The following is a 112793-nucleotide window of genomic DNA, read 5'->3' as shown; positions in this document are numbered from 1 at the left end:
GCGGCCGCCATGACGGAGGTGGTGAGGAACGCGGCGGACACCGCAAAACCGGCATCCACCAGGATCTTCGGCATCCACTGGTTCGCGAGGTAGTACACCAGCAGGATGGTCATGAACAGCGCCCAGGCCACCCCGGTGACCTTCCAGTTCCAGCGCCACAGCTCGGAGAGCTGACGGCCCAGGGCCGCCGGCCCGACCCGTTCGGCGGGAGCGGCGTCGGGCATCCGCCAGGGCCGCTCTTCGGCGCCGGTGGCGCGGACCAGCCCGTCGATGACGGCGCGGGCCTCCTCCGTCCGGCCCCGCCGCACCAGGAAGAGCGGCGATTCGGGGACGGAACGGCGCACCCAGAACACCAGCAGGGCCGGCAGGACCATGATCAGCATGGTCCAGCGCCAGTCGGCGACCGTCGCCATGATCAGGGCGGAGACGGCGCCGCACAGCGCCGCACCCACCGGCCACCATCCGTCCATCGCCGCCAGCACCCGGCCACGCTGGCGGCGGGGCGTAAATTCGCCCACCAGGGCATAGTCAACGGGCACGCATCCGCCCAGCCCGAAGCCGGCCAGGAACCGGAAGACGCAGAACCAGGCGATGTCCGGGGCGAAGGCTCCGGCCACGGTGAAGACGGAAAACACGAGCAGCGTTGCCGAAAAGGCCGCCTTGCGGCCGATCAGGTCGGCGATCGAGCCCCAGACGAAGGCTCCGATGGCCATGCCCAGCAGATTGGCGGTCCCGATCCAGGCCGCCTGGGCGGGAACGAGGTCCCAGTGGTCGGAGAGCAGCGGAATGAGGACCCCGTTGAGCGTCACGTCCCATGCGTCGAACATGAAACCGAGGCCGCCGATGAGGAAGATGCGGCCCTGGACACGCCAGCGCCAGGGCAGGTCCTGCACCACCTGGTCGCCGGTGGGCAGGAGCTGGGATGTCGTCATGGGCAGTGGGCTTTCGGGCGGCGGGAGGACAGGTCGGCTGTCACTTTACTCTGCTGTGCGGCTGTTTCCGGCCCGGGCCGTCCCGGGTCAGTAATCCACGCGGCGGCCGAAGGCGGGCGGCGCCTGCGGCTTCGTGCGGCAGGCCAGCCGCCCGCGCAGCCTTGCGTAGACGTGGGGCTGCAGCGAGAGATCGGCAGCGAACTGCTCCACGGAGCGGAACGGCCCGCGCTCCCGGCGCAGCTCCACGGCCCGGCGCGCCAGATCGGGCGTGAGGCCCGGCAGCGCGGCAAGCTCCGCGACTCCTGCGGAGTTAATGTCGACGGCGGCCCCGTCGTCGCGGGGAGCACCGCCCGAAGCTGTCCGCGGCGCTGCGGCTGACTCCTCGGGGAGGGTCCGCTCGGTGCCGGCCGCAGCCGGGCGGCGGGTACCGGATCCGGGCCGGGACCCGGCACCGGAACGGTGGACGGAGGGCCGGTGGCTGCTGTGCCGGGCGCCGGCGCGCCTGGCCCCGCGGCGCTGCCACTTAATGCTCAAGTACTCCGGATTCACGTGCACGGCGAAGGCCGTGGTGCCGATCCAGCACAGGAAGATGAACCAGTAGAAACCGTCCCGGCTGACCAGGCCGCCGGTGTCCATCATCCAGAATGCGGTGACATAGGCTGCGCAGAACAGGACGGCGATCAGCACCCAGGGGAAGCGGCGGGCCCGGGTGGAGACCCACAACAGGATCCACGGGCCTGCGAAACCGAAGGATCCCGCGCACAGGAGCACCCACAGGCTTTCCCATGCCTTCCAGGCGGTGGGCGGTTCCTCCGGCCAGGGGGCGGCTTCCATCGCCGCCCGGCGACTTCGGCGGGTGCCGGCGTCGTTGGACATCAGTAATCCACCCTCCGGCCGAAGACGGGAGCGGTCCGCTCCGCACCGGCGGGGCCGACGTCGGGCGCGGGGCCGAAACTGACGGCGCCCCTCAGCCGGTCAAGCCTGCGCGGGCCCAGGCCCACGCGGTTGCCGAAGTCCTGCAGGGAGGAGAACGGTTCTTCGCTGCGGCGCTCAACGGCGCGGGCAGCGAGTGTGCGCCCAATGCCGGGCAGGTCCATCAGCTCCTTCTCCGACGCCGAGTTGACGTCGACGACGGAGCCGGACCGGCCGGACGCCGGCGCGGACTTCCTCCCGGCGGCGTCCGCCGGGCGGCGCCCGCCGGACGGGGCGGCGCCGGCGAAGTACGTGTCAGGCTGCAGCGCGGGGTCGGCAAGCAGCTCGGCTGCCGGTCCGCTGTGCCCCGCCGCCCGGGCGGCGGAGGCGCCGTCGTCGCGCGGGGAGCGGGACGTTCCACCCTGGGCCTGCCACCGGCTGCGCAGCCACTGCGGATTGAGGGCGAGGCAGTGCAGCGAGCCGATGACCCAGAGGACCGTCCGCATGATCGGTCCGGCCTCCACGCTCATCAGGAAGGCCGGCACCAGGGCGGCGGTGTAGAACCCGCCCAGCCAGAGGAACCGGGGCAGCCCGGCACGCCGGCCGAGGACCAGCAGCAGCGGCCCGGTGAGCAGCCCGGCGCTGAACACCGGCCCGGCCAGCCAGGCGCTGCGCACCAGCAGCCAGCCGGGTGTCGGGACGGGCGGGGCGGCGGTGTCCGGAGCAGGCATGCCGGCCGCGGTGTCAGCTGCGGACATTCAGGACCAGCGTCACCGTCTCGTCCTCCTCCACCTTTTCGGACTGCAGCTGCAGCCCGGCGCCGTCGACGCGCTCCTTCAGCCGCTGGACGAGTGCCTGCTGGACCTGCCGTGCGTACGCGCCGTCGAGCCGCTGCAGGAGCTCGACGGCGGCTTCGGCGCCGGCGTCGGGACCGTCAAGGTGGGCGCTCCAGATGCCCTCCTGGTCGCGGGTGAAGGCCGCCGTGATCCCGGGCCACTCGACCATGAGGCGGTGGTCCCCGGTTTCCCGGATGATGCCGCCGGTCTGGTCCGCGGCCGCGGTCAGCAGCCCGATGTCCTTCATGCGGGTCCGCACCCGGACCTCATGCGGCTCCGGGCCCCGCGCCGCGGCGTCAGATACGGCGCCGCGCAGGTTCGCGGCGGCTCCGATCACGGCGGGCAGCCCGGCCAGGACCGCCGGGACGAGCACGAGGGAGACGCTCATGATGCCTCTTTCGATAGGTGGGTGGATGATGCGTTCGCGGCGCCGCCGGGCGGGCCCGAAGGCGGGGGAGCCGGGCGGCGCAGGCCCTCCAGCAGGTATTCGAGCTGCGCGGATTCGGCCCACCCGTTGACCTCGACGGTGCCGGCGGGGCTGATCCGCACTTCCAGCCGGTCGCCGGCGGAGACCGGGCCGGCCCCCGGGGCTGCGTCCCGGAGGGCATCCGGGGCCGCGCCCGGGGCGCCCCACGCGGCCGGAATCCGCTCACGGTAGCGCGGGGTGAGCGCCGTCAGCCCCTGGTTGGTCGAGCCGATCCAGGGCCGCTGACGATCCGGGCGGTCGGCCAGGTACGGTCCGTCGGCGAGCAGATCGGTGGCGTCCAGCAGCGCGGCGATGTCGGGCCGTTCCCGGGCCCAGCGCACCAGATCCGCGTGCGTGTACCCGGTGAAGGTCATGACGCCCAGGCCGGCGGACCGGAATCCTGCCGCGATGACGGCGGCACCGGCGGCCTGTTCAAACGGTTCCCCGCCCAGCAGGGTCAACCCCTCGGCGCCGGCCCGGAGGGCCTGCTCCGCGAAGCTGCGGGCCAGATCCTCCGCCGCGGCCTCCATGCCGCCGCGGCTGGTCCACAGATGCGGATTGAAGCACCCGGGACAGCGGATGCCGCAGCCCTGGAGCCACAGCGCCGAACGCGTCCCCGGGCCTTCGGCATCAGTGGCCGGCAGGAAGCGGGCATAGCGCACGGTGTGTGCGCCGGCCGGGGCCGGCGGTGAGCTGTTCCAGGGCGCGGGGCCGGGCCGCGCGCCGCTTCCACGGCGGACCGGGTCAGGAAGATGTGTGGTCATTGCGGACGGCGGTGTGGGTTTCCGTGCGGCTGCGTACATGGTCCTCGGTGTAGCTGCTGGACTGCGTTTCGGCGTCCAGCAGGTCCTCGAGGACGGTGATGAAGTCGAGGCACTCGTCACCGTAGATGTTGCGGGTCTCGGCGCCCACGGTTCCGTCGGGGCGTACGCTCACGATCAGCTGCCTGCGGTCCATTCGGTTCCTCTCCTTGCCTGCCGGGGTGACGCTAGAAATCCACGGTGCGTCCGCCGCGTCCGGCGGGGCCGGCCGGCGCGGCGGCCGCGACGGCGGCGGGCGGGGCCGCCTCGGCGTCCAGGTCCTCCCGGGAGGTGGCGCCGACGGCGCGCAGCTGGGCCCAGGCCCGGATTCGCGCGATCTCCTCGGCCTGGGTCACGGAGAGGGGAACCGTGTTGAGGACGGCCCGTTCCAGGTCCTCCGGGGCGACCCGGCGGTGCTCGGCGAAGGCGTCGTAGAGCGCGGCGATCACGGCCTGCTCGATCTCCGCGCCGGAGTAGCCCTGGCTGGCGGCGACCAGGGTCCGCAGGAGTGCCGGGTCGGTCGCGGCGCCCTCCAGTCCGTTGGCCGGCGTGGCGCGGCTGCGGGCCTGCAGCTCCCAGATCACCTCCCGCTCGGTGTCCGTGGGCAGGTCGACGAAGAAGATCTCATCGAAGCGTCCCTTCCGCAGGAACTCCGCGGGCAGCCGGTCGATGTTGTTGGCGGTGGCCACCACGAAGACGGGATGGCGCTTCTCCTGCATCCAGGTCAGGAAGGAGGCGAAGACCCGGGCCGTGGTGCCGGAGTCGCCGTCGGAGGCGGTGCCGGAGAAACCCTTTTCAATTTCGTCGATCCACAGCACGCACGGCGAGATGGCCTCCGCCGTGGCCAGGGCGCTGCGCATGTTCTGTTCGCTCGAGCCGACCAGCCCGGCGAACACCTTGCCGATGTCCAGCCGCAGGAGCGGCAGCCCCCAGGAGGCCGCGGTGGCCTTGGCGGTGAGGGACTTGCCGCAGCCGGGCACGCCGGTGATCAGGACCCCCTTGGGCGAGGGCAGCCCGAACTCCTCGGCCTCGCCCAGCCAGGAGCGCTGCCGCCGCGCCAGCCACCGTTTGAGGTTGTTGAGCCCGCCCACCTGGTCGAGGTCGATTCCGGCGTCCACGTACTCCAGGGAGCCGGACTTGCGCACCGCCTGCCGCTTCTCCTGCAGGACGACGGCGACATCCTCCGCTTCCAGCCGGCCGTCGTTGACCATGGCGCGGGCGAAGGCGTTCTCGGCCTCGGCCATGGTGAGTCCCAGGGCCGCCTGGACCAGGTCTTCCTTGTCATCGGCCTCCAGCTGCACGCTGATCGCCGCGCCGTTCTGTTCGATCATGGTGTCCAGCAGGGCGGCGATCTCGGCGCGGCCCGGAAGCGGGAAGTCCAGGATGGCCACGGTCTTTTCCAGCTCCGGCGGAATCCGCAGGACGGGGCCGCTGATCACCAGCAGCCGCGGCTGCTCCCCGGTGCGAAAGGCGGCGGCGACGTCGCGGACCCGGCGGACGACCTCGGGATCCGCGGGACGCTGGTCGGTGCCGAAGAAGGCATGCAGGTCGAAGAACACGAAGATTCCGGCATCGTCGCTGCCCAGCACGGCTTCCAGCGCGCGGGCCGGGGCCGCGGTGTTCCCGCGCCCGCCGTCGTCCGGGGACACCAGGCCGTCGCCGGCGTTCCAGGTCCAGACCGGCCGCGGGCTGAGCTGCCGCTCCGCCACCGCGAGCACATCGGCGTGCAGCCGGGTCTCCTCGTGGGTCTGGATATAGACCACCGGCACCCGTGCCTTCAGCGCCTGCTCAAAGTCCTCAGCGAATCCCATTGCCCCCCCTCATGTCATTGCGTCACAACTGTAACGCCCGCCGGCCGTGAAACACGGCGCGTTCGCGGCTGCGAACCCCGCCTTACGGCATCCGGAGAAACTCCAGTCCCCAGGTGTCCGGGGTGTCGACGTGCACCCAGACAGGCCCGGGGTTCCGGCTGCACCCCAGATCCCGCTCGGAGTCGACCGTCACCAGAAGCCCGTCCTCGTCCTCGTGGTACAGGGCCATGTACGGAAGGTCCTGCTCCGGACCAAACTGCGACCAGTCCCAGACGGGGGTGAGGCTGCAGTCTTCGGAACGCACCACGCCCGGGCCTTCTCCCCGGGCAAAGTACTCAAAGTCCTCCCCGAGGAACCTCATCTCCTCATCGACCGGAACGGCGGTGACCGGGATCGGTTCGAGGGTCATCATGTCGATGCTCCAGTCCCCGCCGGCCTCCACGTAGAGGGTGTCCACGCCCCGGGGCAGCAGGGCCAGCCGCGGATCCGGCTCCCAGAACCCGTCATAGTTCTCGTCCAGCGTGTGGCGCACGGGGCCCTCGGGGGAGGGCTCGATCCAGCTGACGCGGGTGGCGGAGTCGGTCTCGATGACGACCCGGACGGGCAGCGGCGCGGACCCGGAGCCGGTCAGTTCCTTTGGCAGGGTCAGCACCGCCCGCCCGCCTGCTGCCCACCGATACCCGTCGTCGGTGCGTTCGGGCGCCGGTGTCCGGGCGTAGCCGGGTTCCACCCAGGGGGCGGGCAGCGTGCCGGGCGCGGCGACCCGCCAGCCCACCGCGCCCGCAGCGGAGGAGATTACGGACCGGGGGCCGGGCAGCAGGACCAGGGCGGCCAGTATCAGCACCCCGGCCAGCGAGGTGCCGATGGAAAAGCGGCGCATCCGCCTGTTCGCCGGGTCCATGCCTTCCTCCTTCATGCGATTGCGGACGCACAGGGAATCCGCTTCAGGAAGAGTACCCGGCCGACGCCGTCGTTCCCGCCGACCGCGTGCCCCGGGCGGTGCCGCATGACCGGCCCCCCGGCGGGGCGGCAATTGAGACCGCCGGCCGCGGTTCTGTTACCGGCGGCCTGCAGCCCGCCGCCGCCCCCGGCATAGACTGGCCCCAGGCCCGCCCGGCCCCGATCCGAGGCGCCGGAGGGTCCGTATCGCCGAACCCCATCATCTGGAGTGCCTTCGTGAACAACGCCCCCCTTGACCGTGTTCCCATCCGCCGGGCCCTGATTTCGGTCTATGACAAGACGGGGCTCACCGAGCTCGCCACGGGCCTGGCCGCTGCCGGCGTCAGCATCGTCTCCACCGGTTCCACCGCGAAGCAGATTGCGGCGGCAGGCGTCGCGGTCACCGAGGTCGCCGAAGTGACCGGCTTTGAGGAATGCCTGGACGGGCGGGTCAAGACGCTGCATCCCCGGGTGCACGCCGGCATCCTGGCAGACCGCCGCCGCGCCGACCATGTGGAGCAGCTCGAGGCGCTGGGCATCGAGGCCTTTGACCTGGTGGTGGTGAACCTCTACCCGTTCGTCGAGACCGTGGCCTCGGGCGCCGGCCAGGACGAGGTCGTGGAGCAGATCGACATCGGCGGCCCCTCGATGGTGCGCGCCGCCGCCAAGAACCACCCCTCCGTCGCGGTCGTGGTCGATCCGGCCCGCTACGGCGACGTCGTGGCCGCCGCGGCCGAAGGCGGCTTCACGCTGGGCCAGCGCCGCCGCCTCGCCGCCGACGCGTTCGCCCACACCGCCGCCTACGACACCGCCGTCGCGACCTGGACCGCCGAGCAGTTCGGCGGCGACGGCGCCTGGCCGCCCTACGCCGGCCTGGCGCTGGAACGCTCCGAGGTGCTGCGCTACGGCGAGAACCCGCACCAGGACGCCGCCCTCTACGTGGACAAGGCCGCGGCGCCGGGCATCGCGCAGGCCGACCAGCTGCACGGCAAGGCCATGTCCTACAACAACTACGTCGACGCCGATGCCGCCCTGCGCGCCGCCTTCGACTTTGACGAGCCGGCCGTGGCGATCATCAAGCACGCCAACCCGTGCGGGGTCGCCGTCGCGACTCCCGGCGCCGCGGACCCCATCGCCGACGCCCACCGGAAGGCCCACGCCTGCGATCCGGTCTCGGCCTTCGGCGGCGTGATCGCCGCGAACCGCACCGTCACCGCCGGCATGGCCGAGTCCGTCAAGGACATCTTCACCGAAGTGGTCATCGCGCCGGACTTCGAACCGGAAGCGGTGCAGATCCTCTCCGCCAAGAAGAACATCCGCCTGCTCGCCCTGCCGGAGGGGTACGGGAAGATCGACGCCGAGCTCCGGCAGGTCTCCGGCGGCATGCTCGTGCAGAAGCGTGACGCGCTGCAGGCCGAGGGCGATGACCCGGCGAACTGGACCCTGGCCAGCGGGCCGGCAGCCGACGACGCCGAACTGGCGGACCTCGCGTTCGCCTGGCGCGCGGTGCGCGCCGCCAAGTCCAACGCCATCCTGCTGGCCCGCGACGGGGCATCGGTGGGCGTGGGCATGGGCCAGGTCAACCGGGTGGATTCCTGCCGCCTCGCCGTGGAGCGGGCCAACACGCTGGGGCCCGACGGCGCCGACCGCGCCCGCGGCTCGGTGGCGGCGTCGGACGCCTTCTTCCCCTTTGCCGACGGACTGCAGATCCTGATCGACGCCGGCGTGCGCGCCGTCGTCCAGCCCGGTGGTTCGGTGCGGGACCAGGAGGTCATCGACGCCGCGCAGGCCGCCGGCATCACCATGTACTTCACCGGCGCCCGCCACTTCTTCCACTAAGCGGTTCGGCGGGGCGGGCCGCGGGCCCGCCCCGCCCGCCGCAATCCGGCGTTCGACGGCGACCCGGTTTAGGGGCGCAAACGTGCGCTGTGGCATAGTTGAGGCAGAAACCAGACCAAGAATGGACGGGCTCCGTCATGCCAAAAGTCATGTCCGGGGCCCACGAATCACACTAGGAGTATGTGTGGCTGAGAAGATCAAGGTCGTAGGCTCCGTCGTCGAGCTCGACGGCGACGAGATGACCCGCATCATCTGGCAGTTCATTAAGGACCGCCTGATCAACCCGTACCTGGACGTAGACCTGAAGTACTACGACCTCTCCATCCAGAACCGCGACGCGACCAACGACCAGGTCACCATCGACGCCGCGAACGCCATCAAGGAACACGGCGTCGGCGTCAAGTGCGCCACCATCACCCCGGATGAGGCCCGGGTCGAGGAATTCGGCCTGAAGAAGATGTGGGTCTCCCCGAACGGCACCATCCGCAACATCCTCGGCGGCGTGGTCTTCCGCGAGCCGATCATCATCTCCAACATCCCGCGCCTGGTTCCGGGCTGGAACAAGCCGATCATCATCGGCCGCCACGCCCACGGCGACCAGTACAAGGCCACCAACTTCAAGGTTCCCGGCGCCGGTACCCTGACGCTGACCTACACTCCCGCCGACGGCGGCGAGGAGATCAAGCAGCAGGTCGTCACCTACCCCGAAGAGGGCGGCGTGGCGATGGGCATGTACAACTTCAACGAGTCCATCAAGGACTTCGCCCGCGCTTCCTTCGCCTACGGCCTGCAGCGTAACTACCCGGTGTACCTCTCCACCAAGAACACGATCCTGAAGGCCTACGACGGCCAGTTCAAGGACCTGTTCCAGGAGGTCTTCGACAACGAGTTCAAGGACCAGTTCGAAGCCGCCGGCCTGACCTACGAGCACCGCCTGATCGACGACATGGTCGCCTCGGCCATGAAGTGGGAGGGCGGCTACGTCTGGGCCTGCAAGAACTACGACGGCGACGTCCAGTCCGACACCGTGGCCCAGGGCTTCGGCTCGCTCGGCCTGATGACCTCCGTGCTGATGACCCCGGACGGCAAGACCGTCGAGGCTGAAGCAGCCCACGGCACGGTCACCCGCCACTACCGCCAGCACCAGCAGGGCAAGCCCACCTCCACCAACCCGATCGCCTCGATCTTCGCGTGGACCCGCGGCCTGATGCACCGCGGCAAGCTGGACAACACCCCCGAGGTCATCAACTTCGCCGAGACCCTGGAAGACGTCGTCGTCAAGACCGTCGAGTCCGGCAAGATGACCAAGGACCTGGCCCTGCTCGTGGGCAAGGACCAGGAATGGCTCACCACCGAGGACTTCCTCGCCGCACTGGACGAGAACCTCAAGGCCCGCCTGGGCTAGATCCGTTCGGATCAGTGCAACCGCGTTCGGCGCGGCCCCGTGGAAGGGGCCGCGCCGAACGGCGTTAACGCGCCCGTAACAAAGTCGCAGGCCCCCGGGTGCGGTGCCAGCATATGGGGATGCCAACGAACCAGCCTGCGGAGACCGCCCGCCGCGCCGAGGAACGCAGCGCCCGGGTGGCCGTCACGCTCTTCCCCCTGCTCATCCTGGCCGGAGGAGCGGTGGCCCTGTTCTTTCCGGAGCCCTTCACCGGGCTGTCCCCGTTCATCAACCCGGGCCTGATGCTCATCATGTTCGGCATGGGCCTGACCCTGACCCTGCCGGACTTCGGGCTCGTGGTCCGCCAGCCCCTTCCCGTGCTCCTCGGAGTACTGGCGCAATACCTGATCATGCCCCTGCTCGGCTGGGCGATCTCCGCCGCCCTGGGACTGCCGCCGGCCCTGGCCGCCGGGGTCATTCTCGTCGGCTGCGCACCGGGCGGCACCGCCTCCAACGTCGTGACCTACCTGGCCCGCGGAAACGTCGCCCTGTCAGTGGCCATGACCAGCGTGTCCACGCTGCTGGCCCCGTTGTTCACCCCGCTGCTCACTCTCTGGCTGGCCGGACAGTACCTGCCCGTGGACCCGGCGTCCATGGCTTTGTCGATCGTGCAGATCGTGCTGGTTCCGGTGGTCCTGGGGCTGGCCGCCCGCGCGCTGGCGCCGCGTCTGGTGAACCGCGTCCTGCCCGTCCTGCCCTGGGTCTCGGTGGCAGCGATCACCTTCGTGGTGATCGCCGTCGTCGCCGGCAGCGCCGAGGCGATCTTCAGCGCCGGCCTGCTGATCCTGCTCGCCGTGGTGCTGCACAACGGGCTGGGCTATGCGCTGGGCTACGGCGCGGCCAAGGCCTTCCGGCTGCCGGTGCCGTCCCGCCGCACGATGGCGGTGGAGGTCGGCATGCAGAACTCGGGGCTGGCAGCCGGGCTGGCCAAGACCTACTTCGCCCCCGAGGCGGCGCTGCCGGGCGCGGTGTTCTCCGTGTGGCACAACGTCTCCGGCGCCCTGATGGCCGCCATCTGGCGACGCAGCGGCGCCGCGGCCCAGGTGGAGGAACCCGCTCCACGCTGAGTCCGGCGGCCGGACACGGCAGGAGCCGGGGGAAAGCATGTGCATTCGCCCCGGCCCCCTGCCGTAATCAGCGCATCAGTGTGTCACTGCGCCGGTTTCCGTCCTCAGCTGCCCGATCCCGGGGTTCCGGCTGAGCCGGAGCCGCCTTCGGAGCCCCCGCCCATGGACCCGGATCCGCCGGAGGACATGCCGCTGCCCGAGGAGGAGCTGCTGCTGACCGACGCCGGTTCGCTGGTGGCCGAGCCGGAAATGGTCTGGCCGTCCTTGTAGGACGCCGAGACCTCGATCTTCCGCGGCTTGGCCCGCTCCGACACCGGGATATGCACGCTCAGCACGCCGTTTTCGTAACGTGCGGAGATGTTGTCGATATCGATGCCCTGGCCGAGGTTCAGCTGCCGCAGGAAGGTGCCGGATTCCCGCTCGCGGGTCAGCCAGGTCGCGCCGTCGGGCACATTGATGGTCCGCTCGGCGCGGATCGTCAGCAGCTGCCCGTCCACGTCGACGTCCACGGAGCCGGGATCGATGCCGGGCAGATCGGCGTTGAGAATGTAGTGGTCGCCCTGCCGGTACAGGTCTATGGGCATCAGCCGCAACCGCTGGCGGGGATCCAGGAGGGCGCCCGCCATCCGGTCGAGTTCCCGGAACGGATCGAATTTCATGGCCATTGTCATCAACTCCTTGTTCACACCGCCCGCCGGTCGGGCCGGTGGTAGTTCTTAGCGCTGCAGAAGGGTCGATAACTTGAGTCCAAGGGGCTCAAGATGGCAATAACGTTAGCACTCGGGTGGGTAGAGTGCCAGACTCCGCACCAAAAACGCCCGGCGCCGGAACGGAAATCATGCCATGGGCCACAGGTGGACCGGGTCGTTGCTGTGCATAAGCTCCCGGTAGCGGCGGGTCATCTCCGCCAGGGCATCGGGGCGGTCCATTCCCTCCGCCTCCAGCGCCAGGACCGTCTCGGACTGCCACGCGGCGCCGTTGCGCTCGGTGCGGGTCCGTTCACGGAGCACGCCCAGGTACCGGTCCACCAAGGCATCGTCCACGCCCAGTTCGCGCAGCCCACGCTCCGCCTCGGGCAGCAGGTGACGGAGGATCAGCTCCGCCACCGGGATCTCTCCAATGCCCGGCCAGTACACCGACGCCGCCAGTCCGCGCCGGGCGCAGGCCAGGAAGTTCTCGGTGGCGGTCTTGAACGCCATGCGCGTCCACACCGGCCGCTCCGAGGTGCGCATCACCCGCATCAGCCCGTAGAAGAAGGCCGCATTCGCCACCACGTCCAGGACTGTCGGCCCGGCCGGCAGCACCCGGTTCTCCAGCCGGAGGTTCGGCACCTGGCCTCCCGGGTCGTAAATCGGCCGGTTCCAGCGGTACACGGTTCCGTTGTGCAGCCTCAGCTCGGGAAGCAGGGGAGCCCCGGCCTCCGTGTGGACGCCGGAGTTGTCCGAAAGCTCGGGCAGGAGGGCGGGAAAATAGCGGACGTTCTCCTCGAACAGGTCGAAGATTGAGGTGATCCACCGTTCGCCGAACCAGACCCGGGGGCGGACACCCTGATTGCGCATCTCCGGAGGGCGGGTGTCGATGGCCTGCTTGAACAGCTCGATCCGTGTCTCCTGCCAGAGCAGGCGCTCCAGGAAGACCGGAGAGTTGGCGGCCAGGGCCACCTGGGGAGCGGCGATCACCTGGGCCGCGTTCCAAGCCGGCGCGAACTCCTCCGGCCGGAGCTCCAGGTGCAGCTGGACCGAGGTGCAGGCGGCCTCCGGTGCAATGCTGGCGGCATAGAAGGACAGGGTTTCCGGTCCGGTCAGGTTCAGCAGCACGTCCTCGCCGCGGGCCTGGAGCACCGACGTGTTGAGGGCGGCGTAGCGGTGGCCGCTGCTGAGCCATTCGTCCGTGGTAAGGATTTCCGGCCGGAGGGTAGGCAGGATACCCACCATCAGGATCCCCGTCTCCAGGCCCGACGCCTGATCCTCGGCCCGGTTCAGCTGACTGCGCAGGCTGTCCTCGAGGCGCTGCAGTCCGTCACCGGCGATCGCGAGGGCGGGGTGGTTCATCTCAATGTTGAAGGCGCCGATCTCCGTCTGGAAGGCCGGATCGGCGATCCGGTCCAGGACGGCGTCGTTGCGCATGGCGGGGGAGCCGTCCTTGTTAATGAGGTTCAACTCCAGCTCAAGCCCGATGCAGGCCGAATCCGCGAAATCGGCCGTGCCCAGGAACCTGGCAAAACGGTCGAGGTTCTCCAGCAGCCGCTGCCGGTACCGGGTCCGCTGCTCACGGCTGAATTCCCTGCTGTTGACTTCCGCGCCCATGGATGAAGATAACCACGGCGGGCAAGGGAATGTATAGCGTTCCGGGGACCGGAAATGCGTCCGCCGGCCTCCGGTTCTCGGCCGCCCCGGGACGAGCCGCGCTGCCCGCAGGCCGGGCCGGGGATCGAGGCGTGCGAGTTGCCCGGATGATCATAAGTGTGCTTATGATCATCCCACCGGAACATCGGAATCCCAGATGCAGTCGTTTGACGAGAAAGGGCGAAGATGACAGAGAACGCCAATCCCGGCCAGGGAAGCCACGCAGCGGCACCGCTGCCGGCAGACACCACTGACGGCGCCGAAGGCCAGTCCCGCACCGAGGCTGTGAAGCAGCAGGCCGAGGCCGCGAAGGCGCAGGCCGGCGACGTCGCCCAGCACGCTGCGGACAGCGCCCAGCAGGTTACCTCCACCGCCAAGGAACAGGCGGCGGAAGTCGCCTCCGAGGTCAAGACCAACGCCAGGGACCTGTATGACCAGGCCCGCTCGGACCTGACCGAGCAGGCCGGCGCCCAGCAGCAGAAGGTGGCCGAGGGCCTGCGCTCGGTGGCCAATGAGCTGCAGAGCATGGCGCGCTCGTCCGAGCAGCCCGGCGTCGCCGCGGACCTGGTCCGCCAGGTCGCCGACCGTACCTCCTCAGCAGCTTCATGGCTGGACGGCAGGGATCCCGGCTCCCTTGTCAGCGAGGTCAAGGACTTTGCCCGACGCCGCCCGGGAGCCTTCCTCGCCCTCGCCGCCGGCGCCGGACTGCTCGCCGGCCGGCTGACGAAGAGCCTGAGTGCCGGGGCCCCCGACTCCGGCGCCGCGCAGCCCTCGGCTCCCACTGCCTCCATTCCGGCCGCGCCCGCCGTGCCGCCCGCCGCCGCACCGGCCACGCCTCCGACGCCGCCGGGCCCGGCGGTGCCGCCGGTACCTCCCGCTCCGGCAGCCGGCGCCGGTCCGGCCGGTGCTGCTCCCGTGCCGCCTGCTCCCGTTCCCCCTGCCGACGGAACTCACGGCTTCCCCGAGCCGCCGTCGCCGCAGCACCGGGTGCCCGAGGACCTGCTCCCGCCGACGCTGCCCGCTGACCGCGGCCCCGTTGACCCCTACGCAGGCGGTCGGCACTCATGAGTTCGGAAGTACCTCCCACCGCCGCCCAGCAGAAGGCGGAGACAACCTCCCTGGGTGACCTGCTGGGCCAGGTCAGCCAGGACATGTCCACGCTGATGCGCCAGGAGCTGGAACTGGCGAAAGCCGAGCTGAAGCAGACCACCGGCCGCGCCGGCAAGGGAGCGGGCCTGCTGACCGGCGCCGCGGTCGCCGGCTGGTTTGTGCTCCTGTTCCTCTCCGTCGCCCTGTGGTGGGCCCTTGGGCTCTGGCTGGGCCTGGGCTGGTCCGCCGTGATCGTGGCCGTCATCTGGGCCATCGTCGCCGCCGTTCTCGCCGCCCGCGGGCGGACGGAACTCAAAGCGGTCCGCGGCATGCCCCAGACCCAGCAGACACTCCAGGAGATTCCCCCGACCCTCAAGCCGAACGAGGAGACACCATGAGCGAAAACCCGGATGCCATCCGTGCCGAGATCGAAGAGACCCGACGCCGGCTCGGAACCAATGTGGACGCCGTCGCGGATAAGGTCACCCCGTCCAACGTGGTGAACCGCCAGAAGGACAAGGTGAGGGACGCCGTATTCGGCGCGAAGGACAAGGTCATGGGAAAGGCGTCAGACATGAGTGATTCGGTGCAGGGCCAGGCCGCCAACGCCCAGGACAGCCTGTCCCAGGCCTCCGACGCCGTCGCGGGGGTTCCGCGGCGGGCGGCGGACAAGGCCCAGGGCAACCCGCTGGCCGCCGGATTGATCGCCTTCGGCGCCGGACTGCTGGCCGCGTCCCTGATTCCGGCAAGCGAGAAGGAACGCGAGGCGGCCGACAACCTGAAGACGGCGGCGGAGCCCATGACCGGGCAGCTCGCCGACGCCGCGCGGGAAGTGGCCGAGGGCCTGAAGGAACCGGCCCAGGAAGCCATGGAGAACGTGAAGGAAACCGCAGCGGGTGCCGCGGACACGGTTCGCGGCGAAGGACAGTCCGCGGCGTCCGAGGTGCGTGACCACGCGGCCGGCGCCGCCGACGACGTCCGCGGCTCCTAGCGCGGCGCCCAACGGACCCACGACAGGAGGCAGCATGACGGAACGGACCGAACACACCGAAGAGCCTGCGTCCGGCGGCCCTGAGGCCGAGGCGGCTGAGACGGCAGCGGGAGCGTCAGGCAGCGCCGGCGCCGGCGCCCCGGCCAACGCGGGTGCGGGTGCCGACAGCGACGACGCGGAGCCCACCATCGATAATTTCGCCGAAATCTCCGGGCCGGACCGGCGGACCGAGGAGGATAAGCTCCCTCCGGTTCCCGGAGCCGACGGCGGTGCCACGGAGCCCCATCCGGGCGGCAGCCCCGTCTAGGAGACTCACGCGGGACGACGGCGGGGCCGCAGCTTTGGCTGCGGCCCCGCCGTTTCGTCTGCCGGCCCGTCAGGCGCTGCGCGCCGGCAGGGCCTCGTCGTTGGGATACCGGACTCCCAGGTCGGCGCGCACCGTGTCGAACAGCTGCAGGGTCCGCACGGATTCCGACCAGGGCATGGTGGGGCTCTCCAGCAGTCCATCCTGGACGCAGCGGGTCACTTCGCGGACCTCGTAGGTGTAACCGTTGCCGACCTGCGGGAAACGCTCCACCCGTTCACGTCCGCCGTGCGGGGCGACTGTGAGCTCGACCGGGTTGTGCAGCGGCGCGCCGGTCCTCAGCCACCCGGCGGTGCCGCTGATCGTGGCGGTCCGCGGACCCGACGCCGCCAGGGACGACATGAGCTGTGCGATGGCACCGGAAGCGTAGGTGAAGGTGAGGGCGTTCTGCACGTCCACCCCGTCCTGGTTCAGGACGCCGACGGCGCGGACTTCGTCGGGGAAGCCCAGGGCCCCGACGGCGAGGGTCAGCGGGTAGACGGTCAGGTCCAGCAGGGCGCCGCCGCCGGCCGCCGGATTCCACAGCCGGCTGGCCGGATCATAGGGTGCGGGGAAACCCAGATCCGCCTGCACCCAGCGGATCTCGCCCAGCTCGCCGGAGGCGATGATGTCCCAGATCCGGTTGATGCAGGGAAGGAACCGGGTCCAGACGGCCTCCATGAGGAAGACCTGCCGCGCTTCGGCCAGGGCGACCAGGTCCTCCGCTTCCCGGGCGTTGATGGTCAGCGACTTTTCGCAGAGCACGTGCTTGCCTGCCTCGATCGCTTCGCGCGCGATCTCGTAATGCTGGCCGTGCGGCGCCGCTATGTAGACGACGTCCACGTCCGGGTCCTCGAAGAGCCGTGAGTAGCCCTTCCCCTCGGGGCCGTCATAGTAGGCGCGGGCGAAACCGAAGCGTTCTGCGAACTCCTCGGCATTGGCACGGCTGCGTGAGCTCACCGCCTGCAGGACGGCGTCCTCCAGCCGCGCGATGTCCTCGGTGACCCGGCCGGCGATCCCGCCGGTGGCGACCACGCCCCATCGCAGGGTCCGTCCGGTGGCCTGGACGGGGCTGGGGGCTCCCGGCAGGACGCAGGGAGGGGTGGGGATGCGTGTTTGCGCGTACATCGTCGTTGACTTCGCTTTCTCCTGGACACCGGCTTCACTCATTGTGCGCCCTGTCGGCCGGGCCGCCTACCGTCCGGGGTGTTTCCCACCCCCGGGACGCCGCCGTCGGTCAGCGCTCAGCGGGGGAGCCGGGTCCGGCCACGGCCTCACGGTGAGCCGCCGCGGTCTCGACGTAGTGCTCCGCGCTCCGGGTCAGGGCGGCGGCTTCGGCCTCGGTCAGTTCCCGCCGCACCTTGGCGGGCACGCCCGCCACCAGCGACCCGGGCGGCACGACCGTGCCTTCCAGGACCAGGGCCCCGGCGGCAACCAGCGACCCGGCGCCGATGTGCGCGCCGTTCATGACCGTTGCGCTCATGCCGATCAGGCAGCCGTCCTCCACCGTGCAGCCGTGCACGACGGCGCTGTGGCCCACCGTGACCCGGTCGCCCAGGGTGGCCGGAAACTCGGGATCGGCGTGCACCACCACGTTGTCCTGCAGGTTGGTGTCGGCGCCGATGCGGATGGGCGCGCTGTCGCCGCGCACGCTGGCACCGTAGAACGCACTGGACCGCGGCCCCATGACCACGTCGCCGATCAGCGAGGCGGTGGGGGCCAGGAACACGGAGGGATCGACGTCGGGCGTGCGCCCGCGGAGGGAAATGATGTGAGCCATGCCATAGACCCTACCCGGCGTTCAGCCGCCGCGCGGAGCCGCAGGCGGCTGACCCGGGAGCGGGGTCAGTTGAAGACGATGGTGCGGCGTCCGTCCAGCAGGACGCGGTGCTCCGCGTGCCACTGCACCGCCTTGGACAGGGTGCGGCCCTCCACGCCGCTGCCGATGGCCACCAGCTGCGACGTGGTACGGGCGTGGTCCACCCGGACCACTTCCTGCTCGATGATCGGCCCCTCATCCAGGTCGCTGGTCACGTAGTGCGCGGTGGCGCCGATGAGCTTCACGCCGCGGGCATGGGCCTGGTGGTACGGGCGGGCGCCCTTGAAGGAAGGCAGGAAGGAATGGTGGATGTTGATGGCGCGCCCCGCGAGGTCCCGGCACAGGCCGTCGCTCAGGATCTGCATGTAGCGGGCCAGCACCACCAGCTCGATGTCGAGCTCTGCCATCAGCGCGCGAAGGCGGTCCTCGGCGTCGGCCTTGGAGTCGGCGGTCACCGGCACGTGGTGGAAGGGGACGCCGTAGAAGTCAGCCATGCCCTCCAGGTCCCGGTGGTTGGAGACGATGGCCGGGACCTCAATGGGCAGGTTCCCGGCGCGTTGCTGGAACAGCAGGTCGTTGAGGCAGTGCCCGGCCTTCGAGGCCATGATCAGCGTGCGCACCGGCACCCCGGCGCGGTGCAGCTGCCAATCCATGCCGAAGCGGCCGGCCACTTCGGACAGGGCAGAGTGCACGACGTCGCGCCCGGACCCGGAGGTGAAGGCCACCCGCATGAAGAACGAGCCGGTTTCGGGGGACCCGTACTGCTGCGATTCGGTGATGTTCCCGCCGGCCGAGGCCAGGGCGCCGGCGACGGCGGCGACGATGCCGGGCCGGTCCGCGCAGGACAGGGTCAGGGTGTAGGCGCCGGAGTCGGCGGGAACGGCGGAGGCAGGGGGAAGCACGGGATCACTCACCCGACAAGGTTACCGTCAGGCCCGGGAGCTGGCTTAGGCTGGCGCCATGGACGTAACTTTCGTGCAGCTCTCCGACAAGGACGAGGAAGAGCTGGTGAAGTTCCTGACCACCAACAGCTTTCCGTTCCACCGCAACGCCGCGCCGTCCGAGGCCCTGGTGCGGCAGCTGCTGCTGGAAGGCCGCTTCGAATCCGACGCCGTCCGCACCTTCTGGCTCATCGGAGACAACCACCGCATGGGCCTGGTGATCCTGGAGGACCTGGACGGGCCCCGCCCGGCGTTCGACCTGCGGCTGGTGGAGGAGTTCCGCGGGCACGGCTACGGCGTGCCGGTCGCCAAGGCGCTCGCCGGCCATGTCTTCACCACCTATCCGCAGACGCAGCGCCTGGCCGGGCGCACCCGGGCGGACAACATCGCGATGCGCCTGACCCTGCTGCGCGCCGGGTTCGTCAAGGAATCCCACCACCGCCAGGCCTGGGAGCTGGAGGACGGGCAGGCGCTCGACGCCGTGACCTACGTCCTGCTGCGCTCGGACTGGGAAGCGGGAACCGTCACCCGGTTCCCGTGGGAGGACCTTGAGGAGCCGTCCGCCCCCAGCTGAGCGACGGCGGCCAGCGCGGCGGCCCGCCCCGCCCGGGTCGCTCCCAGAGTCGAGGCGGACTCCCCGTAGCCGACCAGCAGCAGCCGCGGCTCACGGGCGGCCCGGACGCCGTCCATCCGGATCCCGCCGCCCGGTTCGCGCAGCTGCAGCGGGGCCAGGTGTTCCAGTGCGGCGCGGAAGCCCGTGGCCCACAGCACCGCGTCCACCGGCTCCACCGACCCGTCGGCGAACTCCGCGGCATCCTCGTGCAGGCGGCGCAGCGGTCCGCGGGAGACCAGGACGCCGGCGTCGATGCCGGCCCGGTACTGCTCCGTCAGCGGCAGGCCGGTCACGGACACCACGCTCTGCGGCGGCAGGCCGGCCCGGGTGCGCTCCCGGACCTTCGACTCGACCTCCCGGCCCCACTCGGCGTCGAAGGGGCTGCGGGTGAACTGCGGCGGACGGCGGGTGGACCACAGGGTGCGGGCGCCGGCGGCATCGAGCTGCAGCAGGAACTGCACCGCAGAGGTTCCCGCTCCGACCACCAGCACCCGCTGCCCGGCGAACTCCGCGGCAGAGCGGAAGTCGTGGGTGTGCAGCTGCCGGCCGGTGAAGATGTCCCGGCCCGGATACCAGGGCCAGTACGGCCGGTCCCATGTGCCGGTGGCGTTGATGACCGTGCCCGCCCGCCATTGCCGGCCGTCGGCGGCCGAGACCAGCAGCCCGGCGTCGCCGTCGCGGCGGACCGCATCGACCCGCACCGGCCGGACCACCGGCAGCTCGAACTGCTGCTCGTAGCGTCCGTAGTAGCGGGCGACGACGGCGGACGCCGGCTCGGCCGGGTCGGCAGGGCCCAAGGGCAGCCCGGGCAGGTCGTGCAGCCGGTGGGCGGCGCCGAGGGTGAGCGAATCCCAGCGGTGCCGCCAGGCCCCGCCCGGGCCCTCGTTGGCGTCCAGCACCGTGAAGCCGCGCCCCGGTTCCAGTCCGCGCCGCCGCAGATGCCATGCCGCGCTCAGTCCCGCCTGCCCCGCACCGATGACCACGACGTCCACAGCCGCGGCCGAACCCGTTCGCTCCATGACAGATGGAACAGGCTGCCCGTGACGGCTATTCCTGCGGCACCGCCGGAAGGCAGGCTAGGATGGGATGGCCGCGACTGGCGTCGGGTGGGTCACCACCGGGAAGCGGCAAAGCTCAAGACCAACCACGGATCGCACGCCTGGGCCGAGGGTCACGCAGTCATCTTCAGGTCATGCCCCGCAGGCGGCCGTGCCTGGCAGGTAGCCTGACCTTGTCAATACCACCCCCGGGAGAACAACTCGTGAGACTTTCAACCCAGCCGGTCACCAACGCTCCGCTGTCGGAGATTGACCCGGAGATCGCCGCCGTCCTCAACGACGAACTGGCCCGCCAGCGCAACACCCTCGAAATGATCGCGTCGGAGAACTTCGCCCCGCGCGCCGTCCTCGAGGCGCAGGGCTCGGTCCTGACCAACAAGTACGCCGAGGGTTACCCGGGGCGGCGCTACTACGGCGGGTGCGAGCATGTGGACGTGGCCGAGAACCTGGCCATCGACCGGGCGAAGTCCCTGTTCGGGGCCGAGTTCGCGAACGTCCAGCCGCACTCCGGCGCGCAGGCCAATGCCGCCGCGCTGGCCGCGATGATCAAGCCGGGCGACAAGATGATGGGCCTCTCCCTGGCCCACGGCGGCCACCTGACCCACGGCATGAAGCTGAACTTCTCCGGCAAGCTCTATGAAGTCGCCGCGTACGGCGTCGAAGAGGACACGCACCGGATCGACATGGACCGGGTCCGCGAGCAGGCCCTGGCCGAGAAGCCGCAGGTCATCGTCGCCGGCTGGTCCGCCTACCCGCGCCAGCTGGACTTCGAGGCGTTCCGCTCCATCGCCGACGAGGTCGGCGCCTTCTTCTGGACCGACATGGCCCACTTCGCCGGCCTGGTGGCGGCCGGCCTGCACCCGAACCCGGTGCCGCACGCCGACGTCGTGACCTCCACCGTCCACAAGACCCTGGCCGGACCGCGGTCGGGTCTGATCCTGGCGAAGCAGGACTACGCGAAGAAGCTGAACTCTGCCGTGTTCCCCGGCCAGCAGGGCGGTCCGCTGATGCACGTGATCGCCGCGAAGGCCGTGGCCTTCAAGGTCGCCGCGGGCGAGGAGTTCCGTGAGCGGCAGGAACGCGTGCTCGAGGGCGCCCGGATCATTGCCGAGCGCCTCAACGCCGCCGACGTCGCCGAGCACGGCGTTTCGGTCCTCACCGGCGGCACCGACGTGCACCTGGTCCTGGTCGACCTGCGCAACGCCGCCCTGGACGGCAAGCAGGCCGAAGACCTGCTGCACGAGGTCGGCATCACCGTGAACCGCAACGCGGTGCCGTTCGATCCGCGCCCGCCGATGGTCACCTCCGGCCTGCGCATCGGCACCCCCGCGCTGGCCACCCGCGGCTTCGGCGCCGCCGAATTCTCCGAGGTCGCGGAGATCCTGGCCGCCGCCCTGAAGCCGGGCGCTGACGTCGACGCGCTGCGCGCCCGGGTGGGCGTGCTGGCCGAGAACTTCCCGCTCTACCCCGGCCAGGAAGAGTGGTAGGCCGTGGAAAAGGGCTCCAACATGGAGGGCGCCGTCTCCGATACGGCTGAGGACACCTCCGCCAACCTGGGCTGGGAAAAGAAGGAACGCACGCCGCTGGGCACCCCGGTGGCGGCCCAGATCCTGGACGGGCGCAAGGCCGCCGCTGACATCAAGGAGGAGCTGAAGCAGCGCATCCAGGTGCTAAAGGACGAGCACGGCGTCACGCCGGGCCTGGGCACCGTGCTGGTCGGCGACGATCCGGCCAGCCACTCCTACGTGGGCGGCAAGCACAAGGACTGCGGGCAGGTGGGCATCCGTTCCATCCGCCGCGACCTGCCCGCCGACATCAGCCAGGAAGAGCTCGAAGCCGTGCTGGACGAGCTGAACGCGGATCCGGACACCACCGGGTACATCGTCCAGCTGCCGCTGCCGGCGCACATCGACACCAACGCCATCCTGGAGCGGATCGATCCGGCCAAGGACGCCGACGGGCTGCACCCGGTGAACCTGGGCAGGCTGGTGCTGAACGTCAGCGAACCCATGACCTCGCCGCTGCCGTGCACCCCGCACGGCATCGTGCAGCTGCTGGTGCGCAACGGCATCAGCCTCAACGGCAAGAAGGTGCTGGTCATCGGCCGCGGCGTCACGGTCGGCCGGCCGCTCGGGCTGCTGCTGACCCGCCGCCCGATCAACGCCACCGTCACCCTGGCCCACACCGGCACCGCCGACCTCTACCAGCACCTGGCCGAGGCCGACGTCGTGATCGCCGCGGCCGGCTTCCCGGAAATGGTGCGGGCGGAGGAGCTGAAGCCCGGGGCGATCGTGCTCGACGTCGGGGTCACCCGCGTCACGGACCCGGAGACCGGCAAGACCACCCTGACCGGCGACGTGGACAAGGCCGCGGCCGACGTCGCGTCCTGGATCTCGCCGAACCCGGGCGGGGTGGGCCCGATGACCCGCGCCATGCTGCTGGCCAACGTCGTCGAGGCCGCCGAGCGCCGCGTGGGCATCCTGCCTTCCTGACCACCGGCTGAGCTGCGCCGCAGGGCCCGTTCCCGTTCCGGGGGACGGGCCCTGCCGTTTGCACTATGCTGGCAGGCGTGTCCTGGACCACATCGCCGCAGCAGGCGGCCCGCACTGCACTGCAGTCCGTCATCTCGGCCCGTGCCCTGACCAAGGCGTACGGGGACTTCACCGCCGTCGACGGGATCAGCTTCGACGTCGCGCCGGGGGAGTCCTTCGGGCTGCTCGGACCCAACGGCGCCGGCAAATCGACCACCATGAAAATGATCGGCGGAGTCTCGCAGCGCACGGCCGGCGAGCTGAGCATCATGGGGCTGGACCCCAACGAGCATGGACCGGAGGTCCGGGCGCACCTCGGGGTGGTCCCGCAGCAGGACAACCTGGACGAAGAGCTCCGGGTACGGGAGAACCTGCTGGCCTACGGGCGCTACTTCGGGCTGCCCAAAACCTACCTGCAGCCCAAGGCCGACGAACTGCTCGAGTTCGCCCAGCTGACCGACAAGGCCGGCGCCCGCGTCGACGCCCTGTCCGGAGGCATGAAGCGCCGCCTGACCATCGCCCGCTCGCTGATCAACGATCCGAAGATCCTGCTGCTGGATGAACCGACCACCGGCCTTGACCCGCAGGCCCGGCACATCCTCTGGGATCGGCTCTTCCGGCTCAAGGAGGCAGGCGTCACCCTGATCCTCACCACCCACTACATGGACGAGGCCGAGCAGCTCTGCGACCGGCTGATCGTGGTGGACAAGGGCACCATCATGGCCGAGGGATCGCCCGCGGCCCTGATCCGCGAACACTCCACCCGGGAAGTGGTGGAGATGCGGTTCGGCTCCGAACGCAACACCACGGTCGCCGCGGAGCTGGAGGGCATCGGCGAACGCCTGGAGACCCTGCCGGACCGGGTGCTGATCTATGCCGACGACGGCGAGGCTGCCCTCGAGGCCGTGACCTCACGCGGGCTGCGGCCCATCACCTCGCTGGTGCGGCGCTCCTCGCTGGAGGACGTGTTCCTGCGCCTGACCGGACGGAGCCTCGTTGACTGAGCAGCGGCGGACCGGACCCGGCGCCGGCACGGCAGCGGCCGAACGGCACCCCGTCCTGGGGCTGCGTTCACCGCTGGCTCCACGGCAGACGGCCGCCAGGGCGCGGCGCTTCGGCGCCTTCTACTACGCCGAGCACTGGATCAGGCGGATGGGCGGCTACCGCTGGACCGTGCTCATGACCGCCGTCGGCACGCCCCTGGTGTACCTGCTGGGCATGGGAATGGGCCTGGGCATGCTGGTGGACGCGAACTCTCCGGCCGCCTTCGGGGGAGGGGGCGGGCCGGTGCCGTACCTGGTGTTCCTTGGTCCCGCCCTGGTGGCGACCGCCGCCATCATGATCTGCAGCGAGGAGAACACCTATACCGTCATGGACGGGTTCAAGTGGCACCGGACCTACTACGGGCCCAACGCCTCACCGCTCTCCAGCGGACAGATAGCATCCGGCCACGTGCTGGGCCTGACCGTGCGTATCCTGCTGACCACCGGCATCTACTACCTTTTCCTGCTGCTCTTCGGGGCGGTTCCGCTGCCCGGCACCGGCTGGCTGATGATCTTCACCGCCCTGCTCGGCGGCCTGGCCTTCGGCCTGCCGCTGCTGGCCTACAGCGCCACGCTGAAGGAGGACAAGGGGCAGTTCGCCATGGTGCAGCGGTTCATCGTGATGCCGCTGTTCCTCTTCTCCGGCACCTTCTTTCCGCTGGACTCGCTGCCGATCGGGGTCCGCTGGATCGGCTGGCTCTCTCCGCTCTGGCACTCCGCCGAACTGGGGCGGGTGCTCAGCTACGCCCAGCCCGAACCGGCCGGCCTGGGCCTGGTGCACCTGGCGTACCTGCTGATCCTGGCAGCGGCAGGGATGGTCCTGGCGCGGCGCAGCTTCACCCGGAGGCTGGCCGGATGAGCGCCGTCGACCGCACCGCGCCCGTCTCCCTGCAGCCGCGGGACCGGTTCCTCGGCTCCCTGTACGGACGCAACACCCGCGCGGTGATTGCCCGGGGGCTGAAGGCGACCTGGGGCACCAACTGGAGCATCATGATCAGCGGGTTCGTTGAACCGGTGCTTTACCTGGTGGCCATGGGCATCGGCCTCGGCGCCCTGGTGGGGACGGTCACCGGCCCCGGCGGCACCGAGATGGGCTACGCCAACTTCATTGCGCCGGCCCTGCTCGCGGTGTCGGCCATGAACGGCGCCGTCTACGACTCGACCCTCAACGTGTTCTTCAAGCTCAACTACGCCCGCCTCTACGAGGGCATGCTGGCCACCTCGCTGGGGCCGCTGGACGTGGCGCTGGGGGAGATCTTCCTGGCCCTGCTCCGGGGAGCCCTGTACGCCACCGGCTTCACCGCCGTGATGGGCGCGATGGGACTGATCACCACCCCGTGGGCGCTGCTCATGATCCCGGCCGCCGTGGTGGTGGCGTTTGGGTTCGCGTCCTTCGGCATGGCCGTCACCAGCTACATGAAGACCTTCCAGCAGCTGGACTGGGTCAACTTCATCATGTTGCCCATGTTCCTGCTCTCCGCCACCTTCTATCCGCTGAGCGTCTACCCGGCTCCGGTCCAGGCGGTCATCCAGGCGCTGCCGCTGTGGCATGGGGTGGAGATGCTGCGGCAGATCAGCGTGGGCATGTTCAGCTGGGCAACCGCCGGGCACCTGGCCTACTTCGCGGTCATGATCGCCGTCGGGCTGACGGTCACGACCGCACGGCTGCGCGCACTGTTCCTGAAATAGGGTTCCGGAAGCCGGACGGACCGCCGGGCAGGCCTACCCGCCGTCCGCCCCGCCCAGCGCCGTCCGGAAAACCTCGGCCATCGGCCTGCTGAAGAGCACGAACTCCACCCGCTGCGGCGGCCGCGGATGGGTCCGCACGGCCTGGAGCCCGATCCGGGCTACCTCGGCGGCGGGCCAGCCGTACACGCCGCCGCTGATGGCCGGAAACGCGACGCTCGCGGCTCCGAGCTCGGCCGCCACGTCGAGGCTGGACGTGAAGGCCGAGGCCAGCAGCGCGGGGTCCGTCTGCCCGGCCCGGGCGTCCGGCCCGACGGTGTGGATCACCCACCGTGCCGGCAGCCGGAAGCCGGGGGTCGCCACGGCCGCCCCGGTCGGCAGCCCGGCGGGCAGGGAGCTGCGGCGCAGCTGACGGCAGGCCTCGAGCAGCTCCGAACCCGCGGCGGCGTGGATCGCGCCGTCGACCCCGCCGCCGCCCAGGAGGGAGGAATTGGCGGCGTTCACGACGGCGTCGACATTTCTTTGGGTGATGTCCCCGGTGACCAGCTCGATCCGCATGGCCTCCAGTGTGCCACCGCCGGTAGGATTCCGGGCACCACACAGCCCGGGGGACACCCGGGGGACGGGAGACCAACACCCATGATGTATTCCTGGCACACCCTCGTCATCGACTGTCCCGACGCCGACGCGCTCGCCTCCTTCTACCAGGAGCTGCTGGATCTGCCCCGGCTGCTGACCGAACCGGACTGGGTAGCCATCGGCGGAGACATACAGCGCCCGTCGCTGTCCTTCCAGCAGGTGGAGGATTACCGGGCTCCCGAGTGGCCGGGCCAGGGAGTCCCGCAGCAGATGCACCTGGACGTGCACGTGCGGGACCTGGACCACGCCGAGCGGGAGGTCCTGGCCAGGGGAGCCCGCCGGCTGCCGGGCGGCGCGGAGGACTTCCGCGTCTATGCGGATCCGGCCGGCCATCCGTTCTGCCTGGTGCAGCAGGCCGAGGGGCCCGGGGACTGGGCCGGGCCCTGAGCGGGCGGGAAGAACGCCGGGCATGTTCAGCCTGAGCGAACCCGTGCGCGGGACACTCCGCGGCTCTGCGAGAATGGAAGCATGCAGTCCCTGAGCAAAGGCAAAACGCCGTCTACGTCCCTCCCCGGCCGCGGAATCAGCAGCCGCATGGCCACCATTGGAATGAGCCTGCTGCTGCTGGCCTTCCTGGTCGCCGTCATCTTCGCCGCCAACGAGAACGACGTCATCGGCTGGCTCGTGGTAATCATCGCCTTCGGGTGGCTGCTGCTGGCCGGTTTCGTGGTCTTCAGCGTCCGGGGCGCGGCCAAGCGGGCCGGAGCCAAGCTGGCCGAAGCGCAGGAGTCCCTCAACCGCGCCGGCGGGACAGGCCCCGGCGTCACCACCGTCGTCGACGAGGAGACGGTGATCAGGGACCGCAAGCTGGACCACAGCTTCAAGATCGTCCAGGTGCAGACGCGGGTCATCCGTGAACAGCTGGGCCAGGACCAGGACATGGTCGACCGCGCCATCGAGACCATCGAGATCACCGCGCACAATGCCCGCGGCATGATCCGCCGCGACGAGGGCGGGCCCGTCGAGGGCACCGTCGTCGACTAGGCAACGGACCGGGAGCAGTCTGCGAAGTTGGTAAGGTTGATCAGGTGAACGCGGCATTGACAGGGCAGCAGGAGACGGCGGCGGCAGCCAAACCCGAGGGGGCGCTGCGCATCGCCAGCGTCAACGTCAACGGAATCCGGGCCGCGTACAAGCGCGGCATGGCCGACTGGCTGGCGGCCCGCGACGTCGACATCCTCTGCCTGCAGGAGGTGCGGGCACCCGACGCGATCGTCCGCCAGCTGCTGGGCGAGGACTGGCACATCCTGCACGCGGAGTGCGAAAACAAGGGCCGCGCCGGGGTGCTCATCGCCTCCCGGCAGGCGCCGTCGGCTGAGCGCCACCACATCGGCGACGAGTACTTCGAGCTCTCCGGGCGCTGGGTCGAGGCGGACTTCAAGGTCTCTGTCCAGGGGGCGGAAAAGACCCTGACCGTGGTCAGCGCCTACGTCCACTCCGGCGAGGTTGATACGCCCAAGCAGGTCGACAAGTACCGCTTCCTCGACGTGATGAGCGAGCGGCTGCCCGCCCTGGCGCAGGCCAGCGACTTCGGCCTGGTGGTCGGGGACCTCAACGTGGGACACACCACGCTCGACATCAAGAACTGGAAGGGCAACGTCAAGAAGGCCGGCTTCCTCCCCGAGGAACGCGCCTACTTCGACCGCTTCTTCGGCGAGGACATCGGCTGGCGCGACGTCGCCCGGCAGCTCGCCGGCGACGTCGACGGCCCGTACACCTGGTGGTCCTGGCGGGGCCAGGCCTTCGACAACGACGCCGGCTGGCGCATCGACTACCACATGGCCACGCCCGGCCTCGCCGAGCGGGCGGTCAGCGCCGTCGTCGACCGCGCCCCCACCTACGCCGAACGTTTCTCCGACCACGCGCCGCTTGTCGTCGACTACCAGTTCTGAGGAAATCCGCATGAGCACCCCCGCCGCCGAACCACGCCAGCGCATCCTGTCCGGAATGCAGCCCTCCGCCGACTCGCTGCACCTGGGCAACTACCTCGGCGCGCTGGTGAACTGGGTGCGGCTGCAGGAACAGTACGACGCGTTCTTCTTCATCCCCGACCTGCACGCCATCACGGTGCCGCAGGACCCGGCCGACCTGCGCCAGCGCACCCGGGTCACCGCCGCCCAGTACATCGCCGGCGGCGTCGACGTGGACCGCGCCACCCTGTTCGTCCAGTCCCAGGTGCCTGAACACGCGCAGCTTGCGTGGGTGCTGAACTGCCTGACCGGCTTTGGTGAGGCCTCCCGGATGACCCAGTTCAAGGACAAACAGCAGCGCTTCGGCGCCGACGCCGCATCGGTGGGCCTGTTCACCTACCCCATCCTGCAGGTCGCCGACATCCTGCTCTACCAGCCGCACGGCGTGCCGGTCGGCGAGGACCAGCGCCAGCACGTCGAGCTGAGCCGGGACCTCGCCAAGCGCTTTAACAGCCGCTACGGCGAGACGTTCACCGTGCCCGAGGCCTTCATCCAGAAGGAAGGCGCGAAGATCTACGATCTGCAGAACCCGACGGCGAAGATGTCCAAGTCCGCCGCCTCGCCCGCCGGCCTGATCAACCTGCTCGACGACGACAAGACCGTTGCCAAGCGGATCAGGTCCGCGGTCACCGACGACGGAACGGAAATCCGCTTCGACCGGGACGCCAAGCCCGGGGTCTCCAACCTGCTCTCGATCTACTCGCTGATCTCCGGCAAGGACATCCCCACCCTGGAGCAGGACTACGCGGGACGGATGTACGGCCACCTGAAGGTGGACCTCGCCGAGGTGGTCACCGAACATCTCCGCCCGATCCGCACCCGGGCGCTGGAGCTGCTCGACGACCCCGCCGAGCTGGACCGGCTGCTCGCCGTGGGAGCCGCGAAGGCCAGAGAGACGGCGTCGGCTACACTGGCCGATGTGTACAACAAAGTAGGCTTCCTACCCGCGGGATCCACCAGCATCTGAACCATGCGCACCATGAACCCGTCCGTCGCGAACCCACCCGCAGCCGCCGCCGGCGGCCGCGTGGTGAAGACACGCTGCGTGGGCATCGTGATCGCAGTGCCCGAACCCATGGCCACCCACCTGCAGCACGCCCGGGCCTCCTTCGGCGACCCGATGGCATCGGTTGTCCCCGCGCACATCACGCTGGTCACCACCACCGAAGCCGAGGACTGGGACGCCGCGGTGCGCCATGTGCGCGAGGTGACCAGGCGCCAGCAGGCCTTCCGGATCACCCTCCGCGGGACCGATTCCTTCCGTCCGGTTTCCCCGGTGGTCTTCCTGCGCGTGGAGGACGGCTTTGAGGAGTGCACCTCGCTGCACAAGGAGCTGCAGACCGGACCGCTGGCCAGGGACCTGGCCTTTCCCTACCACCCGCACGTGACCGTGGCGCACGACGTCAGCGAAGCCGGCATGGACAGCGCCGTCGAACGGCTGCGGGACTACGAGACGAGCTTCACCGTGACCAGCGTGGGCCTCTACGAGCACGACCCGAGCGGCATCTGGCGGCTGCGTGAGGAGATGCCGCTCGGCGGCTGACGGCACCGCCCCGTGGGCGTGCACAGGCCGCTCAGGCGCCCGCGTAGGGGCTCAGGAACGTTCCGGACCGGGGGAGTGCCGCCCGTCCACGTAGGCGGCGGCCCAGGCGGCGATGATGCCCGCAGCGCGGTCCGTGTGGTCCCGGTCCGTCATCAGGTGGTCGCAGCCCTCCAGGCACACGAAGCTGCGCGGGTGGCGCGCCGCCGCGAAGATCTCCGAGGCATTGTCCATCGATACCGCCCGGTCGTCGGGGGAGTGCAGGACCAGCAGCGGACGGCCCAGCAATGCAATGCACCCGGCGAGGTCGTGGCCCTGCAGGTCATCAACCAGTTCCCGCCGGATCGGCAGCGGGCCTGCGCCCAGGTCCACCCGTGCCTGGCCGGACTCCCGAACGGCCTGCAGCTCCTCCTCGGCGAAGAGCTCCAGCACATGCGCGGGATCCGCGGGTGCACCGATGGTGACGACGGCGGCGGCGTCGGGCAGGTCGGCGGCAGCGGCCAGGACCGCCGCGCCGCCCAGGGAATGGCCGATCAGCAGGGCCGCCGGGGTTCCCCGGCCGTCGAGGAAGGCCGCCGCGCTGCCGACGTCCGCCACCTTGGTGCTGAAGGTACCGTCCTCCCAGCTGCCGGAGGACCCGCCCAGGCCGGCGGCGTCGTACCGCAGGACCCCGAAGCCGTGCTCCGCCAGGGCCTGGGAGATGCGTGAGGCGGCGGCGCTGTTCTTGCCCAGCGCAAAACCATGGCAGAACAGCGCCCAGCCCCGGACCCGGCCGTCGTCGGGCAGCTCGAGCCGCCCGGCCAGGGTGGTGCCGTTGACGCCGGGAAAGGTGACACGCTCGGAACGGGGCATGGGCTTCACTTTAGCGAAAACGCCGGAAGGCGCCGGTCCACAGGGGACCGGCGCCTTCCGGCGTTGTACAGCCGCGGCTAGACGGAGCGGCTGAGGATGGCCTGCTTCACCTCGGCGATGGCCTTGGTGACCTGGATGCCGCGGGGGCATGCCTCCGAGCAGTTGAAGGTGGTGCGGCAGCGCCACACGCCTTCCTTGTCGTTGAGGATCTCCAGGCGCATGTCGCCGGCATCGTCGCGGGAGTCGAAGATGAAGCGGTGGGCGTTCACGATCGCAGCCGGGCCGAAGTACTGGCCGTCGGTCCAGAACACCGGGCAGGACGAGGTGCACGCAGCGCAGAGGATGCACTTGGTGGTGTCGTCGAACCGCTCGCGGTCCTCGGGGGACTGCAGGCGCTCCTTGGTCGGCTCGTGGCCCTTGGTGACCAGGAAGGGCATGATCTCGCGGTAGGACTGGAAGAACGGCTCCATGTCCACGATCAGGTCCTTCTCCACCGGCAGGCCCTTGATGGGCTCGACCAGGATGGGCTTGGACGTGTCCAGGTCCTTGAGCAGCGTCTTGCAGGCCAGGCGGTTGCGGCCGTTGATGCGCATGGCATCGGAGCCGCAGACACCGTGGGCGCAGGAGCGGCGGAAGGAGACGGAACCGTCATGCTCCCACTTCACCTTGTGCAGGGCGTCCAGCACGCGGTCGGTGCCGTACATGGTGAGCTTCCACTCGTCCCAGTAGGCCTCGTCGGAAACCTCGGGGTTGTAGCGGCGCACCTTCAGAGTGATCTCGAAGGACTCGATCTGTCCGCCGACGGACTCCGGGAGTTCGACCTTGGAGGCCGGCTCGGCAATTTCCGTTGTCATCAGTACTTCCTCACCATCGGCTCGTAGCGCGTGTACACGACGGGCTTGGTGTCGAGGCGGATGCCGGCGGTGTGCTCGGCGTTGTCGGCCTCGTCAACCTTGTAGGCCATCGAGTGCTTCATGAATTTCTCGTCGTCCCGCTCGGGGAAGTCCTCGCGGTAGTGACCGCCGCGGGATTCCTCGCGGTGCAGCGCAGCGACGGTCATGACCTTCGCGAGGTCCAGCAGGAAGCCCAGCTCCACGGCCTCGAGGAGGTCGAGGTTGAAGCGCTTGCCCTTGTCCTGGACGTTGATCTTCTTGTACCGCTCCTCGAAGGAAGCGATGTCGGACAGCACCTGGTTCAGGGTCTCCGCGGAGCGGAACACCTGCATGTTGGCGTCCATCGTGTTCTGCAGGTCGCGGCGGATCTCCGAGACCCGCTCGGTGCCCTCGGAGTTGCGGGCAATGTCCAGTAGCTCGATGGTCTTGGACTCCGGGTCCTCCGGCAGCGGCACGAAATCGGCCTGCAGGGCGTACTCGGCGGCGTAGATGCCGGCACGCTTGCCGAAGACGTTGATGTCCAGCAGGGAGTTGGTGCCCAGGCGGTTGGAGCCGTGCACGGACACGCAGGCGACCTCGCCGGCGGCATACAGGCCCGGAATCACGGTCTCGTTGTCCGCGAGCACCTCGGTCTTGATGTTGGTCGGGATGCCGCCCATGGCGTAGTGCGCCGTCGGGAACACCGGCACCGGCTCCGTGTACGGCTCGACGCCGAGGTAGGTCCGGGCGAACTCGGTGATGTCCGGGAGCTTGGCATCAATGTGCGCCGGCTCCAGGTGGGTCAGGTCCAGCAGCACGTAGTCCTTGTTCGGACCGCAGCCGCGGCCCTCGCGCACCTCGTTGGCCATGGACCGGGCCACGATGTCACGCGGGGCGAGGTCCTTGATGGTCGGGGCGTAGCGCTCCATGAAGCGCTCACCCTCGGAGTTGCGCAGGATCGCGCCTTCGCCGCGGGCGGCTTCGGAGAGCAGGATGCCCAGGCCCGCCAGGCCCGTCGGATGGAACTGGAAGAACTCCATGTCCTCCAGCGGGATGCCGCGGCGGAACGCGATGGCCATGCCGTCACCGGTCAGGGTGTGGGCGTTGGAGGTGGTCTTGAAGACCTTGCCGGCACCGCCGGAGGCGAAGACCACGGACTTGGCCTGGAACACGTGCAGCTCACCGGTGGCCAGGTCATAGGAGACGACGCCGGCGGTCCGCTTGCGGCCGAAGGTGTCCTCGACCATCAGCAGGTCCAGCACGTAGTACTCGTTGTAGAACTCGACGTTGTGCTTGACGCAGTTTTGGTACAGGGTCTGCAGGATCATGTGGCCTGTGCGGTCGGCCGCGTAGCAGGCGCGGCGGACGGGTGCCTTGCCGTGGTCGCGGGTGTGACCGCCGAAGCGGCGCTGGTCAATCCGGCCCTCGGGGGTCCGGTTGAACGGCAGGCCCATCTTCTCCAGGTCCAGGACGGCGTCAATGGCCTCCTTGGCCATCACCTCCGCGGCGTCCTGGTCGACCAGGTAGTCGCCGCCCTTGACCGTGTCAAAGGTGTGCCACTCCCAGTTGTCCTCTTCCACATTTGCCAGCGCGGCACACATGCCGCCCTGGGCCGCACCCGTGTGGGACCGGGTCGGGTACAGCTTGGTCAGTACCGCCGTCCGTGCGCGCTGTCCGGATTCGATCGCGGCGCGCATACCGGCGCCGCCGGCGCCGACAATGACGACGTCGTACTTATGGACCTGCATACCAGATGCTCTTTCTGTTGAAACTGTTGTGAGGGCGGGGCTGCGTCCTGCTTCTCCGCCTTAGCGGGAGGAGCAGAACGAGGCCAGCTGATCCGCCGTAGCGTTGGCGGGGCACGGATCGAAGGTGAAGATCACCAGGGTGCCGAGCACGACGATGACCACCGTCGAGATGTACAGGACGGTCTTGAGCCACATGCGGGTGGAGTTCTTGTCCGCGTAGTCGTTGATGATCGTCCGCACACCGTTGGCGCCGTGGAGCATGGCCAGCCAGAGCATCACCAGGTCCCAGACCTGCCACAGCGGGCTGGCCCACTTGCCGGCGACGAACCCGAAATCGATGGCCTTGATGCCGTCGCCCACCATGAGGTTCATGAACAGGTGGGTGAAGATCAGCACGACCAGCAGGACACCGGAGAGGCGCATGAACAGCCATGCGATCATCTCGAAGTTGCCGCGGGAATTGCCGGTACGGGTGTACCGGGGAGCAATGCGCCCGGAACGGGGTGCTTCGATGGAAGGAGCGCTCATGGTTTAGTGACCCCCGAAAACGATGGGAAGGTGGCGGATGGAGAAGCCGATCATGGTCACGGCCCAGAGGCCGACGACTCCCCACAGCATCTGCCGCTGGTACTTGGGGCCCTTCTTCCAGAAATCGATCAGCACCACACGCAGGCCGTTGAAGGCGTGGAACACAATGGCTGCCACGAGGCCCAGCTCGCCAAGGCCCATGATCGGGTTCTTGTAGGCGTTGATCACCACGTTGTAGGCCTCGGGCGAAACGCGCACGAGCGAGGTGTCCAGAACGTGAACCAAAAGGAAGAAGAAGATCACCACGCCGGTAATGCGATGTGCAACCCACGACCACTGGCCTTCACGGCCGCGGTAGAGAGTGCCTGCTGGTAACTTCGACACTGAAATATTCCTCCCTGCTGCGCAGCGGCGCTAGCGCGTCTTCCACGCAGTGTTGACGCCGGTGCGAGCACTATAAGCTCCAGCATAATCTAGGCCGGTGTTCCGGGTCTTTCAATTTAGGACGGCCTATCATGTGGCGCTGATCACACCCGCTTGCACGGGGTGACCGACACCCCTTATGCGCCTCGCAGCCGACGCCGCGGACACTCGGCTAGCCTTGGGGTCTGATGACTACCGAGATGCACAGCACAAGCGACCGTGACGCGTTCAGCCGTTTCTACGGGGTGATTCCCGCGGGCGGAACCGGAACCCGTCTCTGGCCTCTTTCCCGCGCCGCGGCGCCGAAGTTCCTGCACGACCTGACCGGATCCGGCAGCACGCTGATCCGGGCGACCTACGACAGGCTCTGCCCGCTGGCGGGGGACCGGGTCATGGTCGTGACCGGCACCCTGCACCGCCGTGCCGTCAAGCAGCAGCTGCCGGAGATCTCCAACGACAACCTGGTCCTGGAGCTGGAGCCCAAGGACTCTGCTGCGGCGATCGGCCTGGCGGCCGCCATCCTGTACCGGCGCGACCCGGAGATCATCATGGGCTCCTTCGCGGCGGACCAGGTGATCACCCCGGTCGAGGTGTTCCAGGAGGCGGTCCGCGAGGCCATCCTGACCGCGGCACGCGGCTACATCGTGACCATCGGGATCCAGCCGACGCATCCCTCCACCGGTTTCGGCTACATCCGTGCCGGCGAAAGCCTGGCGATCGACGGCGCCCCGAACGCCCGCGCCGTCGCCGAGTTCGTCGAGAAGCCGAGCGAGGACGTGGCCCGCAGCTACCTGCGTGACGGCTCGTTCAGCTGGAACGCCGGCATGTTCGTGGCCCCGGTCAGCCTCATGCTCAAGCACCTTGAGGCGAACGAGCCGGAGCTCCATGCCGGACTGACCGAGATCGCCGAGGCCTGGGACACCGCCCGCCGGCGGGACGTGGTCCGGCGGATCTGGCCCACCCTGCCCAAGACGGCCATCGACTACGCGGTGGCCGAACCGGCCGCCGCGGCCGGCGACGTCGCGATGATCCCGGGCGCCTTTACCTGGGACGACGTCGGGGACTTCGCCGCGATCGGCCGGCTGAACCCGGCCGCGGAGAACACCGAGCTGAGGGTCATGGGCGAGGGGGCCCGGGTGTACTCGGAGAACGCCTCGGGCATCGTCGTCTCCGACACCAAGCGCGTCATCGCGCTGATCGGCATCGAGGACGTGGTCATCGTGGACACCCCCGACGCCCTGCTGGTGACCACCAAGGAGCATGCCCAGGAGGTCAAGAAGGCCGTGGAGCACCTCAAGGCCAGCGGCGACACGGACGTCCTGTAGCGGGAGTGTGACGAACGCCGTCGCGCCGGAGCGGAACCGGCAGCCCCATGTGAACGGCCCGTACCTTTATTAACGCGGCCGGTTCACGCCGCCGGGCCGGGGTTGGCTAATCTGGAGGATGTGCAGACCATCCCCTTGAGCAGCTCACCGGTACCGTCGATCCGCGGACGGGTGGTGCCCCTGCTGGAGGAGCTGATCGGGTTCCGGCGCGACATCCACGCCCACCCCGAGCTTTCCAACAAGGAGTTCCGCACCACCGACCAGATCATTGCGCATCTGGAGGCCGCCGGGCTCGCGCCCAAGCGGCTGGAGAACACCGGGGCGGTGGTCGACATCGGTGACGGTCCGCTGAGCCTGGCCCTGCGGGCGGATATCGACGCCCTGCCCGTCCTCGAGGAAACCGGCCTGCCCTACGCCTCGACGCATACCGGCATCGCGCATGCGTGCGGCCACGACATCCACACCACCGTGATGCTCGGGGTGGCCCGGGTGCTGGCCGCCCTCGACGCCGAAGGCAAGCTGGGCGGCCGGGTCCGGGTGATCTTCCAGCCCGCGGAGGAGGTCATGCCCGGCGGGGCGCTGACCGTCATCGAGCAGGGGGCCCTGGAAGGCGTGCCGCGGGTCCTGGCCCTGCACTGCGATCCGCGGATCGACGCCGGAAAGGTCGGCACCCGCATCGGGGCCATCACCTCGGCCTCCGACACCATCCGCCTGGAGCTCACCGGGCGGGGCGGCCACACCTCCCGTCCGCACCTGACCGAGGACATGGTGTTTGCCCTGGCGGAGATCGCCGTCGGGGTGCCTGCCGTCCTGTCCCGCCGGATCGACGTGCGCAGCGGCGTCTCCGTGGTCTGGGGCCAGATCCACGCCGGCTCCGCACCCAACGCCATCCCTGCCGCCGGCAGCCTCTCCGGCACCATGCGCTGCCTGGATACCGAGGCCTGGCACGCCGCCGGCGACCTGCTCGACGACGTCGTGCAGCAGATCGCCGCACCCTACGGCGTGGAGGTGGCCCTGCAGCACACCCGGGGCGTTCCGCCGGTGATCAACGCCGAAGCGGAAACCGGACTGCTGGAGGCGGCCGCGCGGGCGGAACTGGGCGAGGATTCCGTCGTCCTCGCCCCGCAGTCCATGGGCGGCGAGGACTTCGCGTGGATGACCCAGGCCGTGCCGGGCGCGATGATGCGCCTCGGCACGCGCACCCCCGGGGGAGAGACCTATGACCTGCACCGCGGCGACTACCGGCCCGACGAGCGGGCCATCAGCAGCGGCGTCCTGGTCATGGCATCGGCGGCGCTGAGAGCGGCCCGCGGGCTGCGGCGCTAAGGCCGATGATGATAACAACATGTAAACAATTGGGAACGCGCCCCCGAATTGGGACTGCTGTGATTGCGCTAACGTTAGGGTAAGTGCTGGCGTCCCAAACGGCTGAGCCCAAGGATGCACCACACGCGCCTTTCAGCCCCGGAACGGCCCCAGCGGCCGGCGGCGGATCCTGAAGAACAACACGGGTGGAACAACCACTTCTTTCCTGGAGGAATCTTGAAGAATTTCCCGCGCATCAAGCGCAACGCGGGCGTCTCCGCCGCCATGCTGGGCGTGTCGGCTCTCCTGCTCTCGGGCTGCGGTGCTGCTCCGGAAGAGGAAAACGGCGGCTCGGAGGCTGCGGCCACCGACTTCACCGGCTGCATCGTCTCGGACTCCGGCGGATGGGATGACCGTTCGTTCAACCAGTCCAGCTACGAGGGCCTGATGGCTGCCAAGGACGAACTGGGCATCGACACCAAGGAAGCCGAGTCCCAGGCTCCCACCGACTTCGCCAACAACGTCGACAGCATGGTCCAGGGCGGCTGCGACCTGACCGTGACCGTGGGCTTCCTGCTCTCCGACGCCACCAAGGCCGCCGCCGAGGCGAACCCCGACGTGAACTTCGCGATCGTTGACGACAACGCCATCGAGCTCGACAACGTCAAGCCGATCATCTACGACACGGCCCAGGCCGCGTTCCTGGCCGGCTACGTCGCCGCCGGTTCCAGCCAGACCGGCACCGTCGCCACCTACGGCGGCATGAACATCCCGACCGTGACCATCTTCATGGACGGCTTCGCGCAGGGCGTGGAGTACTACAACGAGGAGAACGGCGCGGACGTCAAGCTCCTCGGCGCCGACTCCTTCGTCGACAGCTTCGAGAACCGCGCCGCCGGCAAGACCCTGACCCAGAACTTCATCAACGAAGGCGCCGACGTCATCATGCCGGTCGCCGGACCGGTGGGCCTGGGCACCATGGAGGCCGTGGTCGAGGCCAACGAAGGCGGCAAGGACGTCAAGGCCGTCTGGGTTGACTCCGACGGTTACGAGACCGCAGGCATTGGCCAGGAGTACATCCTGACCTCGGTCATGAAGCTCATGGGCGAAGCAGTCCAGGAGGTCGTCACCGAGTCCGCCGAGGGCAACTTCAACGCCGAGCCCTACGTCGGTACGCTGGAAAACGGCGGCGTCGACCTCGCTCCGTTCCACGACCAGGAAGCCAACGTCCCCGAAGAGGTGAAGAGCGCCATCGAGGACCTGAAGGCGAAGATCATCTCCGGTGAGATCACCGTCGAGTCCGAGTCCAGCCCCAAGTAACGGACCGGACCGCCCGCAGGCGACCGCCATGTCCCGCAGCCGCGGCTGCCGGGACATGGCGGTTTGTCTGTGCCGGGCAGCAGTTCCTCCCACACAGCATTTCCGAACAGATTGGTTGGGGTTTTGAAACTCGAACTGAAGGGCATCACCAAGCGGTTTGGTTCCCTGGTGGCCAACGACCACATCGACCTCGTGGTCGAGCCCGGACAGGTCCACAGCCTGCTCGGCGAAAACGGCGCCGGCAAGTCCACGCTGATGAATGTCCTCTACGGCCTCTACGAGCCCACCGAGGGGCAGATCCTCCTCGACGGCCGGCCCGTCACCTTCAACGGCCCCTCCGACGCCATGGCCGCGGGCATCGGCATGGTGCACCAGCACTTCATGCTGGTGCCCGTGTTCACCGTGGCTGAAAACGTCGCGCTGGGCAACGAATCCACCCGCCTCGGCGGAGCGCTCAACCTCGACGTCACCCGCGCCCGCATCCGGGAAATCTCCGACCAGTACGGGTTCGACGTCGATCCCGACGCCGTCGTCGGGGACCTCCCGGTCGGCGTGCAGCAGCGGGTGGAGATCATCAAGGCGCTGATCCGCGACGCGGAGGTCCTGATCCTCGACGAGCCCACCGCCGTGCTCACCCCGCGCGAGACGGACGAGCTGCTCTCGATCATGCGCCAGCTCACCGCGGACGGCAAAGGCGTCGTCTTCATCTCCCACAAGCTGCGCGAGGTCAAGGCCGTCTCCGACGTCATCACCGTGATCCGCCGCGGCAAGGTCGTCGGGGAAGCGGAGCCTTCCGCCTCCACCACCGAACTGGCCGCCATGATGGTCGGCCGCTCGGTGAGCCTGAGCCTGGACAAGGCACCGGCGGAACCGGGGGAGGAGACCTTCCGCGTCACCGACCTCACCGTGCTGTCCCCCACCGGGCAGCCCGTGGTCAACAAGCTCAGCTTCAGCATCGCCAAGGGCGAGATCCTGGCCGTCGCCGGCGTCCAGGGCAACGGCCAGACCGAGCTCACCGAAGCCATCATGGGCCTGCAGGAGCACGTCACCGGCTCCATCACCCTGGACGGCCGCGAGCTGGTGGGGCTGAAGACCCGGCAGATCATCGACTCCGGCGTCGGCTTCGTCCCCGAGGACCGCAGCGTCGACGGCCTGGTCGGCACGTTCTCAGTGGCCGAGAACCTGGTGCTGAACCGCTATGACGAGGCGCCGTTCGCCGGCGGCCTGTCCATGAAGCCCGGCGTCGTGACCGCAAACGCGGACGAGAAGATCGCCGAATACGACATCCGCACGCAGTCGGCCTCGACCCCGGCGGGCACCCTGTCCGGCGGCAACCAGCAGAAGGTCGTCATGGCCCGCGAGCTGTCCCGGCCGCTGTCCCTGTTCATCGCCTCCCAGCCCACCCGCGGCGTCGACGTCGGGTCCATCGAGTTCCTGCACCGGCGGATCGTCGCCGAACGGGAAGTCGGCACCCCGGTGATGATCGTCTCCACCGAACTTGACGAGGTCCTCGAACTCGGGGACCGGATCGCCGTGCTGTACGGCGGCCGGCTGATGGGCATCGTGCCCGCCGGCACTTCCCGGAACGTGCTCGGCCTCATGATGGCCGGCATGACCGCAGATGAGGCGCTGGCCCGCGAGGCCGCGCCCGAGGACACCCAGACCGAGGGAGGGGCGCAGTGAGCCCGGACAAGTCCACCACAAGTGGGCAGACACCAGACCGCAGCACATCGGCTGCCGACGAGGTCCGCCTGGAGATGGCCGCCGAAACGGCCGGCGGGCAGCTGCCGCCGCCGGCGGCCGCCGTCGGCGCCACCCTCGCGCCGGAGACCGACGCCCCGCGCGGCGTGCTCGAGCGCATCGTCACCGGCAGCGCGCTGGTCTCGGTGCTCTCCGTGCTCATGGCGCTGGTGGTCGGCGGCATCCTGATCGCCCTGACCAACGAAGAGGCCACGGAGGCCGCCGGATACCTGTTCGCCCGCCCCGGCGACTTCTTCGGCGCCGCCTGGGACGCCGCCGCGGGAGCCTACTACTCCCTGTTCCAGGGGTCGATCATCAACCTGGAGGCTGACACCTTCACCCGGATGATCTATCCGCTGACCCAGACGCTGACCACAGCCACCCCGCTGATCTGCGCCGGCCTCGGCGTCGCCCTGGCCTTCCGCGCCGGCCTGTTCAACATCGGCGCCCAGGGGCAGATCGTCATGGGCGCCGCGCTGGCCGCCTGGGTCGGGTTCACCTGGCAGCTGCCCTTCGGGCTGCACCTGCTGCTGGTGATCATCGCCGGCCTGCTGGGCGGGGCCATCTGGGGCGGCATCGCCGGCCTGCTGAAGGCCCGCACCGGTGCCCACGAGGTGATCGTCACGATCATGCTCAACTACGTCGCAATCCAGCTGGTGGCCTTCCTGCTCACCACCCCCGGCTTCCAGCGCGAGGGGTCGAACAACCCGATCAGCCCCCAGCTGAACGACACCGCCATGTTCCCCAAGCTGCTGGGCGAGAGCTTCCGCCTGCACTGGGGCTTCGTGCTGGCGATCCTGGCCACCGTCTTCGTCTGGTGGCTGCTGAACCGCTCCACGGTCGGCTTCGAGCTGCGCGCCGTCGGCGCCAACCCCGACGCCGCCCGCAACGCGGGCATCAGCACCACCAAGGGCTACGTGGTGGTCATGCTCATCGCCGGCGCGCTCTCCGGCCTGGCCGGCGTCTCCCAGGTCTCCGGCACCGAACGCGTGCTGACCAGCGAGGTGGCGGCGAGCTTCGGCTTCGACGCGATCACCGTCGCCCTGCTCGGCCGCTCCACCCCGTGGGGCACCTTCGCGGCCGGGCTGCTGTTCGGCGCCTTCCGCGCCGGCGGCGTGGCCATGCAGACCAACACCGGCACCAGCATCGACATTGTCCTGGTGGTGCAGTCCCTGATCGTGCTGTTCATCGCGGCCCCGCCGCTGGTGCGCTCCCTGTTCAGGATCCCGCCGCCCGGTGCGTTCCGCACCACCCGCAAGCGCACCGATGCCGCTGAAGCAGCCGGAGGAGCAGCATGAGCACCGCCACCACCACATCCTCCGCGCCCGCACCGGCGCCTGAAGCCGCCGTCGTCCGCAGCTGGAAGACACCCATCCTGCTCGGCGTGTTGGCACTGCTGGGCCTGGCCGGGTTCGCGCTGGGCGCCCCGGACACCGATGTCACCTTCCGCCTGACCGACCCCAACGCCGCGCTGACCCTGCCCGACCTCGTGTTCTCCGCCGCAGCCTTCGGCTGGGCCGCGGCCGTGGTCCTGGTGCTGGCGGCGGCCTGGGCCTTCGTGCTGGTCCGCAGCGGCCGCCGGATCCCGATCTGGCTGCCGATCATCTTCGGCGTGGTGTTCGTCGCCGCGTTCCTGTCCTGGGCCGTCGGCAGCGCCAACACCCCCAACGTGGCGCTGTACGGGCTGCTCGCCGGGTCCATCTCGCTGGCCATTCCGCTGATCTTCGGCTCGCTTTCCGGCGTGCTGTGTGAGCGGGCCGGCGTGGTGAACATCGCCATCGAGGGGCAGCTGCTCTTCGGCGCCTTCGCCGCCGCCGTGGCCGGCACCGTCTCCGGCAACGCGTTCGTGGGCCTGCTGGCCGCCGCCGTCGCCGGCGTGCTGGTGTCCCTGGTGCTGGCCGTGTTCAGCATCAAGTACATCGTCAACCAGGTGATCGTGGGCGTGGTACTGAACGTCCTGGTCTCCGGCCTGACCGGGTTCCTGTTCTCCACGGTGCTCAGCGCCAACCAGTCCGGCCTGAACTCCGCGCCCCGGCTGCCCAACATCCGGATCCCGTTCCTGGCCGATATTCCCATCCTGGGCCCGATCCTGTTCGACCAGTCGCTGATCGGCTACCTGATGTACTTCGCGGTTGCGGCCATCTGGTTCGGGCTCTTCCACACCCGCTGGGGCCTGCGCACCCGTGCCGTCGGCGAGCATCCCAAGGCCGCCGACACCCTGGGCGTCAACGTGAACCGGACACGGTTCACGAACGTGCTCATGGCCGGCGCAGTGGCCGGCATCGGCGGGTCGTTCTTCACGCTGGTCTCGGTCTCCAGCTTCGGCCGGGACATGACCGGCGGGCAGGGCTACATCGCCCTCGCCGCCCTCATCCTGGGCCGATGGAACCCGCTCGGCGCCGTCGCCGCGGCGCTGCTGTTCGGCTTCGCCACGAACCTGCAGTACGTGCTCGGGCTGCTCGGCACCTCGGTGCCCAGCCAGTTCCTGGCCATGCTGCCCTACGTGGTGACGATCTTCGCCGTCGCCGGCGTCGTGGGGCGCTCCCGCGGGCCGGCGGCCAGCGGCGTGCCGTACATCAAGGGATAACCGCACGCGGGACCGGCGGCCGGGCAACCGGCAGCCGGTCCCGCTGCGCATCGCGGCCGTTCCGGCCGCGAGGGAAGGAAACCATGACCGAGAACATCCCCGCCGTGGACTGGGACGTGCTCCTGGAGCACGCCCGCGCCGCCCTGGCGCACGCCTACGTGCCCTACTCCAAGTACCCGGTCGGCGCCGCCGCCCTCACCGAGGACGGCCGGATCGTCTCCGGCTGCAACGTCGAGAACGCCTCCTACGGGCTGACGCTGTGCGCCGAATGCTCACTGATCAGCCAGCTCAACATGACCGGCGGCGGCCGTCTCGCCGCCTTCACCTGCGTTGACGGCGAAGGCGCCGTCCTGATGCCGTGCGGGCGCTGCCGCCAGCTGCTCTACGAATTCCGTGCCCCCGGAATGCAGCTGCTCACCGTCAGCGGCATCCGCAGCATGGACGAGGTCCTGCCCGACGCCTTCGGCCCCCAGCATCTGGAAGGAAACACCCCCGCATGAACCCCAAGGACTTTGACGCCGTCGACATCATCCGCACCAAGCGCGACGGCGGCACCCTGAGCCCCGAAGCCATCGACTGGACGATCGACGCGTACACCCGCGGCACCATCGCCGATGAGCAGATGGCGGCCCTGAACATGGCGATCCTGCTGCGCGGCATGGACCGCGCCGAAATCTCCCGCTGGACGGCCGCCATGATCGCCTCCGGGGAGCGGATGGACTTCTCCTCGCTGGGCAAGCCCACCGCCGACAAGCACTCCACCGGCGGCGTGGGGGACAAGATCACCCTGCCGCTGGCACCGCTGGTCGCCGTCTTCGGCGTCGCCGTTCCGCAGCTCTCCGGCCGCGGCCTCGGCCACACCGGCGGCACCCTGGACAAGCTCGAGGCCATCCCCGGCTGGCGGGCCGCCCTCTCCAACGATGAGCTGATGCGCCAGCTGGCCGACGTCGGCGCCGTGATCTGCGCGGCCGGAGCCGGACTCGCCCCCGCCGACAAGAAGCTCTACGCCCTGCGCGACGTGACCGGCACCGTCGAGGCCATCCCGCTGATCGCCTCGTCGATCATGAGCAAGAAGATCGCCGAAGGCACCGACTCGCTGGTGCTGGACGTCAAGGTCGGCTCCGGCGCCTTCATGAAGGACGAGGCGAAGGCCCGCGAGCTCGCTGAAACCATGGTGGCGCTGGGTACCGACGCCGGCGTGCGCACCGTGGCGCTGCTGACCGACATGTCCACTCCGCTGGGCCTGACCGCCGGCAACGCGATCGAGGTCGAGGAGTCCGTGGAGGTCCTGGCCGGCGGCGGGCCGGAGGACGTCGTCGAGCTCACCGTCCGCCTGGCCGAGGAAATGCTGGCCGCCGCCGGGCGGCCGGACGCCGACCCGGCAGCGGCGCTGAAGGACGGCCGGGCCATGGACGTCTGGCGGCGGATGATCGCTGCCCAGGGCGGGGACCCGGACGCGAAGCTGCCTGTGGCAAAGGAATCCGAGACCATCTACGCCCCCGCAGACGGCGTCCTGGTGGAACTCGATGCCCTCGCGGTGGGCGTCGCGGCCTGGCGCCTGGGCGCCGGGCGGGCCCGCAAGGAGGACGCGGTGCAGGCCGGTGCCGGCGTGCGGATGCACGCCAAGCCCGGCGCCGTCGTCCGGGCGGGGGAGCCGCTGATGACGCTCCTGACCGACACCCCCGAGAAGTTCGACCGCGCCAGGGAAGCGCTGGCCGAGGCCGTCACCATCGCTCCGGAGGGCGCGCGCAGCGGCCGCCGGCTGGTCATCGACCGCATCTCTTAGCCGGGACCGGCGGCATCCACGCGGTGTGGTTTCCGCGGATTTCCACACTCCGGAAATTCGCGGAAACCAAACGGATGCCGGCGTCGTTGGACGAGTCAGACCCCCAGCACTAGGAGCGCCGCCCCATTGGACGTCCTGAACGCCTTGATGGACAGCATCAACACCTTCGTCCTTACCCATGCCGGCCAGCCGTGGGTGTACGCGGTGCTCTTCGCCGGGTGCCTCATCGACGGGTTCTTCCCGCCGGTGCCCAGCGAGTCACTGGTGGTGGGCCTGGCCGCACTGGTCTACGCCGCGGACGGGCCGAACGCCTGGGCGATCTTCGGCGTCGCGGCCGCCGGGGCGTTCCTGGGCGACAACCTGGCCTACGCCATCGGCCGCGGCATCGGCACCGACCGCTGGCGCTGGATGCGCAGCCCGCGCATGCAGCGCGGCATCGTCTGGGCCCGGAGGGAGCTGGACCGCCGGGCCGTATCGCTGATCCTGGTGGCGCGCTTCATCCCCATCGGCCGGGTCGTCGTGAACCTGGGCGCGGGGGCCACCCGCTATCCGCGGACCTGGTTCATTCCCCTCACCGGCTTCTCCGCCCTTGCCTGGGCCGGGTACAGCACGGCCATCGGCGTCCTGGCCGGGGCGTGGTTCAAGGACAACCAGCTGCTTGGCGTGGTGGTGGCCGTCGCGGTGGCCCTGGTCCTGGGGGTGCTGATCGACAAGCTGATCAGCAGGCTGCGCGGCACCACGCCGATGCACCGGCCCGACCCCGGGGAGGACGGGGCCGGGCAGGCCGAGGAGGCCGCCGAGAGCTCCGGCGCGGACGGACGCGGGCGGTAGGGGCGCTCCCGTAGAGTGGAGCTGTGACTGAGCCTCTTACCTCCGAAAACACCGCCTCCGCCGCCGGCCTGGACATCCGCTCGCTGCCGAAGGTGTCCCTGCACGACCATCTCGACGGCGGGCTGCGGCCGGCCACGATCATCGAGCTGGCCGCCGAAATCGGCCACGACCTTCCCTCCACCGATCCGGTGGCGCTCGGCCAGTGGTTCCGCGACTCCGCGGACTCCGGCTCCCTGGTGCGCTACCTCGAAACCTTCGACCACACCATCGCCGTGATGCAGACCCGCGAGGGCCTGATCCGCGTGGCCCGCGAGTTCGTCGAGGACCTGGCCGAGGACGGCGTCGTCTACGGTGAAGTCCGCTGGGCGCCCGAACAGCACCTGCGCGCCGGCCTGAGCCTGGACGAAGCGGTCGAGGCCGTGCAGGAAGGCCTGGAGCAGGGCGTGGAGGCGGCTGAGCAGCAGGGCCGGCTGATCCAGGTCGGGCAGCTGATCACCGCCATGCGGCACGCCGACCGGGCCATGGAGATCGCCGAACTGGCCGTCCGGCACCGCGACCGCGGCGTCGTCGGCTTCGACATTGCCGGCGCGGAGGACGGCTTCCCGCCCTCGCGCTTCCAGGACGCCTTCACCTACCTGGCCGAGCAGCAGTTCCCCGCCACCGTGCACGCCGGCGAGGCCGCCGGCGTCGAATCCATCGTCGACGCGCTCGTCCACGGCCGGGCGCTGCGCCTGGGCCACGGCGTGCGCATCGCCGAGGACATCGAGGTGGACTTCGACGACGAGGAGCTCACCGCCCAGGAGCAGAACGCCGACGTCGGCATGGTCACCCTGGGCCGGGTCGCCGCCTGGGTACGGGACCGCGGCATCGCCCTGGAGATCTGCCCTTCCTCGAACCTGCAGACCGGCGCCGTGTCGGCCTTCGGCGAGAGCATCTACGAGCACCCGATCGACCTGCTGTTCCAGACCGGATTTCAGGTCACGGTGAACACCGACAACCGCCTGATGAGCGGGGTCAGCCTCACCGACGAGTTCGAACTGCTGGTCGAGACCTTCGACTACGACCTCGACGACATCCTCGAACTGACCATGAACGCCGTCAACGCCGCGTTCCTGCCGCTGGAGGAGCGCGAGGTGCTCGCCGCGTACATCACCGAAGGGTTCACCGCTGCCCGCGGCTGAGCCGGCCGGCGGCGGCCTGGGCGGGCGCTTCGAGCGCCTCGCCCAGGTCATCGCCGATCTGCGCACGCACTGCCCGTGGACCCGGCAGCTGGACCACCGGTCGCTGCTGGAGTACCTCGTCGAGGAAGCCTACGAGGTGGTCGAACAGGTCGAATCCGGCGCGACCGGCAGGGAAGACGCGGCGGGGTTCCGCAGCGAACTCGGTGACGTGCTGCTGCAGGTCCTGCTGCACGCCCGCATCCAGGAGGAGGCCGGGCACTTCGGCGTCGGGGACGTGGTGGACGCGCTCACGGAGAAGATGATCCGCCGCAACCCGCACGTCTTCACACCCGACGGCGCCGTCCGCGGCGGCATCCCGCAGGACCCGGCGGAAATCGAACGGGCCTGGGACGCGGCCAAACGCACCGAGGCACCCGGGCGGAACGTCTTCGACGGCGTCCCGGCCTCGCTGCCGGCCCTGCTGCTGGCGGCAAAGGTGCAGTCCCGGGCCCGCCGTGCCGGCGTGCCGGTGCCTACACGGGGCCGGCCGGGACCGGCGGAGGGCGAGGCGGCCTCCACCCCGGAGAAGCCCGCCGGCGCGGGCCGCTGGGCGGACGAGGACCAGCTGGGCGAGGACCTGTTCGAAATGGTCCGCCGGGCCGGGGAGCAGGGGCTGGACGCCGAGGCGGCCCTGCGGTCGGCGGTCCGCCGCTTCACCGCCGGCGCGGGCGGGAACAGCCGGCCGCTGCCTGGGGATGGAGCCTCGGGCCACGGGGACCCAATGGCGTAAAGGGAGCTTACGGGGTGGGCTGCGTCAACTAGGCTGGGAGCAGACAGCGTGGTCCCTGACATAGGACCGGCGCTGGTGCCATTCCAAGTTCCAACGACAGGAGCATTTCCATGGCCATCATCGATGCCATCCACGCCCGCGAGATCCTTGATTCCCGTGGCAACCCCACGGTCGAGGTCGAGGTGCTGCTCGACGACGACACCTTCGGCCGCGCCGCTGTTCCCTCCGGCGCCTCCACAGGCGCCTTCGAAGCCAACGAGCGCCGCGACGGCGAGAAGAACCGCTACCAGGGCAAGGGCGTGCTGCAGGCCGTGGAGGCCGTGATCGAGCAGATCCAGCCCGCCCTGCTGGGCTTCGATGCCGCCGATCAGCGCGCCATCGACCAGGCCATGCTGGACCTGGACGGCACCGACAACAAGTCCAGCCTCGGCGCCAACGCCATCCTCGGCGTGTCCCTGGCCGTGGCCCGCGCCGCCGCCGAGTCCGCTGCCCTGCCGCTGTACCGCTACCTGGGCGGCCCGAACGCCCACATCCTGCCGGTGCCGCTGATGAACATCCTCAACGGCGGCTCGCACGCCGACTCCGACGTCGACATCCAGGAGTTCATGATCGTTCCCCTGGGAGCGGCCACCTACTCCGAGGCGCTGCGCTGGGGCGTCGAGGTCTACCACAACCTCAAGAGCGTCCTGAAGGAACAGGGCCTGTCCACCGGCCTGGGCGACGAGGGCGGCTTCGCCCCGAACCTGCCCTCCAACCGGGCGGCCCTGGACCTGATCCTCGAGGCTATCCGCCGGGCCGGCTACGAGCCGGGCCGCGACATCGCGCTGGCCCTGGACGTGGCCAGCTCCGAGTTCTACAAGGACGGCTCCTACGTCTTCGAGGGCACCAACCGCTCCGCCGAGGAGATGAGCGCCTACTACGAGGAGCTCGTGCGCGACTACCCGCTGGTCTCCATCGAGGATCCGCTGGACGAAGAGGACTGGGACGGCTGGCAGGCCCTGACCGCCCGCCTGGGCGACAAGGTCCAGCTGGTGGGCGATGACCTGTTCGTCACCAACCCGGCCCGCCTGGCGACCGGCATCAAGAACAACGCCGCCAACTCGCTGCTCGTGAAGGTCAACCAGATCGGCACCCTGTCCGAGACCCTGGACGCGATCACGATGGCCCAGCGCGCCGGGTACACGACGATCACCTCGCACCGTTCCGGTGAAACCGAGGACACCACGATCGCCGACATCTGCGTCGCGACCAACGCCGGCCAGATCAAGACCGGTGCACCGGCCCGCTCCGAGCGCGTGGCCAAGTACAACCAGCTGCTGCGCATCGAGGAGGAGCTGGACGACTCGGCGCGCTACGCCGGGCGCAGCGCCTTCCCGCGTTTCTCGGCCTAGCGCACCGGGGCCGCCGGGTACCCTCGAAGGGAGGGCACCCGGCGGCCTTTTGCGTATTCGCCGCACCTCCCGCCGGCCGGCAGGCGGCCGACGGCCCAGCGCAGAGGAGTTCCATGTCCACCCGACGGCCCAAAGTGCCCCGGCAGCCGGCGGCAGCTGCGTCCCACCGGCCGGAAGCTGACGCGCCGTCCCGCCCGGAGGCTCCCGCAGCTTCCGGTGCCCGGTCCGCCGGCGCCGCGGCGCATGTACCTGCGGCAGGCGCCGCGAAGGCCCGGGGGCCGCAGCAGGAAGGGACGGCGCCGGGCACGGCAAAGCGCAGCGGCCGTTCCCGCGGCACGGAAACACCCGCGGCCGGACGTGCAGCACGGAGCGAGGAACGTTCCCGCCGCAGGGCCGAAGCCAGGGCGGAGCTCGAGGGCGCCATCCGTACGGGCGTGGACGGAGCCGGGCAGAAGGCCCCCGCGGGCGGGGCAGCCGTGCAGGACAGCGACTTCCGGCCCGTTCCCGCCAAGGCCTTTTCCGGGCGGCTGCTGGCGCTGGGTCTGGTGATGCTGGCCATTACGGTGCTCCTGGCGCCATCGGTGCACACCTGGGCCCAGCAGCGCAGCGAGATCGCTGCCCTGGAAGCTGAGATCGCCGCCGCCCGGGCCGAACAGGAGGGCCTCGAACACCAGCTGGAGCGCTGGGAGGATCCTGCCTTCGTCCGGCAGCAGGCCCGGGACCGCATCTTCCTGGTCCTGCCGGGGGACCGCACCTACCTGGTCAAGGGCGAGGACGGGGTCCGGGCGGTGGAGCAGGACGCCGCAGCCCAGGAGGGCGCGGACCTGCAGTGGGTGGATCAACTCTGGGAGTCAGTCCGCCAATCAGCCACTGCTCCCGGACAGTAGCCCCGCGGAGGCTGTACACCCTGCCGCGGGACGGGCGGTCCCGGGGGAAGGCGCCCCGAGGCTCCGGGCGAAGTAATCTGGTAGCTGCGCCTTTTCGGCGCGCCCTGTTCCCACCCGGGCCGCCACGGCCCCCAGGAAGGATGCCCCGGCATGACCCGCAACCAGCGCACGCCCAGCCAGGAAGACCTGGAGACCCTGAGCAGGCAGCTCGGGCGACCGGTCCGCGACGTCGTCGAAATCGGTGCCCGCTGCGTCTGCGGCAATCCGCTGGTGGCCACCACGGCACCGCGGCTGGGCAACGGGATTCCCTTCCCGACGACCTTCTACCTCACCCACCCGGTCATCACCGCGGCCGTGTCACGGCTGGAGGCGGCAGGGTTGATGACCCGGATGACCGAGCGCCTCGAACAGGATGCCGAGCTCGCCGAGCGCTACCGTGCCGCCCACGAGCACTACCTGCAGATGCGCGACGACATCGGTGAGCGCTCCGGCACCGGGCCGGTGCCGGAGATCGCCGGCGTATCCGCCGGCGGCATGCCCAACCGGGTCAAGTGCCTCCACGTGCTGGTCGGACACTCGCTGGCCGCCGGCCGGGGAGTCAACCCGCTCGGCGACGAGGCGCTGGACGCGATCGCGGAATGGTGGACGCCCGAGCGCTGTTACTGTGACGGAGCCTGGGACACCGCAGGCGAGGCGCCCTCCCGCGACCTGAGCCGGCATACCCGCACCCAGGGCCTGACCGCCGAGGAGATCGAGGCCAAGCGGGCCGCCCGCCGCTCCGCCAGGCCTGCCGGCACCGACCCGAACAACGAGGGGGAGAACATGGACGCGTCGAACAGCACCATCCGGGTGGCCGCAGTGGACTGCGGCACCAACTCGATCCGCCTGCTGATTGCCGACGTGGACCCCGCCGCCGGCACGCTCACCGACGTCGTGCGCCAAATGCGGGTGGTGCGCCTGGGGCAGGACGTCGATGCCACCGGACGCCTCGCCCCCGAAGCCCTCGAGCGCACCTTCGCGGCCACCGAGGACTACGCGGCGATGATCCGCGAGCACGGGGCGGAGCGGATCCGCTTCGTCGCCACCTCGGCCAGCCGCGACGCGGAGAACCGCAGTGAGTTCGTGGACGGCATCCGGGCCTGGCTCGGCGTCGAGCCCGAGGTGATCAGCGGCGACGAGGAAGCGTCGCTGTCCTTCGCCGGAGCGGCCAGCGTGTTCGGTGACACCGGGCCCGCCCGGACCCTGGTCGTCGACCTCGGCGGCGGCAGCACCGAGTTCGTCCTCGGCACCGCCGACGGCGTCACCGCCGCCCGCAGCACGGACATGGGCTGCGTGCGCTACACCGAGCGCTACCTGCGGTCCAACCCGCCCACGGAGGCGGAGATCGCCGCCGCCCGGGCCGACGTCCTGGACCAGATTGCCCAGACGCTGGAGACCGTGCCGCTGGCCGACGCCGACCGGCTGGTCGGCGTGGCGGGCACCATCACCACCGTCACCGCCCATGCCCTGCAGCTGCCGGGGTACGAGCCGGCCCGGATCAACGGCGCCGAGCTCGCCGTCGACCAGGTCACCGCCGCCGCGCAGGACCTGCTGGCGATGGACCGCGAAGGCCGCGCCGCCCTGCCGTACATGCATCCCGGACGCGTCGACGTGATCGGCGCCGGCGCGCTGATCTGGGCCACCATCGTGGACCGGGTGCACGAACTCACCGACGGGCGGGTGGCGACGGCGGTGGCCAGCGAGCATGACATCCTCGACGGCATTGCCCTGAGCGCCGCCCGGTGACGCCCGGCATGGCGAAGGATCCGCACCCGCCCGCCGGACGCAGGGGCGGAAGCGCCGTCCGCCCGGTCCGGGCCGCCGCGGTGCTGGCCGCCGTCCTGCTGCTGCCGCTGCTGCAGGCACCGGCGGCGCAGGCGGACGAGTGGCGGGACCGGCAGTACTGGCTGGCCGACTACGGCATCACGGAGGCGTGGAAGACATCCCGCGGGGAAGGGGTCAAGGTCGCCGTCATCGACACCGGCATCGACTCCAGCCACCCCGATCTCGCCGGCGCCGTGACGGCCGGCACCGACGTCTCCGGCGCCGGTGCACCCGACGGGACCTCCAGCCTCGGGCCGAACCGCGCACACGGCACCCTGGTGGCCACCCTCCTGGCGGGCCGGGGCCATGTGGGGGAGGACAGCGAGGAACCGAAGGACGGCAAACCCAACCCCGACGGCGTCATCGGCGTCGCCCCGGCGGCCGAGCTGCTCTCCGTCTCGGCCTGGATCGGCGGATCGAACCCCGGCGGCATACCCATCGAGGAGCAGATACCGCAGGCCGTGCGCTGGGCAGTGGACAGCGGCGCCAAGGTGATCAACATGTCCCTGGGCAGCACCAGCACCGCCTGGCCCGAAAGCTGGGACGACGCCTTCCTCTACGCCGAACAGAACGACGTCGTGATCGTGGCCGCCGCGGGCAACCGCGGCGGCGGCATCACCCAGGTGGGCGCTCCGGCGACCATTCCGGGCGTGCTGACCGTCGCCGGCCTGGACCGCGGGGGCGAAGCCAGCGTGGACTCCTCGGCTCAGGGCATCAGCATTGCCGTGGCCGCCCCGGCGGAGGAGCTCATCGGCGGGATGCCCGAGGGTGCCGCCCGCTACGCACGGTGGAGCGGATCCAGCGCCGCGGCGCCCATCGTCGCCGGCGTCGCGGCCCTCATCCGCTCGGCCTACCCCGAGCTGAGCGCCGCCGATGTCATCAACCGGATCATCACCACCGCCGAGGACCGCGGGGATCCGGGCCTGGATCCGATCTACGGCTACGGCGTCCTGGACGCCGCAGCCGCGGTGGGCCCGGGCCTGCCGGGCGCGGCCGTGAATCCGCTGGGTACCATCGAAGAGTGGATCCGCATCCACCGCCGCGGCAGCAGCCCGGACGACGCCGCGGTACCGCCTCCGGTGGGCGAGCCCGCGCCGGACATCCCCTCCGCCGCGGCACCCGAGCCGAAGACCTCCGGACTGGAATCCGAGGCGCTCCCCGCCGTGCTGGTACTGGGGTTCGGCGCCCTGACGGCAGGCATCGCGGCGGCCGGAGCGGTCCGCATCCGCCGGGTACGCCGGGGTGGAGGCGAAGCGCCGGAGACCCTGCCCGGAGCAGGCCCGGACGGCGGCGGCAGCTGACCGCCGGGCGGCACGAAAAGCAGCGCCGGGACGGCGCCGACACAGCTCGTGAAGCTTTTCACAAATAGCGTTAGGATTGGACTCATGGCATCGAACACCCAGTTCTCTGATCGCCCGCGGATCCTTGTGGTCGGCGGCGGATACGTTGGTCTCTACGTGGCCAAGAACCTCCAGAAGAAGGTCAAGGCCCAGGGCGGCATTGTCACGGTAGTGGATCCGCTGCCGTACATGACCTACCAGCCCTTCCTGCCCGAGGTGGCAGCCGGCACCATCGAGGCCCGCCACGCCGTGGTCTCGCACCGGATGCACCTGAAGGACACCGAGCTGATCGCAGGCAAGGTCACCGGCGTTGACCACGCCGCGCGTACCGCCACGGTCGAGCCGGCCGACGGCAGCCCGTCCTTCCAGCTGCCCTACACCGACGTCGTGATGGCAGCGGGCTCGATCACCCGCACCTTCCCGATTCCGGGCCTGGCGGAGAGCGGCATCGGCCTGAAGACCATCGAGGAAGCCCTCTCGCTGCGCAACAAGATCCTCGAGCGGATCGAAACCGCCTCCCTGATGGAGGACGAAGCCGCCCGGAAGCGCGCGCTGACCTTCGTCGTCGTCGGCGGCGGCTTTGCCGGCATCGAAACCCTCACCGAGATCGAGGACATGGCCCGCGCCGCCGTCCGCGAGAACGACCGCCTCAAGCGCGAGGACCTGCGCTTCGTCATGATCGAGGCCATGGGCCGAGTGATGCCCGAGGTGACCCAGGAACAGGCCGAGTGGGTTGTCTCCAACATGCGCTCCCGCGGCATCGAGGTGCTGCTGAACACCTCCCTCGCCTCCGCCGAGAACGGTGAGCTGAAGCTCATCAACATGGCCGACAAGTCCCCGGCCGGCGAGTTCGCCACCGACACCCTGATCTGGACCGCCGGCGTGCAGGCCAACCCCATGGTCCGCGCCACCGACTTCCCGATCGATGACCGCGGCCGCGTGCGTGCCAACGCCGAGCTGCGCATCACCAGCGACGACGGCCCCCTCGAGGGCGCCTGGGCCGCCGGCGACGTCGCGGCCGTGCCGGATCTCACCGGCGGCGGCGTGGGCGGCTTCTGCGTGCCCAACGCCCAGCACGCCGTCCGCCAGGCCAAGCTGCTGGCCAAGAACATCTACGCCGCACGCTTCGGCGAGGGCACCGTGAAGGAATACCGCCACGAGAACCTCGGTGCGGTGGCCGGCATGGGCCAGTACAAGGGCGTGGCCAACCTTAAGCCGTTCGGCAAGGCCATCGGCCTGAAGGGCTTCCCGGCCTGGCTGGCCCACCGCGGCTACCACGGCCTGGCCATGCCGATGTACGAGCGCAAGGCCCGGGTCATCTCCGGCTGGCTGCTGAACGTGGCCTTCGGCCGCGACCTCACCCAGCTGCTGCACCTGAAGACCCCGCGCGCGGCGTTCGAAGCGGCGGCGACTCCGGCGAAGAAGCCCGCCGAAAAGAAGTAACGGCCCCGGCCGGGTGGTGACGGCGGCGGTCCCTTCGGGGGCCGCCGCCGTTGCCGTTTCCAGCCCCGCTTTTCCCCGGTCCGCAGCCGTACATTAGGCTGGACTGATGTCCGGCAGATGCCCGGGCTGCACGCCCCAGTAGCCCAATTGGCAGAGGCATCGGACTTAAAATCCGCGTGTTGTGGGTTCGAGTCCCACCTGGGGTACCCCTGAGCCGTGGCTGCCTTCGGGCCGCCCTGGCCGCCCTTCCGGGCCCGTCCGCCGCGGCCCTGTCCGTGGCGCGCGCCCTGTGACCGCGCCCTTCGCGCCCCGTCCTCCGCCATTGCGCAAGTTGCTGATGTGACGAGCGTTACAAGGATGTAACCGGAAACTCTTATGTTGGACACGAGATTCCATTAGCTTTCTTCTCACTCAGGCATTACAGCTGGGCCTTCGCCTGCAGGCGGGCCTTTGATCGGGGAGAGAAACACCTATGACTGCACCAAACACTGGCGCACGCCTTGGCCGGGGCCAGGCCAGGGCCGCCAAGCTCGCAGCACTCGGGCTCGGTTTCGTGATGTTCGCCACCGCCTGCAGCGGCGGCGGTGATTCCGAGTCCGGCGCGACCAACAGCGCCGACGGCGGCAACACGGCGGAGGCCGCCTCGCTGACCTGCCCCACGGGGGAAGGCACCGAAGGCTCGGAGCCGGAAGGGTCCGGCGACGCGTCGGCGGTGCCCGCCTCCACCGGCACCACGGAAACGCCGCTGAAGATCGGCTCGCTGCTTCCCGTCACGGGATCGCTGGCCTACCTCGGCCCGCCGGAAATCGCGGGCGTCAAGCTCGCCGTCCAGCACATCAACGAGGCAGGCGGTGTCCTGGGCCAGGACGTCGAAGCGGTGTACCGGGATTCGGGCGACACCACCACCGACATCGCCACCCAGTCCGTCAATGACCTGCTCGGCCAGGGTGTCAGCGCCGTCGTCGGCGCGGCGTCGTCGGGCGTGTCCAAGCTGGTGATCGGCCAGATCACCGGAGCAGGCGTCATCCAGATTTCGCCGGCCAACACCTCGCCGGACTTCACCACGTGGGACGACGGCGGCCTGTACTGGCGCACCGCTCCCTCGGACGTGCTGCAGGGCACCACCCTGGGCAACTACATCATGGAGTGCGGCGCGCAGACCGTCGGCATGATCGTCCTGAACGACGCCTACGGTACGGGCCTGCAGGCCAACGTCACCGAGGCGGTGGAGGCAGCCGGCGGACAGGTGGTCATCTCCGAGATGTTCAACGAGGGCGACTCCCAGTTCAGCAGCCAGGTCGACGCCGTCGTCGGCGCCGATCCCGACGCGATCGTGGTGATCAGCTTCGACCAGGCGAAGAGCATCGTCCCGCTGCTGACCGCCAAGGGCGTGGACCCGTCCCAGCTGTTCTTCGTGGACGGCAACACCTCCGACTACAGCGAGGACCTCGAGGCCGGCACGCTGGAGGGAGCCCAGGGCACCATCCCGGGCCCGTTCGCCTCGCAGTCCTTCAAGGATGAGCTGCTTGCCATCGATCCGGCCCTGAAGGACTGGGCGTACTCCGGTGAGAGCTACGACGCCGTGACGCTGGTTGCCCTGGCCTCCGAGGCCGCCGGCAGCACCGACGGCAAGGCCATTGCCGCGGAGCTGCAGGGCGTGTCGGCCGACGGCGAGAAGTGCTCCGACTTCGCCAGCTGCGTGACGATCCTGCGTGAAGGCGGAGACATCGACTACGACGGCTACTCCGGCCCGGTCACCTTCGACGAGAACGGTGACCCGACCGAGGCGTACATCGGCATCTACCGCTTCGATGCGGACAACGTTCCGCAGCCGAGCCAGGCCGAAGTGGGCAGCCTGAACTAAGCAGCCTGCAGCCGGCTGCGGCTGCAGGAGGAGGACCGGCCCCGCCTGGGTCCGGTCCTCCCGCATGTCCGGTCCGGCCCGCCGGCCGGGCAGCACCGGCGGCCGCGTGGCGCGTCTCATGCCGGTTTTTGGCTGATCCGGGGACACAGCCGCGCTGCTGCTGGGTATGCTGTCGCCATGCTCAAGCGATTCGCCGTGCGTGCCGCGGCCGCCGCCGTCGCCCTGGCTGCACTGGTCGCCGGACTTGCCGCCTCGTTCTGCTACCTTGCGTTCTTCTTCCTGCAGTCGGCCCTCGCCGAAGTGGCCGACGTCGGCGGGGACGATCCGGAGCTTTCCCTGGGCGTGCTGCTCGGCCTGTTCATGGGCCCCTCGCTGCTGGTGGGCGGGCTGGTGGCTGCCTTCATCGGGGCGCGCCGCAGCCGCCGGGCCCTGCTGTCCCGCCGCGGACGGAAGCTCGATGCCGCGGCCCGAAGCCACGCCTGGCGGATGCTCCAGGCCCGCCGCGAGGACCTGATGGTGCGCTGGTCCCGGTATGAGACCGACGTCGCGCTGATGATCGACTACCCCGTGATGACCGACTACAGCGACCCCGTGATCCGGGAGGTGCTGAAATCGATGCAGGCAGTCCGGGCGGCGGAGGCCGAGGTCGACGAAAGCCGCGACCCGGCCCGCTCCTCCCTTCGTGCAGCCGTGGACCGGTTCGAGGTGGCGTTCCTGGCCGCCGAACGCCATGCCCGCAGGCTCGGCCAGTCGAAGCTCACTCCGCAGGAGCGCAGCCGGCTCTCGGCGGCACGCACGGCGCTGAACATCATCCTGGACCCCGGGGCCCCTCCATCGGAGGTCGAAGCCGCCCACCGGAGCCTGCGCAGCAGCCTCCGCGGCATCCTCGACCTCCCGCCGCAGGTGATCGCCGGGCTGGAAGCCCGGGCCCGGCCGGCGCGCCCGGCCGCTCACCCGCAGACGCCCGCTCACCCGCAGACGCCCGCGGAGCCACAGACGAGCGCGCAGCCGCAGGCGGCCCACCTGTCCTAGCGGGCCGGAGCCGACTTACGTGCAGGAGCAGCGAAGCGCCCCTCCCTTCCCCTGAAGGAAAGGAGGGGCGCTTCGCCCGCGGGGTGCCGGAGGTCAGACGGCGTCGGCCAGGGTGCCGAGGTAAAGCTGAATGACCTTGGGATCCTTCATCAGTTCACGGCCGGTGCCGGTGTAGGCGTCCCGGCCCTGGTCCAGCACGTAGGCGCGGTCGCAGATCTGCAGGCAGCGCCGTGCGTTCTGCTCGACCATGATGACGCTGACGCCGGCACGGTTGATTTCATGCACCCTGAGGAAGGTCTCGTCCTGCTTGACGGGGGAGAGGCCCGCACTGGGCTCATCGAGCAGCAGCACGGCCGGCTCCATCATCAGGGCCCGTCCCATGGCCACCATCTGGCGCTCGCCGCCGGAGAGGGACCCGGCCCGCTGGGCCCGGCGCTTGGCCAGCTCCGGAAACAGCTCGGTGACGAAGTCGAACCGCTCCCGGAACCGTTTGGGGCGCTGGTACATGCCCATCTGCAGGTTCTCCTCGATCGTGAGCGAGGGGAAGACGTTGTTGGTCTGCGGCACGAACCCCACCCCGCGGCTCACCAGCTTGTTGGCCTTCAGTCCGGTCAGGTCCTGGCCGCGCACGGTGACGGTGCCCGAATGGACCTTGACCAGCCCGAACATCGCTTTGAGCAGGGTCGACTTCCCGGCCCCGTTGGGTCCGATGATGCCGATCAGCTCGCCCCGCCGGGCCTCGATGCTGCAGCCGTTGAGGATGTTCACGCCCGGCAGGTAGCCGGCCACGAGGTCGGTGACGGTGACGACGGCGTCGCCCTCGAAGTCCTGGGCGGTCATGGCTTCTCCTTGCGTTCGTCGATGCGCCGGCCGACGATGCCGTCCGGCTCCTCACCGATCACGGACTCGGGGTCGTGCTCGAGTTCCTCCTCGAGCTTCTCGAAGCCCTTGGAATCGCCCAGGTCGACGTCGTGGTGGGCGCCGAGGTAGGCGTCGATGACCGCGGGATCCTTCATCACCTCGGCCGGCGGGCCCTCGGCCACCACCTTTCCCTCCGCCATGACGATCACCCAGTCCGCGATGTGCCGGACCATGTGCATGTCGTGCTCCACGAAGAGCACCGTCATGCCGTCGGCCTTCAGGTTTCGGATGTGGTCGAGCAGGGACTGCGTCAGGGCGGGGTTCACGCCTGCCATCGGCTCGTCGAGCATGACCAGCTTGGGGCGGACCATCAGGGCGCGGGCCATCTCCAGCAGCTTCCGCTGCCCGCCTGAAAGGGACGCGGCGTAATCGGTGCGCTTGGTGTCGAGTTTGAACCGGGCCAGCAGTTCATCCGCCTGCTCAGTGATTTCCTGCTCCCGCCGCTTCCACAGCGGCGGCAGCAGGGCCCGCCGCAGGGCCTCGCCCGGCTGCTGCGACGCGCCCAGGCGCATGTTCTCCAGCACGGTCAGCTTGCCCATCACCTTGGTCAGCTGGAACGTGCGCACCATGCCCAGCCGCGCCACTTTGTAGGCCGGCACACCGGCCAGGTCCTGCCCCTCGAACGTCCACGTCCCGGACTGCGGCGTGTCGAATCCGGTGAGCAGGTTGAACAGGGTGGTCTTGCCGGCCCCGTTGGGTCCGATCAGGGCGGTGATCTTGTTCCGCGGGATCTCCACATGCCCGACGTCGACCGCTTTGATGCCGCCGAACGCCCGGGTCACGTCGCTGGCGACCAGGATGGGATCGCGCTTGCGGCAGCCGGGGCCGGGCTGTTCGGCGATGGGCCGCGTGTCGGTCATGTGGTCGAGGGCGGACGGCGCGTCGGCTGCGTGGGCTCCGGCCGGCCCCTGGCCTGCCGGTTCTGCTGCATGGCTCATGCGAACGAGAGCTCCTTCTTGTTCCCGAGGATGCCCTGGGGCCGGTAGATCATCAGCAGCATCAGGGCCACGCCGACCAGGATGTAGCGCAGCTGGCCGGCCTGGACGGTGCTGATGAAGGTGACGGCGCCGGATTCGACGGCGCCGTAGATCAGGCTCTGGGTCAGCGAGAGCACGGCCCAGAACACCATGGCCCCCAGCACGGGTCCCAGGACCGTGGACATGCCGCCCAGCAGGAGCGCCGTGTAGAGGAAGAATGTCAGTTCCGTGCCGTAGTTTGCCGGCTGGACCGCACCCCGCTGCAGGGTGAAGATGATGCCGGCCAGTGAGCCCAGGAGGCCGCCGATGATCAGGGCCTGCATCTTGTAGGCGTAGACGTTCTTGCCCAGGGCGCGGACGGCGTTCTCATCCTCCCGGATGCCCTTGACCACCCGCCCCCAGGGGCTGCGGATCAGCATCCACACCACCAGGCAGGCCGCGGCGACGACGATCCAGGCGATGATGCGGATCCACAGGTCCCGCTCGTTCCAGGTGAACAGGACCAGGTCGTAGCTGCCGGCCGGGATGGGGTTGAGGGCGTAGAACCCGCCCTCGAAGGCGGCCAGGCCGTTGGCGGAGCCGGTGACTGCGGTGAGCCCGTTGGTGGTGACGACGTAGCGGACGATTTCCGCGGCGGCGATGGTGACGATGGCCAGGTAGTCGGCGCGCAGGCGCAGCGTCGGCAGGCCGAGCACGACGGCGAACGCGACCGAGGCGATGAGCGCCACCAGCAGCGCCACCGGCAGCGGCGCACCGAAGGTCAGGACGGAGATGGCGAAGCCGTAGGCGCCGACGGCCATGAAGCCCGCCTGGCCGAAGTTCAGCAGGCCGGTGTAGCCGAAGTGCACCGCCAGCCCGAGGGCCGCGAGTGCGTATGCGGCGGTGGTGGGGCTGATCATTTCCCCCAGCGCGTTGATCAGGATGTTGCCGATGTCCATGCCGAAGCCCCTAACCTATGCGCTCGCGGCGGCCCAGGATGCCCTGCGGCCGGACGAGGAGGACGAGAATCATGATGACCAGCGCGCCTACGTATTTTAGGTCCGCTTCCAGCCAAAGGGTGGAGATCTCCACGAAAAGCCCGACGATCACCGATCCGATGAGCGCCCCGAAGACCGTGCCCAGGCCGCCGAGGGTGACGCCGGCGAAGATCAGCAGGAGGATCTGCTGGCCCATGTTGAACGAAACCCCGGGACGGTAGTACGCCCACAGGATGCCGCCCAGCGCCGCGAGGGCGCCGCCGGTGGTCCAGACGATCCGGATCACCCTGTCGACGTCGATGCCCGACGCCGCCGCCAGCGGGGGATTGTCCGCCACCGCCCGGGTGGCCTTGCCGATCCTGGTGCGCAGCAGCAGCATCGCCACGACCAGGATCACCACCAGGCTGACCCCCAGCGAGACCAGGCTGTTGCGGGAGATCGACACCGGACCGAAGTTCAGGATGGGGCTCTGTGCCCCGGGCAGCTGCTGCGTGCCGCCGCCGAAAAAGAACAGGATGATGTACCGGGCCGCCAGTGCCAGGCCGATGCTGACGATCATCATCGGCACCAGGCCGCTGCCGCGGCGGCGCAGCGGTTTCCAGAGCCCGGCGTCCTGCCCCCAGCCCGCGGCGGCGCCTCCGACGACGGCGAGGGGGATGGCCACCCAGGTGGGCATTCCCGCGGAGTAGAAGGCAAAGGCCAGCACCGCCCCGAGGGTGACCATCTCGCCGTGTGCGAAGTTCGTCAGCCCGGTGGTGCCGAAGATCAGCGACAGGCCGACGGCGCTCAGCGCCAGCAGCAGCCCGAAGCTCAGGCCCGCCACGGCCCGTTCGGCCAGCACGGTGGCGAAGCTGTCCTGCTGCACCACGATGCCCTCGCCCAGCAGGAAGAGGGTGGTGATGTTCGAGGTGCCGGTGAAGGCGACGTCGCGCGGATTCTCCTGGCCCTCGGCCAGGGCGACGCCGTCCGGCAGCGTGGATTCGTCCACGGCCACCTCCCAGGTGCTCTGCTCCGGGACCCCGATGGACCAGGAGCCGTTCTCCGAGGTGAAGGTCTCCGCCTCGTATCCGTTGCCGACGGCGGTGATCCGCACGTCCGGCACCGGTGCGCCGGCGTTGCGGAGGACTCCGCTGATGCGGTTCTGGAAGTCCGCGCCGTCGGTCGCGCCCGGGCTGGCCGACGCCTCCGGTGCGGGCGTGCCGGGCGGAGTGGTGGTGGCCTGCGCGGGCAGGGAGCCGAACAGCAGTGCGGCCCAGATGCCGATCACCGCTGCCAGCACCCCGGTCATCCGGGCTGGCGCCGAAGTAGTTCCCAAGACTGAAACCTCCACGCGGGGGTTCGGGCGCCGGATAGGCGCAGTGGCGTGACGCATGTGATGCATGTCACGGAGTGAGGAACATGCTAACCGTGGTTTGTTTCCGTCGGGGCGCGATTATGTTGACGGCGGGTCGCGAAACGATAACGACTTGGTGCATGCCGTGCGGGAGCAAGGGTGGACGGGCCCGGCACGCGGGGGTGAAGCCGAATCGTTATACGCAGGCGCCCGGCTGCGGGAATCCCGGAGTCCGCCTGTCCGTTGGGATTGGTAGGCTTCTGAAAACAGCCCCCCGACGATGGAGGACAGACCCACATGGCACTTGGCGGCAACCCAGTATTCAACGGAAAGAACTTCCGTTCCCAGACCGGCGGTGCAGCCATGGCTGAACACCCGGCAGCCCCCGCGGCCGCCGGACAGTACATGAGCCCGCAGCAGCTGCAGGAAATGTATACGGCGCCGTCGGCCGGCCCGGCGCAGACCGGCCGGATGACCTACGACGACGTCATCATGAAGACGCTGGCCTGCCTGGCCGTCGTGGTGGCCGGCGCGGCCGTCGCGCTCGCCGTCGCACCGGGACTGGCGACGGGCCTGATGATCATCGGCGCCCTGGGCGGTTTCGTCCTGGGCCTGGTCAACTCCTTCAAGCGCGAGCCGGTGCCCGGCCTGATCCTCGCCTACGCCGGCCTCGAGGGCCTGTTCCTGGGCGGCATCACCCGCGTCATCGACAGCTACGCCCCGGGCGTGGGCCTGCAGGCCGTGCTCGGCACCCTGGCCGTCTTCGGCGTCAGCCTCGCCCTGTTCAAGAGCGGCAAGGTCCGCGCCACCCCGAAGGCCATGCGGTTCTTCCTGATCGCCATGGTCGGGTACGCGGTGTTCTCGCTGCTCAACCTGGGGCTCATGCTCTTCGGCGCCACCGACAGCGCCTGGGGCCTGCGCACCGACGTGACCATCATGGGCATTCCGCTGGGCGTGCTCGTGGGCCTGCTGGCCATCGGCCTGGCGGCGTTCTCCCTGATTGTGGACTTCACCTCCATCGAGGCGGGCGTGCGCAACGGCGCTCCGCAGCGCTACTCCTGGTCCGCGGCCTTCGGCCTGACCGTGACCCTGGTCTGGCTCTACGTTGAGATCCTGCGCCTGCTGGCCATCCTGCGCGGCGGCGACGAGTAAGGCAGCGCAGCTCAAAAACCCAAGGCGGGGGCCGCGGACCATGTCCGCGGCCCCCGCCTTTTGCGTTTCACTCTGGCCCCGTGCCGAGGCCTGCGCCTACAGTCGTGCATTCCCGCCGCTGCCGGACCTTCCGGGCCGCATGGCAGCAGCGGGCACGGCGACCGCGGTCGGGGGACCGGCGCCGGGAGAGGACGGTCATGGCGGGGAACGGCACGGCCAGGGTCCCGGAACGTCTCCAGCAGCTGCTGCTGGACGCCGGGGGACTGGAGGACTTCCTTGCCGCCTTCGCCGCCTTCTGCGCCGATGAGCACGCCGGGCTGGGCGTGCACGAATGCGCCGTCACGCTCGAGCGGAGCCGGCGTCCGCGGCTATGGACCGGCAGCAGCGGGCGGGCGGACCGGATGGACGAGGCCGGGGTGGGGGAGGAGGGCCCCTGCAGCACGGTGCTGGACACCGGAGCGGAGGTCCTGGTCCGGGATCTGGGCAGCCACCGCCGGTACCGGGCGTACGGCGCCGCCGTGGCCGAAACCGGGCTGAGGTCGGCTGCAGCCCTCGCCCTGGTCCTGGAGCCCGGCAGCCGCGGAGCGCTGGCCTGCTACGCGGAGGACCCCGAGTCCTTCGGCACCGACAGCATGGGACTGCTGAGGCGCTTTACCGCCGCCGCCGCCCCCTCCCTTCGGCTCGCACTGCGCCTGGACGCCCAGCTCCACCGTGCGCGGAACCTGCAGGCGGCCCTGGAGTCACGCACCGTCGTGGACATAGCCGTCGGCATCATCATGGGGCAGAACAGCTGCAGCCAGGAGGCAGCGGTCCAGATCCTGCGCAACGTCTCCAACTCCCGCAACATCAAGGTCCGGGAGGTCGCGGCCGGGGTGGTTGCAGGCGTGAGCGCGCGGGTTCGCACCCATTTCGATGAATAGCCGGGGGTGCTGCGGGTAGGCTGGATCCATGTCCCAGATACACCCGGAAGGACAGCCGGCCACCGGCGAGCAGTTCACCCTTTCCCGGGGGGACTCCCACGCCGTGATTGCGGCCCTCGCGGGCGGGCTCCGAAGTTTTACGGTGGAGGGCGTCCAGCTGGTGGAGACCTACCCGGACGATTCAATCGCTCCCTCTGCCGCCGGAATCCTGCTCGCCCCATGGCCCAACCGCGTGGCCGATGCCCGGTGGACGCTCGGCGGCGAGGTCCAGCAGCTGGACATCACCGAACCGTCCCGCGGCCACGCCAGCCACGGGCTCCTGCGCAACACCGCCTACGGGCTGGTCCGGCAGACCCCGGAGTGCGTCGTCCTGCAGGCCGCCATCCATCCGCAGCACGGGTGGCCCTTCCACCTGCTGCACCGGGTGAGCTACTGCCTCGACGGAGCCGGCCTGAGAGTGCGCCAGGAACTGGTGAATCTCTCCGGCCGCAGCGCGCCGGCCGCCTTCGGCGCCCATCCCTTCCTGAGGCTGGGCGACACGCCCACGGAGGACCTGGAACTGACCGTGCCGGCCTCCGCGCGCCTGGAAACGGATGATCGGCTCATCCCCACCGGAGAGGTCCCGGTCGACGGCGGCCACGACCTGCGCCGCGGCCGGAGGGTGGGCGACATGCTCACGGACACTGCCTACACGCGGCTGACCGCAGAACAGGGCGAGTACCGGCATGTGCTCCGGGCCCCGGACGGGCGCAGCCTCACGCTGTGGACCGACCAGGCCTTCCCCTATGTCCATGTCTTCGTCACCGACCGGTTCCCGGGCCGGGCCCGTGCCGTCGCGATCGAGCCCATGACCGCCCCCGCCAATGCGCTGAACTCCGGCGAAGGCCTGCTGTGGCTCGACCCGGGGGCCTCCGTGGGCGGCGAATGGGGCATCAGGCCCGGCCGCTCCACCCGGTTCCCGTAACGGACCGGCGGTGAGAAGGCTATATGGAAAGATGAGGCCATGAGACCCCACGCACGACGGACCGCCGCACCCCGGGCTGTCCAGGCGGCGGCCGTGCGCTCCGCCCGCGCCGGCGACGACGTTCCCTACGCCCTTCGGATCAGCGCCTCCTGGGCCTGGCGGCTCGGCATCGTGCTGATCGTCGGCTCCGGGCTGATCTGGATCCTCAGCCAATTCACGCTGATCATCATTCCGCTGATGATCGCCGCCCTGCTGGCCGGGCTGCTGTCCCCGATCTCCGCCTGGCTGCAGCGCAACCGGGTGCCCGGCGGGCTCGCCGTGACCGTCACCATCGTGACCTTCCTCGGCCTGATAGTCGCCGCCCTGACCCTGGTGGGACGCCAGCTGGCGCTGGGATTCCGGAATCTCTGGGGCGAGCTGCTCACCGGCTTCGAGCAGATCCAGGACTGGCTGGCCAGCGGACCGCTGCAGGTTACGAGCGCGCAGATCCAGGACCTGCTGGACGAAGCCGCCACCACCCTGCAGAACAACTCAGCGAACATCCTCTCCGGCGCCCTGACCGTGGGCAGCAGCGCCGGCCACTTCGCCGCCGGTATCCTCCTGACCCTGTTCGCACTGATCTTCTTCCTGCTCGACGGGCGGCGGATCTGGCTGTTCACCGTCCAGCTGATGCCGCGGCGCGCCCGCCCGGCGGCCTACGGCGCAGGCGTGCGCGGCTGGACGTCGATGGTCAACTATGTGCGGGTGCAGATGGTCGTCGCCCTGATCGACGCCGTCGGCATCGGCGGCGGTGCCGCCCTCATCGGCGTTCCGCTGGCCCTGCCGCTGGCCGTGCTGGTCTTCCTCGGCGCCTTCGTGCCGCTGGTGGGAGCGTTCGTCACCGGCTTCGTGGCCGTGCTGCTGGCCCTGGTCGCCAACGGCTGGGTGAACGCGCTCATCATGCTGGGCATTGTGCTGCTGGTCCAGCAGGTGGAGTCGCACATCCTGCAGCCGCTGATCATGGGCCGTGCGGTGTCCCTCCACCCGCTGGCGGTGGTTGTCGCCGTCACCGGCGGCACGCTGGTCGCCGGCGTCGCCGGTGCGCTGTTCTCGGTGCCCCTGCTGGCGATCCTGAACGCCATGGTGCGCTACATTTCCGGCCGGGAATGGGAACACGACCCCGCCCTGGAGAAGGATCCGCTGTTCAACTCCGAGGCGGCGGGGCCACCCCCCGGGGCCGCGGAACCGGAAGACGATGACGAAGACGAGCCGGCGCACGGCGCCGGCGATGGAAAAAGAGAACTGACGTGACCGACCTGCCCCTGCTGCCCGTAACCATCGACGACGTCGAAGCCGCCGCCAAGCTGCTGGACGGCGTCATTGAACGCACCCCCATCGAGGCCTCCCGCGCCCTCGGACGGATGACCGGCGGCGAGGTGTTCTTCAAGTGCGAGAACCTGCAGCGGGCCGGGTCCTTCAAGGTCCGCGGCGCCTACGTGCGGATGGCGCGGCTCAGCGACGAGGAGAAGGCCAGGGGAGTGGTGGCGGCCTCCGCCGGCAACCACGCCCAGGGCGTGGCCGTGGCGGCCGCCCGGCTGGGCATCCATGCACGGATCTACATGCCGCTGGGCGTCGCGCTGCCGAAGCTCGCCGCGACCCGCGGGCACGGCGCCGAAGTGGTGCTGCACGGGCACAACGTCGACGAGGCCCTGGCCGAGGCCCAGCGGTTCGCCGATGAGACCGGCGCGGTCTTCGTGCACCCGTTCGACAACGTGGACATCATCGCCGGCCAGGGCACCATCGGACTGGAACTGCTCGAGCAGGTACCCCACCTGGACACCGTCCTGATGGGTGTCGGCGGCGGCGGGCTGCTCGCCGGCGTCGCCGTCGCCCTGCGGAACCGGGCCCGCGAGCTGGGCCGCGAGATCCGCATCATCGGAGTGCAGGCGGAGAACGCCGCGGCCTACCCGCCGTCCCTGGCCGCCGATGCGCTGGTGCCCCTGACCAAGGTCTCCACGATTGCCGACGGCATCGCCGTGGGCCGGCCCGGACAGCTGCCTTTCTCGATCATCCGCGAGCTGGTGGACGACGTGGTGACCGTCAGTGAGGATTCACTCGCCCGGGCGCTGATCTTCCTTCTGGAGCGGTCCAAGATGGTGGTCGAGCCGGCCGGCGCGGTGGGCGTGGCGGCCCTGCTGGACGGCCGGATCGAGAATCCCGGGACCACCGCCGTCGTGCTTTCCGGCGGCAACATCGACCCGATGCTGATGCTCAAGGTGATCCAGCGCGGCCTGGCCGCCGCTGGACGGTACCTGACGGTGCGGATGCTGCTGGATGACCGGCCCGGTTCCCTCGCCGCGATCTCCCGCATCATTGCCGAATCCGACGCCAACGTCACCGGCGTCGACCATACCCGGGTGGGCGGCTCGATCAGCATGGGAGACGTCGCCATCACCATCAACATGGAAACCAAGGGCGCCGAACACTGCGAGCAGGTGCTGAACAACCTGCGGGCGCAGGGGTTCCAGCCGATGGTCCTGGAAGGCTGACCATGGGAGAACGCGCCCGCACCGCACTGGCCTGCTCACTGGGCTTCGCGGCGGTGCTCTGGGGCGTGTTCATCCTGACCGTGTTCTCCGGCGGCGGGCTCATCCGCGAACTGGGGATTGCCCCGCGCCGGGTGGACGGACTCGACGGCGTCCTTTTCGGGCCGCTGCTGCACGCCGGCGTCCCGCATCTGCTGGGCAACACCGTGCCGCTGATCATCTTCTCGTTCCTGGTGCTGCTGGAGGGCGTCCGCCGGTTCCTGCTGGTGGCGGGGATCTGCTGGCTGGCCTCCGGCCTCGGCGTGTGGATCTTCGGCAGCGGCCTGACGGTCGGCGTCTCGGGAGTGGTCTTCGGGCTCTTCGCCTATCTGCTGGTGCGCGGGTTCTACAACCGCAGCGCCGGGCAGATCCTGCTGGCCCTGCTGCTGTTCGCCGTCTTCGGCTCCATCCTCTGGGGCGTGCTGCCGGTCAGCTTCGGCGTGTCCTGGCAGGCGCACCTGTTCGGAGCCGCCGGCGGGGTGCTGGCCGCCGTCCTGCTGCGGCCGCGGCAGTCGGACCCGGCGCTGCCGCAGCGCTGAGCCCGGGCGGCATCCACCGGCCCGTCCGGTGCCGTCAGCGCCCTCCCGGTCGGGTGCCCCGCGTTCCGGCGGTGCAGACGCCGACGGCGGGCGCCTCCGAGGGAGGAGCCCGCCGTCGGCGTCTCGGTGCAGGTGCCTAGCCTGCGTACGGCTTGGCGGAGATGATCTCCACCTCGATGCTCTTGCCGTTCGGTGCGGTGTACGTGGTGCTCTCGCCGGCCTTGAGGCCGTTGATTGCGGCGCCGAGGGGCGACTTTTCGCTGTAGACGTCGATGCTGCTGTCGCCGGCGATTTCGCGGCTGCCCAGCAGGAAGGTTTCGGTGTCCCCGGCAATGCGGGCCTCGACCAGCATGCCCGGCTCGACGACGCCGTCGTCGGCCGGCGGCTCGCCCACATGGGCGTTGTTCAGCAGATCGGTCAGCTGGCGGATCCGGGCCTCAGCCTTGCCCTGTTCCTCCTTGGCGGCGTGGTAGCCGCCGTTTTCCTTGAGGTCGCCCTCGGACCGCGCCTGCTCGATGCGGGCCACGATTTCCGTGCGCCCGGGGCCGGACAGGTGATCCAGTTCCGCCTTCAGGCGGTCGTAAGACTCCTGTGTGAGCCAGGCGACAGGTGCGCTGTTGGTAGACACGGTCTCTCCTTAATGACATCCGGGCCGCTGGACGGCCCGGTTGGCTGACTGCCCGCCGGGCAACAGCCTGACAAGCAAATACCCCGCCGTGCGGTGACCGGAGACCAGATTCCCTGGCGTCCCGAGTCCCTGGCATCACCTGGGGCATCACCTGGCGGGGCTGAACGTAGGTCCATATTAGTTGGGCAACCGGAATAACCCAATACCTGCCTCCGGCGGGCCGGGGCGGGAACGGACGGGTGCTGCGGCACCTCCTGCCCGCGGCGGGCCGGGAACCCGAGGGCGGATCAGGAATCCGCGCCGACCACCCAGCAGGTGTGCACGCTGCCCGTGGTGGCCAGGGACACTGTCCGAAGCTCGGCCCGGTGGTGGGTTACCGACTCCTCGGCGGGGCCGATGGTGACATACTCCCAGCCGACCACGGCGTACCCCTCGTTCAAGGCCTGCACCGCGCAGGTCACCGTCGCCTCGGGGGACTTGGTGAGCTTGAAGTCGACCAGGGTGGAGGTCGCGTCCGGAACGGTGAAACCGACGGGATCGGTCGTCATTTCCGCCCCGGGCGAGGGCAGGGACGCGTACGCAACCGCGGCTACGGCCACGGCCACACCGCCGCCTGCCAGCAGGAGGCGGGACCGGCGGGACAGCCCCCGCTTGGGCGCCCCGTACCGATTGGCTAGGCTGGGAGCGGAGGCAGCTTCGTCCGAAGGCCTCCGATGGTCCGCGGGGTCCTGGGTGCTCACCCGATAAGTCTACCGAACCGCGGTCCGTCCCTTCCGCACAAACGTTCAGGAGCTCTGCCTTGTCGATGTCCTCTTCGGCACAATCCCCGTCGCTCCGGCCGCAGCACGGAGCGCTCAGGCTGCTGGCCGTGCACGCCCATCCCGATGACGAAGCGAGCAAAGGCGCCGCCACGATGGCCTCCTACGCCGCCGCCGGCGTCGAGGTCATGGTCGCCACCTGCACCGGCGGAGAGCGCGGCTCGATCCTGAACCCGGCCATGGAAACGAACCCCGCGGCCAAGCGCGACCTCGCCGGGCTGCGCCGCCGGGAAATGGCCGCAAGCCGGGACGTGCTCGGGGTCCGGCACCGCTGGCTGGGCTTCATGGACAGCGGCCTGCCCGAGGGCGATCCGCTGCCGGAGCTGCCCTTCGGCTGCTTCGCCCGCCAGCCGCTGGAGACGGCCGCCGCTCCGCTGGTGCGGCTGGTCCGCTCCTTCCGCCCGCATGTGATCCTCAGCTACGACGAGAACGGCGGCTACCCCCACCCGGACCACATCATGGCGCACCGGATCGCCGTCGAGGCGTTCCACGCGGCCGGCGACCCGGAGCGCTACCCGGGCACCGGAGCGGCCTGGGAGCCGCTGAAGCTCTACTACGACCGGGCCTTCAACCCGGAGCGCTTCCTGGCGCTGCACCGCGCCCTGGAGGAAGCCGGCCTGGAGTCCCCGTACGCGGCCCGGCTGGCGGCGGTGCTCGAGAGCGACAGCGAAGGCCACCAGCCGCCGCAGCCCACCCACCCCACCACCACCCAGATCGAATGCGGTGAGTGGTTCGACACACGTGACCGGGCACTCATCAGCCACGCCACCCAGGTCGACCCGCAGGGATTCTTCTTCGCCGTCAGCACCGATCTGCAGCGCCGGGTCTGGCCCTGGGAGGACTATTCCCTGATCGAATCCCGCGTACCGACCGAACTCCCTGAACGCGACCTTTTCGCTGGCATACGATAGAGGGCGGGTGAGCAAGCCGCCTGCCTGCCGCAGCAGAAGAAAGACAGACCCGTGAACCTCCTTTACAGCCTGCCCCTGACCGTCAACCCGGTGCCGGACGATGAGCTCAAGGAAGGGCTCACTCCCGACATGGTGACCCCCGGCGTGGCGGGCTTCCTGTTCACCCTGTTCGTGGCGGTCGCCATCTTCCTGCTGATCCGCGACATGGTGAAGCGCATCCGGCGGGTCCGGTACCGCAGCCAGGCGATGCTCGACGAGGAAAACGCCGCCGCCGGAACCGGCGCGGCGGATCAGCCCGACGCCGGTACCTCCGCCGGCCCCGGAGCCGAAGGCTCCGCCCCCCGCACCGGATCCAGGGGCTGACCCGTGGGCCGGCGGCTGCAGGACCAGGCCTCCGCCTATCTGCGCCAGCACGCCGGCAACCCGGTGGACTGGTGGCCCTTCGGCGCTGAGGCGTTCGAGGAAGCGCAGCGCCGGCAGGTGCCCGTCTTCGTCTCGGTGGGCTACGCCGCCTGCCACTGGTGCCACGTCATGGCCCACGAGTCGTTCGAGGACCCGGAGACGGCCGAGTACCTGAACCGGCACTTCGTGAACATCAAGGTCGACCGCGAGGAACGCCCCGACGTCGACGCCGCCTACATGGGTGCCGTCCAGGCCATGACCGGTCAGGGCGGCTGGCCGATGAGCGTCTTCACCCTGCCGGACGGACGCACCTTCTACGCGGGCACCTATTACCCGCCCCGGCCCGTCCAGGGCATGCCAGCCTTCCGGCAGGTGCTGGAGGCGGTGAATGAGGCCTTTACCGCCCGCCGCGCCGAAACGGAGGAGGCAGCCGCCCGGATCGCCGCGCATCTGGCCGGCGCCCAGCAGGGAAACCGGCGGCTGCTGGGGCCCCTGGACATGAGCGCCTTCTCGCCCGAAGGCAGCGCCGCCGACGTCTCCGCGGCAGCCCTCTCGCAGGCCGTGGAAACCCTCGCCGACCAGGAGGATCCCGCCTACGGCGGTTTCGGCCAGGCACCCAAGTTCCCGCCGTCGACCGTCCTGCGTTTCCTGCAGCTCCACGCCCGCTCCGATTCCTCCACCGCCGACGTCGCGGCGGGGCTGGCCGGGCGGACCCTGGCCGCGATGGCGCTTTCGGGAACCTATGACCAGCTTGAGGGCGGCTTCGCCCGATACGCCGTGGACCGGCGCTGGGCGGTGCCGCACTTCGAGAAGATGCTCTACGACAATGCCCAGCTGGTGCGCCTCTATGCCTGGTGGGCCCGGGACGCGGCTCCCGCCGACCGCCCGCTGGCCCTTCGCACCGCCCTGGACACCGCGGACTGGATGATCTCGCAGCTGCAGGTAGCGGGCGGCGGGTTCGCCTCCTCCCTGGACGCCGACACCGTCATCGACGGCCGGCGGGTCGAGGGCGGCACCTACGTGTGGACCCGCGCCGGGCTGGAGGAGGTCCTGGGCGCCGAGGACGCCGGGTTCGTGGCCGAGCTGATGGATTTCGAGTCCGGCGCGGTGGAGGACGGGGCGTTCACCCTGCATTTCGCCCGCCGGCCTGCCCCGGCGGATGAGGAACGCTGGCTGCGGCTGCGCCCGCGGCTGGCCAGGGCCCGGGACGCCCGTCCGCAGCCTGAACGGGACGCCAAGGTGGTGGCCGGCTGGAACGGCCTGGCCGTGGCCGGGCTGGCCGACGCCGCCGCGGTCGCCGCCGATCTTGGCGACGCGCTCACCGCGGAGCGGCTGCTGGATGCGGCCCGGGCGGCGGCCGCCTATGTCCTGGACGTGCATGTGCAGGACGGCAGGCTGCTGCGCACCTCGCACGACGGCGCGGCGCAGGGCATTGAAGGACTGCTGGAGGACTATGCGGGGCTGGCCGAAGGGCTCTACACGCTGTTTGCCGCCACCGGGGAGGTGCGCTGGTACCGCGAGGCGGAGTGGCTGCTCGCCACGGTCGAGGAGCGCTTCCTGGCGGAGGGCCTGCTGCGGGATACGGCGGAGCAGACCGAGCAGCTGGTCCGGGCGCAGGGCACCGCAGCGGCGGCGGACCCGCTGGACGGCCCCGCTCCCAGCGGCACGGCCCTGTTTGCCGGCGTGCTGCTGACCTCAGCCGCCTACACCGGTTCCGCCCGTCGCAGGGCCATGGCCGAAAGCCTGCTGACCCACGCGGCCCTGCTGTCGGTGCGCGCCCCGCGCGCCGTCGGCTGGGCCATGGGCGTGCTGCAGGCCGCCGTCGCCGGTCCGCAGGAACTGGCCGTGGTGGGCTCCGACGGCGCCGAGGTGGCCGCGATGCTCGCCGAGGCCCGCAGGGACGGCGGACCCGGCATCGTGATCGCCCCGCGGCTGCTGAACGGCGCGCAGCCCGACGCCGGCTCCGCAGCGGCGGCCGCAGCAGCCGTCTCCGCCGGGGCCCGCGCGGTTCCGGATGTGCCGCTGCTGGCCTCGCGCGGGGCCGGCGACGGCGCCCGGGCCTACCTGTGCCGGGGCATGGTCTGCGCCCGGCCCGTGGACACCGCCGAGGAGCTTGGCGAGCTGCTGCGCGGCGAGTAGGCCCCGCGGCTCGGCCCGCGCGTCGCGGTCAGGGCCGAACGGCGAGGACGGCCATCATGATGGCTGCGTAGTGCGCGCTGAATCCCGCCAGCGTGAAGGCGTGGAAGATCTCGTGGAAACCGAACCACTCGATGGACGGGTTGGGACGCTTCATCGCGTAGATGACCGCCCCGGCGATGTACATGACTCCGCCGACGATGACCAGGATGGCGGCGGGCAGGTTGACCGACCAGAAATCGGGAATGTAGAAGACGGCCGCGAGTCCGAGGGCGATGTACACCGGGGTGTACAGCCAGCGGGGCGCGTTCAGCCAGAGCAGGCGGAACGCGATGCCGGCCAGGGCACCGGCCCAGATGATGATCAGCAGCAGCCGTGCCTTGTCGTGCGGCAGCAGGGACCATGCCAGCGGCGTGTAGGAGCCGGCAATGACGAGCATGATGTTGGTGTGGTCCAGGCGTTTGAGGACCTTCTTGACCGGAGGGGACCAGTTGCCGCGGTGGTAGACGGCGGAGACGCCGAACAGCAGCACACCGGTGGTGGCATACACGGCGGAGGCGATCCGGGTGCCGGAGGTGGGGGCAAGGGCCACCAGGATGATGCCGGCGATAAGGGCCAGCGGAGCGGCACCCAGGTGCAGCCAGCCGCGCAGCCGCGGCTTGATGTCCAGGATGTCGGCCACGGTCTCCACCGCGGATTCGACCGGTCCCGGAGAGCGCCGCGACTCCGGATCGTGCTCGGGCAGGGCTGAGGACTGACGGGAATCCATGACTGCCATCCTAACCTACGGACCGGTAAGTTACCGGTTGGTAAGCAGGGGGAGGGGCGGGCAGGCGGTAACCTTGGAACTGCCCGATCCACCCACCGATTCCCGAAGGCAGGTGAGAGCCCCGTTGCGCTTTCCCGGCATCGCCTACGCCTGGTACGAGCGTCGCCTGCGGCAGAGCCTGCCCGCGGAGCGGCTCCCTGAGCACATCGGCGTCATGGTGGACGGCAACCGCCGCTGGGCGCGCCTGGCCGGCGCTCCGACCCGGGACGGGCACCAGGCGGGAGCCGACAAGATCCTCGAGTTCCTGGGCTGGTGCCAGGAGCTGGGCGTCCGGGTGGTGACGCTCTATATGCTCTCCACCGACAACCTCAACCGAGACCCCGAGGAGCTGGAACCCCTGCTGGGGATCATCGGCAACACGCTCGACCGGCTGGGAGAACAGCGGGACCTTCGCGTGCAGCCGGTCGGTGCCCTCGACATCCTGCCGGAGGACCTCGCAGCGCAGCTCTGCCGCCTGGGGGAAAGCACCGCCGGCGGCCAGGGGCTGCACGTGAACGTGGCGATCGGCTACGGCGGGCGCCGCGAAATCGTGGACGCCGTCAAGGAGCTGCTCCGGGACGCCGAGGCGAACGGGCGCAGCATCGCCGAGGTCACCGAGACGCTCACCGATTCCCAGATCTCCGAGTACCTCTACACCAGGGGCCAGCCGGATCCGGAGCTGGTGATCCGCACTTCCGGCGAGCAGCGGCTTTCGGGGTTCCTGATGTGGCAGAGCGCGTACAGCGAGTTCTACTTCTGCGAAGCGCTCTGGCCCGATTTCCGGCGGGTGGATTTCCTGCGCGCCCTTCGTGACTACGCCAGCCGGCAGCGGCGGTTCGGGTCCTGAACCATGCGGGCCCACAGCCGACGGGAAGTGGGCCTGGCGGCGCTGCTCGCCGCCAGCGCCGGCTTCGTTGACGCTGCCGGCTTCATCCATTTCGGCGGCTGGTTCGTGGCCTTCATGACCGGAAACTCGACCCGCGCCGCGGCGTCGCTGGCCGCCTTCTCCCTGGAGGGATTCCTGGCCGCCTTCGCCTTGATCGCGGCCTTCCTGGCCGGCGTCGTCACAGCCTCCCTGCTGCGCCGGGCCGTGCCGTCACGGCCTGCGGCCACTGTCTGCGCGCTCGTGGGCCTGCTGCTGGGCGCCTGGGCCAGCGTGGAGCCGGCCGGTGTGCTGACGGCACCGCTGCTGTCCCTGGCCATGGGCGCGCTGAACTCCGTCTTCGAACGGGACGGGGAAGTGAGCATCGGGCTGACCTATATGACCGGAACGCTGGTGAAGCTTGGCCAGCAGATCGCCGCCGCGCTGGCCGGCGGCAGGCGGACGGGTGCCGGGCGGTACTTCCTGCTCTGGGCGTCCCTGACTGCCGGGTCCCTGGCCGGCGGACTCGGGTACCTCGCCGTCGGCCTGGACTGCCTGCCGGCCGCCGCCGCCGTCATTCTGGCCGTCGGTCTCCGCCTGGCCACCCGCACTCCGCGGCCCGGGGAACGGCCCAAGGCCAACGCCGGGTGAATTCCCGTCCGCCTCCCCGTGTCACGGTGCACGGTAGGCGGCGGCGGGCGTACCTTGGTGCTATCAATCAGCCAGACGCTGATGAACCGGAGGCCGGATGCACACCAGACGGGTGGTCCAGGCCGCGGCCGGCCCCCGTTCCGGCCTGCGGCAGCTTACTTCGACCCGGGGCCGCCAGGCCCCTGACTGGAGACACCGTGGCCGCCAACATCACCATCCGTCCGGACGAGACCGCCGGCTCCGGAGCCCGGGGCGCCGTCGAAAGCAGCTTTGTCCTCGACACGTCGGTGCTGCTTTCCGACCCGGGCGCGCTCTTCCGCTTCGCTGAGCACGAGGTGATCCTGCCGCTGGCGGTGATTACGGAGCTGGAGCACAAACGCCACGATCCGGAGCTGGGCCTGTTTGCGCGCAGCGCGCTGCGCAACCTCGACGACCTGCGGGTCGAGCACGGCGGCCTCGCCGATCCGGTGCCCCTGCCGTCCGGCGGCACCCTGCGGGTCGAGCTGAACCACATCGCCCTGGACGTGCTGCCCGCCGGCATGCGGGGCCCGGACAATGACAGCCGGATCCTGGCGGTGGCCTGCAACCTTGCCGCCGGCGGCCGGAACGTCACGGTCGTTTCGAAGGACCTGCCGCTGCGGCTGCGCGCCTCGGCGCTGGGCCTGGCGGCGGACGAATACCGCAACGGGCTCGTGCGCGACGCCGGATGGACCGGAGTGGCGGAGCAGGAGGTCTCCGAGCAGGACATCGTCGAGCTCTACGCCCACCGCCCGGTGTTCCTGCCCGACGCCGCGGAACTGCCGTGCAACACCGGCCTGGTCCTGCTCTCCGGACGTGGTTCGGCGCTGGCCCGGGTGGGCGCGGACAAACACGTGCGCCTGGTCCGCGGCGAGAACGACGTCTTTGGGCTGCACGGACGCTCGGCCGAACAGCGGCTGGCCATCGACCTGCTCCGCAACCCTGAGGTGGGCATCGTCTCGCTCGGCGGACGGGCGGGCACCGGCAAGTCCGCGCTTGCGCTCTGTGCGGGCCTGGACGCCGTGCTGGAGCGGCGCGAACACCGCAAGGTGATGGTGTTCCGGCCCCTGTATGCCGTCGGCGGCCAGGAGCTGGGCTATCTGCCCGGTACCGAGTCGGACAAGATGGGCCCGTGGGGGCAGGCGGTCTTCGACACCCTGGAGGCCGTGGTGTCGCCGGCCGTGGTCGAGGAGGTCCTGGAGCGGGGCATGCTCGAGGTGCTGCCGCTCACGCATATCCGCGGCCGCTCCCTGCACGACGCCTTCGTGATTGTGGACGAGGCGCAGTCCCTGGAACGCAACGTGCTGCTGACCGTGCTGTCCCGGATCGGCCGGAACTCCAAGGTGGTGCTGACCCACGACATTGCCCAGCGGGACAACCTGCGCGTCGGCCGGCACGACGGCGTGGCCGCCGTCGTCGAGGCCCTGAAGGGCCATCCGCTGTTCGGGCACGTCACCTTGAACCGATCGGAGCGCTCGCCGATCGCCGCGCTGGTGACCGAGCTGCTGGAGGAGGGCCAGCATGGTTGAACCGGGCTGGGGCCGGACGGCTACATCCGGCCCCAGCGGGCCCGGGCGAGGGCGAAGATGCCGTAACAGATGAGCCCGACGGCGATCACCAGGATCACCGGCACGCCGACCGGATACTGCAGCAGCGTCCGGAGGCTGCCGTCCAGCCCGGTGGAGTCCTGCGGCCGATGGTTGAACGCGGCGGCCGCGAACAGCAGCCCGACCAGGACCAGGGCCACGCCCTTGGCTATGTGCCCGACAACGCCGAGCGCGTTGAGCAGGTGCCCGCGGCGGGTGTCCTCGAAGTACCGCAGCTCCGGTCGAAAGCGGCGCGCCGAGCCTTTGTAGATGAAGTAGGCGCCGATCCCCAGGATCAGGGCCCCGACGCCGGCCAGTGCCGGGATGCCCGCAGCGGAGTCCAGGACCGTGCGGCTGAAGGAGGAGATGCTCTCGCCCGAGTCGCGGCCCCGGCCCCGGGCGAAGGAGGCAAAGGTGAGGGCCACACTGCCGTAGATGAAGAACAGCGAGCCGGAGGAAACGGCCTTCGCCGCCCGCGCCCGCAGCTTCTCCCGCCGCATCCGGACCGTGGCCTCCGCCAGCTGCCAGACGGCCAGCGCCGCGCACGCAACGCAGCCGGCCCACATGATCGCCGGCCCGAAGGGCTCCGCCTGCGCCAGCGGGCCGATGGCCCCGCTGGTTTCCGCCTCGCCGTAACCGCCGAGGGCGACCTGCAGGGCGATGCTGCCGATCAGTATGTGCAGCAGCGCCATCACCGCGAATCCGATGCGGGCCGCCACGTCCAGCCAGGGACGGTTGGAGGCACGCTCCAGCGTGGCCGCGGCGCCCCCGGCCGCGCCGCCCCCGTCCGGCGTGCTGTCCAACGGTCGCTCCGAGGCCATTGCCATCCTTTCCTGCGTGCTGCCCGCCGGGCAACGCGGCCCGCCGCGCCACCGTCTTTGTCCACAATAGAACCGCACCGCGCCCTCTGCGGGTGTCCGCCGGGTACCCTGCCGGTCATGGGAGCACTCCTGGGGGACTACGCTGCGGTCGGCGGGCCGGCGGCGTGGTTCCTCGCGGCGGCGCTGGGCCTCTTCGCCGTGCTCGCCGTGCTGCTGGGTGTCGAGGACCTGCGCTCGCACCGGCTGCCCAACCGGCTGGTGCTGCCGGCCTACCCCGCAGCCGCCGTGCTGCTGGGCGGGGCGGCCGCCGCGGCGGGGGAGGCAGGCAGGACCGTGGCCATGCTCGCCGGGGCCGCCGCCCTGTGGCTGGGCTACTTCCTGCTGCGCCTGATCAGTCCTGCCGGGCTTGGCTACGGCGACGTGAAGCTGGCGGGGGTGCTGGGCCTGTACCTGGGGTTCCTGGGGTGGTCCCACGTCCTGGCGGGCACCATGGCCGCGTTCCTCATCGGCGGTCTCTGGGCGACGGCGCTGGTGGCCACCCGCCGGGCGACACTCAAGACCGCGATCGCCTTCGGGCCCTGCATGCTGCTGGGAACGGCGGCGGCCATGCTCCTGCCCGTCCCCGGGTAGGCCTGCCCTAGGCTGGGTTCATGGCTACACCCGAATTCGTCACCTCGCTGCGCGCCAAGATCGGTCACGACCCGCTGTGGCTGCCCGGAGTCACCGCGGTGACCTTCGACGACGCCGGGCGGGTGCTGCTGTGCCGGCGTGCGGATTCAGGGAAATGGGCGCTGATCACCGGCATTCTGGATCCGGGGGAGGAACCGGCGCCGGGCGCGCTTCGGGAGCTGGAGGAGGAAACCGGGGTGGTGGCCGAGGTCGAGCACATGATCCACGCCGGGTCGCACGGGCCCATCACGTTTCCCAACGGAGACGTCTGCCGGTTCCTCAACCTGGCCTTCCGCTGCCGGCGGGTGTCCGGGCAGGCGCGGGTGAACGACGACGAGTCGCTGGAGGTGGCGTGGTTCGCCGTCGACGCCCTGCCCGGACTCAGCGACCGGCACCGCATGCTGATCGATCTGGCGGTCCGGGCCGACGGCGTGCCTGCCTTCGCACGCTGACCGGGCCGGAACGGCCCGGCGCCCCCTCCCCTGCGGGAGGAGGCGCCGAAATACCGGGAGGCCGGCTAGGAGCGGCTGTCCCGGCCGGGGATGTCCGGCCCGGCTTCGCCTGCGTCCTGCGCTGCCGATGAGGCGGCGGGCCCGCCGTCGTGCAGCCCCTCGGATCCGGTGCCGGCGGCCAGCCGTTCGGCTTCGAGCCGCTCGGCCTCTTCGCCGCCGACCGCCTCGCCGCGCGCCACCATGCCGGCCACATCCGAGAGCGGAATCTGCTTCAGGAACAGTGCGAAGACCAGGGCGATGGCCAGGAACGGAATCAGGTACCAGAACACCGGCGCCAGGGCGTCCGCGTAGGCGGTGACAATGCCGTCGCGCAATGGCTCCGGCAGGTCCTGCAGCACCGACGGCTGCAGGGTGGCGGTGGCTTCGCCGGCCGCGGCCGGATCCAGGCCTGCCGAGCCGAAGACGCCCATCAGGTTCTCGGAGAGCCGGGTCGTGAACATCGCGCCGAAGATGGCCACGCCGAGCGCGGCCCCGACTTCACGGAAGTAGTTGTTCGAGGAGGTGGCGGTGCCGATCTGGTCCACGGGCACCGAGTTCTGCACCACCAGGACGACCACCTGCATGATCAGGCCCAGCCCGGCGCCGAACACGAACAGCTGGGTGCAGATCACCCAGACGGGGGTGTCGGCGGCCAGTGTGGTCAGCCAGAGCATGGCGGCGATGACCAGCACGGCGCCGGCGATCGGGTACTTCTTGTAGGTGCCCGTCTTGGTGATGGCCAGCCCGGACCAGATGGAGGTGCCCATCATGCCCACCATCATCGGCAGCAGCAGCAGCCCGGAGACGGCGGCGGAGGTGCCGGTGGACATCTGCAGGAACGTCGGCACGAAGGCGAGGGCGGCGAACATGCCCATGCCCAGGGCGAAGCCGATGGCCGTGGCGTTGATGAAGATCCGGTTGCGGAACAGGCTGAGCGGAATGATCGGATCCTCGGCCCGGCGCTCGACCAGCACGAAGGCTGCGGCGGACGCCAGCATCCCGGCGCCGAAGGCCAGGGTCAGCGGATCGGTCCAGCCGCGCTCGTCGCTGCCGCCGAAGTCGGTAAAGAAGATCAGGCAGGTGGTGGCGATGGACAGCAGCACGACGCCGGCGATGTCGATGCGCTGCCGGATCTTCTTTCCGGGCAGGGTGAGGGTGAAGAAGGCAATGGCGAACGCCGCAATGCCGATCGGGATGTTGATGTAGAAGGCCCACTGCCAGGTCATGTGGTCCACGAAGAAGCCGCCCAGCAGGGGGCCGCCGACCGCCGAGAGGCCGAAAATGCCGCCCAGCGGGCCCATGTATTTGCCTCGCTCATTGGCGGGCACGATGTCGGCGATGATGGCCTGGGAGAGGATCATCAGGCCGCCGCCGCCCAGGCCCTGCAGGGCGCGGAAGACCACGAAGCCCCAGAAGTCCGTGGCGAAGGCGCAGCCGACGGACGCGAGCGTGAACAGGGCAATGGCGAAGAGGAACAGGTTCCTTCGGCCGAGCACGTCGCCGAACTTGCCGTAGATCGGCATGACGATCGTGGTGGCCAGCAGGTAGGCGGTGGTGATCCAGGTCTGGTGCTCGACGCCGCCGAGCTCGCCGACGATGGTCGGCATGGCGGTGGAGACAATGGTCTGGTCCAGGCTGGCCAGCAGCATGCCGGCGATCAGCGCGGAGAAGATGATCCAGATCCTCTTCTTGGTCAGCAGGAGCGGCTCGGAGGAGCGCGCCTCGGTGGTGGTCATACGGATTCCTTGGGGGAGCGGGGCAGGGAAGGGGCAGCGGGAACCGGGTCCACCGCGGTGAAGACCGAGCGGACCGTGTTCAGCGCCTCGGTGATCAGCTCGCGGTAGGGGCGGGTGTTGCCGGGTGTGAAGAAGACGGGGCCGACGCGCTGCAGCACGGCGTTGAGCACACCGATCATGAGGCGGATCCTGGGGTCGTCGGGGGCAAGGCCCTCGCGCCGGGAGAGAACCCGGGCGAAGTGGTCCTCCGCGTCCTGAGTGCCGCGCAGGACCTTGTGGAGCAGGCGGGGCTCCGCGGCCACGGCGGACTGCAGCTGGGACATTTCGTCCCGGGTCATGGCCATCCGGTCCATCATGGCCTCGGCCAGGTCGACGAAATCGGCGAGGAGGGTTGGCGAGATGCCGTCGCCGGGAAAGCCTGAACCGCCGGCAACGAACCGCTCCACCAGGTCCTCGGGAATATCATCCGTGGGCGAACCGAGAATCGCGTCTTCCTTGGCCGGGAAGTAGTTGAAGAAGGTGCGGCGGGAAATCCCGACCTCCTCGCACAGCTCCTCGACCGTAAAGCCGCCGACGCCGCGCGCGGCGGTCAGCGCGCGGGCTGCTTCGGTAATCGCGATGCGGGTGGCGCGCCGCTTGCGCTCGCGCAGCCCTGATCCGCCGTCCTCCGATGCACTCTCCGTCACGCAGTGAAGTTTTGCACTCTAGAGCAGTAAGTGCAAATTCGGCTGCAGGTGGCCGATCCGGCGGAAGACCGCCGGTTAAGCGAAGGGCGGGGCGTCCGGGCACATGCCCGGACGCCCCGCCCCTGAAGCCGCGCGGTGTCAGGCCTGCGGCGGCCGGGTCATGGACAGCACGTCCAGGGCCGCGTCCAGCTGCTCTTCGGTCAGCTCGCCGCGCTCCAGGTAGCCGAGGTCCTCGACGGCCTGGCGGATGGTCTTGCCCTCCTTGACCGAGTACTTGGCGATCTTGGCCGCGTTCTCGTAGCCGATGAACTTGTTCAGCGGAGTGACGATGGACGGGGACGCCTCGGCCAGGTAGCGGGCGCGCTCGACGTTGGCTTCGATGCCGTCGATCATCTTGTCGGCCATCACGCGTGAGGAGTTCGCCAGCAGGCGGATGGACTCCAGCAGGTTCGCGGCGATCACCGGAATGCCGACGTTCAGTTCGAAGTAACCGAAGGTGCCGGCCCAGGCGACGGCGGCGTCGTTGCCGACAACCTGCGCGGCAACCTGCATGACGGCCTCGGAGATGACGGGGTTGACCTTGCCCGGCATGATCGAGGAGCCCGGCTGCAGATCGGGGATCGCGATTTCGCCGAGACCGGTGTTGGGGCCGGAGCCCATCCAGCGCAGGTCGTTGGCGATCTTGGAGAAGGACACCGCGATGGTGCGCAGCATGCCGGAGACCTCAACGAGCGCGTCGCGGTTGGCCTGGGCCTCGAAGTGGTCGCGCGCCTCGGTCAGCGGCAGGCCGGTGTCGGCGGCGAGCAGCTCGATGACGCGCTGCGGGAAGCCGGCCGGGGTGTTGATGCCGGTGCCGACTGCGGTGCCGCCCAGCGGAACCTCGGCCACGCGCGGCAGGGAGGCCTGCACGCGCTCGATGCCGTAGCGGACCTGTGCGGCGTAGCCGCCGAACTCCTGCCCCAGGGTGACCGGGGTGGCGTCCATCAGGTGCGTGCGGCCGGACTTGACGACCTCCTTGAACTCCTCGGCCTTGCGCTCCAGGGAGACGGCGAGGTGCTCCAGCGCCGGGATCAGGTTGTTGATCAGCGCGCTGGTGGCGGCCACGTGCACCGAGGTCGGGAAGACGTCGTTGGAGGACTGCGAGGCGTTGACGTGGTCGTTCGGGTGAACGGTGGTCTCGCTGCCGGCCTCCTTCAGCGCGCGGGTGGCCAGCTCGGCGAGGACCTCGTTGGTGTTCATGTTCGAGGAGGTGCCGGACCCGGTCTGGAACACGTCGATCGGGAAGTGCTCGTCGTAGCCGCCGCCGGCAACGGCGTCGGCGGCTTCGGCGATGGCACGGGCACGCTCGTCGTCGAGCACGCCGAGTTCGGCGTTGGCCGTTGCGGCGGCCTTCTTGATCCGGGCCAGGGCCTCAATGTGCGAGCTTTCCAGCGTCGTGCCGGAGATCGGGAAGTTCTCCACGGCGCGCTGGGTCTGGGCGCGGTAAAGGGCGTTTACCGGAACCCGGACCTCGCCCATGGTGTCATGTTCGATGCGGTACTCAGGGGAGTTGGTCATGGTTCCAAGCCTAGTCTGCGGCTGCCCCCGTGCTGAAACCTGCGTCACGCCCGCGGGTGGAGCGGACCACTGCCGGGTGGGAGACGGCGCCGAAGCCGGAGACCAGGTCCGCCCCGCCCTCGGCCAGGTGATAGAAGACGCCGACGACGGCGGTGCTGCCGGCCTCGACGGCGGAGGCGATCACCTGGGAGCTTTCCACCAGCCGGGCCGCGGTCTGGCGGGTGTGCTCCACGACCATGTCGTTGACCTCGTTGCTGCCCGAGCGCTGCGCTGCGAGCACCGAGGGCGTGATCCGCTCCACCAGGGAGCGGAGGTGGCCGCCGGGCATTTCGCCGGTCTCCACGGTCTTCTTGGCCTCGGTGACGGCGCCGCAGCTGTCATGGCCGAGCACGACCACGAGCGGGACGCCGAGCGCGGCGACGGAGTACTCGAGGGAACCGAGCACGGCGTCGTCGATCACCTGGCCGGCGGTGCGGACCACGAACGCGTCTCCGAGCCCAAGGTCGAAGATGATCTCGGCGGCCAGCCGGGAGTCGGAGCAGCCGAAGATGACGGCGAAGGGGTTCTGCCCGGCGGCCAGGGAGCTGCGCCTGGAGGCGTCCTGGTTGGGGTGGGAGGCAGTGCCGGCCACGAAGCGTTCGTTGCCCTCCTGCAGCCGCTGCCAGGCGGCGGCCGGAGTCAGGGCGGGGGAAGCGGATTCTGTTACGGAAGCGGGTTCACTCACATAGACAGCCTACTGCGCGTCCGGGCCGGGTGCGGTGCAGGTGGCGGCGGATTACGGGGCGGACCGGCCGGCGTCGCGCAGATCGGCGGCGATGGCCTCGGCCAGGACATCAAACTCCGCCAGGTCTGCGGCGCCGCTGAGGATCACCGTGCTGCCGGCGAATTCGCCGATCAGGTGGGCGTCGCCGTCGGTGCCGTCCCGCAGCTCCCAGGTGTGCCCGCCCGCAGTCCGCTCACCGGCGGGGGCGGCCTGCTCGGCCATCTGCGCGACCCAGGTCGGATTGGCCTGGCTGGTCTGGCTCATGCGGATGAATTCCTCTGTGGGGGAGAGCCAGCCCACTTCCCAGTGGGCCACTCCGTCGGTGGACCCGTTGTTCCAGCGGGCGTAGTTGGCGCTCCAGCCCTCCGGCAGTTCGGGGGAGAGCGGAGCGTAGCCGGCGATGTCTTCGGCCTCGGCGGCGATGGCCGCCACGTCGGCGCCGGGACGCTGCCCCTGCGGAGCGGGGTTGAGCATGACCGCGCCCAGCACCAGGGCCAGTGTGAGGCCGGTGGAGATCAGCATCCCGATGACCGTGGCGTTGGCACGCTTGGCCTGCTTGGCCGTCAGGACGGGGGTGACGGGGGCTTCCGCCGGCCCGGCGGTCTCGGGCCCCGCAGGGGCGGCGGGGGAGGGGGCCTGGCCGGCCCGGGGATCGGACTGCTGCTGTTCACTCACGCCTTCCATGATCGCGCATTCGGCGGACTGCGCCTATTCCGCTGCGCATGCCCGCTTCCCTGTCGGCTGCGGTACCTGCGGGGAGGCCGGGCCGGCTGCCCGGGCGGCCCGGCGTTCTCCGCCGGGCCGGGGTTTGCCGCCACGCTGGCCGTGCCGAACAGGGCGGGGACTATGATCGGAAGGAGAAGGAGCCGCCCGGCGGTTCCCCGCAGGCAGGTCCAGTGCGATTTCGAAGATGAGGTAAGACGTGACCCAAGGTGCCCAGTACTCCACACTTTCCCCCGCCCTGGCAGTCGGGGATGACGAGCCGGACCGGAACCTGGCCCTTGAACTGGTGCGCGTCACCGAGGCCGCGGCCATTGCCGGCGGCCACTGGGTCGGTTTCGGGGACAAGAACGCCGCCGACGGCGCCGCCGTCGACGCCATGCGCTCGCTGCTCTCCACCGTCCACTTCAACGGTGTTGTGGTCATCGGTGAGGGCGAGAAGGACGAAGCCCCCATGCTGTACAACGGCGAGAAGGTGGGCGACGGCAGCGGACCCGAGGTCGACGTCGCGGTCGACCCGATCGACGGCACCCGCCTGACCGCCCTGGGCTACGACAACGCGCTGGCCGTCCTGGCGGTGGCCGAGCGCGGTTCCATGTTCGATCCCTCCGCCGTGTTCTATATGGAGAAGCTCGTCACCGGCCCCGAAGCCGCCGACATGGTGGACCTGCGCCTGCCCGTGAAGCAGAACCTGCACCTGATCGCCAAGGCCAAGGGCAAGAAGATCAACCAGCTCTCGGTTGCCGTGCTGGACCGGGACCGGCACAAGCCGCTGATCCAGGAGATCCGCGACGCCGGTGCCCGCACCCGGATGATCATGGACGGCGATGTCGCCGGCGCCATCGCCGCAGCCCGCGAGGGTACCGGCGTCGACGCCCTGATGGGTGTCGGCGGAACGCCGGAGGGCATTGTCACCGCCTGCGCCATCAAGGCCACGGGCGGCGTCATCCAGGGCCGGCTCTGGCCGACCTCCGATGAGGAGAAGCAGAAGGCGATCGACGCCGGTCACGACCTGGACCGGGTGCTGTCCACCGACGACCTGGTCACCAGCGACAACTGCTACTTCGCCGCCACCGGCATCACCAACGGCGACCTGCTGCGCGGCGTGCGCTACCAGGGCCAGAAGGTGCTGACCCAGTCCATCGTGATGCGCTCGAAGTCGGGCACCATCCGCGTGGTCAGCGGCGAGCACCAGTCGCACAAGTGGGAGTCCTACGCCCGCCTGAAGTAGGCCGGAACGCAGAGGGGCCGTGCAGGACATCCTGCACGGCCCCTCTGCATGTCCGCGGCGGCGCAGAGTCCACCGCTTTCCCCGGCCGGGGCGGAGTGTTGCCCGCCGGCTCAGCCCATGGGCTCCGGCTGCCAGTAGGCGTTGATGCAGGCATAGGGGTCGCCGGGACCGTAGGACGAGTTGCCGTTGTAGCCCAGCAGGATTGCGGCTTTACGTTCCTGCGCGACCGGGTGGCTTCCGCCGGGCTGCTCCGCTCCGATGGCCTGCAGGGCGGCGATGGCTTCCTCGTAGTCGCCCGGTTTGAGAGTCGCGTCGTAGTAGGTGGATGCCATCCAGTTACCGGCGAAGCAATCTGCAATGGCTTCCAGATCGGAGCCCGCGAAGCTGTAGTCATAGTTGGGGTAGTACGCATGCCACTGGATCCAGAGTTCGTCCTGGATATGGTGGCCATACTCGTGGGCCACCAGCGTGGCTGCAGCGAAGTCGCCGGGGTACTGGCTCTGTTTCTGGAAGATCTGTCCGGTCCACATCTGCTGCATGGTTGTCGCTGGGAGAATCATGGTCCCATTGTTGATGGACCCGGTGTTCCCATAAGGATCATTCGGGCAGTAGTAGGCGTTCGGATGGCTGTCATCGACGATTAGCGCTCCTCCACCCTGCGACGGGCACAGCGAGCGGTATGGTTGTTCCCCGCTGAGGACAAGCTCGTAGTTCAGGTGCGGCTGCTGAAACCCCTGCGCAAGGAACCATGCGTCCCATTTTTTATCCAGGTCCGCGATGATTCGGTTCAGATACTGGTCCAGGCTTTCCGCCGTCGTCTGCTCCGACATGCCGCTTCGCGGCGGGGCCGCGCCCTGCGGTGCCTGCTCGAAGGCCGCGTCCCGGCAGGCGGCTTCAGCCCCCGTCAGGCAGTTCGGGGAGGGTTCCTCCGGGGCTGACTCCCGGTCCCGCGTAGACGGGTCTGTGGCCCACGCAGTCTCGGGAACGGTCTCAGGGGTTGGAAACGGATTCGGCTGCGGTTCCTGCTGCGGAGTTGCCGAGGGTTCAGCCTGCGGGCTGGCCTGCCCGGGGTCCTGGCCGCTGTTCTGGGCGGTGCCCTGGCCGCTGTCCTGGGCGGACGGAAACTGGATACAGCCCGTGAGGACCAGGGCGAAAATCAGGACAAGAGCTCCGCTGAGCGGGTATCTGCTGGGTTTCACATCGTTCACCTTTTTCAAGGAGAAGATGCTGCCGCGGTCGGCAGCTGAAAGGTCAGCGGCGACGGGCAGGGGCCCAATCCCTTCACTGCTCCGGTAGTTTCCGGAGCGCCCCCAGCGTGAGGTTCTCGTGCCTTGGAAGACCACGGGCCGCGCAGGTGCTGCGGTGCCCCGCAGCGCGCCTGACGGCCGGCGGAGTCCAACGTGCGACCGTCATCGCTTCCACTGTAGGGGAGGCACGGCCATGTCAACCCCTCCGGAACAAAACCTTTTCCGCCAGGCTTCGGACAGGTCCGGCCCGGACCCGAACCCGCTGCTTTCCCGGCTCGGACTCAGCCGGCGGTCTGCGGCCTGGAGGCCACGGCAGGCCGGCTGTCCGCGCTGCCGCGGCTGCGCAGCCGGAAGACAGCCGTAGCGAGGAGGACCAGGGCCGCGGCGACGGCGGCCGCCACGGCGGTGGGGGTGTTTTCGAGCCCGCCGTTGACCCGGGACACCGCGATCCACGACAGGCCCCAACCGATCGCGACGGCGGGGGCGAGCCGGCCGCGTCCATACGCTGCGAGGCCGACGGCGACCAGCACGATGGCAGCCAGGACGGCGATGGACCAGGCCTCGGCGGGGAGGCCGAAGCCGCGGAAGCCCTGCGAGGTCAGCAGGGAAGCGGTATTGGCGGCAGTGGCGACGCTGACCCACCCGAGGTACAGGCCCAGCGTGCCGTCCACGACAACGGCCTCCACCCAGCTGCCGGGGCGGCATGCGGTGTACCGCACGAACAGCCAGGCCAGCACCGCGAGCAGCAGGACGATGACCGCCACGCTCAGGGGAACCGAATCTGCCTGAACGCTGAGGATCCAGGCGGCGTTGAGCACCAGCGACGCAGCCACGAGCCAGCCCAGGGACCGCTGCCTCGGGGAGGTACGCTGCCGCGGCAGCCACTGGTACAGGGTGTAGAGGCCCAGGCCGGTGTAGATGACGCTCCAGATCGAGAAGGCCGGACTGGCGGGGGCGAGGTAGGTGGCGTCGGCGGACAGGGCGCCTCCGGCCGACTCGGCCACCGGCGTTCCGCCGAACACCCCGACGCCGACCATGGAGCCGACGATGCAGAAGATGAAGCAGGCGATCACCGCGATCCGGCGGGCGAGGTCGGAGCCCCGGGCCGGCTCACGGGTTCGGGCTGCGGAGGATGTCGATGAAGTAGCCATAGTCGACGATAACAAAGGCTGCTTAGTATTTTCAGTCCTGAGTATCTCGGGCGCCTAACGATTGTTCCGAAGGGTTAGCCGATCGCCGCGCCACCATTTCACCCGCTCTCGCGGTTCGGCGAGGTTCAGTCCGCGTCCGGGCTCCGCCGTGCCGCCTTCCGCACCCGGCCGGCCAGGTCCCGGAGCCGGCCCTTGGCCCGGACGGCGAAGCCCGCCCCGGCGCGGGCGAGACGGTAGGCGCGGTACGCGGCGCGGTTAACGGGCAGATCCCAGGTGCCCGGATATGCGGCGGCCCGTCCGCCGAAGGATTTCTTGAATTTCGTGAAGCCGGCCCACTCATGCTCCGGGTCGTCGTCGGGCGCGATGCCCCACAGGTCCACGGTCTGCAGGCCGGCCGCGGCCGCGTCCAGGATCAGGTTGACCAGCAGCGGAACTCCCGCGTTGAGCCTGCGGTGCTCGAAGCTCGCCGCGGCATGGGCGTAGGTGCGGGTGTCGGAGGAGTCATAGGCGAGGGCCGCGGCGATCGGCTGCCCGTCGAGCCAGGCCAGGTGCAGGCTCGCTGCACCAAGCGGCATCAGGGTCTGCGCGGCCTGGCGGAGGTAGCTGTCCGGCTGCGGCCGGAACCCGGTGCGGGCTGCGGTCTCGTGCAGGAACCCCAGCAGGATCCCGATGTCGGCGGGATCCCGGGACACCGAGAAGGATACACCCTTCTTGTGGATGTTGCGGTGGATGTTGCGGTTGCTGGAGCGCATGTCGGCCAGCACGGCATCGGGGTCCCGGGCGATGTCGATCAGCCAGGTCAGGTCCGGCTGCAGGTTCTTCGGTGCCCGGACCAGGCCGCGTCCGGCCAGCAGCTGCTCCGCCGCGTCGGCGCTGATACCGGCGCTGACCGGTTCAATCCGCACATAAGCGGCCCCGCGGGAGCGGGCCAGGGCGGTCAGCGCCGCCAGCGCGGCGTCGAACCCCTCCGGCCCGGAGGCCACCGGTCCGTACGGCACGTACAGGTACCGGCCCAGCGCGGTCTTCTCCTCCACGGCCACAAACCGGTACTCCGGCTGTGCGGCCCGATGCACCACCTTGCCCAGGGATTCCTGGAAACGTGCCCAGGGTTCCGTCTGCAGGAACTGCTCCACGACTACCTTTCGTCGACTTCTTGGTCCATGTTCGTCGTCACGGCGAAAGCCAGCGCCCCCTGCGCGTGCTGTGCCGAATCGGCGGAAAGCTTGGCGATCACCGGTGCCTCGGCCGCCGGAATGAACGCGCTGGAGCCCTGCTCCAGCAGCAGGTTGCCCTTAGGGGAATCCAGCAGGATCGTGCCGCGCACGGCCAGCACCACGGTGGGCCCGTTCTGCAGCACCGGCACGTCCGCACCGGACATGGTGTGCGCCGGATCATAGGCCGGCTCGGCCGCCTCCCGGCTGGACAGTTCCAGCCGCTGCAGCTGGAACTCGGCGAACGGCGGGCGGTACAGCTCCTGGGCCATTCCGGTGAACCGGGGCTGGACCAGCGGGGGATCGATCGGCCGGAAGTCGACGGTCTTCAGCAGCTCCGGCACGTCAACGTGCTTCTGGGTCAGGCCGCCGCGCAGCACGTTGTCGGAGGACGCCATCACCTCGATGCCGGTTCCGCACAGATACGCGTGCAGGTTTCCGGCGGGCAGATGGACCGCCTCGCCGGGCTGCAGGCACACCCGGTTGAGCAGCAGGGAGATCAGCACGCCGGCGTCGTCCGGATACAGCCCGCCCAGCTCGCCCACGGTCGCCAGCTCACGCAGGTGGCCGTCGCCGTCGCCCTTCCCGCCTTCACCGCCGGGGCGGCCCAGCGGGGAGACGGCGGACACCGCCAGCCGGACGGCCTCCACCACTTCCTCGTCGCCGCGGATGAGGCGGCGGAACACCGCCGAGCAGCGCTCCGCTTCGGGGCGCCCGGATTCCAGTTCCGCCGTGATCCACTCCAGCAGGTCCGGCAGGGGAGTTCCCGTGCCCTCGACCACGGCATTCAGGGCCCGGAAACGCTGCGCGGAGGCCTCCGGGCGGCTGAAGCCGCAGAGCGCATCGAACGGCGTCAGCGCCAGGATCATTTCAGGTTTGTGGAACTCGTCCCGGTAGTTGCGGTCGGGCGCGGCCCGGTCCAGGCCGGCCTGGTCCTCCGCCGCGAACCCGGCCCGGGCCTGCTCGGCGGTCGGGTGGACCTGCAGGCTGAGGGGGGAGCCGGCGGCAAGGACCTTGGCCAGGAAGGGCAGCCGGGGACCGAAGCGCTCCATGGCCTCGACGCCCAGCGTGCCCTCCGGGTCGGCATCGATCAGGGCGTCCAGGGTGGCCGCGTCGTCGACGGGTGGACGCAGGGCGGACGGAGCGCCGGGGTGCGCCCCGATCCACAGCTCCGCCTCGGGCTCCCCGGACGGCTCACGGCCAAACAGCTCGGCCATGGCCGTGCGCGATCCCCAGGCATAGGGGCGGACGGTGTTGTCCAGCAGGTACATTTCTTTCCCTCCCGGGGTCGGTGCTGCGGTGGGCGGTGCGGGACAGCCCGGGCACCATGCGTCGGGACGCCGACGGCGGTGCGGGCCGGGGCAGGGGCAGGGCTATCCGGGGGAGCACTGTCCGTTGTTGTCCAGCAGCATGCCCAGGGTGGCGTCGTCCTGCAGGACGGCCAGTTCCTGCAGATACTCCTCCGTGATCTCCGGTCCGGGGGCGGCGGGCTGCGGTTCGGCCGCGGGTGCCTCGGGCTGCGGGGCGCCGTCTTCGGCGGGAGCCTGTTCCTCCGCAGGCGCTTCAGCCTCCTGGGGGGCCGGTTCCGGGGCGGCGGCCAGCCGTTCCTGCACGCGGGCATGAATGAGGTCGAAATCCGGATAGGTGACGAAGTTGTCCGCTGCGGTGCCGAAGTCCGGCGGGCCGATCGTCATGCTTTCCACCGGCTGGCTGCGCGCCTTCAGGGCCAGGTCGAGGAAGCTGCCCAGCTGGTCGGCGGGAATGTTGGTGGTCACCATCTGTTCGCCGGCGGAGGCGATGGACTGGAAGCGGGTGAGCAGGGTGGCCGGATCCAGCTGGCTGATCATCGCCTGCTGGACACATTGCTGCCGGGAGATCCGGTGGTAGTCGGTCACGAATTCCCGGGAGCGGGCATACCAGAGGGCATGGTAGCCATCCAGTTTCTGCACTCCCGGAGGAATCCAGCCGTCCGGCGGATAGTGACGGTTGGTACCGGGAATCTCGCCCGCGGTGATCGGCACCCAGCCTCCCGCGTTGACGGTGATGCCGCCCATGGCGTCGATGAGCCGTTCAAACCCGGCCATGTCCACGGTGACGTAGCCCTGCACCTCCAGGCCCAGGATGCCGCTGGCGGCATCCATCATCGCCTCGGCTCCGGGATCCGTTCCCTCCGGGTAGAGGTAGGGGTAGTTGTCGGTGACCACCTGATACAGGCTGTTCAGGATGCACTCGTCGCCGCAGTTGTATCCCTCGGGCCAGACCTCCCACAGCGGGGAGTCCGCGCCGAAGGGGGCGTTCTGGAAGTTGCGCGGCAGGCTGAAGGTCGAGGTCCTGCCGGTTTTCGCGTCAACGCTGATCACCGACATGCTGTCGGGGCGCAGGCCGGTGCGGTCCGCCCCGGCGTCGCCGCCCATCAGCAGGAAGTTGTAGCGGCCGTCGACGGGATCGAAGGCGGGCCCGGCCTGGAAGACGCTGCCCACGGTCTGACGGCTCACGTTCAGCAGGTAGGCGCCGTAGCCGAGGCTGCCGCTGGTCACCGCCATCAGGGCGGCAAGGGACACGGCGACCACGGGGCGGACGCCGCGGCGGAGCAGGGGCGGACGGATGATCCGCAGCGTATCGAGGAACAGCAGCGCCCAGCCGACGGCGAGCAGCGCCAGCACCGCGATGATGATGATGGACACCCACCCGTGGGTGAGCAGGTCCACCAGCCGGGCGCGGCTGGTCAGCGCGAGCACCAGGGCGGCCAGGGCCAGGACCCAGACGCTGAAGGTGACCAGCAGTGCCCGCCTGCCCAGCCGCCGGTCTCCGGCGACCACCTGGGCGGAGCCCGGCAGGACCAGGGTCAGCAGCAGCAGGATAAAGGCCCGGCGCGTGCGCAGGCCCTCCGGTGCGGCCTGCGGATAACGGACCGGGTCGGTCAGCGGCGTGCCGGTTCGGGCTGAGGCGGGATGAGTCACGGCGGGCCTAGGCGGGCGGGGCGACGGACGCGCGAAGGTTGGCGCCCTTGGCCATGGCGGTGCGGCGCAGGCCGTCGGCGAAGTCCACCAGCTGCTGCTGCAGCTTGGCGGCCAGCGGGTCGGTTCCGGAGGCCAGCATCCGCACTGCGAGCAGGCCGGCGTTGCGGGCTCCGCCCACCGAGACGGTTGCCACCGGGACCCCCGCGGGCATCTGCACGATGGACAGCAGGGAATCCATGCCGTCGAGGTACTTCAGCGGAACGGGAACGCCGATCACCGGCAGCGGGGTGAGGGCGGCAAGCATGCCGGGCAGATGCGCGGCGCCGCCGGCACCGGCAATGATGACCCGCAGGCCGCGGCGGTGTGCGGTGCGGCCGTACTCCAGCATCTCCTCCGGCATCCGGTGGGCCGAAACCACATCGGCCTCGAAGGGGATGTCGAACTCCGCCAGGGCCGCCGCGGCGGCGTCCATGACGGCCCAGTCCGAGTCCGAGCCCATCACCACACCGACCAGGGGGGTCTGCGCCTTGTTCATTCCTGTCCTTCCGAATCCCGGCCGTCGCGGATGATCGCAGCCGCCCGGGCGGCGCTGCGGCGCAGTGCCGGCAGGTCCGCTGCGCTGCGGCCCACGGCGTTGACGTGCCCGATCTTACGTCCGGGGCGGACGGATTTGCCGTAACCGTGGACTTTGACCCCGGGTTCGGCGGCCAGCGCGGCCGGGTAGGCCGAGAAGAGGTCCTGGTTGGCGCCGCCCAGATAGTTCTTCATCACGGCCACCCCGCCCAGCAGGTCGGTCGCGCCCAGGGGCAGGTCCAGGACCGCGCGCAGGTGCTGCTCGAACTGCCCGGTGACCGACCCATCCATGGTCCAGTGCCCGGAGTTGTGCGGGCGCATGGCCAGCTCGTTGATCAGGAAGCCGGGGGAGCGGCCGGGGGTCTCGAACATCTCCACTGCCATCACTCCGGTGACGCCCAGCTCGGCGGCCAGGCGCAGCGCCGCGTCACGGGCGGCCTCGGCGGTTGACGGGGAGAGTTCCTGGGCGGGCGCGATGACCTCGTCGCAGACGCCGTCGACCTGGATCGAGTGGACCACGGGCCAGGCGGCGCAGGCACCGCCTGGGGTGCGCGCGACCAGGGCGGAAAGCTCACGGGAGAACGGCACCTTCTCCTCGGCCAGCAGCGGGCCCTGACCGAACCAGTCGGCGGCGGCCTCGGCGTCGGCGGCGTCGGCGATGATCCGCACCCCCTTGCCGTCGTAGCCGCCGCGGGGAGTCTTCAGGACCACCGGCCAGCCGGCCGCCTTGCCGAAGTCCACCAGTTCTCCGACGGAGGCCACGGCGCTCCAGCGCGGATTGGGCAGTCCGAGCCGCTCGACCGCGGCGCGCATCACCAGTTTGTCCTGGGCATGAACCAGCGCCTCGGGGCCGGGCTGGACGTTGACGCCGGCGGCCTGCAGGGCACGCAGGTGCTCCGTGGGCACGTGCTCGTGGTCGAAGGTCAGCACGTCCACGCCGCGGGCGAACTCCGCCAGCGTGTCGTAGTCGCGGTAGTCGCCGACGTCGGCGGAGCGCACCGCGGAGACGGCGGAGACGTCGGGAGCCTCGGCGAGGACCCGAAGGTCAAAGCCGAGGGCGGTGGCGGCCGGTGCCATCATTCGCGCCAGCTGGCCGCCGCCAACTACGCCGATTACTGGAAAAGTCACATCCCAAGGGTACCGAACGCGGCCGGACGAACCTGCTCGGTTAACGGCCGATCATCGGGTGCGCCGGGGAAACTGCCAAGGTTGGCAGGTATTATCGCTCTGGCCGCCGTGCTTGTGCCGCGGCCTCCCCACCCCGGTGCGCCCCGCCTCCGGGATTTACGCTTTAACGCCCACGGAGGGTCATGTTTGCAACGTTGTCGGCACGGATCAGGAGCCTGGCTTCCCTGTTTTGGCGGGAGGTGGCGAAGTTCGGAACGGTGGGGGCCGTGGCCTTCGTCATTGACAACGCGATGACCTGGATTCTCATGCACGGTGCCCTGGAAGGCAGCCCGGCCAAGGCCCGCTTCGTGGGGGCCTCGATCGCCACCCTGTTCTCCTGGGTGGCCAACCGCTGGTGGACCTTCCGGCACCGCCGGCAGTCGAACGTGGGCCGGGAACTGGCGCAGTTCCTGCTCATCAACGGCGTGGGCATTGTCATCTCCACCGGCTTCACCTGGGTGGCGCGGTATCCGATGGGCATCACCGACAACAACGTGCTGTTCATGGCCGGCGTCGTGGGGATCGTCGTCGCCACGGTCCTGCGGTTCTTCGCCTACCGTTTCTGGGTCTTTAACGCAGAGCTGGACGAGGAGCCCGGTTTCGAGGCCGACGCCGAGGCGATCCTCGGCAGCCCCCGGCAGGCCGCCAAGCCGGCCGAAGCGTCCGGCGCGCGGCCCGAAGCCGTCAGGCCCCGGACCGAGTCGTAACCCGCTCCGCAGCCAGCAGCGCCTCATCCGGCGTCCGCCCGTCTCCGGTGAGGACCACCGTTCCGCCGGCCTGCCAGGCTGCCAGGGCGGCCTCGACGGCAGGCAGCAGCCCGGCTTCCGCCTGCACGAGCACCACCGGCGTCCCGTCCCCGGCGGTGCCGTCCAACCCCGGGCCGGCCAACACAGCCGACCACGGGAGGGTCCCCTCCGGGGAGGCCAGGGCCGGCTGCTCCGGGGACGGTGTGCCGAAGTCGTCGAAGCTGTCGGCGAAGGAGCGGACCTCGGCGGCGTAGTCCACGGCCCCGGCCGGAAGGTCCTGGTCCCAGCGCATCTGCAGTGCTCCGAGGGCCACCGCCACGGGCACTCCTGCAGCCGCATCGAGCGCTTCCCGCTGCGCGGAGGCTGTCGCGAAGACCTCGACGCCGGCCCCGCCCGCCGTGCCCCGGTCCGCCGCGTCCGGGCCGCCGTCGGCCTGCCCTGCCTCCACCGCCGAGCCGGCCGCCCAGGCGCCGAGGACCAGGACCAGGGCCTTCCAATGCACGGGAAGGTGCAGCCGAAGCGCCGTCCCCGGCGCGGCATCCAGCTCTTCCACCAGCAGGTTGGCAGTCTTGGCCGCCCAGTTCTCCAGCACCCTTCCGGACAGCTCCACCCGCTCCGTATCCGCGCCGTACCAGACCAGGGCAGGCGAACTGGCCTGGGTGGTCCGCAGCTGGGAAAACAGGGCCTGCATCGGGTTGTCCATGGGAACCTCGGTTTCTGTCCGGAAACGCTGACGCTTCGATGCTACCGGCGGCCCGGCGGCCGGAAGCCCCGGCCGGCGGGCCGAGGGCGCCCGCGCGGCGGAAGGGCCCGGCCCCCGGTCCGGTGAGCCCGGAACGGCGCGGTGTGCCGTTCCTGCTAACCCCCGGGACCGGCGCGCCGATAAGTACCTGCGGGAATCCCGGGCGTGGCGAAGTCCGGGAATCACCGAGGAGTTGTATAGGATGCCGGGACAGCTTGACGCCGCCGTATTACACACGTGTAATTTGGGTACGGATTTGTTCCAGCAATCCACGTTCGCAGTCGACGTCCGCGGCTCCGCGCGGGCCATCCATCCGCTGCTGGGGCAATAACACCGGGAGGAATCCATGGGGCAAGCTGAACAAACGCACGACGTCTCTGCCGCTGCACCCTACGCGGGACGGTCCGTGCCCGGCGACTGGTATGTCGATCCGGCCGATCCCTCCGCAGCGGACCGCTACCGCCAGGACGAGGCCACGAGCCTTGAGGAACAGGCAACAGCCTTCCTCGCTGCGCACGAAGCCCTGGACGGGTCGGAGGACCTCGATCCTCCCGTGGCGCTGTTCGCCCCGGCGCCCGCTCCCACCTGGCTCGGCCTTCCCGGCGACGCCGGCGACTACGAGGGTGAGCTCGGCTGGCAGGCCGATGCGCTCTGCGCCCAGACCGACCCCGAAGCGTTCTTCCCTGAGAAGGGCGGCTCCACGCGGGACGCGAAGAAGGTCTGCGCCGGCTGCGCCGTGCGTGTGCAGTGCCTGGACTATGCGCTGGCCAATGACGAGCGTTTCGGCATCTGGGGCGGGCTGTCCGAGCGTGAACGCCGTCGGCTCAGGAAGCGGGCAGTCTAATTCGTTCGCGTGTCCGTGTATGTGCCGTCGTGGTCGCCCACAACGGCGCGCAGTACCTTCCCCACACCCTGGACGCCCTGGCCGGTCAGAGCAGGCCGGTGGATTTCTGCATCGGCGTGGACACCGGGTCCGACGACGCCTCCGCGTCCCTGCTGCAGCTGGGCCTTCCGGTAGGCAGCCCGGTGATTGCCGCCCCGGAGCGCAGCCGCTTCGGCCAGGCGGTCAGCGCCGGTCTGGCTGAACTTCCCGCCGCATTCTCCGACGGCGCCGAGCAGGAATGGATCTGGCTGCTGCACGACGACTCCGCTCCCGATCCCCGGGCGCTGGAGGAACTGCTCCTGGCCGTGGAGCGCGCCCCGTCCGTCGCGGTGGCCGGCGGCAAGCTGGTGGGTTGGAACAACCCGCGCCGCCTGGCCGAAGCCGGCCTCTCCGTCAGCCGCTGGGCGGAACGCCTGACCCTGATCGACGCCGATGAGCTGGATCAGGGGCAGTACGACGCGCGCAGCGACACCTTCGCGGTCAACTCGGCCGGGATGCTGGTCCGCCGTGACGTCTGGACCGCCCTCGGCGGGTTCGACCCCGCGCTTCCCGGTCCCGGCGACGACATCGACCTGTGCTGGCGGGCCCGCCTGGCCGGTCACCGGGTCATCGTGGTGCCGCAGGCGAGGATCCGCCACGCCGGCTCCAGGACCCCCGCTGCCCAGGCCGCCTGGGCCGCACGGCGCAGCGAAACCCAGCTGCGCCTCAAGCATGCCCCCGGCTGGCAGGTGCCGTTCCTGGCTGTCGGCGCGGTACTCGGCGGGCTGTGGCGCTTCCTGCTCGGCATGGTCGCCAAGCAGCCCGGCTATGCCGTCCGCTCCCTGGGTGCAAGCGTGGCCGGCGTGCTGCATCCGCTGGAGCTGGCCCGCTCCCGCCGTGTCGCCGCAGCCACCCGGACCAGGCCCCGCAGCGCCGTCAACGCCCTGGTGACCGGACCGCGCGAGGTGCGCGAACACCGCCGTTCCCTTTTCGAGTCGCGGGCGGCCTCCGGGGCAGATGAGGCCGGCGCCGTCGGCCCTTCGGCACACGAGCCGACGGGCGACCTGCACGATGACTTCACCGATCTGGCAGCGCCCTCCCGGACCTGGGTGGGGCTGGGGGCGCTGACCGCGGCGCTGGTGCTGCTGGGCGCCTCGCTGCTCGCGCTGCGCGGACTGCTCGGAGCGCCGGCCGCGGCCGGCGGCGCGCTGCTGCCCGTCTCCGAACGGCTGGGCGACATCTGGGCGCACGCTTCGGGCTGGTGGTCCGCCGTGGGGGCAGGGGTTCCGGGGCACGGCGACCCCTTCGATTATCTGCTGTGGCTGCTCGGCGCAGCCGGGGCCGGCAATGCCAACGCCGCCGTGCTGGTCCTGCTGCTGATCGCGCTGCCCGCCGCCGGGGTGGCCGCCTGGTTCGCGGCCGGTGCGTTCACGCGCCGCAGGGGCCTGCGGTTCTGGGCCGCCATGGCCTGGGGATCCGCCCCGGCGCTGCACCTGGCCCTGGGGGAGGGCCGGCTGGGGGCGGTCATCGCGCATCTGGCGATTCCCCTGGCCGTGCTGGCCACGGCACGGGCGGTGGGCGCCGGCGGCACGGAAACCGCAGCCGCGCCGGGTCCGAACGAAGCCCCCGTGCGCCCGCGTCCGGGCACCGGCGGCATGCCCAGCTGGACGGCCGCCGCCGGAGCCGGCCTGGCCTTCGCCGTGCTGGCCGCCTGCTCTCCGTCCACGGTGCCCGTCATGGTGCTCGCGGTCGTTGCGCTCATGCTGGGGCTGCGGCGGCGGGCACGCACCCTGTGGTGGGCCCTGCTGCCGCCCGCAGCCGTGCTGCTGCCCAACGTCCTTTCCGCCCTTTCCGGGAACCCGAGGGCACTCGCTGCAGACCCCGGGCTTCCCCTGGGCTTCGCCGCAGCGGATCCCTGGCAGCAGCTGCTGGGCTACCCGATCCGCTTTGATATCTTCGATCCGCTCTCGGAGACGCTGCCGGAGACAGTGCCCTGGGCGCTGGCCGCGGCACTGATCATCGGGGCGCCGACCGTGGTCCTGGCCGTGCTGGGCCTGTTCCTCGGCCCCAGGCCGGGCCTGGCCAGGCTGTGCTGGCTGCTGGCCCTGGCCTCGCTGGGCACCGCAGCGGCCGCCGGCCACCTCGCCACCGGCGCGGCGGCGACGGGCATCGTGGCCCCGTTCCCCGGACCGCTGGTCGGCATCGCGGGCTTCTGCCTGCTTGCGGCGGGCCTGCCCGCCGCGCAGGCCCTGCTGGGAAGCCGCCGGCAGGGCGCCCGACGCCGGACCTCCCCGCAGCGCGCACGCCGCACCTCCGCCGTCGTCCTCACGGTGCTGCTGGGTGCCGGGCCCGCCCTGTCCCTGGCCGCCTGGACCGTTCCGACGCTGGTGGACGGTCTGGACGCCGGCCCGGTGCTGCCGGGCAGCCGGATCAGCGTGCGGGAGTCGGCTCCGGCCACCCTGCCGATGACGGCCGCGGACCGTGGAACCGGCCCGGAGCACACGCACGCCCTGGTGATCGGCACCGACTCCGCCGGCACCGTCACCGCGGCGCTGATGCGCGGCAGCGGCACGACCCTGGACTCGCTGTCCGCCGCCGCCTCATCCCGCGCCGTCGTCGGCTCCGATCCCGCCGGGCAGCTTGCCCGGGACGACGCCGCTGCCGCGGACATCCGCCGCGCCGTCGCCATCATCACCGAAGGCAACGGCACCGACCCCGGCGCGGAACTGCACCGCCTCGGCGCGGCCTTCGTCGTGCTGCAGCATTCCTCCACGGCCTCGGAGCTGCTGGCCTCGCGGATCGACGCCGTACCGGGCCTGGCCGCGGTCGGCAGCACGAACGCCGGCTGGCTCTGGCGGGTCACCGGAGACCTCGATGAGCAGGGCACAGAAGCCGAATCCGGGCAGATTGGACGGGTGCGGGTCGAAGCGGAGGACGGCGCCACGGAAGCCGTCCTGGACTCCGGCCTGCAGGACGCCTCGGGCGAACTGCAGCCGGGCGGCGAGGGTCGCCGGCTGGTGCTGTCCGAACGCAGCGATCCGGGCTGGTATGCCCAGCTGGACGGCAGGCCCCTCGAGGATGCGACGGACGGGTGGGCGCAGGCCTTCGCCCTGCCGGCGGAGGGCGGCCACCTGGAAGTGGGGTACAGCAGCCCCTGGCAGCCGTGGACCGAAGTGGTCCAGGCCACCGTCCTGGCCCTGACGCTGCTGCTGGCCGTCCCGGTCCCCGCCCGCCGGACGGCTCCGCGGCTGCCCGGCGCAGCGGCCGGAGCCGGCCTGGCTCCGCCGCCCGCACCGCCGGCGGCTGCACCGGCTGCCTCGCCGGAAACAGCCGCCGCGCCGGCTCCGGCGACAGTCACGGGGGAACCTCCGGAGTCCCGGCCCAACGACATGACCGACGCGGAGAATCCGGCAGGCCGGCCCGCTGCCGAGAAGGCGCGCCACGAGGAAGAGGCACATTGATGGCAGTCAGGAAGGCGGCACCTGCCCGGCGTGCCGGAACCGGTGCCGGCCCGGGGCGGGCCGCCGCGGGAGCCGGAATCGTTGCGGTCACCGCCGCGCTGGTGGCGGCGGGAACGCTGGCCGGTGCCGGCGGCGCGGGGCGCACGGTAGCGGCTCCGCCGGTGGAGGTACCGGCCCCGGACCTGGCGGCCGTCTGCGCCGAGCCGCCCCGGCTGCTCTCGGGAAACGTCGCCGGAACGGACGCCCAGTTCAGCCCCGCGTCCGAATCCGCTCGTACCCGGGTGAAATCCCTGGTCCTGGCCGAGGCCGGGAGCGCGGCTCCGGACGCACGGCTGGATACCCTGGCCGGAGAGACGGTGCGCGCCCTCGGCGGCTCCGACGAGACCCCGCTGACGAACGTGCGCGGAGCCGCCACGCTGCCCGCGCAGGAGGTCGGCGCCGCCACCGTGCTCAGGGTGGACCCGGCAGGCGTGCGGCAGGCCCTCGCCAACGCCCAGCTCACCTTCACCGCGGACGACGGCGACCTGACCGGCCTCGCGGCCGCAAACTGCCAGGCGCCCGGCAACGACATTTGGCTGGCAGGGGCCAGGACGACCGTGGGCGTTTCCACGGTCCTCCAGCTGACGAACGCTTCGGCGACCGCGGCAAGCGTGGACCTGGACATCTACACCGGGGAGGGCCCGGTGCAGTCCGCCGGTACCCGCGGCCTCGCGGTGGCCCCCGGGGAGACCCGCTCCGTGGTCCTCGCTGGCCTGGCCGCCGGGCAGGAGGCGGTGGCGGTGCACGTGCGCAGCTCCGGCGGTCCGGTCGCCGCGGTCATCCAGCAGAACATCCTGCGCGGGCTCACCCCCGGCGGTGTCGAACTGATCCAGCCTGCCGCGTCGCCGGCACAGCGCCAGGTCATTCCGGGCCTGAGGCTGCAGCCCGCCCAGGACTCGGCCCGGCTCAGCCGCGACCGCTACGCCTCCGCGGCCAGCGCGGTGCAGGTCACCGTCCCGGGAACCACGCCGGCCGCTGTGACGGTCCGTGCCATCGGGACCGACGGCCGCAAGCAGGTGGTCGCGGAACGGTCCGATGTGCCCGCCGGCCGGTCCGCGCTGCTGCCCCTGGACCTGCCGCCGGGCAGCTGGACCCTGGAAGTGACATCCGACGTTGCGGTCCTCGGAGCGGCCGTGTTCAGCCGCGGCACGGACCCGGAAGCGCCGGCCGACTTCGCCGTCGCGCCCTCCGCGGCGCGGCTCAGCGGCGAGCAGCTCGCCCTCATGCCCGCTGCGGGCAGCGCTTCACTGGTCCTGACCGCCCCGGCCGGCCCGGCCGAGGTGCAGCTGCTGGCCGTGGGCCCGGACGGGGCCGTGGTGGGTGAGCGGCTGCTTGACCTCGCTGCGGCCGGCACCGTGACGATCGCACCGTCCGACGTCGGCGGTGACGCGACGTCGGCCCTGCTGATCAGTTCCGCAGGTGACGAGGTGTATGCCGCGCAGGTGGTTTCCACCGGAGAGACCGGCATCTCGACCGTGCCGGTGCCTCGGGGCGGCATCGGCGGCCGCAGCGTGGAGGTCGGGCTCGGCTACTGAAGCGGCCGGTAGCGCCCGTAACCAGGGTCGACCGCTTCGGGTTCGAGGTTCATATGGGTGGCCAGCTGCTCCACCACCACGTCATGGACCAGCTCCTCCACGGCGACCAGGCCCCGGGCGGCTGACTCGACCGGGCGCCGGTACACGGTAATCACCGGGGGCCGACCGCGGCCGCCGGGCTCTGCAGCGCCGAGGGGCACGGGTTCCCCGGACCGGGCCAGGTCCTCCAGCCCGGGCGGAATCTCCGCCACCATGAACTGGTAGGACTGGAGCTGTTCGCCCCACATCCGTTCCAGCCGGGCGGCGGACTCCATGACCCAGTCCTCGAAGCGTTCCCCCCGGGTGCGGGAGCCCGCCAGGTGCCGGGGGATCAGTTCCCCGCGCAGCCCCCGGCCATGCCGGTTCCGCCGCCGAAGCCGGTACGGCCGGCCGGTGCCGGAAGCCTCGGAATCGATCCGGAGCGGCGATGCAGGAGACATACGCCCACTGTAACCCTTGGCCCGGGCCGCCGTCCCGGCAGCCGGGCCGGGGGAGACGGCAGGCCACGGCGTGCCTTCGGCCCTGCCGCGGCCGGGCGCTGTAGAGTGGTCCTCCGTGGAATCAATACGCCAGTGCTCACGATCCGCCTGCCGCAACCCCGCGGTGGCAACCCTGACCTACGTGTACGCCGATTCCACCGCGGTGCTCGGGCCCTTGGCGGTTTACGCCGAACCGCACTGCTACGACCTGTGTTCCCAGCACGCCGACCGGCTCACCGTGCCGCGCGGCTGGGAAGTGCTCCGGCTTGACCTGGCCGGACAGCCGCGCACTGCCCGACGGGATGAGCTCTCCGCCATCGTCGACGCCGTCCGCGAACCGGAGGCGGACACCGAACCGGAAACCGATCCCGACGGCCCGCGCCGCCCCGGGCGCCACGTCATCGAGCCGCCCGCCGACGCCCCGCTCACCCGGCGCGCCCACCTGCGCGTGCTGCGCGAGCAGGGCTGAACCGGCCTCAGCGCGCCGCTTAACCCCGCCCTGAGGTCGGACCGAGGCGCTAGGCTGGGAGGGAAGGGCCGCAGTATCGGCGGCCGCCGTCCGTCCTGAAGGAAGAGCCCGGCCCATGGCAAAACTGACCGCAGAACTGCTGGCGGTGCTGCGCTGCCCCGTGACACGCACCCCGCTGGTCCAGGAAGGTGACGAGCTGGTGTCGACCGGCCCCGGCGCCACCTTCCGCTACCGCCTCGACGAAGGCATCCCCGTCCTCCTGCCGCAGCAGGAGTCCAGCCCGGCCCCCGCCGACGGCACCGACACCACCAACTGAGGATTGACACGCGTGAGCTTTGACTACAAGGTAGCCGACCTGTCCCTGGCCGAAGCCGGCCGCCACCAGATCCGCCTGGCCGAGCATGAGATGCCGGGGCTGATGGCGCTGCGCCGCGAATACGGCCCCAGCCAGCCGCTGAAGGGCGCCCGCATCGCCGGCTCCCTGCACATGACGGTGCAGACCGCCGTCCTCATCGAGACACTCACCGCCCTCGGCGCCGAGGTCCGCTGGGCCTCCTGCAACATGTTCTCGACCCAGGACGAAGCAGCCGCCGCCATGGTGGTGGGTACCGGCACGCCCGAGGATCCCCGCGGCGTTCCCGTCTTCGCCTGGAAGAACGAGTCGCTGGAGGAATACTGGTGGACGGCCGAGCAGATCCTCACCTGGCCTGAAGGCTCCGGCGGCCCCAACATGATCCTCGACGACGGCGGCGACGCCACCCTGCTGCTGCACAAGGGCGTCGAGTTCGAGGCCGCGGGCGCGGTTCCCCCGAATCCGGCCGAGGACGATCCCGACTACTCCCACGAGTACACGATCATCCTGGACCGGCTGCGCGCCTCCCTCGCCTCGGACCCGCAGAAGTTCACCCGTATTGCCGCCGGCATCCGCGGCGTCACCGAGGAAACCACCACCGGCGTGCTGCGCCTCTACCAGCTGGCCTCCGAAGGCAAGCTGCTGTTCCCGGCGATCAACGTGAACGACTCGGTCACCAAGTCCAAGTTCGACAACAAGTACGGGATCCGCCACTCCCTGCCCGACGGGCTGAACCGCGCCACCGACACGCTGATCGGCGGCAAGGTCGCCGTCGTCTGCGGCTACGGCGACGTCGGCAAGGGAGCCGCCGAGGCCCTGCGCGGGCAGGGCGCCCGGGTGATCGTCACTGAGATCGATCCGATCTGCGCCCTGCAGGCTGCCATGGACGGCTACCAGGTCGCGCGGCTGGAATCCGTGCTGGACCAGGGCGACATCTTCATCACCACCACCGGCAACAAGGACATCATCATGGCCCGCCATATGGCGGCGATGAAGCACCAGGCGATCGTGGGCAACGTCGGGCACTTCGACAACGAGATCGACATGGCCGGCCTCGCGAAGGTGCCCGGCATCCGCAAGGTGGAGATCAAGCCCCAGGTCCACGAGTGGATCTTCGATGAGGGCACCGACACCCAGCGCAGCATCATCGTGCTCTCCGAGGGCCGGCTGCTCAACCTCGGCAACGCCACCGGCCATCCGTCCTTCGTGATGAGCAACTCCTTCGCCAACCAGACCATCGGGCAGATCGAGCTGTTCACCAAGCACGGCCTCGCTCCCGAGGACGGCGGGTACGCGAACCAGGTCTACGTGCTGCCCAAGCTGCTGGACGAGAAGGTGGCGCGCCTGCACCTGGATGCCCTGGGCGTGGAGCTGACCGAGCTCACCAAGCCGCAGGCCGAGTACCTGGGCGTGGACCCGGCAGGACCGTACAAGCCCGAGCACTACCGCTACTAGGCGGAACAGGCGGAACAGGCGGAACGGAAAGGGCGGATGCGCAGCACGCATCCGCCCTTTCCGTTCCACCCACGCCGGCTCGAATGTTCCGTCCAGGGACCGGCTGCTATTCGAAGGGCAGCCGGTGCAGGCGCTGCGCCAGCATCTCGCTGCGCTGCCGGCGCCCGGCAAGACGGTGCAGGTCCCGGTTCCGGCGCTCGGACAGCAGCGCCAGCAGGAACGCCTCGGGGTGCGTGTGCGGCGGGGGCGGGGGCGCGGTGTAGCCCGCAGCCTCCGCGGCAAGGGACGCGCCAAGAGCGGCCCGGGACGCCGGCGCCATCCGGGGAGCCTGCATCAGGAAGCGGTGGATCCGGCGGGCGAGGCCGTCGGGCAGCCGGCCCAGATCCGCCAGCGCCGCCCACGGCTGCAGCTCCACCGGGGTATGCAGAGGCGCGGGCCGCTGCGCCGCCACCCGGTCCCGCAGCGAGTACGTACCGGCCAGCATGTCGCCCACCCGTTTGGACCGCTCGTTGAACACAGCGGCCAGGAAAGCCACCGACCCCAGGGTCAGGTAGATCTCCAGGATGCCCACCAGGGCCCGGATGAAGGCGTGCCGGAAACGGACGGCGCCGCCGTCGTCACGGACAATCCGCAGGCCCATGGCCAGCCGGCCGAGCGAGCGGCCGCGGGTGAGGGTCTCCACCGCCACCGGCAGCAGCAGGAAAACCCCGACCACGGTGAGCAGCAGGGCCGCCTGGGCGGCGGCCGGATCAAGCCGGTCCAGCAGCGGCGACATGAGCGCAAGCAGCAGGACGAGCAGGATCACCTGCGCGGCGACGTCGATCGCTGCCCCCAGCATGCGCGCGCCGAAGGACGCCGGACGCAGCTCCAGGACCACGGCTTCGCCGGTGACCACACTTCCCATGCCGTTTCCTCCCCGTCCGTTCCGAAGCCACTCTACCCAGCGCCGCAGTCCCGCCGTGCGGGGACCGGCGCAGCGGCGGTCCGGGCGCTAGGGTAGAGCCCGTGGACATTGACGCCTTCAGCACCGTGAACCGGGCCGACTGGGACCGGCTGGACCAGCTGGCTGCGCGGCGGCGGCTGAGCGGCGTCGAGGCTGATGAGCTGCTGCGCCTCTACCAGCGCACTTCCACCCACCTCTCGATGGTCCGCTCGGTGGAGCCGGAGGGCGCGTTGTCGGCGGCCCTGTCCATGCGGCTGTCCCGGGCCCGGACCCGCCTGACGGGCGCCCGTTCCAACTTCGCCGAGGACCTGGGCACGTTCTTCGCGTTCTCGCTGCCGGCGGCCTTCTACCGGATCCGCTGGCTGACCGTGGCCTGCATGGCGGCGTTCATCCTGGTCGGCTGGCTCAGCGCGGCCTGGGTGGCCGGCACCCCGGGGGCCCTGGCCGCCATCGGGACGGACAGCGAGATCCGGCGGTACCTGGAAGATGACTTCATCAACTACTACTCGGAAAACCCGGCCGCCTCGTTCGCCGGGCAGGTGTGGACCAACAACGCCTGGATCGCCCTGCAGTGCGTGGCCTTCGGTATCACCGGGATTTTCGTGCCCTACGTCCTGCTGGTCAACGCCGTGGGCGTGGGCCAGTCCGCCGGACTGTTCGCCGCCTACGACCGGCTCGACGTCTTCTTCAGCTACATCCTCCCGCACGGGCTGATGGAGCTGACTGCGGTGTTCATCGCGGCCGCCGCGGGACTGCGGATCTTCTGGGCCTGGGTGGCGCCCGGGCGGCGGCGCCGGCTGGACGCGCTGGCGGCGGAGGGCCGGTCCCTGATGACCGTGGGCCTTGGCCTGGTCCTGGTGCTGTTCATCTCCGGGCTGGTGGAGGGGTTCGTTACGCCCAGCAGCCTCCCGGTGGGCGTGAAGATCGGGATCGGCGCGGCTGTCCTGGCCGCGTACTGGGCCTACACGCTGATCCTGGGCCGCCGGGCATGGCGGGCCGGCCACCGGGGCGACCTGTACGTGCGCGACGCCGGGGACCAGGTCCGCACGGCCTGACCAGGCGGCGGCTTGGTTACGGTCCGGGGTGGCGGCCATCCCGCAGTCCGCTCTGCCGGTAGTGTCTTTGGGAGGACAGAAGGACGCCGTCGTCCCCCATGACGGCGGAACGACGCAGAGGGAACCGAAAGGAAGCCGTGGCAAGCCAGGATGAAACCCCCACACCGGGCCCACGCAGGGAAGGGCCGGCAGAGGGCGCCACCGAGGCACCCGACCCCGGAGCTGGTGCCCAGTCGGAGGATCAAGGCCGCCCCGCCGGGCCCGACGGCGAAGCGCCGGACCACGACCACGACGCCTGGGACGCGGCATTCGCCGCCGCCCTGCCCGACACCGGCCCGCAGGAGGCCCGCCCCGGCGGGCCCGCAGCCGCCGACGCAGCCGCGCTCCGGGCCGCTCCCGAAGCCGGAGCTGTTCCCGAGGCAACGGGCGCCGTTCCCCAATCCGGAGCTGTTCCGGAGGCCGCCGCCGTTCCGGACACCGGAGCCGAGAACGTCTCCCGCAACGGTACCGTTCCCGGTGGGCACCCCTCGCTGGCCCAGCGCAGCTCGCTGCCGATGCGGCGGGCGAGCACGCTGCCGGACATCAGCCGCCTGGAGCGCGCCGGGGGCGGGGACGCCTCCGACACCGGCAACAGCCCGGAGGCTGACCCGAAGCCCCAGTCACCCACCACGGATGCGAAGGCTGCGGCGTCCCCGGCGGACGGCCCTGCCGCTGCCACCACCGCTGCCGTACCGTCAGCCGCGGCGCCCCGGGCAGCGGGATCGCATGCAGCCTCCCCGCAGGGACAGGACGACCGGACGGACGACGACGCCGCCGACGCCGGTGACACCGATGGGCTGAGCCCCGAGGAGGCGGCGGAGGCACGGCGCCGCGCGGCGGAACGTGAAGCCGCAGCCGACCCCCGCCCGGTCCTGGCCCGCGTGCTGCAGGTCATGATCGCCGTCTTCTTCCCCGTGATGCTGCTGGCCGCCGCGATCCGCGCGGTCGCCACCCCGCTGTTCCTGTGGATTGAATACCACCGCCCGGGCTTCCCCGCAGACGCCTACGGTTTCAGCACCGAGGACCGCATGACCTACGGGTCCTATGCGGTGGACTACCTGCTGAACTGGTCCGGGCCGCGCTACTTGGGAGACCTCGTTGCCGCCGACGGCCAGCCGCTGTACCTGGACACCGAGGTCAGCCACATGGCCGACGTCAAGACTGTGCTGACGGTGGCCTTCCTGACCGCCCTGGGCATGCTGCTGCTGAGCATCCTCGCCGCCGTCTACCTGGCCCGCCGCAGCCCCGGCGGCATCCGGAGGGCGCTGTTCAGCGGTGCGCTGCTGACCCTGGTGCTGATCGGCGCCCTCGTGGTGACGGCCGTGCTGAGCTGGGAGCAGTTCTTCACGCAGATGCACAATGTCTTTTTTGCCCAGGGCAACTGGACCTTCCGCCTCGATGACACCCTGATCCGGCTCTTCCCGGCCCAGTTCTGGATGGATGCGGGCATCGCCATTGCCGGGATCGTTCTCCTGGTCTGCGTGGCGGTGCTGGCGGCGGCGTGGCCGACCCGGCGCCGTCGGGAGAAGGATCGGAAGGCCCGCGAAGCGGCGCGGCTCCGGCGCCGCGCGGCCCTTGAAGACGTGCACTGACAGGACGTCCAGACCGGCACGCCCGCCGCATACGCCGAGGCCCCGGCCGCTCCTGAAGGAGCGGCCGGGGCCTCGGCGTATGCCCTGCCGTGGATCGGCTACCGGGCGTAAAGCAGTTCCACCTCGGCGGCGTGGTCTGCGATGACTGCGTTCCGGCGCAGCTTCAGCGTGGCGGTCAGGTGCCCTGACTCCAGGGAGAAGTCCCGGCCCAGGGTCCGGAACCTGCGGATCTGTTCCGCCCGGGAGACGGTGGCGTTGGCGGCGTCGATGGCCTGCTGGATCTGTTCCAGCACCCGCGGATCATCCGCGGCGGGCACGGCGGAAAGTCCCTTTTCCCGGGCCCAGGCGGTCATCTCCTCCTCGTCCAGGGTGATCAGCGCGGCAACGTAGGGCCGCCCTTCGCCGACGACGACCACCTGGGAGACCAGCCGGTGCTCCCGGATCTTCTCCTCCAGCGGGCCGGGGGCGACGTTCTTGCCCCCGGCGGTGACGAGCAGGTCCTTCTTGCGGCCGGTGATCGTGAGGAACCCGTCGTCGTCCAGGGTGCCGACGTCGCCCGTGTGGAACCAGCCGCCGGCAAACGCCTCCGCCGTGGCCTCGGGGTTGTTGTGGTAGCCGCGGAACACTCCAGCCCCGGACGCCAGCACCTCACCGTCGTCGGCGATGCGGACGCTCGTGCCGGGCATCGGCAGGCCGACGCTGCCGACCCGGGTCAGCGGCACCGTGTTGACCGAGAGAGGCGCGGTCGTTTCGGTCAGGCCGTACCCCTCCAGAACCGTGATGCCCGCGCCGCGGAAGAAGTGGGCGAGGGTGGGGGAGAGTGCGCTCGCCCCGGAGATGGCGATCTTCAGCTGCCCGCCGAAGGCGGCCCGCACCCGGGGGAAAAGGAGGCGGTCGAACACCGCGTGCCGGGCCTTGAGCACCGGCGAGGGACCGCGGCCGCCGCGGCGGGCACGGTCCTGTGCTTCGGAATAGGCGATCGCCGTGGCGGACGCCGCCCGGAACAGCTTTCCCTTGCCGGCGGCCTCGGCCTTCGCCGCCGCGCCGGCGTGGATCTTCTCGAAGATCCGGGGCACGGCGAGGATGAAGGTGGGCTGGAACGAGGCCATGTCCTCCATGAGGTCGTTCGGGCTGCTGTGCCCCAGCCGGATGCCGCTGGCGATGCAGCCCACCTGCACCGCGCGGGCCAGGACATGGGCCAGGGGAAGGAACATGAGCGTGCTGGAGCCTTCGGGCTTGAGCATTTCGGGCAGGAACTCGGGGACGTTGACCGCGAAGAGCGCGAAGTTGCCGTGCGTGATCTCGCAGCCCTTGGGGCGCCCGGTGGTGCCGGACGTGTACACCATCGAGGCGACGTCGGCCAGGCCCGGCTTGGACCGCGCGGCCTCCAGCTCGTCGTCCGTGATCGGGACGCCGGCGGCACGCACACCGTCCAGCGAGTCCGGCCCCTCACCGTCCATCAGCCACAGCCCCACCTTGGCGCCCGACGCCGCCGCCGCGGCATGGACGACGGCCGCCTTGCGGGCATCCTCCACGAAGACATGGGAGGCACCGGAGTCCTGGAGGATCCACTCCACCTGGCTGGCGGAGGAGGTCTCATAGATCGGCACCGTCACCGCTCCCGCGAACCAGATCGCCACGTCCACCAGGGTCCATTCATAGCGGGTGCGGGACATGACCGCCACGCTGTCGCCGGGCTGCACGCCGAGCCCGATCAGCCCCTTGGCGAGTTCGGAGACCTGGGCCAGGAACCGGGCGGCGCTGATGTCCTGCCAGCGGCCCTGATCGTCCTTGACAGCGTAGAGCGGCCGCCCCGGCGCCTCGGCGTGGACCTTCAGGAGCAGGTCGGTGGTGTTGGATCCCTCAGGCAGATGGACGAGCAGATCCGTGGCGGACTCGCGCAACCGCGGCCTCACTTTCCGTGCTTGTGGCACTTTTTGTTGCTAGATCCAGCTGGGCATCCACATGCGGAGCCGCCAGTCAGGATACGGGATAACCTCGGCCGTCCAGACCGGAACAAAGAACGCGGAGGCCAGCAGTACCGCCACCAGGTACGCCCCGATGGCGAGCAGTCCGATCCGCCGGCGTCGGGCCGGAGCTTCGGGGGGGCCGGCGGCCAGACCCAGGACGTAGGTCAGCCCCAGCACCAGGAAGGGCAGGAAAGAGACGGCGTAGAAGTAAAACATGGTTCGGTCGGGAAACGCGAACCAGGGCAGATATCCGGCCGCGACGCCGGCCAGCACGGCACCGGCGCGCCAGTCCCGCCGCCCCAGCCAGCACAGGAGCAGCAGCGGCAGGCAGAGGGCGGCCGCCCACCAGATCAGCGGATTGCCCACGGAGGTGACGGCGGCCGAGCAGCTGGCCGCAGCGCAGCCGGCCTCGCCGGCTGCGTAGGTTTCGTAGTGGAAGGAGGTCGGCCGGCCCAGCAGCAGCCAGCTCCAGGCGCTCGACTCGTAGGGATGCTCCGAGCCCAGCCCGTTGTGGAAGACATAGGCGCTGCGGTGGTAGTCGGCGAGGGACCGCAGCGGTGCCGGCAGCCATTGCCAGCCCTCGCCGGGGTTCTGCTCGGCCCAGGACCGGTTGTACGCGCCGTCGGACCGGAACCAGCCGGTCCATGCCGCGAGGTAGGAGGCCAGTGCGGCGGGCAGCAGGGTGAAGAAGGCGGGCAGCCCGTCCTTAAACACTCCGGCGGGCAGCCAGAGCCGGACCCCGGCCACCCGGCGTGCCGAAACATCCCAGAGCACGCTCATCAGCCCGAACACGGCAACGAAGGCCAGCGCCGACCACTTGGTGCCCACGGCGAGGCCCAGGCACAGCCCGGCCGCCAGCCGCCACGGACGCCACAGCACCCACGGACCCCAGACCGGAGCCATGCGTTGCGCCGCGCCGCGCGCGTCCTCCGCCAGGCGGGCCGCCAGCCGCCGTCGCCCGTCATAGCGGTCCAGCAGCAGGGCACCGAAGCCGACGGTGATCCAGAAGGTGAGGAAGACATCGAGCAGCGACGTGCGCGAATGCACCAGATGGTGTCCGTCCACGGCTAGCAGCAGCCCGGCGGTGAAGCCGAGGGCGGGCGAGCGGAACAACCGCCAGGCGATCAGGGCAACCAGCAGGACCGTGAGTGAACCGGCCAGAGCCGCACCGAAGCGCCAGCCGAACGCGTTGTCCGTGCCGAACAGCTGCATGCCCAACGCGATCATCCACTTCCCGACCGGCGGATGGACCACATATTCGGGCTCATCGAGCGGCCCGACCGGAGAACCGGCGTTGAACGAGTCGTTGGCGTCCTCCGGCCAGGCCCGCTCATACCCGGACTGGAGGTAGGAAAAGGCGTCCTTCACGTAGTACGTCTCGTCGAACACCAGGCTGCCCGGCTCGCCCAGCCGGACGAAGCGCAGGACCCCGGCGACGACGGCGGCGGCCAGGGCGGCGATCCAGCCGGCTGCCCGCCGGTCCAGGCGCAGCGCTCCGAGGCGCTCGACCAGGACGGGGTACCGGAACGCGGCGGCCGGGTCCTGGAGCAGCGGCGCGGCCGGTCGCGTGCCGACGGTCGTAGCAGGGCTCACGCGCTCCACCTTAGCCGCTCGCGTAGGGTAGGAGAGTGGATACAGGCACCCCCGAAGGCACCGGCAACACTCCCCGCAACGACCCCCGCAGCACCGGCGGCGCTGCCGTGACGGGCGGCCAGGGGGCAGGACCGGGAGGGATCGTCCTGGCCGCGACTCCGATCGGAAACATGGGCGACGCCACGCCGCGGCTGGTGGAGCTGCTGCAGACAGCGGACATTGTCGCCGCGGAGGACACCCGGCGCCTGCACCGGCTCGTCTCCGCCCTCGGCATCACGGTGACCGGCCGGACGATCAGCTACCACGAGCACAACGAAGCAACCCGAACGGCGGAGCTGCTCGCCGCCGTCCGCGGCGGCGCCACCCTGCTTGTGGTGACCGACGCCGGCATGCCGGCGGTCTCCGACCCGGGCTTCCGGCTCGTGGCCGCCGCGGTTGAGCAGGACCTTCCGGTGACCGCGGCACCCGGCGCGTCCGCCGTCCTGACGGCCCTGGCCCTGTCGGGGCTGCCCACCGATCGGTTCTGCTTCGAGGGGTTCCTGCCGCGCAAGGCCGGGGACCGCGCCGCACGGCTCGCGGAACTGGCGGGGGAGCGGCGGACCATGGTCTTCTTTGAGGCGCCGCACCGGCTCGAGGTGATGCTGCGTGCCCTGGACGAGGCCTTCGGCCCGGAGCGCCGGGCGGCGGTGGCCCGCGAGCTGACCAAGCTGCACGAGCAGGTGCTGCGCGGCCCGCTGCGCCGGCTGCTGGAATGGGCCGAGGAGTCGGAGATCCGCGGTGAAATCGCCGTGGTCGTCGAAGGGGCGCCGGAACCGGAACCCGCCCGGCCCGAGGACCACGTGGCGGCCGTGAACGCCCTCATCGCCGACGGCTCCCGGCTCAAGGACGCCGTCGCCGCGGTCGCGGCCGACGCCCGGGTGAGCCGCCGCGAACTCTACGAGGCCGTCCTGCACTCCCGCAGCGCACCGCCCGCCTCCTGACCGGGCAGGGCCCCTCCGCCGCTGGCTGTGCGGCTGCACAACCGCGGCCGCCCGTCACAGTGCAGCACTGTATTTACAGTATTTGTCCGCGCCACTTACGGTGAAGACAATCACCCGGGCACCCGCCCGCACCCATCCGCCGAATCTGGAGGCTACATCCATGGCTATTACCGCTGAGCGCGAGGCGCAACTGCTGGCGACCGTCCCCACCGGACTGCTGATCAACGGCGAGTGGCGCGAGGCAGCGGGCGGAAAGACCTTCGACGTCGAGGACCCGGCCACCGGCAAGGTGCTGCTGAGCATCGCGGATGCCTCCACCGAGGACGGCGCGGCCGCGATGGACGCCGCTGCAGCCGCCCAGGACGCATGGGCCCGCACCGCCCCCCGTGAGCGCGGGGAGATCCTGCGCCGCGCCTTTGAACTGGTCACCGAGCGGGCCGAGGACTTCGCTCTGCTGATGACCCTGGAAATGGGCAAGCCGCTGGCCGAGGCGCGCGGCGAGGTCGCCTACGGCGCCGAGTTCCTGCGGTGGTTCTCGGAGGAGGCCGTGCGCATCTCCGGCCGCTACGGCACCAGCCCGGACGGCAAGTCCCGGCTCATGGTCACCAAGAAGCCTGTCGGTCCCTGCCTGCTGATCACGCCCTGGAACTTCCCGCTGGCCATGGCCACCCGCAAGATCGCCCCGGCCGTGGCCGCCGGCTGCACCATGGTGCTCAAGCCCGCCAAGCTCACTCCGCTGACCAGCCAGCTGTTCGCCGCCGTCATGATCGAGGCCGGGCTGCCCGCCGGCGTGCTGAACGTCGTCTCCACCACCAAGGCCGGCGAGGTCACCGGACCGATCATGAAGGATGACCGGCTGCGCAAGGTCTCCTTCACCGGCTCCACCCCGGTGGGCCAGGGCCTGATCCGCGACGCCGCCGACAAGGTGCTGCGCACCTCCATGGAGCTGGGCGGCAACGCCCCGTTCGTGGTCTTCGAGGACGCCGACCTGGACAAGGCCGTGACCGGTGCCATGGCCGCCAAGCTGCGCAACATGGGCGAGGCCTGCACCGCCGCCAACCGCTTCATCGTGCACGAGTCGGTGGCTGAGGAGTTCGCCGCGAAGTTCGCCGAGAAGGTCGCCGCCATGACCCCGGCCCGCGGCACCGAGGACGAGTCCAAGGTCGGCCCGCTGATCGATGCCAAGTCCCGCGACAAGGTGCACTCCCTGGTCACCGACGCCGTCGAGCGCGGCGCCAAGGCCGTCGTCGGCGGTGCTCCGGTGGAAGGCCCGGGCTACTTCTACCAGCCCACGGTGCTCGCGGACGTGCCCGCGGACGCCCAGATCCTCAAGGAGGAGATCTTCGGACCGGTGGCCCCCGTGGTCACCTTCTCCACCGAGGACGAGGCGGTGGCGCTGGCCAACAACACCGAATACGGCCTGGTGGCCTACGTGTTCACCGAGGACCTGAACCGCGGCCTGCGGATCGGTGAAAAGCTGGAGACCGGCATGCTCGGCCTGAACGCCGGCGTGGTGTCCAACGCGGCCGCCCCGTTCGGCGGCGTGAAGCA

At 70.4% G+C, this 112793-nt stretch carries 108 protein-coding genes, 1 tRNA gene, 1 pseudogene and 1 riboswitch (2 of these 111 only partly in view); of the genes and pseudogenes, 64 read left to right on the top strand and 46 right to left on the bottom strand.

Annotated elements, in window-relative coordinates:
• The 8 genes from AC5RV6_RS13060 to AC5RV6_RS13025 all read right to left on the bottom strand — a co-directional run.
• Positions 1-932 carry the 5' portion of an MFS transporter gene (locus tag AC5RV6_RS13060; protein WP_494007750.1) on the bottom strand. Its footprint begins 421 nt before the window's first position, so only the first 932 of its 1353 coding nucleotides appear in the window; the start codon lies at positions 930-932; its stop codon lies beyond the left edge, outside the window.
• An 87-nt stretch (positions 933-1019) separates the two neighbouring features.
• The gene (locus tag AC5RV6_RS13055) at positions 1020-1808 is read right to left on the bottom strand and encodes a ComEA family DNA-binding protein (RefSeq protein ID WP_494007749.1); all 789 of its coding nucleotides are present in this window, start codon (positions 1806-1808) and stop codon (positions 1020-1022) included.
• Entirely contained in the window at positions 1808-2602 is a 795-nt protein-coding gene (locus AC5RV6_RS13050; protein WP_494007748.1) for a ComEA family DNA-binding protein, read from the bottom strand. Before AC5RV6_RS13050 ends, AC5RV6_RS13055 begins: the two co-directional genes overlap by 1 nt.
• The gene (locus tag AC5RV6_RS13045; protein WP_494007747.1) at positions 2589-3068 is read right to left on the bottom strand and encodes a hypothetical protein; all 480 of its coding nucleotides are present in this window, start codon (positions 3066-3068) and stop codon (positions 2589-2591) included. Before AC5RV6_RS13045 ends, AC5RV6_RS13050 begins: the two co-directional genes overlap by 14 nt.
• Positions 3065-3910 carry a 4Fe-4S single cluster domain-containing protein gene (locus AC5RV6_RS13040; RefSeq protein ID WP_494007746.1) on the bottom strand — a complete coding sequence of 282 codons (846 nt, stop codon included), beginning with the start codon at positions 3908-3910 and terminating at the stop codon, positions 3065-3067. Before AC5RV6_RS13040 ends, AC5RV6_RS13045 begins: the two co-directional genes overlap by 4 nt.
• A complete protein-coding gene (locus AC5RV6_RS13035; protein ID WP_494007745.1) occupies positions 3891-4103 on the bottom strand; it encodes a DUF2997 domain-containing protein in 213 nt (70 codons plus the stop codon). Before AC5RV6_RS13035 ends, AC5RV6_RS13040 begins: the two co-directional genes overlap by 20 nt.
• A gap of 31 nt (positions 4104-4134) precedes the next feature.
• Positions 4135-5757, bottom strand: a complete 1623-nt coding sequence (locus AC5RV6_RS13030) for an AAA family ATPase (RefSeq protein ID WP_494007744.1) — start codon at positions 5755-5757, stop codon at positions 4135-4137.
• A gap of 82 nt (positions 5758-5839) precedes the next feature.
• A complete protein-coding gene (locus tag AC5RV6_RS13025; protein ID WP_494007743.1) occupies positions 5840-6658 on the bottom strand; it encodes a hypothetical protein in 819 nt (272 codons plus the stop codon).
• A 275-nt stretch (positions 6659-6933) separates the two neighbouring features.
• Between AC5RV6_RS13025 and purH the strand changes: the two genes are divergently transcribed.
• From purH to AC5RV6_RS13010, 3 genes are all read left to right on the top strand, one after another.
• Entirely contained in the window at positions 6934-8535 is a 1602-nt protein-coding gene (purH, locus tag AC5RV6_RS13020) for a bifunctional phosphoribosylaminoimidazolecarboxamide formyltransferase/IMP cyclohydrolase (RefSeq protein ID WP_494007742.1), read from the top strand.
• Between the two features lie 184 nt (positions 8536-8719).
• The gene (locus tag AC5RV6_RS13015) at positions 8720-9940 is read left to right on the top strand and encodes an NADP-dependent isocitrate dehydrogenase (protein WP_494007741.1); all 1221 of its coding nucleotides are present in this window, start codon (positions 8720-8722) and stop codon (positions 9938-9940) included.
• A gap of 119 nt (positions 9941-10059) precedes the next feature.
• Complete coding sequence (locus AC5RV6_RS13010; protein WP_494007740.1) at positions 10060-11046, top strand: bile acid:sodium symporter family protein; 987 nt, start codon at positions 10060-10062, stop codon at positions 11044-11046.
• Between the two features lie 104 nt (positions 11047-11150).
• Here AC5RV6_RS13010 and AC5RV6_RS13005 read toward each other — a convergent pair whose 3' ends face one another.
• Positions 11151-11711 (bottom strand): Hsp20/alpha crystallin family protein, encoded by a 561-nt coding sequence (locus tag AC5RV6_RS13005; RefSeq protein ID WP_494007739.1) that lies wholly within the window; start codon positions 11709-11711, stop codon positions 11151-11153.
• Between the two features lie 171 nt (positions 11712-11882).
• Positions 11883-13352 carry a glutamate-cysteine ligase family protein gene (locus AC5RV6_RS13000; protein WP_494007738.1) on the bottom strand — a complete coding sequence of 490 codons (1470 nt, stop codon included), beginning with the start codon at positions 13350-13352 and terminating at the stop codon, positions 11883-11885.
• Between the two features lie 225 nt (positions 13353-13577).
• Here AC5RV6_RS13000 and AC5RV6_RS12995 point away from each other — a divergent pair, with 225 nt between their 5' ends.
• From AC5RV6_RS12995 to AC5RV6_RS12980, 4 genes are read left to right on the top strand one after another with little or no spacing between them, the layout of a single operon-like run.
• A complete protein-coding gene (locus AC5RV6_RS12995; RefSeq protein WP_494007737.1) occupies positions 13578-14459 on the top strand; it encodes a hypothetical protein in 882 nt (293 codons plus the stop codon).
• A complete protein-coding gene (locus tag AC5RV6_RS12990; protein WP_494007736.1) occupies positions 14456-14878 on the top strand; it encodes a phage holin family protein in 423 nt (140 codons plus the stop codon). Before AC5RV6_RS12995 ends, AC5RV6_RS12990 begins: the two co-directional genes overlap by 4 nt.
• Positions 14875-15471, top strand: coding sequence for a DUF3618 domain-containing protein (locus tag AC5RV6_RS12985; protein WP_494007735.1), 597 nt, complete (start codon positions 14875-14877; stop codon positions 15469-15471). The genes AC5RV6_RS12990 and AC5RV6_RS12985 overlap by 4 nt, the downstream gene beginning before the upstream one ends.
• Positions 15472-15505: 34 nt before the next feature.
• The gene (locus AC5RV6_RS12980) at positions 15506-15778 is read left to right on the top strand and encodes a hypothetical protein (protein ID WP_494007734.1); all 273 of its coding nucleotides are present in this window, start codon (positions 15506-15508) and stop codon (positions 15776-15778) included.
• A gap of 69 nt (positions 15779-15847) precedes the next feature.
• Here the strand turns inward: AC5RV6_RS12980 and AC5RV6_RS12975 are convergent, their stop codons facing one another.
• The 3 genes from AC5RV6_RS12975 to purU form a co-directional block, all read right to left on the bottom strand.
• Positions 15848-16942 carry a Gfo/Idh/MocA family protein gene (locus AC5RV6_RS12975; RefSeq protein ID WP_494007733.1) on the bottom strand — a complete coding sequence of 365 codons (1095 nt, stop codon included), beginning with the start codon at positions 16940-16942 and terminating at the stop codon, positions 15848-15850.
• A 109-nt stretch (positions 16943-17051) separates the two neighbouring features.
• A complete protein-coding gene (locus tag AC5RV6_RS12970; protein ID WP_494007732.1) occupies positions 17052-17594 on the bottom strand; it encodes a gamma carbonic anhydrase family protein in 543 nt (180 codons plus the stop codon).
• Positions 17595-17659: 65 nt separating this feature from the next.
• Positions 17660-18547 carry a formyltetrahydrofolate deformylase gene (purU, locus tag AC5RV6_RS12965; RefSeq protein ID WP_494007731.1) on the bottom strand — a complete coding sequence of 296 codons (888 nt, stop codon included), beginning with the start codon at positions 18545-18547 and terminating at the stop codon, positions 17660-17662.
• Between the two features lie 46 nt (positions 18548-18593).
• Between purU and AC5RV6_RS12960 the strand changes: the two genes are divergently transcribed.
• Positions 18594-19148, top strand: coding sequence for a GNAT family N-acetyltransferase (locus AC5RV6_RS12960; protein WP_494007730.1), 555 nt, complete (start codon positions 18594-18596; stop codon positions 19146-19148).
• Here AC5RV6_RS12960 and AC5RV6_RS12955 read toward each other — a convergent pair.
• On the bottom strand, positions 19061-20206 hold the full coding sequence (locus AC5RV6_RS12955) for an FAD-dependent oxidoreductase (RefSeq protein WP_494007729.1): 1146 nt from the start codon (positions 20204-20206) through the stop codon (positions 19061-19063). The two genes, AC5RV6_RS12960 and AC5RV6_RS12955, sit on opposite strands and share 88 nt — an antisense overlap.
• Before the next feature lie 63 nt (positions 20207-20269).
• Positions 20270-20359: riboswitch (ZMP/ZTP riboswitch) on the top strand.
• Between the two features lie 89 nt (positions 20360-20448).
• Between AC5RV6_RS12955 and glyA the strand changes: the two genes are divergently transcribed.
• From glyA to AC5RV6_RS12930, 5 genes are all read left to right on the top strand, one after another.
• Positions 20449-21732 (top strand): serine hydroxymethyltransferase, encoded by a 1284-nt coding sequence (gene glyA, locus AC5RV6_RS12950; RefSeq protein ID WP_494007728.1) that lies wholly within the window; start codon positions 20449-20451, stop codon positions 21730-21732.
• Between the two features lie 108 nt (positions 21733-21840).
• A complete protein-coding gene (locus AC5RV6_RS12945; RefSeq protein WP_494008093.1) occupies positions 21841-22737 on the top strand; it encodes a bifunctional methylenetetrahydrofolate dehydrogenase/methenyltetrahydrofolate cyclohydrolase in 897 nt (298 codons plus the stop codon).
• A gap of 65 nt (positions 22738-22802) precedes the next feature.
• A complete protein-coding gene (locus tag AC5RV6_RS12940; RefSeq protein ID WP_494007727.1) occupies positions 22803-23780 on the top strand; it encodes an ABC transporter ATP-binding protein in 978 nt (325 codons plus the stop codon).
• Positions 23773-24678: an ABC transporter permease gene (locus AC5RV6_RS12935; protein WP_494007726.1), complete on the top strand. Its 906-nt coding sequence runs from the start codon at positions 23773-23775 to the stop codon at positions 24676-24678. Before AC5RV6_RS12940 ends, AC5RV6_RS12935 begins: the two co-directional genes overlap by 8 nt.
• Positions 24675-25508 (top strand): ABC transporter permease, encoded by an 834-nt coding sequence (locus AC5RV6_RS12930; RefSeq protein WP_494007725.1) that lies wholly within the window; start codon positions 24675-24677, stop codon positions 25506-25508. Before AC5RV6_RS12935 ends, AC5RV6_RS12930 begins: the two co-directional genes overlap by 4 nt.
• 33 nt (positions 25509-25541) lie before the next feature.
• Here AC5RV6_RS12930 and AC5RV6_RS12925 read toward each other — a convergent pair whose 3' ends face one another.
• Positions 25542-26063 carry an O-acetyl-ADP-ribose deacetylase gene (locus AC5RV6_RS12925; protein WP_494007724.1) on the bottom strand — a complete coding sequence of 174 codons (522 nt, stop codon included), beginning with the start codon at positions 26061-26063 and terminating at the stop codon, positions 25542-25544.
• A gap of 81 nt (positions 26064-26144) precedes the next feature.
• Here AC5RV6_RS12925 and AC5RV6_RS12920 point away from each other — a divergent pair, with 81 nt between their 5' ends.
• The 5 genes from AC5RV6_RS12920 (at position 26145) to AC5RV6_RS12900 (ending at position 29657) form a co-directional block, all read left to right on the top strand.
• Positions 26145-26531: a VOC family protein gene (locus AC5RV6_RS12920; RefSeq protein WP_494007723.1), complete on the top strand. Its 387-nt coding sequence runs from the start codon at positions 26145-26147 to the stop codon at positions 26529-26531.
• Positions 26532-26612: 81 nt separating this feature from the next.
• Positions 26613-27128, top strand: coding sequence for a hypothetical protein (locus AC5RV6_RS12915; protein ID WP_494007722.1), 516 nt, complete (start codon positions 26613-26615; stop codon positions 27126-27128).
• Positions 27129-27172: 44 nt separating this feature from the next.
• Positions 27173-28036 (top strand): exodeoxyribonuclease III, encoded by an 864-nt coding sequence (locus AC5RV6_RS12910; RefSeq protein WP_494007721.1) that lies wholly within the window; start codon positions 27173-27175, stop codon positions 28034-28036.
• A gap of 10 nt (positions 28037-28046) precedes the next feature.
• Positions 28047-29081, top strand: coding sequence for a tryptophan--tRNA ligase (gene trpS, locus AC5RV6_RS12905; RefSeq protein ID WP_494007720.1), 1035 nt, complete (start codon positions 28047-28049; stop codon positions 29079-29081).
• A gap of 3 nt (positions 29082-29084) precedes the next feature.
• Positions 29085-29657: a 2'-5' RNA ligase family protein gene (locus AC5RV6_RS12900; RefSeq protein WP_494007719.1), complete on the top strand. Its 573-nt coding sequence runs from the start codon at positions 29085-29087 to the stop codon at positions 29655-29657.
• A 51-nt stretch (positions 29658-29708) separates the two neighbouring features.
• Here the strand turns inward: AC5RV6_RS12900 and AC5RV6_RS12895 are convergent, their stop codons facing one another.
• From AC5RV6_RS12895 to sdhC, 5 genes are all read right to left on the bottom strand, one after another.
• Positions 29709-30506: an alpha/beta hydrolase family protein gene (locus tag AC5RV6_RS12895; protein WP_494007718.1), complete on the bottom strand. Its 798-nt coding sequence runs from the start codon at positions 30504-30506 to the stop codon at positions 29709-29711.
• Positions 30507-30583: 77 nt separating this feature from the next.
• Positions 30584-31360: a succinate dehydrogenase iron-sulfur subunit gene (locus tag AC5RV6_RS12890; RefSeq protein WP_494007717.1), complete on the bottom strand. Its 777-nt coding sequence runs from the start codon at positions 31358-31360 to the stop codon at positions 30584-30586.
• Positions 31360-33126, bottom strand: coding sequence for a succinate dehydrogenase flavoprotein subunit (gene sdhA, locus AC5RV6_RS12885; RefSeq protein WP_494007716.1), 1767 nt, complete (start codon positions 33124-33126; stop codon positions 31360-31362). The genes AC5RV6_RS12890 and sdhA overlap by 1 nt, the downstream gene beginning before the upstream one ends.
• Positions 33127-33186: 60 nt before the next feature.
• Positions 33187-33654 carry a succinate dehydrogenase hydrophobic membrane anchor subunit gene (locus tag AC5RV6_RS12880; RefSeq protein ID WP_494007715.1) on the bottom strand — a complete coding sequence of 156 codons (468 nt, stop codon included), beginning with the start codon at positions 33652-33654 and terminating at the stop codon, positions 33187-33189.
• A 3-nt stretch (positions 33655-33657) separates the two neighbouring features.
• Positions 33658-34038, bottom strand: a complete 381-nt coding sequence (gene sdhC / locus AC5RV6_RS12875) for a succinate dehydrogenase, cytochrome b556 subunit (RefSeq protein WP_494007714.1) — start codon at positions 34036-34038, stop codon at positions 33658-33660.
• Between the two features lie 227 nt (positions 34039-34265).
• Between sdhC and AC5RV6_RS12870 the strand changes: the two genes are divergently transcribed.
• The 10 genes from AC5RV6_RS12870 to AC5RV6_RS12825 all read left to right on the top strand — a co-directional run bounded on the left by AC5RV6_RS12870 (position 34266) and on the right by AC5RV6_RS12825 (position 46152).
• Positions 34266-35402, top strand: a complete 1137-nt coding sequence (locus AC5RV6_RS12870; protein WP_494007713.1) for a mannose-1-phosphate guanylyltransferase — start codon at positions 34266-34268, stop codon at positions 35400-35402.
• Between the two features lie 120 nt (positions 35403-35522).
• Entirely contained in the window at positions 35523-36728 is a 1206-nt protein-coding gene (locus AC5RV6_RS12865; protein ID WP_494007712.1) for an amidohydrolase, read from the top strand.
• Between the two features lie 264 nt (positions 36729-36992).
• Positions 36993-38027, top strand: a complete 1035-nt coding sequence (locus tag AC5RV6_RS12860) for a BMP family lipoprotein (protein ID WP_494008092.1) — start codon at positions 36993-36995, stop codon at positions 38025-38027.
• A 123-nt stretch (positions 38028-38150) separates the two neighbouring features.
• A complete protein-coding gene (locus AC5RV6_RS12855; protein ID WP_494007711.1) occupies positions 38151-39710 on the top strand; it encodes an ABC transporter ATP-binding protein in 1560 nt (519 codons plus the stop codon).
• A gap of 74 nt (positions 39711-39784) precedes the next feature.
• Positions 39785-41065: an ABC transporter permease gene (locus tag AC5RV6_RS12850; RefSeq protein WP_494008091.1), complete on the top strand. Its 1281-nt coding sequence runs from the start codon at positions 39785-39787 to the stop codon at positions 41063-41065.
• A complete protein-coding gene (locus tag AC5RV6_RS12845; RefSeq protein ID WP_494007710.1) occupies positions 41062-42354 on the top strand; it encodes an ABC transporter permease in 1293 nt (430 codons plus the stop codon). Before AC5RV6_RS12850 ends, AC5RV6_RS12845 begins: the two co-directional genes overlap by 4 nt.
• Positions 42355-42437: 83 nt before the next feature.
• Positions 42438-42854 (top strand): cytidine deaminase, encoded by a 417-nt coding sequence (locus tag AC5RV6_RS12840; protein ID WP_494007709.1) that lies wholly within the window; start codon positions 42438-42440, stop codon positions 42852-42854.
• A complete protein-coding gene (locus AC5RV6_RS12835) occupies positions 42851-44140 on the top strand; it encodes a thymidine phosphorylase (protein WP_494007708.1) in 1290 nt (429 codons plus the stop codon). Before AC5RV6_RS12840 ends, AC5RV6_RS12835 begins: the two co-directional genes overlap by 4 nt.
• 147 nt (positions 44141-44287) lie before the next feature.
• A complete protein-coding gene (locus AC5RV6_RS12830) occupies positions 44288-44971 on the top strand; it encodes a DedA family protein (RefSeq protein WP_494008090.1) in 684 nt (227 codons plus the stop codon).
• A gap of 23 nt (positions 44972-44994) precedes the next feature.
• A complete protein-coding gene (locus AC5RV6_RS12825; RefSeq protein WP_494007707.1) occupies positions 44995-46152 on the top strand; it encodes an adenosine deaminase in 1158 nt (385 codons plus the stop codon).
• On the opposite strand, the gene AC5RV6_RS12820 is transcribed toward AC5RV6_RS12825, so the two are convergent.
• Positions 46133-46384, bottom strand: coding sequence for a hypothetical protein (locus tag AC5RV6_RS12820; protein WP_494008108.1), 252 nt, complete (start codon positions 46382-46384; stop codon positions 46133-46135). The two genes, AC5RV6_RS12825 and AC5RV6_RS12820, sit on opposite strands and share 20 nt — an antisense overlap.
• Between AC5RV6_RS12820 and AC5RV6_RS12815 the strand changes: the two genes are divergently transcribed.
• From AC5RV6_RS12815 to AC5RV6_RS12770, 10 genes and pseudogenes are all read left to right on the top strand, one after another.
• Complete coding sequence (locus AC5RV6_RS12815) at positions 46289-46921, top strand: MazG nucleotide pyrophosphohydrolase domain-containing protein (protein WP_494007706.1); 633 nt, start codon at positions 46289-46291, stop codon at positions 46919-46921. The two genes, AC5RV6_RS12820 and AC5RV6_RS12815, sit on opposite strands and share 96 nt — an antisense overlap.
• Positions 46922-47031: 110 nt before the next feature.
• Complete coding sequence (eno, locus tag AC5RV6_RS12810) at positions 47032-48312, top strand: phosphopyruvate hydratase (RefSeq protein WP_494007705.1); 1281 nt, start codon at positions 47032-47034, stop codon at positions 48310-48312.
• Positions 48313-48425: 113 nt separating this feature from the next.
• A complete protein-coding gene (locus AC5RV6_RS12805; RefSeq protein ID WP_494007704.1) occupies positions 48426-49199 on the top strand; it encodes a septum formation initiator family protein in 774 nt (257 codons plus the stop codon).
• A gap of 150 nt (positions 49200-49349) precedes the next feature.
• Positions 49350-49919: pseudogene (locus tag AC5RV6_RS12800) on the top strand (DUF501 domain-containing protein); the annotation flags it as partial.
• Between the two features lie 102 nt (positions 49920-50021).
• Positions 50022-50984 (top strand): Ppx/GppA phosphatase family protein, encoded by a 963-nt coding sequence (locus AC5RV6_RS12795; RefSeq protein WP_494008089.1) that lies wholly within the window; start codon positions 50022-50024, stop codon positions 50982-50984.
• A gap of 8 nt (positions 50985-50992) precedes the next feature.
• Positions 50993-52363, top strand: a complete 1371-nt coding sequence (locus AC5RV6_RS12790) for a S8 family serine peptidase (protein WP_494007703.1) — start codon at positions 50993-50995, stop codon at positions 52361-52363.
• Between the two features lie 84 nt (positions 52364-52447).
• Entirely contained in the window at positions 52448-53845 is a 1398-nt protein-coding gene (locus AC5RV6_RS12785; RefSeq protein WP_494007702.1) for an NAD(P)/FAD-dependent oxidoreductase, read from the top strand.
• A 132-nt stretch (positions 53846-53977) separates the two neighbouring features.
• Positions 53978-54051, top strand: a tRNA-Leu gene (locus AC5RV6_RS12780).
• Positions 54052-54317: 266 nt separating this feature from the next.
• Positions 54318-55709, top strand: a complete 1392-nt coding sequence (locus AC5RV6_RS12775; RefSeq protein ID WP_494007701.1) for an ABC transporter substrate-binding protein — start codon at positions 54318-54320, stop codon at positions 55707-55709.
• A 177-nt stretch (positions 55710-55886) separates the two neighbouring features.
• The gene (locus AC5RV6_RS12770) at positions 55887-56741 is read left to right on the top strand and encodes a hypothetical protein (RefSeq protein WP_494007700.1); all 855 of its coding nucleotides are present in this window, start codon (positions 55887-55889) and stop codon (positions 56739-56741) included.
• A gap of 93 nt (positions 56742-56834) precedes the next feature.
• Here AC5RV6_RS12770 and AC5RV6_RS12765 read toward each other — a convergent pair whose 3' ends face one another.
• The 4 genes from AC5RV6_RS12765 to AC5RV6_RS12750 all read right to left on the bottom strand — a co-directional run bounded on the left by AC5RV6_RS12765 (position 56835) and on the right by AC5RV6_RS12750 (position 60904).
• The gene (locus tag AC5RV6_RS12765; RefSeq protein WP_494007699.1) at positions 56835-57581 is read right to left on the bottom strand and encodes an ABC transporter ATP-binding protein; all 747 of its coding nucleotides are present in this window, start codon (positions 57579-57581) and stop codon (positions 56835-56837) included.
• A complete protein-coding gene (locus tag AC5RV6_RS12760) occupies positions 57578-58522 on the bottom strand; it encodes an ABC transporter ATP-binding protein (protein ID WP_494008088.1) in 945 nt (314 codons plus the stop codon). The genes AC5RV6_RS12765 and AC5RV6_RS12760 overlap by 4 nt, the downstream gene beginning before the upstream one ends.
• A gap of 74 nt (positions 58523-58596) precedes the next feature.
• Entirely contained in the window at positions 58597-59577 is a 981-nt protein-coding gene (locus AC5RV6_RS12755) for a branched-chain amino acid ABC transporter permease (protein WP_494007698.1), read from the bottom strand.
• 10 nt (positions 59578-59587) lie between these two features.
• Positions 59588-60904 carry a branched-chain amino acid ABC transporter permease gene (locus AC5RV6_RS12750; protein ID WP_494008087.1) on the bottom strand — a complete coding sequence of 439 codons (1317 nt, stop codon included), beginning with the start codon at positions 60902-60904 and terminating at the stop codon, positions 59588-59590.
• A gap of 342 nt (positions 60905-61246) precedes the next feature.
• Between AC5RV6_RS12750 and AC5RV6_RS12745 the strand changes: the two genes are divergently transcribed.
• The 6 genes from AC5RV6_RS12745 to AC5RV6_RS12720 all read left to right on the top strand — a co-directional run bounded on the left by AC5RV6_RS12745 (position 61247) and on the right by AC5RV6_RS12720 (position 67088).
• A complete protein-coding gene (locus AC5RV6_RS12745) occupies positions 61247-62101 on the top strand; it encodes a Bax inhibitor-1/YccA family protein (protein WP_494007697.1) in 855 nt (284 codons plus the stop codon).
• Positions 62102-62298: 197 nt separating this feature from the next.
• Positions 62299-63021, top strand: coding sequence for a GAF and ANTAR domain-containing protein (locus tag AC5RV6_RS12740; protein ID WP_494007696.1), 723 nt, complete (start codon positions 62299-62301; stop codon positions 63019-63021).
• A 28-nt stretch (positions 63022-63049) separates the two neighbouring features.
• The gene (locus AC5RV6_RS12735; RefSeq protein ID WP_494007695.1) at positions 63050-63985 is read left to right on the top strand and encodes an aldose 1-epimerase family protein; all 936 of its coding nucleotides are present in this window, start codon (positions 63050-63052) and stop codon (positions 63983-63985) included.
• A gap of 39 nt (positions 63986-64024) precedes the next feature.
• Positions 64025-65275, top strand: a complete 1251-nt coding sequence (locus AC5RV6_RS12730) for an AI-2E family transporter (RefSeq protein ID WP_494007694.1) — start codon at positions 64025-64027, stop codon at positions 65273-65275.
• Complete coding sequence (ilvA, locus tag AC5RV6_RS12725) at positions 65272-66513, top strand: threonine ammonia-lyase (protein ID WP_494007693.1); 1242 nt, start codon at positions 65272-65274, stop codon at positions 66511-66513. The genes AC5RV6_RS12730 and ilvA overlap by 4 nt, the downstream gene beginning before the upstream one ends.
• 2 nt (positions 66514-66515) lie before the next feature.
• Complete coding sequence (locus tag AC5RV6_RS12720) at positions 66516-67088, top strand: rhomboid family intramembrane serine protease (RefSeq protein WP_494007692.1); 573 nt, start codon at positions 66516-66518, stop codon at positions 67086-67088.
• Positions 67089-67224: 136 nt separating this feature from the next.
• On the opposite strand, the gene greA is transcribed toward AC5RV6_RS12720, so the two are convergent.
• Complete coding sequence (gene greA, locus AC5RV6_RS12715) at positions 67225-67716, bottom strand: transcription elongation factor GreA (RefSeq protein WP_494007691.1); 492 nt, start codon at positions 67714-67716, stop codon at positions 67225-67227.
• 287 nt (positions 67717-68003) lie between these two features.
• Positions 68004-68456, bottom strand: a complete 453-nt coding sequence (locus tag AC5RV6_RS12710) for a DUF4307 domain-containing protein (RefSeq protein WP_494007690.1) — start codon at positions 68454-68456, stop codon at positions 68004-68006.
• Between the two features lie 65 nt (positions 68457-68521).
• Here AC5RV6_RS12710 and mca point away from each other — a divergent pair, with 65 nt between their 5' ends.
• From mca to AC5RV6_RS12695, 3 genes are read left to right on the top strand one after another with little or no spacing between them, the layout of a single operon-like run.
• Entirely contained in the window at positions 68522-69445 is a 924-nt protein-coding gene (gene mca / locus AC5RV6_RS12705; protein ID WP_494007689.1) for a mycothiol conjugate amidase Mca, read from the top strand.
• Between the two features lie 51 nt (positions 69446-69496).
• Complete coding sequence (locus tag AC5RV6_RS12700) at positions 69497-69808, top strand: hypothetical protein (RefSeq protein ID WP_494007688.1); 312 nt, start codon at positions 69497-69499, stop codon at positions 69806-69808.
• 3 nt (positions 69809-69811) lie between these two features.
• Positions 69812-71986, top strand: a complete 2175-nt coding sequence (locus AC5RV6_RS12695; RefSeq protein WP_494007687.1) for a thioredoxin domain-containing protein — start codon at positions 69812-69814, stop codon at positions 71984-71986.
• Between the two features lie 28 nt (positions 71987-72014).
• Here the strand turns inward: AC5RV6_RS12695 and trhA are convergent, their stop codons facing one another.
• Complete coding sequence (gene trhA / locus AC5RV6_RS12690; RefSeq protein WP_494008086.1) at positions 72015-72665, bottom strand: PAQR family membrane homeostasis protein TrhA; 651 nt, start codon at positions 72663-72665, stop codon at positions 72015-72017.
• A gap of 211 nt (positions 72666-72876) precedes the next feature.
• On the opposite strand from trhA, the gene AC5RV6_RS12685 reads away from it, so the two are divergent.
• The 3 genes from AC5RV6_RS12685 (at position 72877) to phoH2 (ending at position 75851) form a co-directional block, all read left to right on the top strand.
• Positions 72877-73638 (top strand): isoprenyl transferase, encoded by a 762-nt coding sequence (locus tag AC5RV6_RS12685; protein WP_494008085.1) that lies wholly within the window; start codon positions 72877-72879, stop codon positions 73636-73638.
• 3 nt (positions 73639-73641) lie between these two features.
• On the top strand, positions 73642-74304 hold the full coding sequence (locus tag AC5RV6_RS12680; protein WP_494007686.1) for a YoaK family protein: 663 nt from the start codon (positions 73642-73644) through the stop codon (positions 74302-74304).
• Positions 74305-74513: 209 nt separating this feature from the next.
• Positions 74514-75851 carry an RNA 5'-3' helicase PhoH2 gene (gene phoH2, locus AC5RV6_RS12675; protein ID WP_494008084.1) on the top strand — a complete coding sequence of 446 codons (1338 nt, stop codon included), beginning with the start codon at positions 74514-74516 and terminating at the stop codon, positions 75849-75851.
• 20 nt (positions 75852-75871) lie between these two features.
• Here phoH2 and AC5RV6_RS12670 read toward each other — a convergent pair whose 3' ends face one another.
• Positions 75872-76729 (bottom strand): DUF1206 domain-containing protein, encoded by an 858-nt coding sequence (locus tag AC5RV6_RS12670; RefSeq protein WP_494007685.1) that lies wholly within the window; start codon positions 76727-76729, stop codon positions 75872-75874.
• 117 nt (positions 76730-76846) lie between these two features.
• Here AC5RV6_RS12670 and AC5RV6_RS12665 point away from each other — a divergent pair, with 117 nt between their 5' ends.
• A complete protein-coding gene (locus tag AC5RV6_RS12665) occupies positions 76847-77359 on the top strand; it encodes a prepilin peptidase (protein WP_494007684.1) in 513 nt (170 codons plus the stop codon).
• A 20-nt stretch (positions 77360-77379) separates the two neighbouring features.
• Complete coding sequence (locus AC5RV6_RS12660; RefSeq protein WP_494007683.1) at positions 77380-77850, top strand: NUDIX hydrolase; 471 nt, start codon at positions 77380-77382, stop codon at positions 77848-77850.
• Positions 77851-77915: 65 nt separating this feature from the next.
• Here AC5RV6_RS12660 and AC5RV6_RS12655 read toward each other — a convergent pair whose 3' ends face one another.
• The 5 genes from AC5RV6_RS12655 to AC5RV6_RS12635 all read right to left on the bottom strand — a co-directional run bounded on the left by AC5RV6_RS12655 (position 77916) and on the right by AC5RV6_RS12635 (position 83306).
• The gene (locus tag AC5RV6_RS12655; RefSeq protein WP_494007682.1) at positions 77916-79625 is read right to left on the bottom strand and encodes an MDR family MFS transporter; all 1710 of its coding nucleotides are present in this window, start codon (positions 79623-79625) and stop codon (positions 77916-77918) included.
• Positions 79622-80311 (bottom strand): TetR/AcrR family transcriptional regulator, encoded by a 690-nt coding sequence (locus AC5RV6_RS12650; RefSeq protein WP_494007681.1) that lies wholly within the window; start codon positions 80309-80311, stop codon positions 79622-79624. The genes AC5RV6_RS12655 and AC5RV6_RS12650 overlap by 4 nt, the downstream gene beginning before the upstream one ends.
• A 138-nt stretch (positions 80312-80449) precedes the next feature.
• Entirely contained in the window at positions 80450-81868 is a 1419-nt protein-coding gene (locus AC5RV6_RS12645) for a class II fumarate hydratase (protein ID WP_494007680.1), read from the bottom strand.
• Between the two features lie 10 nt (positions 81869-81878).
• On the bottom strand, positions 81879-82592 hold the full coding sequence (locus tag AC5RV6_RS12640; RefSeq protein ID WP_494007679.1) for a carbonic anhydrase: 714 nt from the start codon (positions 82590-82592) through the stop codon (positions 81879-81881).
• Between the two features lie 51 nt (positions 82593-82643).
• The gene (locus AC5RV6_RS12635; protein WP_494007678.1) at positions 82644-83306 is read right to left on the bottom strand and encodes a DUF4245 domain-containing protein; all 663 of its coding nucleotides are present in this window, start codon (positions 83304-83306) and stop codon (positions 82644-82646) included.
• Between the two features lie 247 nt (positions 83307-83553).
• Between AC5RV6_RS12635 and glpX the strand changes: the two genes are divergently transcribed.
• Complete coding sequence (gene glpX / locus AC5RV6_RS12630; RefSeq protein ID WP_494007677.1) at positions 83554-84582, top strand: class II fructose-bisphosphatase; 1029 nt, start codon at positions 83554-83556, stop codon at positions 84580-84582.
• A 110-nt stretch (positions 84583-84692) separates the two neighbouring features.
• Here the strand turns inward: glpX and AC5RV6_RS12625 are convergent, their stop codons facing one another.
• The 7 genes from AC5RV6_RS12625 to AC5RV6_RS12595 form a co-directional block, all read right to left on the bottom strand.
• The gene (locus tag AC5RV6_RS12625; protein WP_494008083.1) at positions 84693-85790 is read right to left on the bottom strand and encodes a neutral zinc metallopeptidase; all 1098 of its coding nucleotides are present in this window, start codon (positions 85788-85790) and stop codon (positions 84693-84695) included.
• A 320-nt stretch (positions 85791-86110) separates the two neighbouring features.
• Positions 86111-86980: a TspO-related membrane protein gene (locus tag AC5RV6_RS12620; RefSeq protein ID WP_494007676.1), complete on the bottom strand. Its 870-nt coding sequence runs from the start codon at positions 86978-86980 to the stop codon at positions 86111-86113.
• Between the two features lie 125 nt (positions 86981-87105).
• Positions 87106-88113 carry a lipid II:glycine glycyltransferase FemX gene (locus AC5RV6_RS12615; RefSeq protein ID WP_494007675.1) on the bottom strand — a complete coding sequence of 336 codons (1008 nt, stop codon included), beginning with the start codon at positions 88111-88113 and terminating at the stop codon, positions 87106-87108.
• A gap of 2 nt (positions 88114-88115) precedes the next feature.
• A complete protein-coding gene (gene manA / locus AC5RV6_RS12610) occupies positions 88116-89462 on the bottom strand; it encodes a mannose-6-phosphate isomerase, class I (protein WP_494007674.1) in 1347 nt (448 codons plus the stop codon).
• A gap of 102 nt (positions 89463-89564) precedes the next feature.
• Complete coding sequence (locus AC5RV6_RS12605) at positions 89565-91151, bottom strand: LCP family protein (RefSeq protein WP_494007673.1); 1587 nt, start codon at positions 91149-91151, stop codon at positions 89565-89567.
• Between the two features lie 7 nt (positions 91152-91158).
• Positions 91159-91686, bottom strand: a complete 528-nt coding sequence (purE, locus tag AC5RV6_RS12600; RefSeq protein WP_494007672.1) for a 5-(carboxyamino)imidazole ribonucleotide mutase — start codon at positions 91684-91686, stop codon at positions 91159-91161.
• A complete protein-coding gene (locus AC5RV6_RS12595; RefSeq protein WP_494007671.1) occupies positions 91683-92852 on the bottom strand; it encodes a 5-(carboxyamino)imidazole ribonucleotide synthase in 1170 nt (389 codons plus the stop codon). Before AC5RV6_RS12595 ends, purE begins: the two co-directional genes overlap by 4 nt.
• A gap of 182 nt (positions 92853-93034) precedes the next feature.
• On the opposite strand from AC5RV6_RS12595, the gene AC5RV6_RS12590 reads away from it, so the two are divergent.
• Entirely contained in the window at positions 93035-93598 is a 564-nt protein-coding gene (locus AC5RV6_RS12590) for a GtrA family protein (RefSeq protein WP_494007670.1), read from the top strand.
• Here the strand turns inward: AC5RV6_RS12590 and AC5RV6_RS12585 are convergent.
• Positions 93576-94340 (bottom strand): TIGR03089 family protein, encoded by a 765-nt coding sequence (locus AC5RV6_RS12585; protein ID WP_494007669.1) that lies wholly within the window; start codon positions 94338-94340, stop codon positions 93576-93578. The two genes, AC5RV6_RS12590 and AC5RV6_RS12585, sit on opposite strands and share 23 nt — an antisense overlap.
• Positions 94341-94725: 385 nt before the next feature.
• Between AC5RV6_RS12585 and AC5RV6_RS12580 the strand changes: the two genes are divergently transcribed.
• Genes AC5RV6_RS12580 through AC5RV6_RS12570 form a run of 3 tightly spaced genes read left to right on the top strand, consistent with a single transcriptional unit; the run spans position 94726 to position 100276 of the window.
• Positions 94726-95223: a WhiB family transcriptional regulator gene (locus AC5RV6_RS12580; RefSeq protein ID WP_494007668.1), complete on the top strand. Its 498-nt coding sequence runs from the start codon at positions 94726-94728 to the stop codon at positions 95221-95223.
• Between the two features lie 29 nt (positions 95224-95252).
• Complete coding sequence (locus AC5RV6_RS12575; RefSeq protein ID WP_494007667.1) at positions 95253-98702, top strand: glycosyltransferase; 3450 nt, start codon at positions 95253-95255, stop codon at positions 98700-98702.
• Positions 98702-100276, top strand: coding sequence for a DUF5719 family protein (locus AC5RV6_RS12570; RefSeq protein ID WP_494007666.1), 1575 nt, complete (start codon positions 98702-98704; stop codon positions 100274-100276). Before AC5RV6_RS12575 ends, AC5RV6_RS12570 begins: the two co-directional genes overlap by 1 nt.
• Here the strand turns inward: AC5RV6_RS12570 and AC5RV6_RS12565 are convergent.
• On the bottom strand, positions 100270-100755 hold the full coding sequence (locus AC5RV6_RS12565; RefSeq protein WP_494007665.1) for a metallopeptidase family protein: 486 nt from the start codon (positions 100753-100755) through the stop codon (positions 100270-100272). The genes AC5RV6_RS12570 and AC5RV6_RS12565 overlap by 7 nt on opposite strands.
• A gap of 115 nt (positions 100756-100870) precedes the next feature.
• Between AC5RV6_RS12565 and AC5RV6_RS12560 the strand changes: the two genes are divergently transcribed.
• The 3 genes from AC5RV6_RS12560 (at position 100871) to ahcY (ending at position 103070) form a co-directional block, all read left to right on the top strand.
• Complete coding sequence (locus AC5RV6_RS12560) at positions 100871-101263, top strand: DUF3499 domain-containing protein (protein ID WP_494007664.1); 393 nt, start codon at positions 100871-100873, stop codon at positions 101261-101263.
• A 115-nt stretch (positions 101264-101378) separates the two neighbouring features.
• Positions 101379-101579 (top strand): Trm112 family protein, encoded by a 201-nt coding sequence (locus AC5RV6_RS12555; RefSeq protein ID WP_494007663.1) that lies wholly within the window; start codon positions 101379-101381, stop codon positions 101577-101579.
• A 12-nt stretch (positions 101580-101591) separates the two neighbouring features.
• A complete protein-coding gene (gene ahcY / locus AC5RV6_RS12550; RefSeq protein WP_494007662.1) occupies positions 101592-103070 on the top strand; it encodes an adenosylhomocysteinase in 1479 nt (492 codons plus the stop codon).
• Between the two features lie 106 nt (positions 103071-103176).
• On the opposite strand, the gene AC5RV6_RS12545 is transcribed toward ahcY, so the two are convergent.
• Positions 103177-103974 (bottom strand): RDD family protein, encoded by a 798-nt coding sequence (locus tag AC5RV6_RS12545; RefSeq protein ID WP_494007661.1) that lies wholly within the window; start codon positions 103972-103974, stop codon positions 103177-103179.
• A 101-nt stretch (positions 103975-104075) separates the two neighbouring features.
• Here AC5RV6_RS12545 and AC5RV6_RS12540 point away from each other — a divergent pair, with 101 nt between their 5' ends.
• Together AC5RV6_RS12540 and AC5RV6_RS12535 are read left to right on the top strand one after the other, a co-directional pair.
• Positions 104076-105068 carry a stage II sporulation protein M gene (locus AC5RV6_RS12540; RefSeq protein ID WP_494007660.1) on the top strand — a complete coding sequence of 331 codons (993 nt, stop codon included), beginning with the start codon at positions 104076-104078 and terminating at the stop codon, positions 105066-105068.
• Between the two features lie 137 nt (positions 105069-105205).
• Positions 105206-106699 (top strand): TIGR01906 family membrane protein, encoded by a 1494-nt coding sequence (locus AC5RV6_RS12535; RefSeq protein WP_494007659.1) that lies wholly within the window; start codon positions 105206-105208, stop codon positions 106697-106699.
• Between the two features lie 98 nt (positions 106700-106797).
• On the opposite strand, the gene AC5RV6_RS12530 is transcribed toward AC5RV6_RS12535, so the two are convergent.
• On the bottom strand, positions 106798-108603 hold the full coding sequence (locus tag AC5RV6_RS12530; RefSeq protein WP_494008082.1) for an AMP-dependent synthetase/ligase: 1806 nt from the start codon (positions 108601-108603) through the stop codon (positions 106798-106800).
• Positions 108604-108642: 39 nt separating this feature from the next.
• Positions 108643-110262 carry a dolichyl-phosphate-mannose--protein mannosyltransferase gene (locus tag AC5RV6_RS12525; protein WP_494007658.1) on the bottom strand — a complete coding sequence of 540 codons (1620 nt, stop codon included), beginning with the start codon at positions 110260-110262 and terminating at the stop codon, positions 108643-108645.
• A 107-nt stretch (positions 110263-110369) separates the two neighbouring features.
• Here AC5RV6_RS12525 and rsmI point away from each other — a divergent pair, with 107 nt between their 5' ends.
• Complete coding sequence (gene rsmI / locus AC5RV6_RS12520) at positions 110370-111242, top strand: 16S rRNA (cytidine(1402)-2'-O)-methyltransferase (protein ID WP_494008081.1); 873 nt, start codon at positions 110370-110372, stop codon at positions 111240-111242.
• 160 nt (positions 111243-111402) lie between these two features.
• Positions 111403-112793: the 5' portion of an NAD-dependent succinate-semialdehyde dehydrogenase gene (locus tag AC5RV6_RS12515; protein WP_494007657.1), read on the top strand. Its footprint extends 91 nt past the window's final position; the window shows 1391 of its 1482 coding nt (coding positions 1-1391); its start codon is at positions 111403-111405; its stop codon lies off the right edge, out of view.

The organism is Arthrobacter saudimassiliensis (assembly GCF_059090665.1).
Note: the sequence above shows the minus strand (reverse complement) of the source record. Positions and strands in the feature narration are given on the sequence as shown.

Coding starts and splice junctions, on each gene's coding strand:
- AC5RV6_RS12795 (WP_494008089.1), top strand. CDS start 50,022: ATGGACGCGTCGAACAGCACCATCCGGGTGGCCGCAGTGGACTGCGGC.
- mca (WP_494007689.1), top strand. CDS start 68,522: ATGTCCTCTTCGGCACAATCCCCGTCGCTCCGGCCGCAGCACGGAGCG.
- purE (WP_494007672.1), bottom strand. CDS start 91,686: ATGAACAAGGCGCAGACCCCCCTGGTCGGTGTGGTGATGGGCTCGGAC.
- AC5RV6_RS12655 (WP_494007682.1), bottom strand. CDS start 79,625: ATGACCACCACCGAGGCGCGCTCCTCCGAGCCGCTCCTGCTGACCAAG.
- AC5RV6_RS12765 (WP_494007699.1), bottom strand. CDS start 57,581: ATGACCGCCCAGGACTTCGAGGGCGACGCCGTCGTCACCGTCACCGAC.
- AC5RV6_RS12850 (WP_494008091.1), top strand. CDS start 39,785: ATGGCCGCCGAAACGGCCGGCGGGCAGCTGCCGCCGCCGGCGGCCGCC.
- AC5RV6_RS12590 (WP_494007670.1), top strand. CDS start 93,035: ATGTTTGCAACGTTGTCGGCACGGATCAGGAGCCTGGCTTCCCTGTTT.
- AC5RV6_RS12750 (WP_494008087.1), bottom strand. CDS start 60,904: ATGACCGGGGTGCTGGCAGCGGTGATCGGCATCTGGGCCGCACTGCTG.
- AC5RV6_RS12735 (WP_494007695.1), top strand. CDS start 63,050: ATGTCCCAGATACACCCGGAAGGACAGCCGGCCACCGGCGAGCAGTTC.
- AC5RV6_RS13055 (WP_494007749.1), bottom strand. CDS start 1,808: ATGTCCAACGACGCCGGCACCCGCCGAAGTCGCCGGGCGGCGATGGAA.
- AC5RV6_RS12745 (WP_494007697.1), top strand. CDS start 61,247: ATGGCACTTGGCGGCAACCCAGTATTCAACGGAAAGAACTTCCGTTCC.
- AC5RV6_RS12645 (WP_494007680.1), bottom strand. CDS start 81,868: ATGACCAACTCCCCTGAGTACCGCATCGAACATGACACCATGGGCGAG.
- AC5RV6_RS12570 (WP_494007666.1), top strand. CDS start 98,702: ATGGCAGTCAGGAAGGCGGCACCTGCCCGGCGTGCCGGAACCGGTGCC.
- AC5RV6_RS12740 (WP_494007696.1), top strand. CDS start 62,299: ATGGCGGGGAACGGCACGGCCAGGGTCCCGGAACGTCTCCAGCAGCTG.
- AC5RV6_RS12730 (WP_494007694.1), top strand. CDS start 64,025: ATGAGACCCCACGCACGACGGACCGCCGCACCCCGGGCTGTCCAGGCG.
- AC5RV6_RS12790 (WP_494007703.1), top strand. CDS start 50,993: ATGGCGAAGGATCCGCACCCGCCCGCCGGACGCAGGGGCGGAAGCGCC.
- AC5RV6_RS12770 (WP_494007700.1), top strand. CDS start 55,887: ATGCTCAAGCGATTCGCCGTGCGTGCCGCGGCCGCCGCCGTCGCCCTG.
- AC5RV6_RS12840 (WP_494007709.1), top strand. CDS start 42,438: ATGACCGAGAACATCCCCGCCGTGGACTGGGACGTGCTCCTGGAGCAC.
- AC5RV6_RS12585 (WP_494007669.1), bottom strand. CDS start 94,340: ATGGACAACCCGATGCAGGCCCTGTTTTCCCAGCTGCGGACCACCCAG.
- AC5RV6_RS12990 (WP_494007736.1), top strand. CDS start 14,456: ATGAGTTCGGAAGTACCTCCCACCGCCGCCCAGCAGAAGGCGGAGACA.
- AC5RV6_RS13005 (WP_494007739.1), bottom strand. CDS start 11,711: ATGGCCATGAAATTCGATCCGTTCCGGGAACTCGACCGGATGGCGGGC.
- AC5RV6_RS12545 (WP_494007661.1), bottom strand. CDS start 103,974: ATGGGAAGTGTGGTCACCGGCGAAGCCGTGGTCCTGGAGCTGCGTCCG.
- AC5RV6_RS12620 (WP_494007676.1), bottom strand. CDS start 86,980: ATGGCTACTTCATCGACATCCTCCGCAGCCCGAACCCGTGAGCCGGCC.
- eno (WP_494007705.1), top strand. CDS start 47,032: ATGGCCATCATCGATGCCATCCACGCCCGCGAGATCCTTGATTCCCGT.
- AC5RV6_RS12720 (WP_494007692.1), top strand. CDS start 66,516: ATGGGAGAACGCGCCCGCACCGCACTGGCCTGCTCACTGGGCTTCGCG.
- AC5RV6_RS13040 (WP_494007746.1), bottom strand. CDS start 3,910: ATGACCACACATCTTCCTGACCCGGTCCGCCGTGGAAGCGGCGCGCGG.
- AC5RV6_RS13050 (WP_494007748.1), bottom strand. CDS start 2,602: ATGTCCGCAGCTGACACCGCGGCCGGCATGCCTGCTCCGGACACCGCC.
- AC5RV6_RS12975 (WP_494007733.1), bottom strand. CDS start 16,942: ATGTACGCGCAAACACGCATCCCCACCCCTCCCTGCGTCCTGCCGGGA.
- AC5RV6_RS12930 (WP_494007725.1), top strand. CDS start 24,675: ATGAGCGCCGTCGACCGCACCGCGCCCGTCTCCCTGCAGCCGCGGGAC.
- AC5RV6_RS12555 (WP_494007663.1), top strand. CDS start 101,379: ATGGCAAAACTGACCGCAGAACTGCTGGCGGTGCTGCGCTGCCCCGTG.
- AC5RV6_RS12870 (WP_494007713.1), top strand. CDS start 34,266: ATGACTACCGAGATGCACAGCACAAGCGACCGTGACGCGTTCAGCCGT.
- AC5RV6_RS12860 (WP_494008092.1), top strand. CDS start 36,993: ATGCTGGGCGTGTCGGCTCTCCTGCTCTCGGGCTGCGGTGCTGCTCCG.
- AC5RV6_RS12755 (WP_494007698.1), bottom strand. CDS start 59,577: ATGGACATCGGCAACATCCTGATCAACGCGCTGGGGGAAATGATCAGC.
- AC5RV6_RS12980 (WP_494007734.1), top strand. CDS start 15,506: ATGACGGAACGGACCGAACACACCGAAGAGCCTGCGTCCGGCGGCCCT.
- AC5RV6_RS12895 (WP_494007718.1), bottom strand. CDS start 30,506: ATGCCCCGTTCCGAGCGTGTCACCTTTCCCGGCGTCAACGGCACCACC.
- AC5RV6_RS13030 (WP_494007744.1), bottom strand. CDS start 5,757: ATGGGATTCGCTGAGGACTTTGAGCAGGCGCTGAAGGCACGGGTGCCG.
- AC5RV6_RS13045 (WP_494007747.1), bottom strand. CDS start 3,068: ATGAGCGTCTCCCTCGTGCTCGTCCCGGCGGTCCTGGCCGGGCTGCCC.
- AC5RV6_RS12580 (WP_494007668.1), top strand. CDS start 94,726: ATGGGGCAAGCTGAACAAACGCACGACGTCTCTGCCGCTGCACCCTAC.
- AC5RV6_RS12835 (WP_494007708.1), top strand. CDS start 42,851: ATGAACCCCAAGGACTTTGACGCCGTCGACATCATCCGCACCAAGCGC.
- AC5RV6_RS12805 (WP_494007704.1), top strand. CDS start 48,426: ATGTCCACCCGACGGCCCAAAGTGCCCCGGCAGCCGGCGGCAGCTGCG.
- AC5RV6_RS12760 (WP_494008088.1), bottom strand. CDS start 58,522: ATGACCGACACGCGGCCCATCGCCGAACAGCCCGGCCCCGGCTGCCGC.
- AC5RV6_RS12680 (WP_494007686.1), top strand. CDS start 73,642: ATGCGGGCCCACAGCCGACGGGAAGTGGGCCTGGCGGCGCTGCTCGCC.
- AC5RV6_RS12670 (WP_494007685.1), bottom strand. CDS start 76,729: ATGGCCTCGGAGCGACCGTTGGACAGCACGCCGGACGGGGGCGGCGCG.
- AC5RV6_RS12940 (WP_494007727.1), top strand. CDS start 22,803: ATGCTGGCAGGCGTGTCCTGGACCACATCGCCGCAGCAGGCGGCCCGC.
- trpS (WP_494007720.1), top strand. CDS start 28,047: ATGAGCACCCCCGCCGCCGAACCACGCCAGCGCATCCTGTCCGGAATG.
- AC5RV6_RS12775 (WP_494007701.1), top strand. CDS start 54,318: ATGACTGCACCAAACACTGGCGCACGCCTTGGCCGGGGCCAGGCCAGG.
- AC5RV6_RS12985 (WP_494007735.1), top strand. CDS start 14,875: ATGAGCGAAAACCCGGATGCCATCCGTGCCGAGATCGAAGAGACCCGA.
- sdhA (WP_494007716.1), bottom strand. CDS start 33,126: ATGCAGGTCCATAAGTACGACGTCGTCATTGTCGGCGCCGGCGGCGCC.
- AC5RV6_RS12915 (WP_494007722.1), top strand. CDS start 26,613: ATGCAGTCCCTGAGCAAAGGCAAAACGCCGTCTACGTCCCTCCCCGGC.
- AC5RV6_RS13025 (WP_494007743.1), bottom strand. CDS start 6,658: ATGGACCCGGCGAACAGGCGGATGCGCCGCTTTTCCATCGGCACCTCG.
- AC5RV6_RS12785 (WP_494007702.1), top strand. CDS start 52,448: ATGGCATCGAACACCCAGTTCTCTGATCGCCCGCGGATCCTTGTGGTC.
- AC5RV6_RS12660 (WP_494007683.1), top strand. CDS start 77,380: ATGGCTACACCCGAATTCGTCACCTCGCTGCGCGCCAAGATCGGTCAC.
- AC5RV6_RS12925 (WP_494007724.1), bottom strand. CDS start 26,063: ATGCGGATCGAGCTGGTCACCGGGGACATCACCCAAAGAAATGTCGAC.
- AC5RV6_RS12880 (WP_494007715.1), bottom strand. CDS start 33,654: ATGAGCGCTCCTTCCATCGAAGCACCCCGTTCCGGGCGCATTGCTCCC.
- AC5RV6_RS12955 (WP_494007729.1), bottom strand. CDS start 20,206: ATGGAGCGAACGGGTTCGGCCGCGGCTGTGGACGTCGTGGTCATCGGT.
- AC5RV6_RS13010 (WP_494007740.1), top strand. CDS start 10,060: ATGCCAACGAACCAGCCTGCGGAGACCGCCCGCCGCGCCGAGGAACGC.
- AC5RV6_RS12890 (WP_494007717.1), bottom strand. CDS start 31,360: ATGACAACGGAAATTGCCGAGCCGGCCTCCAAGGTCGAACTCCCGGAG.
- AC5RV6_RS13000 (WP_494007738.1), bottom strand. CDS start 13,352: ATGGGCGCGGAAGTCAACAGCAGGGAATTCAGCCGTGAGCAGCGGACC.
- AC5RV6_RS12900 (WP_494007719.1), top strand. CDS start 29,085: ATGCGCACCATGAACCCGTCCGTCGCGAACCCACCCGCAGCCGCCGCC.
- AC5RV6_RS13035 (WP_494007745.1), bottom strand. CDS start 4,103: ATGGACCGCAGGCAGCTGATCGTGAGCGTACGCCCCGACGGAACCGTG.
- AC5RV6_RS12665 (WP_494007684.1), top strand. CDS start 76,847: ATGGGAGCACTCCTGGGGGACTACGCTGCGGTCGGCGGGCCGGCGGCG.
- manA (WP_494007674.1), bottom strand. CDS start 89,462: ATGTACCTGCTGGACAACACCGTCCGCCCCTATGCCTGGGGATCGCGC.
- AC5RV6_RS12830 (WP_494008090.1), top strand. CDS start 44,288: ATGGACAGCATCAACACCTTCGTCCTTACCCATGCCGGCCAGCCGTGG.
- AC5RV6_RS12960 (WP_494007730.1), top strand. CDS start 18,594: ATGGACGTAACTTTCGTGCAGCTCTCCGACAAGGACGAGGAAGAGCTG.
- AC5RV6_RS12995 (WP_494007737.1), top strand. CDS start 13,578: ATGACAGAGAACGCCAATCCCGGCCAGGGAAGCCACGCAGCGGCACCG.
- AC5RV6_RS12565 (WP_494007665.1), bottom strand. CDS start 100,755: ATGTCTCCTGCATCGCCGCTCCGGATCGATTCCGAGGCTTCCGGCACC.
- AC5RV6_RS12970 (WP_494007732.1), bottom strand. CDS start 17,594: ATGGCTCACATCATTTCCCTCCGCGGGCGCACGCCCGACGTCGATCCC.
- AC5RV6_RS12845 (WP_494007710.1), top strand. CDS start 41,062: ATGAGCACCGCCACCACCACATCCTCCGCGCCCGCACCGGCGCCTGAA.
- AC5RV6_RS12920 (WP_494007723.1), top strand. CDS start 26,145: ATGATGTATTCCTGGCACACCCTCGTCATCGACTGTCCCGACGCCGAC.